This is a genomic window from Streptomyces sp. NPDC047981, assembly GCF_040653315.1.
Lineage (GTDB): Bacteria > Actinomycetota > Actinomycetes > Streptomycetales > Streptomycetaceae > Streptomyces.
Genome location: NZ_JBEZNQ010000034.1, coordinates 1 through 91,022, shown reverse-complemented (window position 1 = coordinate 91,022; position 91,022 = coordinate 1). Strand labels below are relative to the sequence as shown.

The 91,022-nt window shown below is 72.0% G+C and carries 82 protein-coding genes; 50 read left to right on the top strand and 32 right to left on the bottom strand.

The features are described from left to right. Window positions 1–185 (bottom strand): hypothetical protein (locus tag AB0E14_RS21470; RefSeq protein ID WP_362420190.1); only part of this gene is annotated, 185 nt, incomplete at its 3' end. Here AB0E14_RS21470 and uvrB point away from each other — a divergent pair. The 4 genes from uvrB (at window position 184) to AB0E14_RS21450 (ending at window position 6,435) form a co-directional block, all read left to right on the top strand. Further along, window positions 184–2,322 (top strand): excinuclease ABC subunit UvrB, encoded by a 2,139-nt coding sequence (gene uvrB / locus AB0E14_RS21465; RefSeq protein ID WP_362420186.1) that lies wholly within the window; start codon window positions 184–186, stop codon window positions 2,320–2,322. The genes AB0E14_RS21470 and uvrB overlap by 2 nt on opposite strands. A 151-nt stretch (window positions 2,323–2,473) precedes the next feature. Then, window positions 2,474–3,052, top strand: a complete 579-nt coding sequence (locus AB0E14_RS21460) for a TerD family protein (RefSeq protein WP_361958413.1) — start codon at window positions 2,474–2,476, stop codon at window positions 3,050–3,052. Between the two features lie 130 nt (window positions 3,053–3,182). Beyond that, window positions 3,183–5,132, top strand: a complete 1,950-nt coding sequence (locus AB0E14_RS21455; protein WP_362420182.1) for a TerD family protein — start codon at window positions 3,183–3,185, stop codon at window positions 5,130–5,132. Window positions 5,133–5,397: 265 nt separating this feature from the next. Beyond that, the gene (locus tag AB0E14_RS21450) at window positions 5,398–6,435 is read left to right on the top strand and encodes a TerC family protein (protein WP_362420179.1); all 1,038 of its coding nucleotides are present in this window, start codon (window positions 5,398–5,400) and stop codon (window positions 6,433–6,435) included. Between the two features lie 91 nt (window positions 6,436–6,526). Here the strand turns inward: AB0E14_RS21450 and AB0E14_RS21445 are convergent, their stop codons facing one another. The 3 genes from AB0E14_RS21445 to AB0E14_RS21435 form a co-directional block, all read right to left on the bottom strand. After that, complete coding sequence (locus AB0E14_RS21445; protein ID WP_362420209.1) at window positions 6,527–7,804, bottom strand: MFS transporter; 1,278 nt, start codon at window positions 7,802–7,804, stop codon at window positions 6,527–6,529. A gap of 271 nt (window positions 7,805–8,075) precedes the next feature. Beyond that, window positions 8,076–8,732 carry an MBL fold metallo-hydrolase gene (locus AB0E14_RS21440; RefSeq protein WP_362420176.1) on the bottom strand — a complete coding sequence of 219 codons (657 nt, stop codon included), beginning with the start codon at window positions 8,730–8,732 and terminating at the stop codon, window positions 8,076–8,078. A gap of 49 nt (window positions 8,733–8,781) precedes the next feature. Continuing rightward, window positions 8,782–9,486, bottom strand: a complete 705-nt coding sequence (locus AB0E14_RS21435; RefSeq protein ID WP_362420173.1) for a maleylpyruvate isomerase family mycothiol-dependent enzyme — start codon at window positions 9,484–9,486, stop codon at window positions 8,782–8,784. 198 nt (window positions 9,487–9,684) lie between these two features. Here AB0E14_RS21435 and uvrA point away from each other — a divergent pair, with 198 nt between their 5' ends. Beyond that, window positions 9,685–12,669, top strand: a complete 2,985-nt coding sequence (gene uvrA, locus AB0E14_RS21430) for an excinuclease ABC subunit UvrA (protein ID WP_362420170.1) — start codon at window positions 9,685–9,687, stop codon at window positions 12,667–12,669. Window positions 12,670–12,895: 226 nt separating this feature from the next. Here uvrA and AB0E14_RS21425 read toward each other — a convergent pair whose 3' ends face one another. Beyond that, a complete protein-coding gene (locus AB0E14_RS21425) occupies window positions 12,896–13,786 on the bottom strand; it encodes a carbohydrate kinase (RefSeq protein WP_362420167.1) in 891 nt (296 codons plus the stop codon). A 114-nt stretch (window positions 13,787–13,900) separates the two neighbouring features. On the opposite strand from AB0E14_RS21425, the gene AB0E14_RS21420 reads away from it, so the two are divergent. Continuing rightward, window positions 13,901–14,326 (top strand): Rieske (2Fe-2S) protein, encoded by a 426-nt coding sequence (locus AB0E14_RS21420; RefSeq protein WP_362420164.1) that lies wholly within the window; start codon window positions 13,901–13,903, stop codon window positions 14,324–14,326. Window positions 14,327–14,436: 110 nt separating this feature from the next. On the opposite strand, the gene AB0E14_RS21415 is transcribed toward AB0E14_RS21420, so the two are convergent. After that, a complete protein-coding gene (locus AB0E14_RS21415; protein WP_362420161.1) occupies window positions 14,437–15,366 on the bottom strand; it encodes a hypothetical protein in 930 nt (309 codons plus the stop codon). Window positions 15,367–15,603: 237 nt separating this feature from the next. Here AB0E14_RS21415 and AB0E14_RS21410 point away from each other — a divergent pair, with 237 nt between their 5' ends. Both AB0E14_RS21410 and AB0E14_RS21405 read left to right on the top strand, forming a co-directional pair. Next, on the top strand, window positions 15,604–16,191 hold the full coding sequence (locus AB0E14_RS21410) for a papain-like cysteine protease family protein (protein ID WP_362420158.1): 588 nt from the start codon (window positions 15,604–15,606) through the stop codon (window positions 16,189–16,191). A 5-nt stretch (window positions 16,192–16,196) separates the two neighbouring features. Further along, a complete protein-coding gene (locus AB0E14_RS21405; RefSeq protein WP_362420155.1) occupies window positions 16,197–16,973 on the top strand; it encodes a hypothetical protein in 777 nt (258 codons plus the stop codon). Window positions 16,974–17,064: 91 nt separating this feature from the next. Here the strand turns inward: AB0E14_RS21405 and AB0E14_RS21400 are convergent, their stop codons facing one another. Beyond that, window positions 17,065–17,940: an SDR family NAD(P)-dependent oxidoreductase gene (locus AB0E14_RS21400; RefSeq protein WP_362420152.1), complete on the bottom strand. Its 876-nt coding sequence runs from the start codon at window positions 17,938–17,940 to the stop codon at window positions 17,065–17,067. Here AB0E14_RS21400 and uvrC point away from each other — a divergent pair. From uvrC to AB0E14_RS21350, 10 genes are all read left to right on the top strand, one after another. Beyond that, window positions 17,939–20,032 (top strand): excinuclease ABC subunit UvrC, encoded by a 2,094-nt coding sequence (gene uvrC, locus AB0E14_RS21395; protein ID WP_362420149.1) that lies wholly within the window; start codon window positions 17,939–17,941, stop codon window positions 20,030–20,032. The two genes, AB0E14_RS21400 and uvrC, sit on opposite strands and share 2 nt — an antisense overlap. Beyond that, window positions 20,029–21,012: an RNase adapter RapZ gene (gene rapZ / locus AB0E14_RS21390; RefSeq protein WP_362420146.1), complete on the top strand. Its 984-nt coding sequence runs from the start codon at window positions 20,029–20,031 to the stop codon at window positions 21,010–21,012. The genes uvrC and rapZ overlap by 4 nt, the downstream gene beginning before the upstream one ends. Next, window positions 21,009–22,031 (top strand): uridine diphosphate-N-acetylglucosamine-binding protein YvcK, encoded by a 1,023-nt coding sequence (yvcK, locus tag AB0E14_RS21385; RefSeq protein WP_362420143.1) that lies wholly within the window; start codon window positions 21,009–21,011, stop codon window positions 22,029–22,031. Before rapZ ends, yvcK begins: the two co-directional genes overlap by 4 nt. Then, complete coding sequence (gene whiA, locus AB0E14_RS21380; protein WP_352186290.1) at window positions 22,022–23,011, top strand: DNA-binding protein WhiA; 990 nt, start codon at window positions 22,022–22,024, stop codon at window positions 23,009–23,011. Before yvcK ends, whiA begins: the two co-directional genes overlap by 10 nt. A 171-nt stretch (window positions 23,012–23,182) precedes the next feature. Continuing rightward, window positions 23,183–26,137 (top strand): M14 family zinc carboxypeptidase, encoded by a 2,955-nt coding sequence (locus AB0E14_RS21375; RefSeq protein WP_362420141.1) that lies wholly within the window; start codon window positions 23,183–23,185, stop codon window positions 26,135–26,137. Window positions 26,138–26,364: 227 nt separating this feature from the next. Further along, window positions 26,365–27,375: a type I glyceraldehyde-3-phosphate dehydrogenase gene (gene gap, locus AB0E14_RS21370; protein WP_362420137.1), complete on the top strand. Its 1,011-nt coding sequence runs from the start codon at window positions 26,365–26,367 to the stop codon at window positions 27,373–27,375. A gap of 111 nt (window positions 27,376–27,486) precedes the next feature. After that, a complete protein-coding gene (locus AB0E14_RS21365) occupies window positions 27,487–28,698 on the top strand; it encodes a phosphoglycerate kinase (RefSeq protein WP_362420134.1) in 1,212 nt (403 codons plus the stop codon). A gap of 30 nt (window positions 28,699–28,728) precedes the next feature. Beyond that, a complete protein-coding gene (tpiA, locus tag AB0E14_RS21360) occupies window positions 28,729–29,484 on the top strand; it encodes a triose-phosphate isomerase (RefSeq protein ID WP_362420205.1) in 756 nt (251 codons plus the stop codon). 112 nt (window positions 29,485–29,596) lie between these two features. After that, window positions 29,597–29,827: a preprotein translocase subunit SecG gene (gene secG / locus AB0E14_RS21355; protein WP_361958470.1), complete on the top strand. Its 231-nt coding sequence runs from the start codon at window positions 29,597–29,599 to the stop codon at window positions 29,825–29,827. Window positions 29,828–29,904: 77 nt separating this feature from the next. Further along, window positions 29,905–30,240: an RNA polymerase-binding protein RbpA gene (locus tag AB0E14_RS21350; RefSeq protein WP_003976875.1), complete on the top strand. Its 336-nt coding sequence runs from the start codon at window positions 29,905–29,907 to the stop codon at window positions 30,238–30,240. A gap of 142 nt (window positions 30,241–30,382) precedes the next feature. On the opposite strand, the gene AB0E14_RS21345 is transcribed toward AB0E14_RS21350, so the two are convergent. Beyond that, window positions 30,383–31,231, bottom strand: coding sequence for a MurR/RpiR family transcriptional regulator (locus AB0E14_RS21345; protein ID WP_362420131.1), 849 nt, complete (start codon window positions 31,229–31,231; stop codon window positions 30,383–30,385). A gap of 78 nt (window positions 31,232–31,309) precedes the next feature. Here AB0E14_RS21345 and AB0E14_RS21340 point away from each other — a divergent pair, with 78 nt between their 5' ends. From AB0E14_RS21340 to AB0E14_RS21320, 5 genes are all read left to right on the top strand, one after another. After that, a complete protein-coding gene (locus AB0E14_RS21340; RefSeq protein WP_362420128.1) occupies window positions 31,310–32,233 on the top strand; it encodes a BadF/BadG/BcrA/BcrD ATPase family protein in 924 nt (307 codons plus the stop codon). Between the two features lie 207 nt (window positions 32,234–32,440). Further along, window positions 32,441–33,205, top strand: a complete 765-nt coding sequence (locus AB0E14_RS21335) for an SIS domain-containing protein (RefSeq protein ID WP_362420125.1) — start codon at window positions 32,441–32,443, stop codon at window positions 33,203–33,205. Window positions 33,206–33,296: 91 nt separating this feature from the next. Continuing rightward, complete coding sequence (pgi, locus tag AB0E14_RS21330; RefSeq protein WP_362420200.1) at window positions 33,297–34,955, top strand: glucose-6-phosphate isomerase; 1,659 nt, start codon at window positions 33,297–33,299, stop codon at window positions 34,953–34,955. A gap of 5 nt (window positions 34,956–34,960) precedes the next feature. Then, complete coding sequence (locus tag AB0E14_RS21325; RefSeq protein ID WP_362420122.1) at window positions 34,961–35,473, top strand: PH domain-containing protein; 513 nt, start codon at window positions 34,961–34,963, stop codon at window positions 35,471–35,473. Continuing rightward, window positions 35,470–37,017 (top strand): PH domain-containing protein, encoded by a 1,548-nt coding sequence (locus AB0E14_RS21320; RefSeq protein ID WP_362420118.1) that lies wholly within the window; start codon window positions 35,470–35,472, stop codon window positions 37,015–37,017. Before AB0E14_RS21325 ends, AB0E14_RS21320 begins: the two co-directional genes overlap by 4 nt. 33 nt (window positions 37,018–37,050) lie before the next feature. Here AB0E14_RS21320 and pgl read toward each other — a convergent pair whose 3' ends face one another. The 5 genes from pgl to tkt are packed head-to-tail and all read right to left on the bottom strand — an operon-like array spanning window position 37,051 to window position 43,634. Continuing rightward, window positions 37,051–37,833: a 6-phosphogluconolactonase gene (gene pgl / locus AB0E14_RS21315; RefSeq protein WP_362420115.1), complete on the bottom strand. Its 783-nt coding sequence runs from the start codon at window positions 37,831–37,833 to the stop codon at window positions 37,051–37,053. Next, window positions 37,830–38,861 (bottom strand): glucose-6-phosphate dehydrogenase assembly protein OpcA, encoded by a 1,032-nt coding sequence (opcA, locus tag AB0E14_RS21310; protein WP_362420112.1) that lies wholly within the window; start codon window positions 38,859–38,861, stop codon window positions 37,830–37,832. Before opcA ends, pgl begins: the two co-directional genes overlap by 4 nt. Further along, window positions 38,858–40,390, bottom strand: a complete 1,533-nt coding sequence (gene zwf / locus AB0E14_RS21305) for a glucose-6-phosphate dehydrogenase (RefSeq protein ID WP_362420109.1) — start codon at window positions 40,388–40,390, stop codon at window positions 38,858–38,860. The genes opcA and zwf overlap by 4 nt, the downstream gene beginning before the upstream one ends. Window positions 40,391–40,395: 5 nt before the next feature. Continuing rightward, on the bottom strand, window positions 40,396–41,514 hold the full coding sequence (tal, locus tag AB0E14_RS21300) for a transaldolase (RefSeq protein ID WP_362420106.1): 1,119 nt from the start codon (window positions 41,512–41,514) through the stop codon (window positions 40,396–40,398). A gap of 32 nt (window positions 41,515–41,546) precedes the next feature. Then, window positions 41,547–43,634: a transketolase gene (tkt, locus tag AB0E14_RS21295; protein WP_362420103.1), complete on the bottom strand. Its 2,088-nt coding sequence runs from the start codon at window positions 43,632–43,634 to the stop codon at window positions 41,547–41,549. Between the two features lie 327 nt (window positions 43,635–43,961). Here tkt and AB0E14_RS21290 point away from each other — a divergent pair, with 327 nt between their 5' ends. From AB0E14_RS21290 to AB0E14_RS21280, 3 genes are all read left to right on the top strand, one after another. Further along, the gene (locus AB0E14_RS21290) at window positions 43,962–44,909 is read left to right on the top strand and encodes a heme o synthase (protein WP_362420100.1); all 948 of its coding nucleotides are present in this window, start codon (window positions 43,962–43,964) and stop codon (window positions 44,907–44,909) included. A gap of 92 nt (window positions 44,910–45,001) precedes the next feature. Continuing rightward, entirely contained in the window at window positions 45,002–45,322 is a 321-nt protein-coding gene (locus AB0E14_RS21285; protein WP_362014086.1) for a hypothetical protein, read from the top strand. Window positions 45,323–45,424: 102 nt separating this feature from the next. Continuing rightward, a complete protein-coding gene (locus AB0E14_RS21280; RefSeq protein ID WP_362420096.1) occupies window positions 45,425–46,504 on the top strand; it encodes an amidohydrolase family protein in 1,080 nt (359 codons plus the stop codon). Window positions 46,505–46,510: 6 nt separating this feature from the next. On the opposite strand, the gene AB0E14_RS21275 is transcribed toward AB0E14_RS21280, so the two are convergent. The 3 genes from AB0E14_RS21275 to AB0E14_RS21265 form a co-directional block, all read right to left on the bottom strand. Beyond that, window positions 46,511–47,470: a COX15/CtaA family protein gene (locus tag AB0E14_RS21275; protein ID WP_362420093.1), complete on the bottom strand. Its 960-nt coding sequence runs from the start codon at window positions 47,468–47,470 to the stop codon at window positions 46,511–46,513. A 107-nt stretch (window positions 47,471–47,577) separates the two neighbouring features. After that, window positions 47,578–48,345 carry an ABC transporter permease gene (locus AB0E14_RS21270; RefSeq protein WP_362420090.1) on the bottom strand — a complete coding sequence of 256 codons (768 nt, stop codon included), beginning with the start codon at window positions 48,343–48,345 and terminating at the stop codon, window positions 47,578–47,580. Beyond that, entirely contained in the window at window positions 48,342–49,280 is a 939-nt protein-coding gene (locus tag AB0E14_RS21265; RefSeq protein WP_362420087.1) for an ABC transporter ATP-binding protein, read from the bottom strand. Before AB0E14_RS21265 ends, AB0E14_RS21270 begins: the two co-directional genes overlap by 4 nt. 188 nt (window positions 49,281–49,468) lie before the next feature. On the opposite strand from AB0E14_RS21265, the gene AB0E14_RS21260 reads away from it, so the two are divergent. The 10 genes from AB0E14_RS21260 to AB0E14_RS21215 all read left to right on the top strand — a co-directional run bounded on the left by AB0E14_RS21260 (window position 49,469) and on the right by AB0E14_RS21215 (window position 58,154). Beyond that, window positions 49,469–51,025: a carboxypeptidase-like regulatory domain-containing protein gene (locus AB0E14_RS21260; protein WP_362420085.1), complete on the top strand. Its 1,557-nt coding sequence runs from the start codon at window positions 49,469–49,471 to the stop codon at window positions 51,023–51,025. A 166-nt stretch (window positions 51,026–51,191) separates the two neighbouring features. After that, window positions 51,192–51,920: a metalloregulator ArsR/SmtB family transcription factor gene (locus tag AB0E14_RS21255; RefSeq protein WP_362420082.1), complete on the top strand. Its 729-nt coding sequence runs from the start codon at window positions 51,192–51,194 to the stop codon at window positions 51,918–51,920. Then, window positions 51,917–53,332, top strand: a complete 1,416-nt coding sequence (gene sufB, locus AB0E14_RS21250; protein WP_362420079.1) for a Fe-S cluster assembly protein SufB — start codon at window positions 51,917–51,919, stop codon at window positions 53,330–53,332. Before AB0E14_RS21255 ends, sufB begins: the two co-directional genes overlap by 4 nt. Before the next feature lie 63 nt (window positions 53,333–53,395). After that, complete coding sequence (gene sufD, locus AB0E14_RS21245; protein WP_362420076.1) at window positions 53,396–54,577, top strand: Fe-S cluster assembly protein SufD; 1,182 nt, start codon at window positions 53,396–53,398, stop codon at window positions 54,575–54,577. Next, a complete protein-coding gene (locus tag AB0E14_RS21240) occupies window positions 54,577–54,894 on the top strand; it encodes a bifunctional 3-phenylpropionate/cinnamic acid dioxygenase ferredoxin subunit (RefSeq protein WP_362014099.1) in 318 nt (105 codons plus the stop codon). The genes sufD and AB0E14_RS21240 overlap by 1 nt, the downstream gene beginning before the upstream one ends. Before the next feature lie 7 nt (window positions 54,895–54,901). Then, window positions 54,902–55,666 (top strand): Fe-S cluster assembly ATPase SufC, encoded by a 765-nt coding sequence (gene sufC / locus AB0E14_RS21235; protein ID WP_362420072.1) that lies wholly within the window; start codon window positions 54,902–54,904, stop codon window positions 55,664–55,666. Next, entirely contained in the window at window positions 55,663–56,931 is a 1,269-nt protein-coding gene (locus AB0E14_RS21230) for a cysteine desulfurase (RefSeq protein ID WP_362420069.1), read from the top strand. The genes sufC and AB0E14_RS21230 overlap by 4 nt, the downstream gene beginning before the upstream one ends. 9 nt (window positions 56,932–56,940) lie before the next feature. Further along, window positions 56,941–57,402 carry a Fe-S cluster assembly sulfur transfer protein SufU gene (sufU, locus tag AB0E14_RS21225; RefSeq protein ID WP_362014103.1) on the top strand — a complete coding sequence of 154 codons (462 nt, stop codon included), beginning with the start codon at window positions 56,941–56,943 and terminating at the stop codon, window positions 57,400–57,402. Next, window positions 57,399–57,737: a metal-sulfur cluster assembly factor gene (locus tag AB0E14_RS21220; RefSeq protein WP_362014105.1), complete on the top strand. Its 339-nt coding sequence runs from the start codon at window positions 57,399–57,401 to the stop codon at window positions 57,735–57,737. Before sufU ends, AB0E14_RS21220 begins: the two co-directional genes overlap by 4 nt. 51 nt (window positions 57,738–57,788) lie before the next feature. After that, on the top strand, window positions 57,789–58,154 hold the full coding sequence (locus AB0E14_RS21215; protein WP_362420064.1) for a VOC family protein: 366 nt from the start codon (window positions 57,789–57,791) through the stop codon (window positions 58,152–58,154). 25 nt (window positions 58,155–58,179) lie between these two features. Here the strand turns inward: AB0E14_RS21215 and AB0E14_RS21210 are convergent, their stop codons facing one another. Continuing rightward, window positions 58,180–59,253 (bottom strand): oxidoreductase, encoded by a 1,074-nt coding sequence (locus tag AB0E14_RS21210; protein ID WP_362420060.1) that lies wholly within the window; start codon window positions 59,251–59,253, stop codon window positions 58,180–58,182. A gap of 63 nt (window positions 59,254–59,316) precedes the next feature. Here AB0E14_RS21210 and AB0E14_RS21205 point away from each other — a divergent pair, with 63 nt between their 5' ends. The 4 genes from AB0E14_RS21205 (at window position 59,317) to AB0E14_RS21190 (ending at window position 61,617) form a co-directional block, all read left to right on the top strand. Further along, window positions 59,317–59,637 carry a multidrug efflux SMR transporter gene (locus AB0E14_RS21205; protein WP_362420057.1) on the top strand — a complete coding sequence of 107 codons (321 nt, stop codon included), beginning with the start codon at window positions 59,317–59,319 and terminating at the stop codon, window positions 59,635–59,637. Further along, window positions 59,637–60,266, top strand: a complete 630-nt coding sequence (locus AB0E14_RS21200) for a TetR family transcriptional regulator (RefSeq protein ID WP_362420054.1) — start codon at window positions 59,637–59,639, stop codon at window positions 60,264–60,266. The genes AB0E14_RS21205 and AB0E14_RS21200 overlap by 1 nt, the downstream gene beginning before the upstream one ends. Before the next feature lie 43 nt (window positions 60,267–60,309). After that, on the top strand, window positions 60,310–61,293 hold the full coding sequence (gene dapD / locus AB0E14_RS21195; RefSeq protein WP_362420051.1) for a 2,3,4,5-tetrahydropyridine-2,6-dicarboxylate N-succinyltransferase: 984 nt from the start codon (window positions 60,310–60,312) through the stop codon (window positions 61,291–61,293). A 102-nt stretch (window positions 61,294–61,395) separates the two neighbouring features. Then, window positions 61,396–61,617 carry a hypothetical protein gene (locus AB0E14_RS21190; protein WP_362014115.1) on the top strand — a complete coding sequence of 74 codons (222 nt, stop codon included), beginning with the start codon at window positions 61,396–61,398 and terminating at the stop codon, window positions 61,615–61,617. Here the strand turns inward: AB0E14_RS21190 and dapA are convergent. Beyond that, complete coding sequence (gene dapA, locus AB0E14_RS21185; RefSeq protein ID WP_362420047.1) at window positions 61,602–62,480, bottom strand: 4-hydroxy-tetrahydrodipicolinate synthase; 879 nt, start codon at window positions 62,478–62,480, stop codon at window positions 61,602–61,604. The genes AB0E14_RS21190 and dapA overlap by 16 nt on opposite strands. Window positions 62,481–62,622: 142 nt before the next feature. On the opposite strand from dapA, the gene AB0E14_RS21180 reads away from it, so the two are divergent. Continuing rightward, a complete protein-coding gene (locus tag AB0E14_RS21180) occupies window positions 62,623–63,363 on the top strand; it encodes a glucose 1-dehydrogenase (RefSeq protein WP_362420044.1) in 741 nt (246 codons plus the stop codon). Between the two features lie 9 nt (window positions 63,364–63,372). On the opposite strand, the gene AB0E14_RS21175 is transcribed toward AB0E14_RS21180, so the two are convergent. Continuing rightward, on the bottom strand, window positions 63,373–63,840 hold the full coding sequence (locus AB0E14_RS21175) for a GNAT family N-acetyltransferase (protein ID WP_362420041.1): 468 nt from the start codon (window positions 63,838–63,840) through the stop codon (window positions 63,373–63,375). 82 nt (window positions 63,841–63,922) lie between these two features. On the opposite strand from AB0E14_RS21175, the gene AB0E14_RS21170 reads away from it, so the two are divergent. Beyond that, window positions 63,923–64,633: an antibiotic biosynthesis monooxygenase gene (locus AB0E14_RS21170; protein ID WP_362420038.1), complete on the top strand. Its 711-nt coding sequence runs from the start codon at window positions 63,923–63,925 to the stop codon at window positions 64,631–64,633. 8 nt (window positions 64,634–64,641) lie between these two features. Here the strand turns inward: AB0E14_RS21170 and AB0E14_RS21165 are convergent, their stop codons facing one another. Beyond that, window positions 64,642–66,480, bottom strand: a complete 1,839-nt coding sequence (locus tag AB0E14_RS21165; RefSeq protein ID WP_362420035.1) for an endonuclease/exonuclease/phosphatase family protein — start codon at window positions 66,478–66,480, stop codon at window positions 64,642–64,644. A 224-nt stretch (window positions 66,481–66,704) separates the two neighbouring features. Between AB0E14_RS21165 and AB0E14_RS21160 the strand changes: the two genes are divergently transcribed. Next, window positions 66,705–68,165, top strand: coding sequence for a hypothetical protein (locus AB0E14_RS21160; RefSeq protein WP_362420032.1), 1,461 nt, complete (start codon window positions 66,705–66,707; stop codon window positions 68,163–68,165). Window positions 68,166–68,452: 287 nt separating this feature from the next. Here the strand turns inward: AB0E14_RS21160 and AB0E14_RS21155 are convergent, their stop codons facing one another. Next, complete coding sequence (locus AB0E14_RS21155; protein WP_362420029.1) at window positions 68,453–69,220, bottom strand: SDR family oxidoreductase; 768 nt, start codon at window positions 69,218–69,220, stop codon at window positions 68,453–68,455. Between the two features lie 89 nt (window positions 69,221–69,309). Between AB0E14_RS21155 and AB0E14_RS21150 the strand changes: the two genes are divergently transcribed. Continuing rightward, window positions 69,310–70,752 (top strand): alkaline phosphatase PhoX, encoded by a 1,443-nt coding sequence (locus AB0E14_RS21150; protein ID WP_362420026.1) that lies wholly within the window; start codon window positions 69,310–69,312, stop codon window positions 70,750–70,752. Window positions 70,753–71,102: 350 nt separating this feature from the next. Then, window positions 71,103–72,677 (top strand): TROVE domain-containing protein, encoded by a 1,575-nt coding sequence (locus AB0E14_RS21145; RefSeq protein WP_362420023.1) that lies wholly within the window; start codon window positions 71,103–71,105, stop codon window positions 72,675–72,677. 81 nt (window positions 72,678–72,758) lie between these two features. On the opposite strand, the gene AB0E14_RS21140 is transcribed toward AB0E14_RS21145, so the two are convergent. Together AB0E14_RS21140 and AB0E14_RS21135 are read right to left on the bottom strand one after the other, a co-directional pair. Further along, window positions 72,759–73,967, bottom strand: coding sequence for a TerD family protein (locus tag AB0E14_RS21140; protein WP_362420020.1), 1,209 nt, complete (start codon window positions 73,965–73,967; stop codon window positions 72,759–72,761). Window positions 73,968–74,003: 36 nt separating this feature from the next. Next, window positions 74,004–74,243: a hypothetical protein gene (locus AB0E14_RS21135; RefSeq protein ID WP_362420017.1), complete on the bottom strand. Its 240-nt coding sequence runs from the start codon at window positions 74,241–74,243 to the stop codon at window positions 74,004–74,006. Between the two features lie 100 nt (window positions 74,244–74,343). Between AB0E14_RS21135 and AB0E14_RS21130 the strand changes: the two genes are divergently transcribed. Then, window positions 74,344–75,282: an AraC family transcriptional regulator gene (locus AB0E14_RS21130; RefSeq protein ID WP_362420014.1), complete on the top strand. Its 939-nt coding sequence runs from the start codon at window positions 74,344–74,346 to the stop codon at window positions 75,280–75,282. Window positions 75,283–75,491: 209 nt separating this feature from the next. Here AB0E14_RS21130 and AB0E14_RS21125 read toward each other — a convergent pair whose 3' ends face one another. Beyond that, window positions 75,492–76,301, bottom strand: a complete 810-nt coding sequence (locus AB0E14_RS21125; protein WP_362420011.1) for an NAD(P)-dependent oxidoreductase — start codon at window positions 76,299–76,301, stop codon at window positions 75,492–75,494. A gap of 222 nt (window positions 76,302–76,523) precedes the next feature. Here AB0E14_RS21125 and AB0E14_RS21120 point away from each other — a divergent pair, with 222 nt between their 5' ends. Together AB0E14_RS21120 and AB0E14_RS21115 are read left to right on the top strand one after the other, a co-directional pair. Next, on the top strand, window positions 76,524–77,489 hold the full coding sequence (locus AB0E14_RS21120) for a 5-dehydro-4-deoxyglucarate dehydratase (RefSeq protein WP_362420008.1): 966 nt from the start codon (window positions 76,524–76,526) through the stop codon (window positions 77,487–77,489). After that, on the top strand, window positions 77,486–78,625 hold the full coding sequence (locus AB0E14_RS21115; protein WP_362420005.1) for a hypothetical protein: 1,140 nt from the start codon (window positions 77,486–77,488) through the stop codon (window positions 78,623–78,625). Before AB0E14_RS21120 ends, AB0E14_RS21115 begins: the two co-directional genes overlap by 4 nt. Here the strand turns inward: AB0E14_RS21115 and AB0E14_RS21110 are convergent. Continuing rightward, window positions 78,616–79,803 (bottom strand): MFS transporter, encoded by a 1,188-nt coding sequence (locus AB0E14_RS21110; RefSeq protein ID WP_362420002.1) that lies wholly within the window; start codon window positions 79,801–79,803, stop codon window positions 78,616–78,618. The genes AB0E14_RS21115 and AB0E14_RS21110 overlap by 10 nt on opposite strands. A 153-nt stretch (window positions 79,804–79,956) precedes the next feature. Here AB0E14_RS21110 and AB0E14_RS21105 point away from each other — a divergent pair, with 153 nt between their 5' ends. Further along, complete coding sequence (locus AB0E14_RS21105) at window positions 79,957–81,375, top strand: NCS2 family permease (protein WP_362419999.1); 1,419 nt, start codon at window positions 79,957–79,959, stop codon at window positions 81,373–81,375. Here AB0E14_RS21105 and AB0E14_RS21100 read toward each other — a convergent pair. The 7 genes from AB0E14_RS21100 to AB0E14_RS21070 all read right to left on the bottom strand — a co-directional run bounded on the left by AB0E14_RS21100 (window position 81,368) and on the right by AB0E14_RS21070 (window position 89,299). Further along, on the bottom strand, window positions 81,368–83,368 hold the full coding sequence (locus AB0E14_RS21100; RefSeq protein ID WP_362419996.1) for a hypothetical protein: 2,001 nt from the start codon (window positions 83,366–83,368) through the stop codon (window positions 81,368–81,370). The genes AB0E14_RS21105 and AB0E14_RS21100 overlap by 8 nt on opposite strands. Continuing rightward, window positions 83,365–83,754: a hypothetical protein gene (locus AB0E14_RS21095; protein ID WP_362420197.1), complete on the bottom strand. Its 390-nt coding sequence runs from the start codon at window positions 83,752–83,754 to the stop codon at window positions 83,365–83,367. The genes AB0E14_RS21100 and AB0E14_RS21095 overlap by 4 nt, the downstream gene beginning before the upstream one ends. Before the next feature lie 73 nt (window positions 83,755–83,827). Further along, window positions 83,828–85,276, bottom strand: a complete 1,449-nt coding sequence (locus AB0E14_RS21090) for a penicillin-binding transpeptidase domain-containing protein (protein ID WP_362419993.1) — start codon at window positions 85,274–85,276, stop codon at window positions 83,828–83,830. 109 nt (window positions 85,277–85,385) lie between these two features. Continuing rightward, window positions 85,386–86,093, bottom strand: coding sequence for a response regulator transcription factor (locus AB0E14_RS21085; RefSeq protein WP_362420193.1), 708 nt, complete (start codon window positions 86,091–86,093; stop codon window positions 85,386–85,388). Window positions 86,094–86,122: 29 nt separating this feature from the next. Further along, window positions 86,123–87,409 (bottom strand): histidine kinase, encoded by a 1,287-nt coding sequence (locus tag AB0E14_RS21080; protein WP_362419990.1) that lies wholly within the window; start codon window positions 87,407–87,409, stop codon window positions 86,123–86,125. Then, window positions 87,406–88,398, bottom strand: coding sequence for a hypothetical protein (locus AB0E14_RS21075; protein WP_362419987.1), 993 nt, complete (start codon window positions 88,396–88,398; stop codon window positions 87,406–87,408). Before AB0E14_RS21075 ends, AB0E14_RS21080 begins: the two co-directional genes overlap by 4 nt. Window positions 88,399–88,528: 130 nt before the next feature. Then, window positions 88,529–89,299 (bottom strand): IclR family transcriptional regulator, encoded by a 771-nt coding sequence (locus AB0E14_RS21070; protein ID WP_362419984.1) that lies wholly within the window; start codon window positions 89,297–89,299, stop codon window positions 88,529–88,531. A 124-nt stretch (window positions 89,300–89,423) separates the two neighbouring features. Between AB0E14_RS21070 and AB0E14_RS21065 the strand changes: the two genes are divergently transcribed. Further along, window positions 89,424–90,929, top strand: coding sequence for an aldehyde dehydrogenase (NADP(+)) (locus AB0E14_RS21065; RefSeq protein WP_362419981.1), 1,506 nt, complete (start codon window positions 89,424–89,426; stop codon window positions 90,927–90,929). Window positions 90,930–91,022: the final 93 nt, after the last annotated feature.

Below are 91,022 nucleotides of genomic sequence, written 5' to 3'. Positions count from 1 at the left end.
CCCACCAGATCGGCGCGTGAGACCTCCACCAGCTGACCGCGCGGCAGCACTCCGAGCGAGACCAGCAGCTCCCACCGCCGGCCGGGGCGCCCACCGCTCCCAGGAGTGGTGAGCGCCGGGTTTCCGAGCGCCCCGTGAGCCGGGGACGGCCCGACTGTCAGTGGGGGGTCGTACGGTGGTCCCATGCGGCCCGTTTCCCAGATCGAACGTACGGTGGCGCCCTTCGAGGTCGTCAGTCCCTACCAGCCCAGCGGTGACCAGCCCGCGGCCATCGCCGAGCTCGACCGGCGCATCCGCGCGGGCGAGAAGGACGTCGTCCTCCTCGGCGCGACCGGCACCGGAAAGTCCGCGACCACCGCGTGGATGATCGAGAAGCTGCAGCGCCCCACGCTCGTGATGGCACCGAACAAGACGCTGGCCGCCCAGCTGGCCAACGAGTTCCGCGAGCTCCTGCCGAACAACGCGGTCGAGTACTTCGTCTCGTACTACGACTACTACCAGCCCGAGGCGTACGTCCCGCAGTCGGACACCTACATCGAGAAGGACTCCTCGATCAACGAGGAGGTCGAGCGGCTGCGCCACTCCGCGACGAACTCGCTGCTGACCCGCAGGGACGTCGTCGTGGTCGCCTCCGTCTCCTGCATCTACGGTCTCGGCACCCCCCAGGAGTACGTGGACCGGATGGTCCCGCTCAAGGTCGGCGAGGAGATCGACCGGGACCAGCTGCTGCGCCGCTTCGTCGACATCCAGTACACGCGCAACGACCTGGCGTTCACCCGGGGCACCTTCCGGGTCCGCGGCGACACCATCGAGATCTTCCCGGTCTACGAGGAGCTCGCCGTCCGCATCGAGATGTTCGGTGACGAGATCGAGGCGCTCTCCACCCTCCACCCGCTCACCGGCGAGGTCATCAGCGACGACCACGAGCTGTACGTCTTCCCCGCCAGCCACTACGTGGCGGGACCCGAGCGCATGGCGAAGGCGGTCGACGGCATCGAGCGCGAGCTGGAGAGCAGGCTCGCCGAGCTGGAGAAGCAGGGCAAGATGCTGGAGGCGCAGCGCCTGCGCATGCGCACCACGTACGACATCGAGATGATGCGCCAGATCGGCTCCTGCTCCGGCATCGAGAACTACTCGATGCACTTCGACGACCGCGAGCCCGGCTCCGCCCCGAACACGCTCCTCGACTACTTCCCCGAGGACTTCCTCCTCGTCATCGACGAGTCGCACGTCACGGTCCCGCAGATCGGCGCCATGTACGAGGGCGACGCCTCCCGGAAGCGGACCCTCGTCGACCACGGCTTCCGGCTGCCCTCCGCGCTCGACAACCGCCCGCTGAAGTGGGAGGAGTTCCAGCAGCGGATCGGCCAGACGGTCTACCTCTCGGCCACCCCCGGCACGTACGAGCTGTCGCGCTCCGACGGCTTCGTGGAGCAGATCATCCGCCCCACCGGCCTCGTCGACCCCGAGGTCGTCGTCAAGCCCACCGAGGGCCAGATCGACGACCTGGTCCACGAGATCCGGCTGCGCACCGAGAAGGACGAGCGGGTCCTCGTCACCACGCTCACCAAGAAGATGGCCGAGGACCTCACCGACTACTTCCTGGAACTGGGCATCCAGGTCCGCTATCTGCACAGCGACGTCGACACCCTGCGCCGGATCGAGCTGCTCCGCGAGCTGCGCGCCGGCGAGTACGACGTCCTGGTCGGCATCAACCTGCTCCGTGAGGGACTCGACCTGCCCGAGGTCTCCCTCGTCGCCATCCTCGACGCCGACAAGCAGGGCTTCCTGCGCTCCGGCACCTCGCTGATCCAGACCATCGGCCGCGCGGCGCGCAACGTCTCAGGACAGGTCCACATGTACGCGGACACCGTCACGCCCGCCATGGAGAAGGCGATCGACGAGACCAACCGCCGCCGTGAGAAGCAGGTCGCCTACAACAAGGCCAACGGCATCGACCCGCAGCCGCTCCGCAAGAAGATCAACGACATCGTCGCCACCATCGCCCGCGAGGAGGTCGACACCGAGCAGCTCCTCGGCACCGGCTACCGCCAGGGCAAGGACGGAAGGGCCGCCAAGGCCCCGGTCCCCTCGCTCGCGGCGCACACGCCCAAGAGCAGGGCCAAGGGCGGCAAGGCGGGCTCCACGGTCGAGCTCGGCGACCGTCCGGCGACCGAACTCGCGGCGATCATCGAGGAGATGACCGACCGGATGCGCGCCGCCGCGGCGGAGCTGCAGTTCGAGGTGGCCGCCAGGCTGCGGGACGAGGTCGGGGAACTGAAGAAGGAGTTGCGCCAGATGAAGGAGGCCGGACTCGCCTGACACGGCGGGTGGTCCGGAGTGCCCGGTGTGTTGCAAGACCGACACAAAACCGCTCCCGCTCTGCTGCGCTGTCAGTGCCCCTGCGTAGGGTGCTGACCAACCGCGCGCACAGCGGAGGCGGCGGCGGGGATCGCTAGAGAGGGGACAGCGCGTGACGGTCAACATGACCAAGGGTCAGGCCATCAGCCTGGAGAAGCAGGGCGGCGGCAGCCTGACGTCCGTACGGATGGGTCTCGGCTGGCAGGCGGCGCCCCGTCGCGGCCTGTTCGGTTCGCGGACGCGCGAGGTCGACCTGGACGCCTCCGCGGTGCTCTTCGCCGACAAGCAGCCGGTCGACGTGGTCTTCTTCCGGCACCTGGTCAGCGACGACGGCTCGGTCCGGCACACCGGCGACAACCTGGTGGGCGGCGCGGGCTCGGGCGGCGACGACGAGTCGATCCTGGTCGACCTCCAGCGCGTCCCGGTCCACATCGACCAGATCGTCTTCACGGTGAACTCCTTCACCGGGCAGACCTTCCAGGAGGTGCAGAACGCCTTCTGCCGGATCGTCGACGAGACCAACGGCCAGGAGCTCGCGCGCTACACCCTGGACGGCGGCGGCCAGTACACCGCGCAGATCATGGCGAAGGTGCACCGGGCGGGCTCCGGATGGCAGATGACGGCCCTGGGCAACCCGGCCAACGGCCGGACGTTCCAGGACCTCATGCCCGCGATCCTGCCGCACCTCTAGTCCGGCACGCCGGCCCGCCCGACGGCGAAGTCCGGCACAGACACAGCACCACACACACCGTCAGCTCCCGGAGGCAGCAGGCCGCCGGGAGCTGTCCCGCATCACCATCGGATCCGAGGGGACAGAGTCGATGACGGCCGAGCTGGTCCGGGGACAGAACCATCCGCTGCCCGACACCCGACTGGAGATCCGGGTCTCGGCCGGCCATCCGGTCGTCGCCGGGGCCACCCTCGGCGACGAGGAAGGCCGGGTCGCGGGCGTCGAGTGGATCGCCCACCCCGGCTCGCCCTCGCTGCCCGGCGTCGAGGTCTCCCAGCAGGCCGCCGCCGACCACCGGCTCGCCGTCGACCTGGACGCCGTCCCGGCCGCCGTGCACCGCCTCTCGGTCCTCCTCGCGCTGCCCGTCGGCGTCGGCGGACCGACCCGCTTCGGCGCGGCCGCCGCCCCCTTCGTCGCCGTCACCGGCCTCGACGGCGCCCCGGTCGCCACGTACACGATCACCGGCCTCGACCGCGAATCCGCCGTCGTCGCCCTGGAGCTGTACCGTCGCCAGGGCGCCTGGAAGGTGCGCGCCATGGGCCAGGGGTACGAGGGCGGTCTCGCCGCCATGCTCGGCGACCAGGGGCTCCAGCGGCCCGCCGAGCTCGCCACGACGATCCTGGACGCCGTCTCCCGGGGGCTGGCCCGTTCCGTCTCCGCCCCGCCGCCGCGCGTCCCCGAGACCGAGCGCGTACGCCACGCGGCGCCGACGGCACCCGAGCCGGTCACAGCGGCGGCCGAGCCGCCCACGACATCGACTCCGACGGCTCCCACGACGTCGACCCCGACGGCGCCCACGCTGCCGGGGACCCCGCCGCCCGCCCCGGCCGCCGGGGGAGGCGGCCCGATCGACTACGCCCACCCGCGCCGCCGCGCGAAGGCCCCCGAGCCGCCCCGCCAGGCCCCGCCCGTTCCCGTCGCGGGGGACGCCGGCGGCTGGTCCATGGACGAGCGGCTCTACAACCAGGTGTGGGGCATGTTCGAGGACCTCGCCCGCACCACCGCCGCGTACCGCAGCGCCTGCGAGTTCGCCGAGTCCCGGCTCGACAAGGAGCTCGACGGCGTGCTCTCCGACCCCAGGAGCCGGATCGGTGGTGCCGGGGACGCCGCCCGCGCGGCGGCCCGCGCCAAGCACGACGAGCTGACCGCCCGCGCGCAGGAGGCCCTCGACCGGGACCTGGACCAGCTCGTCGCCGAGTCCGATGTCGTCGAACCGGCCCTGCCGGCCGCCTACGCCCGCTGGGACAACCCGGTCTGGCACGCCTACCGCGTCCCCATGGAGGCGCCGATGGCCGTCCGCCTGGGCGACCTCCACCTGCCCGAGCGGACCGAACTGCGCATCCCGATGCTGGTCAGGCTCCCGCTGGAGCGCGGGCTCTGGGTCGACATGGGACGTGAGCACTCCGAGGCGGCGGGGCTGCTCGACGAGGCCGAGCTGCGCCGCCTCGCGATGGACACCGCCGTCGCGCACGCGGCCCGCCTGCTCGCGGTGTACCCGCCCGGCGAGTTCACGGTCCATGTCATCGACCCGGCGGGCACGGCGGCCCCCGCGCTCGCGCCGCTGGTCGGGGCGGGCGTGCTCGCGGGCCCGCCGGCCGCCGGCGCCGCCGGTGTCCAGGACGTCCTCGGCCGGCTCACCGAGCGGGTGGACCTGGTGCAGATGGCCCTGAGGGCGGGCGCGCCCGACGCGCTGCCGCCCGGCCTGGACACCGCCGAGCAGCTCCTGATCGTCCATGACTTCCCGCACGGCTTCGACGACCGGGCGGTGACCCGGCTGCGGTACCTCGCGGACGAGGGGCCGGCGGTCGGGGTCCACCTCATGATGGTCGCCGACCGCGCGGACGCCTCGGCGTACGGGCCGGTGCTCGACCCGCTGTGGCGCTCGCTGCTGCGCATCACTCCCGTGCCGGACGACCACCTCGCCGATCCGTGGGTCGGCCACGCCTGGACGTACGAGCCGCCGCTCGCCCCGTCCGGCAGTCGGGTGCTGTCCGATGTGCTCGCGCGGGTGGCCGAGTCGAGGCGTCAGTGGGGGAGTTGATCCGAGATTCCCCTGACCTGAGACTGCCCTGACCTGGCTCTTTGGGTCGCCTTTACCCTTGCCTTTACCTTTTCTTGGTTCTTCGGGTAGTGTTCTTGGCGCGGAGGGGAGTACTCCCCATGCGCGGCGTTCCCGTCAATACGGACGTACCCCGAGCGGGGGCGATCCCGGGGCGTCGGCCCGGCCCGTCCCCGTACGGCCTGGGTGGAAGAGACCTCCGGCAGCGACGACGCTGATCAAGTAGCCGTACGACGCCGGAGGCGCAGTGGACGTTTCGACGACTGTCTGGGTGCTGACCATTCTCGGTCTGAGCGCCCTTATCGCGATCGACTTCTTCATCGGGCGCAAGCCCCATGACGTGTCGGTCAAGGAAGCCGGGATCTGGACCGTGGTCTGGATCGTCCTGGCCGCGCTCTTCGGAGTCGGCCTGCTGTTCTTCGGCGACAGCCAGGCGTCCGGCGAGTTCTTCGCCGGATTCATCACCGAGAAGTCGCTGAGTGTCGACAACCTCTTCGTCTTCGTCCTGATCATGGCGAAGTTCGCGGTGCCCTCCCACCTCCAGCAGCGGGTGCTGCTCGTGGGTGTGCTGATCGCCCTGGTCCTGCGCGCGATCTTCATCGCGGCCGGTGCCACGATCATCGCCAGCTTCTCCTGGGTCTTCTATATCTTCGGCGCGTTCCTGATCTACACCGCCTGGAAGCTCATCCAGGAGGCGCGCGCGGGCGACGACGAGGACGACTGGGAGGAGAACCGTCTCCTCAAGTCGGTCGAGAAGCGGTTCGGCGTCGCGGACAAGTACCACGGCACGAAGCTCTTCATCAAGGTCAACGGCAAGCGCGTGCTGACCCCGCTGATGGTCGTCATGCTGGCCATCGGCACCACCGACATCCTCTTCGCCCTCGACTCGATCCCGGCGATCTTCGGCCTGACCCAGGACCCGTACATCGTCTTCACCGCCAACGCCTTCGCCCTGATGGGTCTGCGGCAGCTGTACTTCCTGATCGGCGGACTGCTCAAGAAGCTGGTCCACCTCAGCTACGGCCTGTCGGTGATCCTCGGCTTCATCGGTGTGAAGCTGGTGCTGCACGCACTGCACGAGTCCGGGGTCCACGTTCCCGAGATCTCCATCCCGTTCTCGCTCGCGGTCATCTGTGGTGTCCTGATCGTCACCACGATCACCAGCCTCATCGCCTCCAAGAAGCAGGCGGAGCGCGAGGCCCTCGAGGCCGCTGACGCCGCCGAGAAGGGCGAGCGGCCCGCGGCGGAGGCCGGCGAGACCGAGAAGGACAGCGTCGGCGCCTGACGGCGTACGGCACCGTAGCAACGCACCGCGGCCGGTGCGGGCGGCTCACCACCGCCCGCACCGGCCGCGCCGCGTGCGGGACCTCAGGGCCCTAGGCGGGTACCCGCTCCAGTACCTCCGACCGGTCCGGCACGGTCTCCGGCAGGAGCGTGAAGCACCCGAGGCTCACCAGCGCCACTACCGTCAGATACGCCGCCACGCCCCACGGCGGCCCCGCGCCCTCGGACAGCGCCGTCGCCACGATCGGCGTCAGCGCCCCGCCGAGAACGCCCGCCAGGTTGTAGCCGACGGCCGCGCCCGTGCACCGCACCCTCGGCTGGTAGAGCTCGGGGAGGTACGCCGCGACCACCGCGAACATCGTGATGAAGGCCAGCAGCGCGCCCGTGAACCCGAGGAACATCAGCGGCGGCCGCCCCGTGTGCAGCAGCGCGATCATCGGGAACATCCACACCGCTGAGGCCGCGCAGCCGAACAGGCAGAGCGGGCGACGGCCGTACCGGTCGCCCAGCATCGCCGCCGGCGGCGTCACGATCCCCGAGATGGCCACCGCCGCCATGATGCAGACCAGCATGGTCGTACGGCCGACGCCCAGCCGCTCGGTGCCGTAGGCCAGGGCCCAGGTGGAGACCGTGTAGAAGACCGCGTAGCCGACGGCGAGCGCCCCGGCCGTGAGCAGGACGAGCCGCCAGTGCTCGCGCGCCACCTCGGTGAGCGGCGCGTTCGCCTTCCGCCCGGTCGCGTTCAGCTCCTCGAACTGCGGGGTCTCGGCGAGCGAGGAGCGCAGCAGCAGCCCTGCCGCCGCGAGTACGCCGGCCGCCCAGAACGGCACACGCCAGCCCCAGTCCCGGAACTGGGCGTCGGTGAGCGTGGCCGACAGCAGCAGCATCACGCCGTTGGCGAGCAGGAAACCGACCGGCGGACCGATCTGCGGGAAGCTCGCCCAGAGCCCCCGGCGCCGCTCCGGCGCGTGCTCGGCGGTGAGCAGGACGGCCCCGCCCCATTCGCCGCCGAGACCGAGCCCCTGGAGGAAGCGCAGGACGAGCAGCAGGACGGGGGCGGCGATGCCGATCGCCGCGTACGTGGGGACGAGGCCGACCGCCACCGTCGCGCAGCCCGTGAGCACCAGCGAGGCGAACATGACCGGGCGCCGTCCGTACCGGTCGCCGATGTGCCCGAAGACCACCGAGCCGAGCGGCCGGGCCACGAAACCGACGGCGAAGGTGCCGAAGGCCAGCAGGGTCCCGGCGACGGGCGAGAACGTCGGGAAGAACAGCGGTCCGAGGACGAGCGCGGCGGCGGTCCCGTAGACGAAGAAGTCGAAGAACTCGATGGCCGTCCCGACGAGCGAGGCGGCGGCGAGGCGCGCCATGGACGGCGCTGCGGGGGAGGACGGGGAGCCCTTGCCGTCCGAGGAGCCGGGGGCGTCCGGCCCGCCCGGGGCGTCCGGGCCGTCGGAGGCGTTGTCCCGAGCGCCCTGGGTGTGCGGATCGGTGAGCGAGTCCGGATCCGGGGACGGACGCGGAGAGTGACTTTGGCGCATGTCGCGCCAACTACCCGGCCTCCGACGGGGTTACGGGGGCGCGCGGAAGCACACGGTGCGCGACCGTGCGCCTCCGCCGGTCAGGGTCGCCCAGGGACCTTCACCAACCGCGCGCGTGCCACGCGGGCAGGCTCGGTCGCTCGTCACCGAGCGTGGTGTCCTTGCCGTGGCCGGGATACACCCAGCTCTCGTCCGGCAGGACCGCGAAGAGCTTGGACTCCACGTCCTCGATCAGGCTCGCGAACGCCTTCGGGTCCTTCCACGTGTTGCCGACGCCGCCGGGGAACAGGCAGTCGCCGGTGAAGACGTGCGGGTGGCCGTGCGGGTCGTCGTAGACGAGCGCGATCGAGCCGGGGGTGTGCCCGACGAGATGGCGGGCGGTCAGCGTGACCCGGCCGACCGCGATCGTGTCGCCGTCCTCGACCAGGACGTCCGTCGGGACGGGGATGCCCTCCGCGTCGTACGCCCCGGCGTACGTCCTCGCCCCGGTCGCGGCGACCACCTCGGCGAGTGCCTGCCAGTGGTCGCCGTGCTGGTGCGTGGTGACGACGGAGGCGATGCCGTCGTCACCGATCAGCGTGAGGAGCGTGTCGGCGTCGTTCGCCGCGTCGATCAGCAGCTGCTCGCCGGTCGCCCGACACCGCAGCAGATACGCGTTGTTGTCCATCGGGCCGACGGCGACCTTGGAGATCATCAGGTCCGTCAACTCATGCACATCGGCGGGCCCGCCGACCTTCACAGCTCCGCTGTACGTCATGCGCTCAGCCTATCGCCGGGCACCGACGGGCGGGGTGCCGACGGCGGGGCTACAGGGGCGGGAGTTCCGGGAGGTGGTCGCCCTCGAGGAGGGCGAGGTGGGCGCCCCGGTCGCCGCGTCCGGAGAGCCAGCCGAGCAGCTCGGCGAGGGTGCCGCCCAGGACGACGGGGTCGCCCTTGTCGCCGCCGGTCCTCCAGCTGGGGCCGTCGTCCTCCCCGTACCCGCGGCGGAGGGTCACCGGCGGGACGTCGGGGCGGCCCGACCAGCGGTCGGCGAGGAAGTCGATCTCCCGCAGGACGAACTCCTCCGGCAGGTCCTCCAGCTCGTAGCCGATGCCGAGGTCGACGTGGTGCAGGTCCACCTCCACCCAGCGGCGGAAGGGGATGCGGGCGGCCCGGTCGGTGACGCCGTTGCGGAGCTCGACGGTCCGCTCCCAGTCGGCGGGCTCCGCGCCCACGGCCTGGAAGCGCTCGGCGGTCGCCCGGAGGTCGGCGAGCTGCTCGGCAGGGGGGCGCGGGGCGTCCCGCTCGATGTCGGCGTCGCGGGTGGCGGCGTCCGCGTACATGGGACGGCCCTGGAGGACGTTCACCAGAGCGTCCGCGTTGCGGGCGATGTGGGCCAGGACATGGCCACGGGTCCAGCCGGGAAGCCGTGACGGCTCGGCGAGCGCCGCGTTGTCCAGGGAGGCGGCCGCGGCGAGGAGTCGTTCGGTCGCTTCGTGTACAGAGGCCAGGTCACGCACGTGGTCGATCATGGGGCCGACCCTAGCGCCGCCACTCGTTCGGGTGAAGCGGTCGGAGTCCGGCCGGAAATCGAATGTGCGTGCTATAGGCTCGGTGGAAGCATCCGGCATCCTTGGTTGTTGGGTACTCACGCACATCCAGGTACTTCCAGGCATATCTGCGACCCGCACTCCTGTGCCTCCGCTCTCTCAAGAAAGGTGCGGACCGGCGTGGCCGACCGTCTCATCGTTCGTGGCGCTCGCGAGCACAACCTCAAGAACGTCTCGCTCGACCTCCCCCGCGACTCCCTCATCGTCTTCACCGGGCTGTCGGGGTCGGGCAAGTCCTCCCTCGCGTTCGACACGATCTTCGCCGAGGGGCAGCGCCGGTACGTCGAGTCGCTCTCGTCGTACGCCCGGCAGTTCCTCGGCCAGATGGACAAGCCGGACGTCGACTTCATCGAGGGTCTCTCGCCCGCCGTCTCCATCGACCAGAAGTCGACCTCGCGCAACCCGCGCTCGACGGTCGGCACGATCACCGAGGTCTACGACTACCTCCGCCTGCTCTTCGCGCGCATCGGCAAGCCGCACTGTCCCGAGTGCCGCCGCCCGATCTCCCGCCAGTCGCCGCAGGCCATCGTCGACAAGGTCCTCGAGCTGCCCGAGGGCAGCCGCTTCCAGGTCCTCTCGCCGCTCGTGCGCGAGCGCAAGGGCGAGTTCGTCGACCTCTTCGCCGACCTCCAGACCAAGGGCTACAGCCGGGCGCGGGTCGACGGGCAGACCATCCAGCTCACCGAGCCGCCGACGCTGAAGAAGCAGGAGAAGCACACGATCGAGGTGGTCGTCGACCGCCTCACCGTGAAGGACAGCGCCAAGCGCCGGCTCACCGACTCCGTCGAGACGGCCCTCGGGCTCTCCGGCGGCATGGTCGTCCTGGACTTCGTCGACCTCGCCGAGGACGACCCCGAGCGCGAGCGGATGTACTCGGAGCACCTCTACTGCCCGTACGACGACCTCTCCTTCGAGGAGCTGGAGCCGCGCTCCTTCTCCTTCAACTCGCCCTTCGGCGCCTGCCCGGACTGCACCGGCATCGGCACCCGCATGGAGGTCGACCCCGAGCTGATCGTCCCGGACGAGGACCGCTCCCTCGACGAGGGCGCCATCCACCCCTGGTCCCACGGCCACACCAAGGAGTACTTCGGCCGGCTCATCGGCGGCCTCTCCCAGGCGCTCGGCTTCCGCACGGACCTGCCGTACGCGGCGCTCCCGGCCCGGGCCAAGAAGGCCCTGATGTACGGCCACAAGACCCAGGTCGAGGTCCGCTACCGCAACCGCTACGGACGCGAACGGGCGTACACCACCCCCGCCTTCGAAGGCGCCGTCTCCTTCGTCAAGCGGCGGCACAGCGAGGCCGAGAGCGACTCCAGCCGCGAGCGCTTCGAGGGCTACATGCGCGAGGTGCCCTGCCCCACCTGCGAGGGCACGCGCCTCAAGCCGATCGTCCTGGCCGTCACCGTCATGGAGCGGTCGATCGCCGAGGTCGCCGCGATGTCGATCAGCGAGTGCGCCGACTTCCTCGGCCGCCTGAAGCTGAACGCCCGCGACAAGAAGATCGCCGAGCGGGTCCTGAAGGAGGTCAACGAGCGGCTGCGCTTCCTGGTCGACGTCGGCCTGGACTACCTCTCCCTCAACCGCGCGGCCGGCACGCTCTCCGGCGGCGAGGCCCAGCGCATCCGGCTCGCCACCCAGATCGGCTCCGGCCTGGTCGGCGTCCTCTACGTCCTGGACGAGCCCTCCATCGGCCTCCACCAGCGCGACAACCACCGGCTCATCGAGACCCTGGTCCGGCTGCGGGACATGGGCAACACGCTCATCGTGGTCGAGCACGACGAGGACACCATCAAGGTCGCCGACTGGGTCGTGGACATCGGCCCCGGCGCCGGCGAGCACGGCGGCAAGGTCGTCCACTCCGGCCCCTTGAAGGAACTGCTCGCCAACAAGCAGTCGATGACCGGGCAGTACCTGTCCGGCCGCAAGGCCATCGGGACGCCGGACATCCGCCGCCCCGTGGACCCCTCGCGCCGGCTCACCGTGCACGGCGCCCGGGAGAACAACCTCCGGGACATCGACGTGTCGTTCCCGCTGGGCGTCCTCACCGCCGTCACCGGCGTCTCGGGATCGGGCAAGTCGACGCTGGTCAACGACATCCTCTACACCCACCTGGCGCGCGAGCTGAACGGCGCCAAGTCGGTCCCCGGGCGGCACACGCGCGTGGACGGCGACGACCTCGTCGACAAGGTCGTGCACGTCGACCAGTCGCCGATCGGCCGCACCCCGCGGTCGAACCCGGCGACGTACACCGGAGTCTTCGACCACGTCCGCAAGCTCTTCGCCGAGACGATGGAGGCGAAGGTGCGCGGCTATCTGCCGGGCCGGTTCTCCTTCAACGTCAAGGGCGGCCGTTGCGAGAACTGCTCCGGCGACGGCACGATCAAGATCGAGATGAACTTCCTCCCGGACGTCTACGTCCCCTGCGAGGTCTGCCACGGCGCGCGGTACAACCGGGAGACCCTGGAGGTCCACTACAAGGGCAAGTCCATCGCCGAGGTCCTGGACATGCCGATCGAGGAGGCCCTGGACTTCTTCGAGGCGGTCCCGACGATCGCGCGTCACCTGCGCACGCTCAACGAGGTCGGCCTCGGGTACGTCCGGCTCGGCCAGTCCGCGCCGACGCTCTCCGGCGGCGAGGCGCAGCGCGTGAAGCTCGCGTCCGAGCTGCAGAAGCGGTCGACGGGTCGGACGGTCTACGTCCTGGACGAGCCGACCACGGGTCTGCACTTCGAGGACATCTCGAAGCTGATCAAGGTCCTCTCGGGGCTGGTCGACAAGGGGAACTCGGTGATCGTCATCGAGCACAACCTCGATGTCATCAAGACCGCGGACTGGGTCGTCGACATGGGCCCGGAGGGCGGCAGCGGCGGCGGTCTGGTGATCGCCGAGGGCACGCCGGAGGAGGTCGCCTCCGTCCCGGCGAGCCACACCGGCAAGTTCCTCCGCGAGATCCTGGGCGCGGACCGCATCAGCGACGCGAGCGTGCCGGCGGCGCGGAGCGCGTCGAAGGCGCCCGCGAAGAAGGCCGCCGCGAAGAAGGCGGCGGCGCCCGCGAAGAAGGCCGCGCCCGCCAAGAAGACGGCGGCGCGGGCACGCAAGGCGTGACGGGGCGGGGATGACGGGGTGGGGTGGGCGGCGCCTGCGGCGGGCCTTCCCCCACCCCGCCCCTTCCCGAAACCGGGGGCAGGCCCCCGGACCCCGGCCCGTGCGACGGGCGCGGAGCCCCCGAGCCCCGGCCATGACACGGGCTTCGCCGTGTCGGGGTTTCGCACCCGAGCCCCTCACGGGCTTCGCCGTGCCGCTGAACCGGGGCGGGGCGGCCGAGGACTGCCTACTCCAGTTCGCTCGCGTACGGGGGTTCGGCGCCCGGGCGGGTGCAGGTGAGGGCCGCGGCTCTGGCCGCGTACGTGAGGAGGGTGGACCAGGACTCCGGGGGCAGGGTCGCGAGAGGGCGGTCGGGCAGGGCGTGCAGGAGCGCCGCGTTCACGGTGTCGCCCGCGCCGATCGTGTCCGCGACCTCGACGCGCACCGCCGGTACCGACACCTCGAACGGGCGGGTGTGCACCGTGAGGCCCGCCCCACCGCGCGTCACGACGACCGCCGACGGGCCCTGCTCCAGCCACTCCGCCGGGGTACCGCCCAGCCACGCGGCGTCCTCCTCCGAGAGCTTCAGGAGCGAGACGTACGGCAGCCAGGAGGCGAAGCGCTCGCGGTAGGCGGCCGCGTCCGGGATCAGGCCCGGCCGGATGTTGGGATCGAGGAGCGTCAGCACGCCCCGCGCCGACTCCCGCCGCAGCAGCGCCTCGTACGCGCTCGCCCCCGGCTCCAGCGCCAGCGAGCACGTGCCGAACGCGATCGCCCGCACCCCGTCCGGCAGTCGCGCCGGGAGGGCGAAGAGCCGGTCGGCTGTGCCCTCGACGTAGAAGCCGTACTCCGCCGAGCCGTCCGCGCCCACCGAGGCGACCGCCAGCGTCGTCGGCTCCGGACCGCGCTGGACCAGGCCGGTCCCCACCCCGGCGTCCCGCAGCCCGTCCATCAGGGCCTCGCCGAACGCGTCCGTCGAGACCCGGGAGCAGAAGGCGACCCGGCCGCCGAGACGACCGAGGGCCACGGCCGTGTTGTACGGCCCCCCGCCCCGCCGGGGCACCAGCGGGGGCAGCGGCCCGGCGGCGGCCCCGTCCGGGACCAGATCGATCAAGGACTCACCGGCGACGACGATCACGCCGTGAACGTAACCCATGCCCCACCGGCCACGACAGCCCCCGCGCAGGCCTCCGGGAAGGCGCCGGTATCGTCGGTTCGGTCACCCCTTGCCCCGATCCACCGTGGAGCGCTCATGCCCGGCCAGTCCGCCCGCCGCACCGTTCTGAAGGGTGCCGCGCTCGCCGGTGCCGCCGGGCTCGGTGTCGCCGCCTGCTCCACGGACTCCAAGCTCGGGCACGCCCAGGTCCCGACCCCGACCGCGCCGGTGACCCTCGGCGCCCCCGAGGACGTGCCCGTCGGCGGGGCCAGGCTCTACCGCGAGCAGCGGGTCCTGGTGAGCTGCCCCGCCGAGGGCCAGTACAAGGCCTTCAGCGCCCAGTGCACCCACGCCGGCTGCGTCCTCGACAAGATCGAGAACAACGAGGGCAACTGTCCCTGCCACGGCAGCCGCTTCGACGTCACCACCGGCAAGGCCCTCCAGGGCCCGGCGACCGTCCCGCTGCCCGAGGTCCCCGTCCGCGTCGAGGGCGGAAAGCTCGTCGCGGGCCCGGAGGCGTAGCACCGAGCAGACCGAGTGCGTAGCACCGAGTAGACCGAGGGCGCAGCACCCGGCAGGCGGGAGGCGTGACACCGAGCACCAGATGCGTAGCACCGAGCAGGCCGCCGGCGTTACGCCCAGTCCCAGTCGATCCCCAGGATCCCCGGCCTGACCCCCTGCTCCATCAGGTGCACCGTGCGGTGCCGGCCGCTCAGCGTCAGGTCCGAGCGGCCACCGCGCGGCGCCCCCGCCGAGGCCTGGGCGAAGCGGCGGCACCGTACCGGCAGCGCCGCCTCGTCGAACCGCACCTGCAGCACGTACTGCCCGCCCGCGAAGCTGAAGCCGCGCACGTACTCGCCGCTCGGCCCGCCGGTCCCGTCCTCGAAGCCGTAGCCGAAGAGGTACGTGTCCCCGGCCCGCAGCCGCGCGTCGAAGAGCAGCTCCGCGACGACCACCCCGGTCTCCGCGTGCCAGCGCACCCGCCCCGTACGGCAGTTCTCCGTCGCCCGGACCTCCACCCGCGCGGGATCGCAGCCCGGGTCGCCGTGGTGGATGGCCAGATAGCGGTCGACGCCGTCCCGGTGCGCCCGCACCACGTGCTGCGACTCCCGCCCCACCAGCTCCCGCCCGGCCCCGATCCTGACCCGCTCGTGGTGCCCGACCGTGTGCAGCCCGCCGTCCACCGGCGACTCCAGCTCGGCGAGCAGCGCCTCCACCGCGCCCGAGGCCTCCACCAAGGAGCGGTACGAACGGGCCGCGGGACGCTCCACGTCACCGCGCGCCGCCGTGTCCTCGGTGAGCAGCCGGATCAGCGAGTTGTCCGGCAGCTGCAGGACCTCCTCCAGGGCGCGGACCGCCTTCATCGACTCCGGCCGCTGCGGGCGGCGGGCGCCCTGCTGCCAGTAACTGAGGCTGGTCACCCCGACCTTGACGCCCCGGTGGGCCAGATGGTGCTGCACCCGCTGCAGCGGCAGACCGCGCACCGCGAGGGCCGTGCGCAGCGCCAGATGGAACGGTCCGGTGTGCAGCAACTGCACCAGATCGGCCTCGGTGTGTCCCACGGGACTCCTCAGTGAACGTTCACGACCGCGCCGGCGGGCCCTCGCGCCGCCGGGGACGGGCCCGCAGCTGGCGCGCGGGCGCGTGTTCACACCCGGGTCACACCGTTCACAGCCCGCCGTCACCCCGCATTGAAGCGTGTTGACCGGATCCGGACAACGTTCGATGCTCCTCAGCAGCGTCCGGACGCGCTCCTCCGAATCCCCACACCCCCACCCCCCCGCCTCGGGAGGAACGCGATGCGCAGTAGAAAGCTGTCCCTGGCGGCACTCGCCGCTGCCGCCCTCTTCCTGCTCCCCATGTCGTCGGCGACCGCCGCGCCGACCACCGAAGACGTCTCAGCCCTCGGGTACAAGCGGCTGAACATCACCATGCAGGCGCAGCAGAAGACCAACTGGTGCTGGGCCGCCGCCGGCAACACCATCGCCACCTGGTTCGGCCGGAACTACAGCCAGAACCAGTTCTGCAACGCCGCCTTCAACCGCCAGCAGGGCTACGACTGCCCCAACAATCAGGCCACGCTCGGCAACGTGCAGACCGGCCTGCGCTGGGCGGGCGTCAACCCCGGCTCGTACGTGACCGGCTGGCTGCGCTACTCGACCGTGCAGACCGAGATCAACGCGGACCGACCGATCGAGACGCGGATCCAGTGGTCGAGCGGCGGCGGGCACATGCACGTGATCTACGGCTACGACGACACGGACAGCTGGGTCTACTGGGGCGACCCCTGGCCCTCCAGCGACCGCTACAACTGGGCCTCGCACGCCTGGTACGTGGACAACAGCTCCTTCTCCTGGACGCACTCGCTCTACCGGATAGGGGCGTGACGGCCATGAACGCACGGAACACGCACGTACGCGCCGTCGGCGCCGGCCTCCTGGCGGCCGCCGCCCTCCTCGCCCTCGGCGCCGTGCCGGCCGCCGCCGACGCGCCGCCGCCCGCGGCGACCCCGGAGAAGGCGGCGTCCGCCCCCGAGACCCTGGAGACGCTGTCCCGGTTCTTCGCCCGTGACGGAGCCGTCGCCCGCTCGGCGGCGCAGCCCCGGGTCGAGGGCGCGTCCGTCCCGGTGCGGGTGCTCTCCCCGGACTTCGTGGCCGGGAAGGCGGGCGCGCCGGTCGCCCGGGTCGAGTTCCACGCCAGCAAGGCGGTCGCCTCGGACGGACAGACGGCCTCCCTGTGGACCGCGCGGCAGGCGGACGGGGGCTGGCAGGTGGTGAACATCGCCACCGGCGACGACGAGACCCGCTACGCGGCCCAGGGCGCCGAGGCGCTGCCGGGCGGGATCGTCTTCCGCGAGCCGCAGATCGACGCGTGGTACGTCCAGAAGGGCGCGAAGGTGCTGCCCCTGGACGAGGACGCGGTGCGGGCGGTCGGGAAGAACGGCACGAGCCTGAGCGCCTACCGGGACCGGGTCGCCCGCGCCTACGGGGACAAGCTGCCGGGCTCCGCCTACGCCCGCAAGGGCACGGCCGGCGGCTACGACACCCCGGCCGGCGGCCACGACGAGCCCCTCGTCACGGTCGCGTCCGGGACGGCGGGCGCCGGGGCGGCCGTGGCCCTCGCCCTCATCGCCACGCGCGCGTGGCGCCGCCGCAGGCCGACGGCCTGACCCATGCGGCAGGCGGGCGCCCGGAGTCCCCACCTCCGGGTGCCCGCCAGCCATCGAGCGCCGAATCCGGGCCAGGGACGCGAGCCCCCGCTCAGCGCGCCAGGTACCCGCCGTCCACCGGCAGCACCACGCCCGTGATGAAGGACGCCTCGTCCGAGGAGAGGAAGAGGACGGCCGCCGCCACCTCCTCCGGAGTGCCGAAGCGCCGCATCGGGTGGAGGTCCCGGATCTCCGTCAGGTACTCCGGGCCGCCCGGCTCCTGCCACGCCGCCGCGACCCGTTCCGTCTCGATCGTGCCGGGAGCCACCGCGTTGACCCGGATCCCGCGGTCCGCCCACTCCACCGCCAGGTGCATGGTCAGCCCCGAGGCCACGAACTTGGCGGGGCCGTAGACCGCCTGGCGGGCCTGTCCGGCCACGCCGGAGATCGACGACGTACAGACGATCGCGCCGCCGCCCTCCTGCCCGGCCATCACCTCGATCGCGTACTTGCAGGTCAGGAACGTGCCCTTGCCGTCCACGGCCATGACCCGGTCCCACTGTTCCCCGGTCGCCTCCAGGACGTCCGAGAGCGGGATCAGACCGGCGTTCGCCACCAGCACGTCGAGGCGGCCGAACCGTTCCACCGCGGCCGTGATCATCCGCCGGGCGTCCTCCTCCCGGGAGACGTCGCCGACCACCCGCACCGCGGCCGCGTCCAGCGTCGCGAGCCGCTCCTCGTCCAGATCGGCGGCGACCACGTGCGCGCCCTCACGGGCGAAGAGCAGCGCCGTCGCCCGCCCGATCCCGCTGGCCGCCCCCGTGATCACACAGACGCGGCCCGCGAGCCGTCCCGCCGTCCCCGTCACCCGCGCCGCGGCCCGGTCCTTCGCCTGCTCCGTCGCCTGTCCCGGCGGTCGTGTCGTCATGACCGGCCAACGAGCGCGCGCGGCCGGAGTGTCGGCGGCCGCCAGTAGGGTGGGGAGCATGGCCGACCCCTCCAGCTACCGCCCCAAGCCGGGGCAGATCCCCGACTCGCCGGGGGTCTACAAATTCCGCGACGAGCACCGCCGGGTGATCTACGTCGGGAAGGCGAAGTCCCTGCGTCAGCGGCTGGCGAACTACTTCCAGCCGCTCGCGAGCCTGCACCCGCGCACGGCCACGATGGTCACGACGGCCGCCTCCGTCGAGTGGACCGTGGTCTCGACCGAGGTCGAGGCGCTCCAGCTGGAGTACTCCTGGATCAAGGAGTTCGACCCCCGGTTCAACGTCAAGTACCGGGACGACAAGAGCTACCCCTACCTCGCGGTGACCCTGAACGAGGAGTTCCCCCGCGTCCAGGTCATGCGCGGCCACAAGAAGAAGGGCGTGCGCTACTTCGGCCCGTACGCCCACGCGTGGGCCATCCGCGAGACCGTCGACCTGATGCTCCGCGTCTTCCCCGTCCGCACGTGTTCCGCGGGCGTCTTCCGCAACGCGGCCTCGGCCGGCCGGCCCTGCCTCCTCGGCTACATCGGCAAGTGCTCGGCCCCCTGCGTCGGCCGGGTCACCCCCGAAGAGCACCGTGAACTGGCCGATGAGTTCTGCGACTTCATGGCCGGCCGCACCGGCACGTACATCCGCCGCCTGGAGCAGCAGATGATGGCCGCGGCCGAGGAGATGGAGTACGAGAAGGCGGCCAGGCTCCGCGACGACATAGGGGCGCTGCGGCGCGCGATGGAGAAGAACGCCGTCGTCCTGGCCGACGCCACCGACGCCGACCTGATCGCGCTCGCCGAGGACGAGCTGGAGGCCGCCGTCCAGATCTTCCACGTCAGGGGCGGTCGGGTGCGCGGCCAGCGCGGCTGGGTCACGGACAAGGTCGAGGCCGTCTCCACGGCCGGCCTGGTCGAGCACGCGCTGCAGCAGCTCTACGGCGAGGAGAGCGGCGACGCGGTCCCCAAGGAGGTCCTCGTCCCGGCCGTGCCCGAGGACGCCGAGGCCGTCGCCCAGTGGCTGAGCGGCCGCCGGGGCTCCCAGGTCTCCCTGCGCGTCCCGCAGCGCGGGGACAAGAAGGACCTGATGGAGACGGTCGCGCGCAACGCCCAGCAGGCGCTGGTGCTGCACAAGACGAAGCGCGCCAGCGATCTGACCACCCGCTCCCGGGCCCTGGAGGAGATCGCCGAGGCCCTGGACCTGGACTCGGCGCCGCTGCGGATCGAGTGCTTCGACATCTCGCACCTCCAGGGGCAGGACGTCGTGGCGTCCATGGTCGTCTTCGAGGACGGCCTGCCGCGCAAGAGCGAGTACCGCCGCTTCCAGATCAAGGGCTTCGAGGGCCAGGACGACGTCCGCTCGATGCACGAGGTGATCAGCCGCCGCTTCAAGCGCTACCTCGCCGAGAAGGAGAAGACGGGGGAGTGGGGCCCCGACGGCGTCCCCGTCGACTCCGACGGCGACGCCGTGGACGCGGCCGAGACCCCGGACCGTCCCCTGGACGCCTCGGACGGGCCCGTGGACGCCCCGGACCGTCCCGTGAACGGCTCCGGAGCCTCCGGCGAGGTGCCCGTCGACGACGGCCGCCCCAAGCGGTTCGCGTACCCGCCGCAGCTCGTCGTCGTGGACGGCGGGCAGCCGCAGGTGGCCGCGGCCCGGCGCGCCCTGGACGAGCTGGGCATCGACGACATCGCCGTCTGCGGCCTCGCCAAGCGCCTGGAGGAGGTCTGGCTGCCCGGCGACGACGACCCTGTCGTGCTGCCGCGCTCCAGCGAGGGCCTCTACCTCCTCCAGCGGGTACGTGACACGGCTCACGACTTCGCCATCCGCTACCAGCGCTCGAAGCGGAACAAGCGGGTCAGGAGCAGCCCCCTGGACGCGGTGCCGGGCCTCGGCGATACCCGCAAACAGGCGTTGATCAAGCATTTCGGCTCGGTGAAGCGGCTCCGGCAGGCGACAATCGAGCAGATCTGCGAGGTGCCCGGCATGGGCAGGAAGACGGCCGAAGCCGTGGCCGTGGCTCTCGCCCAGGCGGCCCCGGCCGCACCCGCCGTGAACACGGCCACAGGAGAGATCATGGAAGACGACGGGGGCACCACCGCATGACCGAGCACGATCAGCACGCAGCGCACGATCAGCAAGCAGAGCTCGCAGAGCACAGAGAAGACGGAGCAGGACACGTGAGTACGGGCACGAAGGAGGCCGGCGAGACCGCCGACGCGGCGGCCATCCCCGAGCTGGTCATCATCTCCGGCATGTCCGGCGCCGGCCGGTCCACCGCGGCGAAGTGCCTCGAGGACCTCGGCTGGTTCGTCGTCGACAACCTGCCGCCCGCGCTGATCCCCACCATGGTGGAGCTCGGCGCCCGTTCCCAGGGCAATGTGGCCCGGATCGCCGTCGTCGTCGACGTCCGCGGCCGGCAGTTCTTCGACGCCCTGCGGGAGTCCCTCGCCGCCCTCGACGCCCAGCAGGTGACCCGGCGGATCGTCTTCCTGGAGTCTTCCGACGAGGCCCTGGTCAGGCGGTTCGAGTCGGTCCGCAGGCCGCACCCGCTCCAGGGCGACGGCCGCATCACCGACGGCATCGCCGCCGAGCGAGACCTGCTGCGCGAGCTGCGCGGCGACGCCGACCTGGTGATCGACACCTCCAGCCTCAACGTCCACGAGCTGCGCGCCAAGATGGACGCCCAGTTCGCCGGCGAGGAGGAGCCGGAGCTGCGGGCCACCGTCATGTCCTTCGGGTTCAAGTACGGGCTGCCCGTCGACGCCGACCTCGTCGTCGACATGCGCTTCCTGCCCAACCCGCACTGGGTCCCCGAGCTGCGCCCCTTCACCGGGCTCAACGAGGAGGTCTCGGCCTATGTCTTCAACCAGCCGGGCGCCAAGGAGTTCCTCGACCGCTACACCGAGCTGCTCCAGCTGATCGCCGCGGGCTACCGCCGCGAGGGCAAGCGGTACGTGACCATCGCCGTCGGCTGCACGGGCGGCAAGCACCGCTCCGTCGCCACGTCCGAGAAGCTCGCCGCCCGTCTCGCCGCGGAAGGGGTCGAGACCGTCGTCGTCCACCGGGACATGGGGCGCGAGTGAAGCCGTACCGCCGGCGTACGTCCACCCTCCCGGTCCGTGCGCTCCGCAGGCGCGCCGCCCAGCCCAAGGTCGTCGCGCTGGGCGGCGGCATGGGCCTCTCGGCCTCCCTCGCCGCGCTGCGCCGGATCACCGGCGACCTGACCGCCGTGGTCACCGTCGCCGACGACGGCGGCTCCAGCGGCCGGCTCCGGGAGGAGCTGGGCGTGCTGCCCCCGGGTGACCTGCGCAAGGCGCTCGCCGCGCTGTGCGGGGACGACGACTGGGGGCAGACCTGGGCCCGGGTCATCCAGCACCGCTTCCAGTCCAAGGGCGATCTGCACGAGCACGCCGTCGGCAATCTGCTGATCGTCGCGCTCTGGGAGCAGCTCGGCGACCATGTGCTCGCCCTCGACCTGGTCGGCAAGCTCCTCGGGGCGCAGGGCCGGGTGCTGCCCATGTCCGCCGTGCCGCTGGAGCTCCAGGCCCTGGTCAGGGGCCACGACCCGGCGCGCCCGGACGACGTGGACACGGTCCGCGGTCAGGCCACCGTGGCGCTCACGCCCGGGGACGTGCAGTCGGTGCACCTCGTCCCGCACGACCCGCCGGCCGTGCCGGAGGCCGTCGCGGCCGTCCGGGACGCGGACTGGGTGGTGCTGGGCCCCGGCTCCTGGTTCTCCTCGGTGATCCCGCACCTGCTCGTGCCCGAGCTGCTCGACGCGCTGACCGAGACCAAGGCCCGCAAGGTCCTCTCGCTGAACCTCGCACCGCAGCCTGGAGAAACCGAGGGGTTCTCTCCGCAGCGTCATTTGGAGGTTTTGGGACGACACGCCCCTAAACTCGCCCTGGACGTGGTGCTGGCCGACGAGGCCGCCGTGCCCGACCGCGAGTCCCTCGCCGATGCCGCCAAGCGGCTCGGCGCCGCGGTCGAGCTGGCGCCGGTGGCCCGTGCCGACGGTCTCCCGAAGCATGATCCGGAGCTGTTGGCCGCCGCGTACGACCGTATTTTTCGGATGCATGGAAGGATCGGCCCATGGCGATGACGGCAGCGGTGAAGGACGAGATCTCCCGGCTTCCCGTCACCCGGACCTGCTGCAGGAAGGCAGAGGTCTCGTCGATCCTGCGGTTCGCGGGCGGTCTGCACCTGGTGAGCGGGCGGATCGTGATCGAGGCGGAGCTGGACACCGCGATGGCGGCCCGGCGCCTCAAGCGGGACATCCTGGAGATCTTCGGGCACAGCTCGGAGCTGATCGTGATGGCCCCCGGCGGTCTGCGGCGCGGCTCCCGCTTCGTCGTACGGGTGGTGGCGGGCGGCGACCAGCTGGCGCGGCAGACCGGCCTCGTCGACGGCCGGGGCCGCCCGATCCGCGGCCTGCCCCCGCAGGTCGTCTCCGGGGCGACCTGCGACGCCGAGGCGGCCTGGCGCGGCGCGTTCCTGGCGCACGGCTCGCTGACCGAGCCCGGGCGGTCCTCCTCCCTGGAGGTGACCTGCCCCGGTCCGGAGGCGGCCCTCGCCCTGGTGGGCGCGGCGCGCCGGCTGAGCATCGCGGCCAAGGCCCGTGAGGTGCGGGGCGTGGACCGGGTGGTCGTCCGCGACGGCGACGCGATCGGCGCGCTGCTGACCCGGCTCGGGGCGCACGAGTCGGTGCTGGCCTGGGAGGAGCGGCGGATGCGCCGCGAGGTCCGGGCCACGGCGAACCGGCTGGCCAACTTCGACGACGCCAACCTGCGCCGCTCGGCGCGCGCGGCGGTCGCCGCGGGCGCCCGGGTGCAGCGCGCCCTGGAGATCCTCGGCGAGGAGGTGCCCGAGCACCTCGCGGCCGCGGGCCGGCTGCGCATGGAGCACAAGCAGGCCTCCCTGGAGGAGCTGGGCGCGCTCGCCGAGCCGCCGCTGACCAAGGACGCGGTCGCGGGCCGGATCCGCCGTCTCCTCGCGATGGCCGACAAGCGCGCGCAGGACCTCGGCATCCCCGGGACGGAGTCGAGCCTGACGGAGGAGCTGGACGACAGCCTCGTGGGCTGACCCCGCCTCAGCTCCGCCGTAGCCTCTCGGCTCTTCAACTCTCCACTGCCGGTGCCTTTCTGAGGCACCGGCAGTACCCGTTCGGCCCGCACGGCACCCTTGACATGATCATGAACGGTGATCAGCCTGGCGTCTGTTCTCTTTCGTGGCAGACAACAGCAAGGGGGGCTTATGAGGCGCAGAGCGAGAGCGGTCCTCGCGGCGGGTTCACTGCTGATCGCGGGGCTCGTGGCGGCACCCGTCGCCGGAGCGGAACCTCAGGACGGGGGCGGCGGCGACGCACTCTCCGTATGGCGGGCGAAGGTCACCAAGGAACAGGTGCCGCTCCTCCTGGAAGCGGGCACCGACAGCCACGAGCTGACCGAGCAGGTGCCGGAGCAGGGCTCCGCCACCGTCGAGCTCCACCTCACCGAGAAGCAGGCCGGGCAGCTGCGCGGCAAGGGCGTCGAGGTCGCCGAGCACACCCTCTCCGCCCAGGCGGAGAAGCGGGTCGCCGCCGCGGGGGACGGCGTGTTCCGCCCGTACGGCGGGAAGGGCGGGCTCAAGGAGGAGATCCTCGCCACCGCCCGGGCCCACCCGGACATCACCAAGCTCGTCTCCATCGGTAAGTCCGTGAACGGCCAGGACATCCTGGCACTGAAGGTCACCAAGGGCGCCAAGAAGGCCAAGGACGGCTCGAAGCCCGCCACCCTCTACATGTCCAACCAGCACGCCCGTGAGTGGATCACCCCCGAGATGACCCGGCGGCTGATGCACCACTACCTCGACGGCTACGGCACCGACGCCAGGATCACGAAGATCGTCGACTCCACCGAGGTGTGGTTCCTGCTCTCCGCCAACCCGGACGGCTACGACTTCACCCACGCCGACCCGGCGAACCGCCAGTGGCGCAAGAACCTCCGCGACAACGACGGGGACGGCCGCATCGGCCCCGGCGACGGCGTCGACCTCAACCGTAACTTCGCCTACAAGTGGGGCTACGACAACGAGGGTTCGTCCCCCGACCCGGCCGACGAGACCTTCCGCGGCACCGGCCCGATGTCCGAGCCCGAGACCAAGGCGCTCGACGCCTTCCAGAAGCGCATCGGCTTCCAGTACGGCATCAACTACCACTCCGCCGCCCAGCTGCTGCTCTACGGCGTCGGCTGGCAGGTCGCCACCGACACCCCCGACGACGTGGCGCTCAAGTCGCTCGCCGGCACCCCGCAGAAGTCCGCGGTCCCCGGCTACCGGCCGCAGGTCTCCTCCGAGCTGTACACCACCAACGGCGAGGCCGACGGACACGCAGCCAACGCCAACGGCATGCAGATGTTCACCCCGGAGATGTCGACCTGCGCCACCGTCTCCCGCATCGACCCGAACGACGCCTGGGAGCCCGCAGACTGCGCCTCCGTCTTCACCTTCCCGGACGACGAGAAGCTGATCCAGGCCGAGTTCGCCAAGAACGTGCCGTTCGCGCTCGCCGTCGCCGAGACCTCCGCCCACCCGGACCGGCCCGTCTCGGTCACCGGCCTGGAGGCCCCCGACTTCACCCCGGCGGCCTTCACCACCTCCTACGCCCGTGGCGGCGACCAGGAGGTCTCCGTGACCGCGCGCAAGTCGCTGCGCGGCAAGGAACTGAAGTACCGGATCAACGGCGGCCGTACGCACAGCGAACGCCTCGAGGCCTGGCAGGGCGGTGAGACCTACGGCGGCGAGGACAACCTCTACTTCGACCAGTACCGCGCCGAGGTCGAGGACGCCGAACCGGGCGACACCGTCCAGGTCTGGTTCACCGCCCGCACCGCCGAGGGCCGGACGACCGCCTCCACCCCGTTCACGTACACCGTGGCGGAGCGGCCGCGCGGGGACGTCCTCGTCCTCGCCGAGGAGGGCGGCACGGCCGCCGCCCAGCACACCGCCGCCTATGTGAAGGCGCTCGCCGACAACGGCCGCGGGGCCGCCGTATGGGACGTCGCCACCCAGGGCGTCCCCGACCCGCTGGGCGTCCTGAGTCACTTCCGTACGGTCGTCTGGTACACCGGCGCCGAGGCCCCCTCCGGCCCCGTCACGCTGGCCGTGCGCGAGTACCTCAACGAGGGCGGCAAGCTGGTCAACGCCGGTGAGAAGTCCGGCGGACTCGTCGACATCGGGCGGGCCACCTCCAACGACTTCGCCCAGTACTACCTCGGCGCCTACCACCGGGCCGGGCTGAACGGCCCGACGTCCTTCGCCGGTCTCGGCGGCTTCGGCGGTCTCACCGCGGGACTCGGCGGCGCGGCGGGCAACCCGCTGGACAACGCGGGCGCGTTCACCGTCACCTCCGACACCCTGGCGCCGCGCCAGTTCCCGCAGTTCGGCAGCAGCCGGGCCGCCGGCGACTACCCGGGCGTCCGCACCCCCTTCGAGCCGTACGAGGGCGTCCACTTCGCCGCCGTCCGGCACACCGACGACACCTGGGCCCGGCTCAGCCGCACCGTCGACCTCACCGCCGTCACGGCGGCCGACAGCCCGAGCCTGCGCTTCCAGGTCAGCTACGACACCGAACCCGGCTACGACAACCTCGTCGTCGAGGCGCACACCGTCGGCCAGGACGACTGGACCACGCTGCCCGACGCCAACGGCGGCACCTCCACCGCCGCCCCGGCCGACTGCGGCGAGGGCTACTACGTCCAGGGCCACCCCTTCCTCGCCCGCTACCTGACCGTCGGCGAGGACGGCTGCACCACCACCGGCACCACCGGCTCCTGGAACGCCTTCACCGGCCCCTCCAACGGCTGGCGGCAGGCCTCGATCGACCTGAGCGCCTACGCGGGCAAGCAGGTCGAGCTGTCGATCTCGTACATCTCCGACCCGGGCACCGGGGAGATGGGCGCCTTCGTCGACGACACCGCGCTCGTCGTCGGCGGCACCCCGGGTCAGAGCGAGGGCTTCGAGACCGCGCTCGGCGCGTGGTCCGTACCGGGTCCGCCGGCCGGCAGCCCCGGGAACGCGAGCGACTGGAACCGCTCCGCGGGGCTCTTCCACTCCCAGGCCGCCGTCACCACCCGTGACACCGCGCTGCTCGGTTTCGGGCTCGAACACGTGCCGAGTGCGACCGACCGCAGCAGGTTGATCCGCAAGGCGCTCGGCGCGGTGCACGGCTGAGCGGCGGCCCGCACCTTTGATCACAGTCAGTGATCGGGACGAAAACCGCACTGTGGCCCGAACCCGTCGGTAATAACGGGCCACAGTGCGATCCCGGGGGTTTCCGACCGCACGCGATGTCACTCTGAGCCGATGGGAGAGGTAGGGTCGTAAGCGGTCGGGGACATCCCTAAAAAAGAATCTCGCCGGCGTCGAAACCCGGCGTACTCTCACGAGGAGATCGGTTCGTGACGATCCGCGTAGGCATCAACGGCTTTGGCCGCATCGGTCGCAACTACTTCCGCGCGCTGCTCGAGCAGGGTGCCGACATCGAGATCGTGGCTGTCAACGACCTGGGTGACACCGCGACCACCGCGCATCTGCTCAAGTACGACACGATCCTGGGACGCCTCAAGGCCGAGGTCACCCACACGGCGGACACCATCACCGTCGACGGGCACACCATCAAGGTGCTCTCCGAGCGCAACCCGGCCGACATCCCCTGGGGTGAGCTGGGCGTCGACATCGTCATCGAGTCGACCGGCATCTTCACCAAGAAGGCCGACGCCGAGAAGCACATCGCCGGTGGCGCGAAGAAGGTCCTCATCTCGGCCCCGGCCAAGGACGAGGACATCACCATCGTCATGGGCGTCAACCAGGAGAAGTACGACCCGGCGACGCACCACGTCATCTCCAACGCCTCCTGCACCACCAACTGTGTGGCGCCGATGGCCAAGGTCCTCGACGAGAACTTCGGCATCGTCAAGGGTCTGATGACGACGGTCCACGCCTACACCAACGACCAGCGCATCCTGGACTTCCCGCACTCCGACCTGCGCCGCGCCCGCGCCGCCGCGGAGAACATCATCCCGACCACGACCGGTGCCGCCAAGGCCACCGCCCTGGTCCTGCCGCAGCTCAAGGGCAAGCTGGACGGCATCGCCATGCGCGTCCCGGTCCCGACCGGCTCGGCCACCGACCTGGTCGTGGAGCTGCAGCGCGAGGTCACTAAGGACGAGGTCAACGCCGCGTTCAAGAAGGCCTCCGAGGACGGCGACCTCAAGGGCATCCTGTACTACACCGAGGACCCGATCGTGTCCTCGGACATCGTCAGCGACCCGGCGTCCTGCACCTTCGACTCCTCCCTGACCATGGTCCAGGAGGGCAAGTCGGTCAAGATCCTCGGCTGGTACGACAACGAGTGGGGCTACTCCAACCGTCTCGTCGACCTCACCGTCTTCGTCGGAAACCAGCTCTGATATTCCAGACGTAGGCACCTCGATGTGAGCACAGGGCTCGGACAGCGCAAGGATGCGCTGTCCGAGCCCTGTGCCGTGTGCTTCACCGCGTTCCAAGGAGTCCAGTAGAAGATGAAGACGATCGACGAGCTTCTCGCCGAAGGCGTCGCCGGCAAGCGGGTATTCGTCCGCGCCGACCTCAACGTGCCGCTGGCCGGCACGACCATCACCGACGACGGCCGGATCCGCGCCGTCCTCCCCACGGTCAAGGCGCTCGCCGAGGCCGGCGCCCGCGTCGTGGTCGCCTCCCACCTGGGCCGTCCCAAGGGTGCCCCGGACCCGGCGTTCTCCCTCGCCCCGGCCGCCGCGCGCCTCGGTGAACTCCTCGGCGCCGACGTGGCCTTCGCGACCGACACGGTCGGCGAGTCCGCCAAGGCGACCGTCGCGGGCCTCGCCGACGGCCAGGTGGCCGTGATCGAGAACCTGCGCTTCAACGCGGGCGAGACGGCCAAGGACGACGCCGAGCGTGAGGCGTTCGCCCGGCAGCTCGCCGAGCTGGCCGACCTCTACGTCGGTGACGGCTTCGGCGCCGTGCACCGCAAGCACGCCTCGGTCTTCGACCTCCCGGCGCTGCTGCCGCACGCCGCCGGCTACCTCATCGCCACCGAGGTCGGCGTCCTGAAGAAGCTGACCGCCGACGTCAAGCGCCCCTACGTGGTCGTGCTCGGCGGCGCCAAGGTCTCGGACAAGCTGGCCGTCATCGACGAGCTGCTCGGCAAGGCCGACCGCCTCCTCATCGGCGGCGGCATGGCCTACACCTTCCTCAAGGCCAAGGGCCACGAGGTCGGCATCTCCCTCCTCCAGGAGGACCAGATCCCGACGGTGACCGAGTACATGGAGCGCGCCGAGAAGAACGGCGTCGAGCTCGTCCTCCCCGTCGACGTGCTCGTCTCCACGGACTTCCCGGACCTGAAGACCAAGGCCCCGGCCGACTTCGAGACCGTCGGCGCCGACGCGATCCCCTCCGACAAGGAGGGCCTCGACATCGGCCCGAAGACCCGTGAGCTGTACGCCTCGAAGATCGCCGACGCCGAGACCGTCTTCTGGAACGGTCCGGTGGGCGTCTTCGAGCACCCCGACTACGCCGAAGGCACCCGCGCGGTCGCGCAGGCCCTCGTCGACAGCAGCGCGTTCACCGTCGTCGGCGGTGGCGACTCGGCCGCCGCCGTGCGCACGCTGGGCTTCGACGAGAATGCCTTCGGCCACATCTCGACCGGCGGCGGCGCCTCCCTCGAATACCTCGAGGGCAAGACGCTCCCCGGCCTCGCCGCACTGGAGGACTGAACACCTGTGAGCAGCACCCGCACCCCGCTGATGGCGGGCAACTGGAAGATGAACCTCAACCACCTCGAGGCCATCGCCCACGTCCAGAAGCTCGCCTTCGCGCTGACCGACAAGGACTACGACGCCGTCGAGGTCGCGGTCCTGCCGCCCTTCACGGACCTGCGGTCCGTCCAGACCCTGGTCGACGGCGACAAGCTCAAGATCAAGTACGGCGCCCAGGACATCTCGGCGCACGACTCCGGTGCGTACACCGGTGAGATCTCGGGCGTCATGCTGTCCAAGCTGAAGTGCGCCTACGTCGCCGTGGGCCACTCCGAGCGCCGGCAGTACCACGCCGAGACGGACGAGGTCTGCAACGCCAAGGTGAAGGCCGCGTACAAGCACGGGATCACCCCGATCCTCTGCGTCGGCGAGGGCCTGGACGTCCGCAAGGCGGGCAACCAGGTCGCGTACACCCTCGCCCAGCTCGACGGCGGTCTGAAGGACCTGCCGGCCGAGCAGGCCGAGTCGATCGTGATCGCGTACGAGCCGGTGTGGGCCATCGGCACCGGCGAGGTCGCCACCCCCGAGGACGCGCAGGAGGTCTGCGGAGCGATCCGCGGCCGTCTCGCGGAGCTGTACTCGCAGGAGCTGGCCGACAAGGTCCGCATCCAGTACGGCGGCTCGGTCAAGGCCGGCAACGTGGCCGCGATCATGGCGCAGCCCGATGTCGACGGCGCCCTGGTGGGCGGCGCGGCGCTGGACTCCGAGGAGTTCGTCAAGATCGTCCGCTTCCGCGACCAGTGACCTGATCGGTGAGTAGGCGGTAGCGACGATCCGTCGTACCCTTGCGGGGGTCGGGCAGGACCTGCCCGACCCCCGTCCGTATAAGTCCGAGGAAGTTGGTCCAGCCGTGGTTATGGGGTTCTCGATCGCCCTGATCGTCTTCAGCGCGCTGCTGATGCTGCTCGTGCTGATGCACAAGGGGAAGGGCGGCGGCCTCTCCGACATGTTCGGCGGTGGCATGCAGTCGTCCGTCGGCGGCTCCTCGGTCGCCGAGCGCAACCTGGACCGGATCACGGTCGTTGTCGGCCTGATGTGGTTCGCCTGCATTGTCGTGCTTGCGCTTCTGATGAAGTTGGACGTGTAACTCCAATCACTGGACGCGCGTTGGGCCTTACGTAGACTGGGGCATCTTCGAGCACCATCACGCAGGGAGTTACGACCGTGGCAAGTGGCAACGCGATCCGGGGAAGCCGGGTCGGAGCGGGGCCGATGGGGGAGGCCGAGCGGGGCGAGTCGGCACCGCGCCTCCGCATCTCCTTCTGGTGCTCGAACGGGCACGAGACGCAGCCGAGCTTCGCCAGTGACGCACAGGTTCCGGAGACGTGGGACTGCCCGCGTTGCGGTTTCCCGGCAGGTCAGGACCGGGACAACCCCCCGGACCCGCCGCGCACCGAGCCGTACAAGACGCACCTCGCGTACGTACGCGAGCGGCGCAGCGACGCGGACGGCGAGGCGATCCTCGCGGAGGCGCTCGCCAAGCTGCGCGGCGAGATCTGAGCGTGGTGTGACAGTGTGACGAACGGGCCCTGCCCGCGAACGTGGTTCGCGGGCAGGGCCCGTTCGTGTATGTATGGGTGGCTGCGTCCGGACGGGTGGCTGCGTCCGTTTGTGCGGCTGTGTGTCCGTATGTACGGCTGCTCTAGCGGTGGTTGCCGGGAATGTGCGCCGTGAGCGCCATCGCGGCGGTCGCCCGCTCGTACGTCAGCTGCGCCACGCGCGCGTAGAGGCAGTCCAGGATCAGCAGCACCGAGTGGCGCGTCCCGAAACCGCCGCGCCGGAAGCTGGTCTCGGCCGAGGTCGACGTCAGATGGATCGAAGCGGCCCGGGCGACGGGGGAGCGGGGATCGCCGGTCACCGCGACCGTGCGCGCGCCCCGTTCGGAGGCCAGCCGCAGCGGGGAGAGGACCTCGCGGGTGGCGCCGGAGTGGGAGAGCGCCACCACCGCGTCCGCGGGCGTGAGCAGCGCCGCCGAGGTCTCCGCCGCGTGCACCTCCGTCCAGCCGCGGGCGTCGCAGCCGATGCTGAAGAGCCGGGCCTGGGTCTCCTGGGCGACCATGCCGGAGGCCCCGACGCCGTAGACGTCGATCCGGCGGGCCTTGGCGAGGGTGCGGGCGGCGCCCTCCAGGGCGTCGAGGTCGAGGTGCTCGGCCGTGCGGCGCAGGGCCAGCAGATCGGCCTGGGCGACGGCGGCGACGACCTGGTCGAGCGGGTCGTCGGGGCCGATGTCGGGGCCGAGGGGGCGGGTCTCGCCGGGGCGTTCGCTCTCGCCCCGCTCCTGCGCGAGGGCCAGCAGGAGTTCCTGGTACGAGCCGAGGCCCAGAGCCTGGCAGAAGCGCGTCACGGTGGCCTGGGACGTTCCGGTACGGCGGCCCAGCTCGGCGGCCGAGACGCCGGTCACCCGGCCCGGGTCGTCGAGGACCCAGTTGCCGACCCTGCGCAAGGATCCGGACATGCGGGGCAGTTCGGAGCGGATGAGAGCGGTGATCACGGCGGTGTTCCCTCCTGACCGGCCGCCCGGTGCGGGGGGCTTGTCGAGCGGTGAATCTATCAACCACCATGCGGGCTGATGAACGAATCCAGGATTCAGGAGTGCGTGCTCGGCATCGACGCCGGGGGTACGCGGATCAGGGCACGGCTCGCGGACGCGGCGACGGGTGCGGTGCTGGCGGAGGGCGCGGGCGGCCCCGGGAACGCGCTGAGCGTCCCCGCCGCGGCTCTCGTGGAGAACCTGGCGCGGGCCCTGGGCGGCGCCGTGCCGCCGGGGCGGGCGGGCGCGGTCGTCTCCGTGGTGGCCGGCTTCGCGGGCGGCGGCCCGGGCGGTGGCGTGGCGAACGCCCGCGCGGGTCTGCTGGAGGCGCTGGGCGGGGCGGGCGTCCCCGGGGGCGTCCGGGTCGAGGTCCTCGGGGACGCGGACATCGCCTTCGCCGCAGGGCCCGGCGTCCCGGAGGACGGGCTCGTGCTGATCGCGGGCACGGGCGCCACCGCCGCGCGGGTGGCCGGGCGCAGGGTGGTCCGGGCCGTGGACGGCGACGGCTGGCTGCTCGGCGACGGGGGCAGCGGCTTCTGGCTGGGGCGCGAGGCGCTGCGGGCGGTACTGCGGGCCCTGGACGGGCGGGGCCCGCGCACGGCCCTCACGGGGCCCGTGGGGGAGGTGTGCGGGGGCCTGAGCAAGGAGGCCGTCGTCGGGTACGGGTTCGGCGGCCACCCCGTCCGGCTGGCGGCACTCAGCCCGCTGGTGGTGGACGTGGCCCGGGGCGGGGACGAGGTGGCCCGCACGCTCCTGGACCGGGCGGCCGACGAACTCGCCGCGACGGTACGGGCGCTGGAGCCGCGACCGGGGGAGCCGCTGGTCGTCACGGGCGGCCTGACCGGCCCCGACGGCCCGCTGCTGGCCCGGCTCGCGGACCGGGTCGGCGCGTGGGGGCTCACGCCGGCGGCGGTGCGGGACGGGGTGGGGGGCGCGGTGGCGCTGGCGCGGCTCCTGGCGTGACGGCGGGATTCCCCCACCCCGCCCCTTCCCGAAACCCTGCCGGGGGCCGGTGGTACGGGGCTGTGCCCCGGGCCCCACGCCACGGGCGCTTCGCGCCGCGTCGTCGTCCTGGGTCGGTTGGGCCCTTGACGGTGGCGGCGGCGGGCTGGTTCATTGAGCCGACTGTCTTGTTCCACTTCGGTTCGGTCATTCAATGGAGGTCCTGTCATGCCCCAAACCGCCCTCGGTGCCGAGCTGTTCGTCGATGTCGCGCGTCAGGCCGTCGAGCGGGTCGTCGCGGGCAACAAGGACGCGGTCGGTGTCGCCGCGCGGCTCTTCGCCGACTGTGTCGCCGCGGACGGGGTGATCCACGCCTTCGGCACCGGACACTCGCAGGCCGCCGCCCTGGAGGTCGCCGGGCGGGCCGGCGGGCTCGTGCCGACCAGCCGGATCGCGCTCGCCGACCTCGTGCTGCGCGGCGGCGAGGACCCGTCCGTGCTCGCCGATCCTCTGCTGGAGCGCTCCCCCGGGCTCGCCGACCGGCTCTACGACCTCGCGACGCCCCGCCCGCAGGATCTCTTCGTCGTCATCTCCAACTCCGGGGTCAACAACTCCGTCGTGGAGCTGGCCCTCAAAGTGACCGGCGCGGGCCACCCGCTCGTCGCGCTCACCTCGCTCGAACACACCCACGCCGTCCCCGCCCTGCACGCGAGCGGCAAGCGCCTCGCCGACCTCGCGGACGCCGTCCTCGACAACGGCGCCCCCACCGGCGACGCCGTGCTCCCCCTCCCGGGCGGCGGCGCGCTCTGCGGGGTCTCGACCCTCACCTCCTCCCTCCTCGTGCAGATGGTGGTCGCCGAAGCCGTCGCCCTGCTCCTCGCCGAGGGCCACGAGCCGCCCGTGTACGTCTCCGCCAACATCCCCGGCGGGCATGAGCGCAACGCGGTTCTGGAGGCCCGCTACGCAGGCCGGCTGCATCGCGGCGGTCACTGAGTCGCCGCGCGCCTTCCGCCCCGACGATCAACTAGGTTGGAGTCGCAGCGGGGCAAGCAGGCAGGAAGAGAAGAAGTAGGCGATGTCCGAGATGAACGCAGAAGGACGTACGAGGCTCAACCGGACGCCGGAGTGGGCCGCCCTCGGCAAGCACCGCGAGCAGCTGGGAGACACCCAACTGCGCGAGCTGTTCGCCACCGACCCGGACCGCGGCACCGCGTACACGCTGCGCGTCGGCGATCTGTATCTGGACTACTCCAAGCACCTCGTCACCGACGAGACCCTCGCGCTGCTGCGCGAGCTGGCCGCCGCCACCGGCGTGGCCGAGCTGCGTGACGCCATGTTCCGCGGCGAGAAGATCAACACCACCGAGGACCGCGCGGTCCTGCACACCGCGCTCCGCGCGCCGCGCGACGCCGTCGTCGAGGTCGACGGCGAGAACGTCGTCCCGGCCGTCCACGCCGTCCTCGACAAGATGGCGGCCTTCGCCGACAAGGTCCGCGCCGGCGCCTGGACCGGTCACACCGGCAAGCCCATCAAGAACATCGTGAACATCGGCATCGGCGGCTCCGACCTCGGCCCCGCCATGGCGTACGAGGTCCTGCGCTCCCACACCCAGCGGGACCTGACGTTCCGTTTCGTCTCCAACGTCGACGGCGCCGACCTCCACGAGGCCGTCCGCGACCTCGACCCGGCCGAGACGCTCTTCATCGTCGCGTCCAAGACCTTCACCACCATCGAGACCGTCACCAACGCCACGTCCGCCCGGGACTGGCTGCTCACCGGCCTCGGGGCCGGTCAGGACGCCGTCGCCAAGCACTTCGTCGCCCTCTCCACCAACGCCGAGAAGGTGCGGGACTTCGGCATCGACACCGGCAACATGTTCGAGTTCTGGGACTGGGTCGGCGGCCGGTACTCGTACGACTCCGCCATCGGGCTCTCCCTGATGATCGCCATCGGCCCGGAGCGGTTCCGCGAGATGCTCGACGGCTTCCACCTCGTCGACGAGCACTTCCGCACCGCCCCGCCCGCCGAGAACGCGCCGCTCCTCCTCGGGCTCCTCGGGGTCTGGTACGGCGGCTTCTTCGACGCCCAGTCGCACGCGGTCCTGCCGTACTCGCACTACCTCTCGAAGTTCACGGCCTACCTCCAGCAGCTCGACATGGAGTCCAACGGCAAGTCCGTCGACCGCGACGGCAACCCCGTCGACTGGCAGACCGGACCGGTCGTCTGGGGCACCCCCGGCACCAACGGGCAGCACGCGTACTACCAGTTGATCCACCAGGGCACGAAGCTCATCCCCGCCGACTTCATCGGCTTCGCCGAGCCCGTCGCCGACCTGACCCCCGGCCTCGTCGCCCAGCACGACCTGCTGATGGCCAACTTCTTCGCCCAGACCCAGGCCCTCGCCTTCGGCAAGACCGCCGACGAGGTGCGCGCCGAGGGCGTCGCCGAGGAACTCGTCCCGCACAAGACGTTCCAGGGCAACCACCCGACGACGACGATCCTGGCGAAGGAACTCACCCCCTTCGTCCTCGGTCAGCTCGTCGCGCTCTACGAGCACAAGGTCTTCGTCCAGGGCGCGATCTGGAACATCGACTCCTTCGACCAGTGGGGCGTCGAGCTGGGCAAGGTCCTCGCCAAGAGGATCGAGCCCGTGCTGACCGAGGGCGTGATCGAGAGCGGGGAGCATCTCGACCCGTCCACCGCCGGGCTCGTCGCCCAGTACCGGTCGCTGCGCGGGAGGTAGAAGCGATGAGGGGGGAGAACGCGGTACGGGGCGAGCTGCGGCTGCGGCCGCCGCGGAACACACTGAACGAACGGGCCGTCGGCTGGTGGCGCACCCAGTGGCTGGTCACCACCGCCGTCCCGGTGGTCCCGCTCGCCGTGCTCGGGGCGCTCATCGAACCGGCCCGGTTCTGGTTGTGGCTGCCCGCCGCCGTCCTCGCGGTCGGCGGCCTCGCCTGCGCCGCGTTCTTCCCCTCCTGGTGGTTCCGGGTCCACCGCTGGGAGGTCACGGAGGACGCCGTCTACGTCCGCACCGGGGTCTTCTGGCAGGAGTGGCGGATCGCGCCCATGTCCAGGATCCAGACCGTCGACACCGTCCGCGGCCCCCTGGAGCAGTTGTACCGGCTCGCCACGGTCACCGTCACCACGGCCTCCGCCAAGGGGGCGCTGCGGATCGAGGGCCTCGACCACGCGCTCGCCGCGGAGCTCGCCGAGAAGCTCACCCGCATCACCCAGGCCACCCCCGGGGACGCCACGTGAGCGAGCCGGGAAGCGACATCCCCGACGACTGGCGGCGCCTCGACCGGCGTACGGTCCTGGTCACGGCGGTCGTCCTCGCGGGCGTCGCCGTCGGCGCCGCCCTGCCCACGTACTTCGGCCTGACCAACGCGCTGTCCGCCGGCACGACCCTCGCCCTGATCCTCGCCGGGGCGCTCCTCCTCGTCGGCCTCGGCTCGGCCGGCGACTACGTCCGCTGGCGCCGCACCCGCTATCGCATCGGCACCGAACGGGCCGAACTCCACACCGGGCTCCTGCTGGTCAAGCGCCGCTCGCTGGCCCGCGAGCGGATCCGCAGCGTCGACCTGACCGCCAACCCGCTGCAGCGCGTCCTCGGCCTGGTCAAGGTCCGCATCGGCACCGGCGAGCACAACGGCGGCGGCGAGTCCACCCTCGAACTCGACCCCGTGGCCCGGGCCGAGGGCGAGCGGCTCCGCCGCGCGCTGCTCGACCGCGCGGCCCCCGCAGCCGAGGACACCCGCCACGACGGCGCCCTCGCCGCACTCGACCCGCGCTGGATCCGCTACGCCCCGGTCTCCTTCGTCTCCGTCCTCCTCGGCGGTGCGGCGGCCGGTGCCGTGATGCAGGTCAGCGAGTGGTTCGGGGCCCAGGAGGAGGTCATCGACTGGATAGGGGACCGGTTCCAGGACACCTCGATCGTGTCGATGATCCTCGTCCTGATCCTCCTCGCCGTCCTCGGCGGCACCGTCGGCGCCCTCGGCCTCTGGGTCGAGATGTGGTGGAACTACCGCCTGGAGCGCGAGCCCGGCGGCACCCTGCGGGTCCGCCGCGGCCTGTTCACCGCCCGGTCGATCTCCATCGAGGAGCGGCGCCTGCGCGGCGTCGAACTGGTCGAGCCGCTCGGCGTCCGGATGTGCCGGGCCGCCCGTGTCGACGCCGTCGCCACCGGACTCACCGAGCGCGACGAGGACGAGCACACCGAGAACAAGACCCTGCTGCCCGCGGCGCCCCGCGCCGTCGCCGACCGGGTCGCCGCCCAGGTGCTCCGCCAGGCGGAGTCCCCGACGGACGCGCCGCTCACCGCCCATCCCCGCGCGGCCCGTACCCGGCGGCTGGGCTGGGCGCTGTGGAGCGTGTCCGTCCCGGTCGCGGTCCTCGCCCTTCTCGGCCTCCTCCTCACCCCCGTCCTGCTCTACGTGGCCGTGGGCTGCGCCCTCGTCCTCGGCGTCCTCGCCGTGGCGGCCGCCCTCGACGCGTACCGCAGTCTCGGACACGGCGTCAGCGGCGGCTATCTGGTGACCCGTTCCGGTACGATCCGCCGGACCACGGTCGCCCTGGAGCGCGGCGGCGTCATCGGCTGGACGGTCAAGCAGTCGTACTTCCAGCGTCGCGCGGGCCTGGTCACCCTGACCGCGACGACGGCGGCGGGCAGCGGCGGGTACGACGTGTACGACGCCGGGCAGAGCGAGGGCCTGGCCTTCGCTGCCGACGCGGTCCCCGAGCTGCTCGCGCCCTTCCTCGAGCAGGTGGGGGAGACGCGGAAGGCCCGGTCCACCGTGCGGTGAACCGGGCCTCCCACGAGCGCCGATGAGCGTCCGTCAGGCCGAGGCCGGCGGGTACAGATCGCGCGGCAGCTCCGACGCGGCCGCCGCGTCGAGCAGCCAGAGCGTCCGCGAGCGGCCGTGGGCGCCCGCCGCCGGGGCCTGGATCTCACCCGCCCCGGAGAGCGCGATCGCCGCCGCCTTCGCCTTGTCCTCGCCGGCCGCGAGCAGCCAGACCTCACGCGCGGCCCGAATGGCGGGCAGCGTCAGCGAGATCCGGACCGGCGGCGGCTTCGGCGCGCCGTGCACGCCCACCACCGTGCGCTCCGTCTCGCGGACCGCGGGCAGCTCGGGGAAGAGCGAGGCCACGTGCGTGTCCGGGCCGACGCCCAGCATCAGCACGTCGAAGGACGGCACCGCGCCATGGTCCTCCGGACCGGCCGCCGCGGCCAGTTCGGCGGCGTAGGCCGCGGCCGCGGCCTCGACGTCGCTGCCGTACGGCCCGTCCGAGGCCGGCATGGCGTGCACGCGCGCCGGGTCCAGCGGGACGCTGTCGAGCAGCGCCGCGCGGGCCTGGGTGACGTTCCGCTCCGGGTCGCCCTCGGGCAGGAACCGCTCGTCGCCCCACCACAGATCGAGCCGCGACCAGTCGATCGCGTCCCGGGCGGGGGCCGAACTGAGCGCCGCGAGCAGTCCGTTGCCGTTCCGGCCGCCCGTGAGGACCACGGACGCCGAGCCGCGGGCCGCCTGCGCGTCCACGATCCGGGTGATCAGCCGGGCCGCCGCGGCCTGCGCCATCAGCTCCTTGTCGCGGTGGACGACGAGCTGCGGAGTGCTCACTTGGCCGCCGCCTTCTTGGCCGGGGCCTTCTTCGCGGGCGCCTTGGCCGGCTCGGGCGCCGGGTCGGCCGCGACCGGCTCCTGCGGAGCCGTCACCTTCGCCTCCTCGTCCAGCCGGTCGAGCCCGAACCGCAGCGCCGAGGCGTAGGTGTCGTCCGGGTCGAGCCGGCGCAGCTCCTCCGCGATCAGCTCGGCGGTGTCGCGGCGCTTGAGCGCCACGGCACGGTCCGGCTGCCCCTGGATGGAGAGCGTCGCGAGCGAGCCGTCCGGCCGGTCGAGGATGATCGGCCCTGAGGAGGACTGCATCCGTACGGAGGTGAGCCCGGGCCCCTGCGAGGTGGACCGGCGCACCGGCACCTTCAGCCGGTCCGCCAGCCACATGGCGAGCAGCTCGACGCTCGGGTTGAACTCCTCGCCCTCGACCTCGGCCGAGGTGACCTCGCACACGACCTGGTCGAGCGCGGCGGCCAGCATCGAGCGCCACGGGGTGATCCGGGTCCAGGCCAGGTCCGTGTCGCCCGGGGTGTACGTGTCCGCGCGGCCGGTCAGCTCCTGGATCGGCTGCTCGGCCGCGTAGGTGTCGGTCACCCGGCGCTGGGCGAGCGAGCCCAGCGGGTCGTTCGCCGGGTCGGCCGGGGCGTTGACCGCCCACCAGACGACGACGGGCGCGTCCGGCAGGAGGAGCGGCAGCACCACCGACTGGGCGTGCTCGGCGACCTCGCCGTACAGGCGGAGGACAACCGTTTCGCCGGTGCTGGCGTCGGCGCCGAGGCGGACCTCGGCGTCGAGCCGGGCCTTCGCGCGGTCCCGCGGCGAGCGGGAGGCCCGCTTGATGACCACGAGGGTGCGCGAAGGGTGTTCACGGGACGCGTCGTTGGCCGCCTTCAGCGCGTCGTAGGCGTTCTCCTCGTCCGTGACGATGACGAGGGTGAGCACCATCCCGACGGCGGGCGTGCCGATGGCACGCCGCCCGAGCACCAGCGCCTTGTTGATCTTGCTGGACGTGGTGTCCGTGAGGTCGGTCTTCATGGCCGGCGCCAGCTCCGTCCGTCTCGTGCGAGCATTTCGTCCGCCTCGACCGGACCCCAGGTCCCGGACGGGTACTGCGCCGGCTTGCCGTGCGCGTCCCAGTACTGCTCGATCGGGTCGAGGATCTTCCAGGAGAGCTCGACCTCCTCGACGCGCGGGAAGAGGTTCGAGTCGCCGAGGAGCACATCGAGGATGAGCCGCTCGTACGCCTCGGGGCTGGACTCCGTGAAGGACTCGCCGTAGGCGAAGTCCATCGACACGTCCCGGACCTCCATCGAGGTGCCCGGCACCTTGGAGCCGAACCGCATGGTCACGCCCTCGTCCGGCTGGACGCGGATGACCAGGGCGTTCTGGCCCAGCTCCTCCGTCGCCGTCTTGTCGAAGGGGGAGTGCGGAGCCCGCTGGAAGACCACCGCGATCTCGGTGACGCGGCGGCCGAGCCGCTTGCCGGTACGGAGGTAGAAGGGGACGCCCGCCCAGCGGCGGTTGTCGATCTCCACCTTGATGGCCGCGTAGGTGTCGGTCTTCGACTTGGGGTCGATCCCGTCCTCCTGCAGATAGCCGACGGCCTTGGCGCCGCCCTGCCATCCCGGCGCGTACTGGCCGCGCACGGTCGAGGCGCCCAGGTCCTTGGGCAGCTTCACCGCGCCGAGCACCTTGGTCTTCTCGGCCGCGAGCGCGTCCGCGTCGAAGGAGGCCGGCTCCTCCATCGCGGTGAGCGCGAGCAGCTGGAGGAGGTGGTTCTGGATGACGTCACGGGCGGCGCCGATGCCGTCGTAGTAGCCGGCGCGGCCGCCGATGCCGATGTCCTCGGCCATGGTGATCTGCACGTGGTCGACGTACGACCGGTTCCAGATCGGCTCGAAGAGGGTGTTGGCGAAGCGGAGCGCCAGGATGTTCTGGACGGTCTCCTTGCCGAGGTAGTGGTCGATCCGGAAGACCGCCTCGGGCGGGAAGACCTCGTGGACGACCTCGTTGAGCTCCTTGGCGGAGACCAGGTCGTGGCCGAAGGGCTTCTCGATGACCGCGCGGCGCCAGGAACCGTCCTTCTGGTCGGCCAGGCCGTGCTTCTTCAGCTGCTGGACGACGAGCGGGAAGAACTTCGGCGGCACGGACAGGTAGAAGGCGAAGTTGCCTCCGGTGCCCTGCGCCTTGTCCAGCTCCTCGATGGTGGACTTCAGCTGCTCGAAGGCGTCGTCGTCGTCGAAGTCGCCCTGGACGAAACGCATCCCCTGGATCAGCTGCTGCCACACCTCCTCGCGGAACGGGGTGCGCGCGTGCTGCTCGACGGCGTCGTGGACCTCCTGCGCGAAGTCCTCGTTCTGCCACTCGCGACGGGCGAAGCCGATCAGCGAGAAGCCCGGCGGCAGCAGGCCGCGGTTCGCGAGGTCGTAGACGGCAGGCATCAGCTTCTTACGGGACAAATCGCCCGTGACACCGAAGATCACCAGACCCGACGGCCCCGCGATACGCGGGAGCCGTCGGTCTGCGGCGTCACGGAGCGGGTTGGCTCCGTGGACTGCGCTCAAAGTGCTTACGCCTCCGAAGGTGCGAGGCGCTGCAGCTCCGCCTCGGTCGACTTGAGAAGGTCGTTCCAGGACGCGTCGAACTTCTCGACGCCCTCGTCCTCCAGCAGCTGTACCACGTCGTCGTAGCTGATGCCGAGCTTCTCGACGGCGTCCAGCTCCGCGCGGGCCTGCTCGTAGGTGCCGCGAACGGTGTCGCCGGTGACCTCGCCGTGGTCGGCGGTGGCCTCCAGGGTCGCCTCCGGCATGGTGTTCACCGTGCCGGGCGCGACCAGGTCGACGACGTACAGCGTGTCCTTGTACGCCGGGTCCTTGACGCCGGTCGAGGCCCACAGCGGACGCTGCTTGTTGGCCTGCGCCTTGTCCAGGCCGGCCCAGCGCTCGGAGGAGAACACCTCTTCGTAGGCCTCGTAGGCCAGACGGGCGTTGGCGAGGGCGGCCTTGCCCTTGAGGGCGAGCGCCTCGTCCGTGCCGAGGGCGGTCAGGCGCTTGTCGATCTCCGAGTCCACGCGGGAGACGAAGAAGGAGGCCACCGAGTGGATCTTGGAGAGGTCGAGACCGCGCTCGCGGGCCTTCTCCAGACCGGCCAGGTAGGCGTCCATGACCGCGCGGTAGCGCTCCAGCGAGAAGATCAGCGTCACGTTGACGCTGATGCCGAGGCCGATGACCTCGGTGATCGCCGGCAGACCCGCCTTGGTGGCCGGAATCTTGATGAGGGTGTTGGGACGGTCCACCAGCCAGGCCAGCTGCTTGGCCTCGGCGATGGTCGCCGCCGTGTTGTGGGCGAGGCGGGGGTCGACCTCGATCGAGACCCGGCCGTCCTGGCCGTCGGTGGAGTCGAACACCGGGCGCAGGATGTCGGCGGCGTCCCTCACGTCAGCCGTCGTGATCATGCGGATGGCCTCGTCCACGGTCACCTTGCGCGCGGCGAGGTCGGCGAGCTGCTGGTCGTAACCGTGGCCCTCCGAGATCGCCTTCTGGAAGATGGACGGGTTGGTGGTGACACCCACCACGTGCTGCTGGTCGATCAGCTCGGCCAGGTTCCCGGACGTGATCCGCTGGCGCGAGAGGTCGTCCAGCCAGATCGCGACGCCTTCGTCGGAGAGGCGCTTGAGAGCGTCTGTCATGAGAGGTTCTCCAAAAATCGTGTCTAGTGGCGTCAGCGCGCCGCGGCGGCGAGAGATTCCCGGGCGGCGGCGGCCACGGCCTCCGGCGTGAAGCCGAACTCGCGGAAGAGGACCTTCGCGTCGGCCGAGGCGCCGAAGTGCTCCAGCGAGACGATCCGGCCGGCGTCGCCGACGTACTTGTGCCAGGTGAGACCGATACCGGCCTCGACGGCCACGCGCGCCTTCACCGACGGCGGCAGGACGGAGTCCTTGTACGCCTGGTCCTGCTCCTCGAACCACTCGACGGACGGCATCGAGACCACGCGGGTCGGGACGCCGGCGGCCTGCAGCTGCTCGCGGGCCTCGACGGCCACGTGCACCTCGGAGCCGGTACCGATCAGCACGACCTGCGCCTCGCCGCCTTCGGCGTCGAACAGGACGTACCCGCCCTTGGCCGCGTCGTCGTTCCAGTCGTACGTCGGAACACCCTGGCGGGTCAGCGCGAGGCCGTGCGGGGCGCCCTTGCCGAACACGCGGGTGTGGCGCTTGGTGATCTCGCGCCAGGCGATGGCGGTCTCGTTGGCGTCCGCAGGACGGACGACGTTCAGACCCGGGATCGCGCGCAGCGAGGCCAGGTGCTCCACCGGCTGGTGCGTCGGGCCGTCCTCGCCCAGACCGATCGAGTCGTGGGTCCAGACGTACGTCACCGGCAGGTGCATCAGCGCGGAGAGCCGCACCGCGTTGCGCATGTAGTCGGAGAACACCAGGAAGGTGCCGCCGTAGACGCGAGTGTTGCCGTGCAGCGCGATGCCGTTCATCTCCGCGGCCATGGAGTGCTCGCGGATGCCGAAGTGGATCGTGCGGCCGTACGGGTCCGCCTCGGGCAGCGGGTTGCCCTCGGGCAGGAACGACGAGGTCTTGTCGATCGTCGTGTTGTTCGAGCCGGCCAGGTCGGCCGAGCCGCCCCACAGCTCCGGGATGACCGCGCCGAGCGACTGCAGGACCTTGCCGGACGCGGCGCGGGTCGCGATGCCCTTGCCCGCCTCGAAGACGGGGAGCTTGTTCTCCCAGCCCTCCGGCAGTTCGTTGGCCTGGATGCGGTCGAAGGTGGCCGCGTGCTCCGGGTTGGCCGTACGCCACTCGGCGAGGGACTTCTCCCACGCGGCGCGGGCCTCACGGCCGCGGTCGCCCAGCGAGCGGGTGTGGGCGATGACCTCGTCGGCGACCTCGAAGGTCTGCTCCGGGTCGAAGCCGAGGATCCGCTTGGTGGCCGCGATCTCCTCGTCGCCGAGCGCCGAGCCGTGCGCGGCCTCGGTGTTCTGCGCGTTCGGGGCGGGCCAGGCGATGATCGAGCGCATCGCGATGAACGACGGACGCTCGGTCTCGGCCTCGGCGGCCTTGATCGCCGCGAACAGCGCGGCCGGGTCCAGGTCGCCGTTGGCCTGCGGCTCGACGCGCTGGACGTGCCAGCCGTACGCCTCGTACCGCTTCATCGTGTCCTCGGACACGGCCGTCTCGGTGTCGCCCTCGATCGAGATGTGGTTGTCGTCCCACAGCAGGATCAGGTTGCCGAGCTTCTGGTGACCGGCCAGCGAGGACGCCTCGGCGGAGATGCCCTCCTGCAGGCAGCCGTCACCGGCGATCGCGTAGATCCGGTGGTCGAACGGGGAGGTGCCGGGGGCCGCCTCCGGGTCGAACAGACCGCGCTCGTAGCGGGCGGCCATCGCCATGCCCACGGCGTTGGCGACACCCTGGCCCAGCGGGCCCGTCGTCGTCTCGACGCCCGCGGTGTGCCCGTACTCCGGGTGGCCCGGGGTCTTCGAGCCCCAGGTGCGGAACGCCTTCAGGTCGTCCAGCTCAAGACCGAAGCCACCCAGGTACAGCTGGGTGTAGAGGGTCAGGGACGAGTGGCCGGCGGAGAGCACGAAACGGTCGCGCCCCACCCACTCCGGGTCCGCCGGGTCGTGCCGCATCACCTTCTGGAAGAGGGTGTACGCGGCGGGCGCCAGGCTCATGGCCGTACCGGGATGGCCGTTGCCGACCTTCTGTACGGCGTCCGCTGCCAGGATGCGGGCGGTGTCCACGGCCCGCTGATCCAGCTCGGTCCAGTCGAGCTCTGAGGTGGTCGGCTGAGTGCTCACCCTGAGTCAGGGCTCCTCTCCACATGTACGGGAAACCGGTGACTGAGGGTGTACCGGCGCTGCCGAGCCTACCCCCGTCAGAACGCCATCATTTCGGGTCTGGGGCCCTCAGATGAGCAGACACGTCAAGACTGCGGGCGACTCCGTCACTTCGCCTCCCGAGCACCGGGCGCAGCACTGTCCACCCCTTGGGACGAGCCCCCTCAACACGACCCCACCCCCGCGAAGATCGGCGTATGGGCAACGTCTAGAGTGGCGTGGTACGCGCAAGTCTTCACCCCGTCTTCATCCGGGGAGCTTGCTGGGAATTCTCTGTCAGGGGTGTGCGTGACGGCCGTCGAGTCCCGACCCGCAGGGGTCGTCTTGACTCCCAGCCCGGGGGGCCATCGGCCGTTCGGGGCCCGCGTCAAGGCATACGTGGCGCTGACCAAGCCGCGGATCATCGAGCTGCTGCTCATCACCACCGTTCCGGTGATGTTCCTCGCCGAGCAGGGCGTGCCGAACCTGTGGCTGGTCCTGGCCACCTGCTTCGGCGGCTATCTGTCGGCGGGCGGCGCCAACGCGCTGAACATGTACATCGACCGCGACATCGACGCGCTGATGGACCGCACCTCGCAGCGCCCGCTGGTCACCGGTGTCCTGACCCCGCGGGAGGGCCTCGTCTTCGGCCTGACCCTCGCGGTGGTCTCCACGCTCTGGTTCGGCCTGCTGGTCAACTGGCTCTCGGCCGCGCTCTCGCTGGGCGCGCTGCTGTTCTACGTCGTGATCTACACGATGATCCTCAAGCGGCGCACCGCCCAGAACATCGTCTGGGGCGGCATCGCCGGCTGTCTGCCGGTGCTCATCGGCTGGTCGGCCGTGACCGACTCGATGTCGTGGGCCGCGATCATCCTCTTCCTCGTCATCTTCTTCTGGACGCCGCCGCACTACTGGCCGCTGTCGATGAAGGTGAAGGACGACTACGCGCGCGCCGGTGTCCCCATGCTCCCCGTGCTCGCCTCCAACAAGGTCGTGGCCAAGCAGATCGTCGCCTACAGCTGGGTGATGGTCGCGGTCTCGCTGCTGCTCACCCCGCTCGGGTACACCGGCTGGTTCTACACGGCGGTGGCGCTGCTCACCGGCGGCTGGTGGCTCTGGGAGGCGCACGCGCTGCTGAACCGCGCGAAGAACGGCGCGACCGGCGCGAAGCTCAAGGAGATGCGCCTCTTCCACTGGTCGATCACCTATGTCTCGCTGCTCTTCGTGGCGGTCGCGGTCGACCCCTTCCTGAGGTAGCACCGCAGGACCCCCGCTACGGCCGGTGCACGTGGGCAAGACCACGTGCCCGGCCGTCGCCAATTGATCTACCCGTCGGTAGCATCCTTGTCATGGCAGACACGAAGCAGGCGGAGCGCAGGGCGGCCAGGCTCGCCAAGCAGATCCGGACGTTCTCCAAGGAGCACGGCGGCGCCGAGGGGCAGCTCGCCCACATCGGCCAGGCCGGCACCCGGATCGTCCTCGTCGGCGAGGACGGCGGCTGGGGCGACCTGGTGGCCCCCACGTACGCGATCGCCGAGCAGGCGGCCGAGAAGGCCGGCCTCACCCTCCACGACGAGTTCGACGGCGAGTTCGCCGCGAAGGTCGTCACCGGCCCGTACGAGTGGTCCCGGATGGCCGGGATCCAGCTCGGCGGCCCGTCGAACGCGTAACCCGCCTCCCCCGCGTATCCGTTCGACGCGGAAGGCGACAACCTCGGGTGGGGCTCACCCGTTAGGACGTGTGGAAGAACGTCCACGCAGGGAGCCCCCCGAATGATCGAGACCCCGAGCCTGGTGGACCAGTACTGCCACGGGGTGCTCCGTACGGAGCTCGGCCTCGGCACCTTCGAGACCCACCTCGGCAGGACCGGCGGTCCTGCCGCGCCCGGCACCACCTTCTTCGACACCCAGACCGGATTCGCGGTCCGTCGCTGGTGCCCGCCGCTGCTGGGCCTTGAACCGCACTGCCCACCGGCCCGCTACCTCGCCCGCCGCCGCGAGCTGGGCGTCCTGGAGTCCGGGCGCAGACTGCTGCGCGCCTCCGGGATCGCCACGTACCTGGTCGACACGGGCCTGCCCGGCGATCTGACCGATCCCGCCGAACTCGCCTCCGCCGGTGCCGCCGACGCGCACGAGATCGTCCGCCTGGAACTCCTCGCCGAGCAGGTGGCCGACACCTCAGGATCCGTCGAGTCGCTCCTCGCCAACCTCGCCGAGGCCGTCCACGGCGCCGCCACGACGGCCGTCGCCTTCACCTCGGTGGCCGGCGTGAGCCGGGGGCTCGCCCAGGCCGCCGAGCCGCCGGGGCCCGGCGAGGTACGGGGGGCGGCCGGGCGCTGGCTGGCCGCCCGCGCGGCCGGCGGCCGGATCACCGACCCGGTGCTGCTGCGCCATCTGCTCTGGGTCGCAGTCGGCGCGGGCCGGCCGCTCCAACTGCACGTGGGGAACGAGGATCCGGCCGGGCTCGCGGAGTTCGCCGCCGCCACCGGCGGCCTGGGCGCCGACCTCGTGCTGCTGCACGGATACCCGTACCACCGCCAGGCGGCCGAGCTGACCGCCCTCTTCCCGCACGTCTACGCGGACCTGGGCTCCGTCCTCGCCAGGACCGGGGCCAGGGCGGCGGCCGTCCTCGCCGAACTCCTGGAGCAGGCGCCCTTCGGCAAGCTGCTCTTCTCCAGCGGCGCCCAGGCCCTGCCCGAACTGCACGTCGTCGCGGCGAACGTCTTCCGGGGCGCGCTCGGCCGGGTTCTCGGCGAATGGGTCGCCGACGGCTCCTGGTCCTTCACCGACGCCCAGCGGGTGGCCGCGATGATCGCCTCGGGCAACGCGCGCAGGATCTACGGCCTGCGCTGACCGGCTCTACGCCTCGGTCAGTACCGCGTCCGACCGGGCCGGGATCTCCGGGGCGGAGAGCGGGCGCTCGCGCAGGCTCAGGACCAGGCGCAGGACCGCGATCCACATCAGCGCGGAGCCGAGCATATGGGCGCCGACCAGGATCTCGGGGACACCGGTGAAGTACTGGACGTACCCGATCCCGCCCTGGGCGAGCAGCACGATCAGCAGGTCACGGGCGCGCGCCCGGGTGTCGTCCGGGGCGTCGACCACCCGCAGCACCAGCCACATCGCGAGCGCGAGCGCGCAGACCACCCAGGCGGCGATGGCGTGCAGATGGGCGGCGGCGGTCCAGTCCCACGGCATGCGCGGGACGTCGCTGCTGTCACCCGCGTGCTTGCCCGAGCCCGTGACACCGGTGCCGAGGACGATCAGCAGGACCGAGGCCGCGACGATCGCCCAGGAGAGCTTGCGGACCGGTCCCGGCACCCGGCGCCTGGGGGGCGTGTCGCCCTCGCCGGCGCGGTGCCAGGTGATCACGGCGACCGTCAGGAGCGCGTTGGCGGCGAGGAAGTGGCCGGCGACGGTCCACGGGTTGAGGCCCATCCAGACCGTGATGCCGCCGATGACCGCGTTGCTGGCGACGATCCAGAACTGCGCCCAGCCGAGCCGGGTCAGCCCGCGCCGCCACGGCTTGGTGGAGCGCGCCGCGATGATCGCCCAGCCGACCGCGGCCGACAGGACGTACGTCAGCATCCGGTTGCCGAACTCGATCATGCCGCGGTAGCCCTGCTCGGGCGTGACGATCAGGCTGTCTTCCGTGCACTTGGGCCAGGTGTCGCAGCCGAGACCGGAACCGGTCAGCCGGACCGCGCCTCCCGTGACGATGATGAGCACGCTCATCACGACGGCGGAGAGCGCGGCGCGCCGGAGCGTCCGGGGAGACGGGGTCCAGCGCTTGGCGATGGAGGCGAGGGGGGTCAGCACGGGCCCTATCGTAGGGCGGGGCTTGTGCGTGTTTTCACGAGGGGTGCGTTACGGGCGAAGTCACCCCGGAACGTCACCCCGTCGCTACTCACCGGCGCCGCCGGCCGCTACTCCCAGCGGAAGAACCTCGCCGCCGCGCCGAGGCCGAGGACCGCCCAGACGGCCAGGATCAGCGCCTGCCCCCAGGGGAGCGTGGCACCGCCCTGGAGCACGTCCCGCAGGCCGTCCGAGAGCGCCGAGATCGGCAGCAGCTCCAGGACGACGCGGGCGGCTTCGGGGAACCGGTCGAGCGGCACGATCACCCCGCCGCCCACCAGGAGCAGCAGGAAGACCAGGTTCGCGGCGGCCAGCGTCGCCTCGGCGCGCAGCGTGCCGGCCATCAGCAGGCCCAGCCCGGAGAAGGCCGCCGTACCGAGGACGAGCAGGACCAGGACCGAGAAGGGGTCGCCCTCGGGCGACCAGCCGAGCCCGAGCGCGATCGCCGTGAGCAGCGCCACCTGGAGGATCTCCGTGACCAGGACGGAGAGCGTCTTGGCGGTCATCAGCGCCCACCGGGGGAGCGGCGAGGCGCCGAGCCGCTTGAGGACCCCGTAGCGGCGCTCGAAGCCGGTCGCGATGGCCTGGCCGGTGAAAGCGGTGGACATCACGGCGAGCGCCAGGACGCCGGGGGCGAGGAAGTCGACGGCCTTCTCGGAGCCGGTGTCGACGATGTCGACGGTCGAGAAGAGCACCAGCAGCAGGGACGGGATGATCACCGTGAGCAGCAGCTGCTCGCCGTTGCGCAGCAGCATCCTGGTCTCCAGGGCCGTCTGCGCCGCGATCATGCGCCCGACCGGCGCGGCTCCGGGCTTCGGGGAGTACGTTCCCGTGCTCATGAGCGCAGCTCCTTGCCGGTCAGTTCGAGGAAGACGTCTTCGAGGGTGTGGCGCTCGACCGAGATGCCGTCCGGCATCACGCCGTGCTGCGCGCACCAGGTGGTCACCGTGGCGAGCAGCTGGGGGCCGACCTCGCCGGTGATGCGGTACGTCCCCGGGAGCGGCTCGGCGGCCTGGGTCCCGTCGGGCAGCGCCTTGAGCAGCGAGCCCAGGTCGAGCCCGGGGCGGCCGGTGAAGCGGAGGGTGTTCTCGGCGCCGCCGCGGCAGAGCGCCTCGGGGCTGCCCTGGGCGGCGACCCGGCCCGCGTCGACGATGGCGACGTCGTCCGCCAGCTCCTCGGCCTCCTGCATGAAGTGCGTGGTGAGGACGACGGTGGCGCCGTCGGTCCGCAGCTCGCGGACGAGGTCCCAGGTGGCGTGGCGGGCCTGCGGGTCGAGGCCGGCGGTCGGCTCGTCGAGGAAGACCAGCTCGGGGCGGCCGACGACGGCCATCGCGAGCGCCAGGCGCTGCTGCTGGCCGCCGGAGAGCCTGCGGTAGGTGGTCCGGCCGCAGGAGCCGAGGCCGAGGCGCTCGATCAGGGCGTCCACGTCCAGCGGGTGGGCGTGCAGCTTCGCCATGTGGCGGAGCATCTCGTCGGCCCGGGCGCCGGAGTACACGCCGCCGGACTGGAGCATCACGCCGATCCGCGGGCGCAGCCTGGCCGCGTCGGCGACCGGGTCGAGGCCGAGGACGCGGACGGTGCCGGCGTCGGCCCTCCGGTAGCCCTCGCAGGTCTCGATCGTGGTGGTCTTGCCGGCCCCGTTCGGACCGAGGACGGCGGTCACGGTGCCCGTCCTGACATCGAGGTCGAGGCCGTCGACGGCGGTCTTGGCTCCGTACCGCTTCACCAGGCCACGGACCTGGACGGCGGCGCGGTCGACGGACTCGTTCTTCATGCCCGGAAGTCTAGAGAGCCGTCCGGGTGCTCCGGTCGGCGGGGACACCGGCCGCTTCCGGGCTCGAGGAATGGCCGAAAGTGGCGGGTCAAAGCTTTCCCACGCGTCCCGCCCGTCCTTCACGATCGGGTGATCGTGCGCACATGTGGCGCATTTTCCGTGAACGCACCTTCCGTGAAGGAGAGTCCGTGCACCTGGTTCGACCCCACCGACACGACCGACACGACCGACACGCCCGGCGTCACCCGCGGAGAGCCCTCGCCGCGCTCGCCGCCGCTCTCGCCCTCCCCCTGGCCCTGGCCGCCGCGCCCGCGCGGGCCGAGGCGGCCCCCGCCGCCGTCGACCTCACCGGGACGGTGAGGGGCGCCACCGGCCCCGAGGCGGGCGCCGTCGTCACCGCCACGCCGTCCGGGGCCACCGCGACGACCGGCGCCGACGGCCGCTACACCCTGCGGCTCCCGACGGCCGGCGCGTACCGGCTGGCCGTCACCCCGGACCACCGCTGTGCCTCGCCGGCCGACGTCCCGGTCGAGGTGGCCGGGGACGGCGGCGCCCGGGACATCGCGCTGACGCCCCGTACCGACACCTTCGGCACCGCCTGCTCGGCCGCCGTCGGCGGCGCGTTCCCGAGCGGGACCACCAAGCTCCGCTTCACCGACCGCGCGTCCGGCACGGCGGACATCGGGCTGCCGTTCCCCGTGCCGTTCTACGGCCGGGCGTACCGCTCCCTCACCGCCTCCGTCGACGGCACGCTCTCCTTCGCCGCGCCCGGGGCGCGGACGGCCGACGGCACCCTCCACGCCTTCGGGGACGACCTCGCGCTCGACGGCCGGTCGGGCGTGTACTGGGCCACCACCGGCACCGCGCCGCACCGGACGGTCGTCGTCGAATGGCGGAACGTGCGGATCGCCGGACCTCCGGCCCGTGAGCGGATCAGCTTCTCCGCCGTGATCGGCGAGGACGGCACCGCCTCCCTGCGCTACCGGGACCTCTCCGGGACCGGCCGGGAGACCGGTTCGTCCGCGACGATCGGCGCCGAGAGCCACACCGGTGCGGGCGCCCTGATCTACTCCCGGGACGAGGCCGCGCTGCGCGACGGCACGGTGATCTCCTTCCGCCAGACCAGGACCGCCGTGATCCTCGGCCGGGTGACGGACACCAACGACCTGCTCCCGATCGCCGGCGCCCACGTAGCGGCGTACAGCGGGGGCGTGGGGCCGTCCCGTCGCGCCGACGCCGACGGCGCCTACCTGTTCCAGGTGCCGGCGAACTGGCAGGACTACGACGTCGTCCTCGGCGCCGCGCACTACTGGGGCGACCGGATCACGGTCACCGCCGTGCCCGGCAGCGTCCGCCTGGTCGACGGCGAGCTCGGCACCGGCCGGGTCACCGTCGACCAGCGGTCCCTGACCGTCCGGGCTCCGGCGGACACCCGGACCACCCGGACGCTCGCCCTGACCAACGAGGGCAGCATCCCCACCACGTACGCGGTGGCCGAGAAGGACGGGCAGCCCTGGCTCACCGCCTCCCCGGCCGACGGCGCTCTGGAGGGCGCCGGGCAGGTGCCGTACGACCGAGTGGCCGTGACGCTCACCGTCGACACGACGGGCGTGGCCCCCGGCACCGTCCTGAAAGGGACTTTGCGGGTCGGCTCGGACAGCGGGCGCGAGCCCGTGATCGACATCCCGGTGAAGGTGATCGTCCGAGGTCATCAGGGCTCCGTGGAGGCCGGTCAGGGGCGCTGAGACCCCTGTCGACGACGGCGGCCGCACCCCTCGCCGGGTGTGGCCGCCGGCCGTCCCGGAGATCATTTCCGCAGGTCAGGTAAGCCTTACCTGAGTGATGCACGGCACCGTGGACCCGCCCGGACGCCGCTTGTCACTCTCCGAGGAATTACGCAACAATGGCGTTGTGAAAAACGTCGACGAGGCTCCCGTGGAGGAACTCGCGACCGGTGAGCGCTCCACGCGCAACCGCGTCGCGCGCTCCGTCCTGGACCACGGCCCGTCGACCGTCGCCGACCTGGCGACGCGGCTCGGCCTCACCCAGGCCGCCGTCCGCCGGCATCTCGACTCGCTCGTCGCCGACAATGTCGTCGAAGCCCGCGAGAAGCGCGTGTACGGGGCCCGTACGCGCGGCCGCCCCGCCAAGGTCTTCGCGCTCACGGACTGCGGCCGGGACGCCTTCGACCAGTCGTACGACTCGCTCGCCGTGGACGCCCTGCGCTGGATCGAGAAGAACGCGGGAGGTGAGGCCGCCGTCGCGGCCTTCGCCCGCGACCGGCTCGAGCACCAGGCCGAGGCCTACCGCGAGGCCGTCGAATCGGCGGAGCCCGAGCAGCGCACCGAGGCGCTCGCGAAGGCGCTGAGCAAGGACGGGTACGCTGCCACTGCGCGGAACGCGCCGGTCGGCGAGCAGCTCTGCCAGCACCACTGCCCGGTCGCCCATGTCGCCGAGCAGTACCCCCAGCTGTGCGAGGCGGAGACGGAGATCTTCTCCCGCCTCTTGGGAACGCACGTCCAGCGTCTCGCCACCATCGCGCATGGTGACGGCGTCTGCACGACGTTCATCCCGCACAGCGCCCCACAGACCACCGAATCAGAAGCATCCGCAAGCACGGCCGGGAGGAACCCCGCATGACCACCGAGATCAGCCACCCCGAGCTCGAGGGCCTGGGTCGGTACGAGTACGGCTGGGCCGACTCCGACGCCGCCGGTGCCACCGCGAAGCGCGGTCTGAACGAGGACGTCGTCCGCGACATCTCCTCGAAGAAGAACGAGCCCGAGTGGATGCTGAAGCTGCGGCTCAAGGGTCTGCGCCTCTTCGACAAGAAGCCCATGCCGAGCTGGGGCTCCGACCTGTCGGGCATCGACTTCGACAACATCAAGTACTTCGTGCGGTCCACCGAGAAGCAGGCCGAGTCCTGGGAGGACCTGCCGGAGGACATCAAGAACACGTACGACAAGCTCGGTATCCCGGAGGCGGAGAAGCAGCGCCTCGTCGCCGGTGTCGCGGCCCAGTACGAGTCCGAGGTCGTCTACCACCAGATCCGTGAGGACCTGGAGGAGCAGGGCGTCATCTTCGTCGACACCGACACCGCGCTGAAGGAGCACGAGGAGCTCTTCCGCGAGTACTTCGGCACGGTCATCCCGGTCGGCGACAACAAGTTCGCCTCGCTGAACACGGCCGTGTGGTCCGGCGGATCGTTCATCTACGTGCCGAAGGGCGTGCACGTCGAGATCCCGCTGCAGGCCTACTTCCGTATCAACACGGAGAACATGGGCCAGTTCGAGCGGACGCTGATCATCGTCGACGAGGACGCCTACGTCCACTACGTCGAGGGCTGCACCGCCCCGATCTACTCCTCCGACTCGCTGCACTCCGCGGTCGTCGAGATCATCGTGAAGAAGGGCGGCCGCTGCCGCTACACGACGATCCAGAACTGGTCGAACAACGTCTACAACCTGGTCACCAAGCGCGCCGTGGCCTACGAGGGCGCGACCATGGAGTGGGTCGACGGCAACATCGGCTCCAAGGTCACCATGAAGTACCCGGCCGTCTACCTGATGGGCGAGCACGCCAAGGGCGAGACCCTGTCCATCGCCTTCGCGGGCGAGGGCCAGCACCAGGACGCCGGCGCCAAGATGGTCCACATGGCTCCGAACACCTCCTCCAACATCGTCTCCAAGTCGGTGGCGCGAGGCGGCGGCCGCACCTCCTACCGCGGTCTCATCGAGATCGGCGAGGGTGCCCCGGGTGCCAAGTCGAACGTGCTCTGCGACGCGCTGCTCGTCGACACGATCTCCCGTTCGGACACCTACCCGTACGTCGACGTCCGCGAGGACGACGTCTCCATGGGCCACGAGGCCACGGTCTCCAAGGTCTCCGAGGACCAGCTCTTCTACCTGATGAGCCGCGGCATGACCGAGTTCGAGGCCATGGCGATGATCGTGCGCGGCTTCGTCGAGCCGATCGCCAAGGAGCTCCCGATGGAGTACGCCCTTGAGCTCAACCGGCTGATCGAGCTGCAGATGGAAGGCTCGGTGGGCTGACACCCGCCACCGTCCGTCCGTACCGACTTGCGTAGTAACGAGGAAGAGAGCAACACGACAGCCATGGCTGAGGCTCAGAACATCCCGGCGGGCTCCACCACCGCCGGCTCGATCGCGGTGGCCGCCGAGTCCACCGTCGCCACGCGCATGAGCGCGCCCCCGTCCTTCGACGTCGCGGACTTCCCGGTCCCGCACGGTCGCGAGGAGGAGTGGCGGTTCACCCCGCTGGAGCGGCTGCGCGGCCTGCACGACGGCACCGCCGTCGCCACCGGCGAGGGCGTCAAGGTCGAGATCGAGGCCCCCGAGGGCGTCACGGTGGAGACCGTCGGCCGTGACGACGAGCGGCTCGGCAAGGCCGGCACGCCCGTCGACCGCGTCGCCGCCCAGGCGTACTCCTCCTTCGAGAAGGCCTCGGTCGTGACCGTCGCCAAGGAGGCCGTCCTCACCGAGCCGATCCGCATCGCCGTGCACGGCGAGGGCGGGGTCGCCTTCGGCCACCAGGTCATCGAGCTCGGCGCCTTCGCCGAGGCCGTCGTGGTCATCGACCACACCGGTGACGCGGTGCTCGCCGCCAACGTCGACTACGTGCTCGGCGACGGCGCCAAGCTGACCGTCGTCTCCGTCCAGGACTGGGACGAGAAGGCCGTCCACGTCGCCCAGCACAACGCGCTGGTCGGCCGGGACGCCTCCTTCAAGTCGGTCGTGGTCACCTTCGGCGGCGACGTCGTCCGCATCCACCCGCGGGTCCGGTACGCGGCCACCGGCGGCGAGGCCGAGCTCTTCGGCCTGTACTTCACCGACGCGGGCCAGCACCAGGAGCACCGCCTCCTGGTCGACCACAACACCCCGCACTGCAAGTCGAACGTGGCCTACAAGGGCGCGCTGCAGGGCCAGGACGCGCACGCCGTCTGGATCGGCGACGTGCTCATCCAGGCCGCCGCCGAGGGCACCGACACCTACGAGCTCAACCGGAACCTGGTCCTGACGGACGGCGCCCGGGTCGACTCGGTGCCGAACCTGGAGATCGAGACCGGCGAGATCGCCGGCGCCGGTCACGCCTCGGCCACCGGCCGTTTCGACGACGAGCAGCTCTTCTACCTGATGTCCCGCGGCATCGGGGAGGCCGAGGCCCGCCGTCTCGTCGTGCGCGGCTTCTTCGCCGAGCTGGTCCAGCAGATCGGTCTGCCGGACGTCGAGGAGCGCCTCATCGCCAAGATCGAGGCCGAGCTGGAGGCGTCCGTCTGATGGCCTTCGTACGCGCCTGTGCGCTGAGCGAGCTGGAGGAGGACACCCCGAAGCGGGTGGAACTCGACGGCACGCCGGTGTCCCTCGTCCACACGGACGGCGAGGTGTTCGCGATCCACGACATCTGCTCGCACGCGAACGTCTCGCTCTCCGAGGGCGAGGTGGAGGACTGCCAGATCGAGTGCTGGCTGCACGGCTCCGCGTTCGACCTCCGCACCGGCAAGCCGTCCGGCCTTCCCGCGACGCGCCCCGTCCCCGTATACCCCGTAAAGATCGAAGGGGACGATGTGCTCGTCTCCGTCACCCAGGAGTCCTGAGTCACCCATGGCAACGCTTGAAATCCGCGACCTGCACGTCTCCGTCGAGGCCGAGAACGGCCCCCGGGAGATCCTCAAGGGCGTCGACCTGACCGTGAAGCAGGGCGAGACCCACGCCATCATGGGCCCCAACGGCTCCGGCAAGTCGACCCTGGCGTACTCCCTCGCGGGCCACCCGAAGTACACGGTCACCGGTGGCACCGTGACCCTGGACGGCGAGGACGTCCTGGAGATGTCGGTCGACGAGCGCGCCCGCGCCGGCGTCTTCCTCGCCATGCAGTACCCGGTCGAGGTCCCCGGTGTCTCGGTCTCCAACTTCCTGCGCACCTCCGCCACCGCCGTCCGCGGCGAGGCCCCCAAGCTGCGTACCTGGGTGAAGGAGGTCAAGGAGGCCATGGAGAAGCTCCAGATGGACCCGGCCTTCGCCGAGCGCAACGTCAACGAGGGCTTCTCCGGCGGTGAGAAGAAGCGTCACGAGATCCTCCAGCTCGAGCTGCTCAAGCCGAAGATCGCGATCCTCGACGAGACCGACTCCGGCCTCGACGTCGACGCCCTGCGCATCGTCTCCGAGGGCGTCAACCGCGTCCGCGAGACCGGCGAGGTCGGCACGCTGCTGATCACGCACTACACGCGGATCCTCCGCTACATCAAGCCCGACTTCGTGCACGTCTTCGCGAACGGCCGCATCGCCGAGTCCGGCGGCGCCGAGCTCGCCGACCAGCTGGAGAACGAGGGCTACGACAAGTACGTGAAGGGTGGCGCATCCGCGTGACATCTGCCCATCAGGGGCTCTCCGGCCTCCTCGACACCGAGGCGATCCGCAAGGACTTCCCGCTCCTGGATCGCGTGGTCCACGACGGCAAGAAGATCGTGTACCTGGACTCCGCGGCGACCTCGCAGAAGCCGCGCCAGGTGCTCGACGCGCTCAACACGTACTACGAGCGCCACAACGCCAATGTCCACCGCGGCGTCTACACGGTCGCCGAGGAGGCGACGGCGCTGTACGAGGGCGCCCGTGACAAGGTCGCGGCGTTCATCAACGCGCCGAGCCGCGACGAGGTGATCTTCACCAAGAACGCCTCGGAGTCGCTCAACCTCGTGGCCAACATGCTGGGCTGGGCCGACGAGCCCTACCGCGTGGACCACGAGACCGAGATCGCCATCACGGAGATGGAGCACCACTCCAACATCGTGCCGTGGCAGCTGCTCTCGCAGCGCACGGGCGCGAAGCTGAAGTGGTTCGGCCTCACCGACGACGGCCGTCTCGACCTCTCGAACATCGAAGAGGTCATCACCGAGAAGACCAAGATCGTCTCGTTCACGCTGGTCTCCAACCTGCTGGGCACGGTCAACCCGGTCGAGACGATCGTCCGGCGTGCGCAGGAGGTCGGCGCGCTGGTCTGCATCGACGCCTCGCAGGCGGCCCCGCACATGGTGCTCGACGTGCAGGCGCTGCAGGCCGACTTCGTGGCCTTCACCGGTCACAAGATGTGCGGCCCGACCGGCATCGGCGTGCTGTGGGGACGGCAGGAGCTCCTGGAGGACCTGCCTCCGTTCCTCGGTGGCGGCGAGATGATCGAGACCGTCTCGATGCACTCCTCCACCTACGCGCCGGCTCCGCACAAGTTCGAGGCGGGTACGCCCCCGATCGCCCAGGCCGTCGGCCTCGGTGCGGCCGTGGACTACCTGTCGGCGATCGGCATGGAGAACATCGCGCGCCACGAGCACGCGATCACCGAGTACGCCGTCCGCCGCCTCCAGGAGGTGCCGGACCTGCGGATCATCGGCCCGACCACGGCCGAGGACCGCGGCGCGGCGATCTCCTTCACGCTCGGCGACATCCACCCGCACGACGTGGGCCAGGTCCTCGACGAGCAGGGCATCGCGGTCCGGGTCGGCCACCACTGTGCGCGGCCGGTCTGCCTGCGGTACGGAATTCCCGCGACCACGCGAGCGTCGTTCTATCTGTACTCCACCCCGGCCGAGGTCGACGCCCTGGTCGAGGGTCTGGAGCACGTACGGAACTTCTTCGGCTAGGGGAACCTCGTGAAGCTGGATTCGATGTACCAGGACGTCATCCTGGACCACTACAAGCACCCGCACGGGCGCGGTCTTCGGGACGGCGACGCCGAGGTGCACCACGTCAACCCGACGTGCGGCGACGAGATCACGCTCCGTGTGAAGTACGACGGCTCGCGGATCGAGGACGTGTCGTACGAGGGTCAGGGCTGCTCGATCAGCCAGGCCTCGGCCTCTGTCCTGAACGAGCTGCTCGTCGGCAAGGAGCTGGCCGAGGCGCAGAAGATCCAGGGCACGTTCCTGGAACTGATGCAGTCCAAGGGCCAGATCGAGCCCGACGACGCGATGGAGGAGATCCTGGAGGACGCGGTCGCGTTCGCCGGTGTCTCCAAGTACCCGGCCCGGGTGAAGTGCGCGCTGCTCAGCTGGATGGCGTGGAAGGACGCGACGGCCCAGGCGCTGGGCGACGCGGAAGGGAAGTCGGCATGACCGAGAACGTCGAGGCCACCATGAAGCCGGCCTCCGAGGAAGAGATCCGCGAGGCGCTGTACGACGTCGTCGACCCCGAGCTGGGCATCGACGTCGTCAACCTCGGCCTGATCTACGGCATCCACATCGACGACTCCAACGTCGTCACGCTGGACATGACCCTGACGTCGGCGGCCTGTCCGCTGACCGATGTGATCGAGGACCAGGCGAAGGCCGCCACCGACGGCATCGCCAGCGAGCTGAAGATCAACTGGGTCTGGATGCCGCCGTGGGGACCGGACAAGATCACGGACGACGGGCGCGAGCAGCTGCGCGCGCTCGGCTTCAACGTCTGATCGCGGATCACCCCTCGCGCACGGCCATGATCACCAGGCAGACTGGTGATCATGGCCGTTCGCATGTACCACGTCACCGTCGACTCGCACGACATCTCGGGCCAGGCCCGGTTCTGGGCCGAGGTCCTGGACTGGAAGGTCCTCTACGAGGACGAGCACGAGGTCGTCATCGGCGCCGACGAGTTCACCCTGCCCGGGATGTGCTTCCTGCGGGTGCCCGAGTCGAAGACCGTCAAGAACCGGCTCCACCTCGACCTGACGCCCGACGACCGGGACGCCGAGGTCGAGCGGATCCTCGCCCTCGGCGCCCGGCGGGTGGATGTCGGGGCCGGTCCTGACGCGACCTGGGCCGTCCTCGCCGACCCCGAGGGGAACGAGTTCTGCGTGCTCAGGCCGAAGCGGTCCCTGACGGACTGACGCGCCGGCGGACCGGGGCGCCGGTTCAGCCGGTGAAGGGGTACGGCGTCCCGGCCGCCTGGGCGAGGGCCGGGGCCAGGTTCTCCTTGCGGATCCGCTGGTCGACGTAGACCAGGCCGGTCACCAGGGGCGGGAAGAACGAGCAGAAGGCCTGCGCCGCCATCGCGCACAGGGCGAGGACCACCAACACGGGCGCGAAGGCGAGCAGTACCTCGCCCGGGGTGTCGAAGTCGGTGGTGTCCGTCAGCGAGACCGGGACCGAGAGCAGCAGGCTGAGCACCTGCTGGATCATCCAGTTCGCCACCGAGGACATGATCCCCGCCACGAGCAGCGCGCCGAAGATCCGCCACCACGAGCCGCGCACCAGCTCGTTGGAGCGCCGCAGCGAGGCCACCGCGCCCTGGTTCTCGAAGACGGCCGCCGCCGGCGCCAGGCTGACCTTCACCCAGATCCAGGTGGCCAGCGGCATGGTGGCCAGGGCCAGCAGGAAGAACACCGTGGCCACGACGGGCGAGAACACCCCCGCGTCCGACGAGGAGCCCGACGCCACGATCGCCGCCACGAAGCCGACCATGGCCAGCACGAAGAGCACCATGGGAACCACGACGACCAGCGCGGACAGCAGGACCGTGCCGATCACGGCCGGAACCCGTGACCAGGAGCGGCGCCAGATCGCGCCGAAGGTCGTCCGCCGGCCGAGCACCGCCTCCTGCAGGACGGCCGGGGACGCCGCGTACACCACGGCGCTCGCGAGCATCATCCCCACGATGGCCACCAGCCACACGGCGCCGAACGCGATCAGCAGCGGACGGCCGTCGTCCCAGCTCGGCTCCTGACCGCGGGGCAGGTCGAAGACACGGGGGACGTGGTCGGAGACCACCGCGTAGGAGATGCCGACGGCCGCGCCGAGCAGCAGCAGGGCCCCGCCGTAGGCGGCCGCGGCCACGCCGAGGAGTTGCTTCCAGTGGCGGCCGATGGTGGTGAAGGCACCGGTCAGGATCTGGCTCAGACCCAGTGGTGCCAGGGGTATCACGCCGGGCTTCGGCGGTGGGGGCGGAGGCGGATAGCCGTACCCGTAGGGCCCCGTGGGAATTGTCATGCCCCATACCGTATCGACAGTCGTTGTGTACGGCCGTACACAACGTTGTGTACGCTGGTACACATGGGATACGGACTGCTGGCAGGGGCCATCGCCGCCGAGATCGTCGCGACGGTCTCCATGAAGTACAGCGAGGGCTTCTCCAAGCTCTGGCCCTCGGTCGTCACGGGCCTCGGCTATGTGATCGCCTTCGCCCTGCTCGCCCAGGCGCTGAAGACCCTGCAGGTCGGGACGGCCTACGCGATATGGTCCGGCGTCGGCACCGCCGCCGTCGCCACGATCGGAATCCTCTTCATGAACGAGACCCTCAACACCGCCAAGATCGCCGGGGTGGTCCTCATCATCGCGGGCGTCCTCGTGCTCAACCTGGGGGGAGCCCACTGATGGCCGCGGCGCGGGCCAGGCGCCACGACCCCGAGCGGCGGCAGCGGATCGTCGACGCGGCGCTGCGCGTGGTCGGCGCCCGGGGCATCGCCGGGCTGAGCCACCGTACGGTCGCCGCGGAGGCGGACGTGCCGCTCGGCTCCACCACCTACCACTTCGCCTCGCTCGACGAACTCCTCGTCGCCGCGCTGCGCCAGGCCAACGAGGGCTTCGGCCGCCAACTGCGCGAGCGCGCCGCGCTCCCCGCCATGGAGGCCGACCTCGCCGGCACCCTCGCCCGGCTGATGGGGGAGTGGGTCGGCGGCGAGCGGACCGGGGTGGAGCTGGAGTACGAGCTCTATCTCGCCGCCCTGCGCCGGCCCGCCCTGCGCCCGGTGGCGGCCGAGTGGACCGAGGCGGTCACCGGGGCCCTTTCCCGCCACACCGACCCCGTGACCGCCCGCGCCCTCGTCGCGCTGATGGACGGCATCTGTCTGCACGTGCTGCTGACGGACGCGGAGTACGACGAGGAGTACGCCCGCGCCATGCTGGCCCGGCTCCTGGCGGACCGCCCGGGCGCCCCGGGGGATCCCACGAGCGGGGAGGCCCGGGTGTCGTCGGAAACGCCGGGGGCGTCGACCGACACCTGAGACCGGTTGGCCCGGGCGCCGCCCGGACCGTTAGGTTTTCCGCATGACCACTGCTCCTCGCACCACCGGCGCCGTCGCCGCCGGCCTCGCCACCATCGCCGGTGACGGCACCGTTCTCGACACCTGGTTCCCCGCCCCCGAGCTGACCGACGCCCCCGGGCCCGCCGGAACCGAGCGGCTCACGCCCGACGCCGCCGTCAACGCCCTCGGTGAGGGCGCGGCCAAGGCCCTCGGCGTGGACGCCCGCCGCGGCGTCGAGGTGGTCGCCGTGCGCACCGTCATCTCCTCGCTCGACGACAAGCCGCTCGACGCCCACGACGCGTACCTGCGCCTGCACCTGCTCAGCCACCGCCTGGTCCGGCCGCACGGCCAGAACCTGGACGGCGTCTTCGGCCTGCTCGCCAACGTCGCCTGGACCTCGCTCGGCCCGGTCGCCGTCGACGACGTCGAGAAGGTCCGCCTCACCGCCCGCGCCGATGGCCTGCACCTCGCCGTGACGAGCATCGACAAGTTCCCGCGGATGACCGACTACGTCGCCCCCGCCGGCGTCCGGATCGCCGACGCCGACCGGGTCCGCCTCGGCGCGCACCTCGCGGCCGGCACCACCGTCATGCACGAGGGCTTCGTCAACTTCAACGCGGGCACGCTCGGCACCTCCATGGTCGAGGGCCGGATCTCGGCCGGCGTCGTCGTCGGCGACGGCTCCGACATCGGCGGCGGCGCCTCCACCATGGGCACCCTCTCCGGCGGCGGCAACGTCGTCATCTCCATCGGCGAGCGCTGCCTCATCGGCGCCGAGGCGGGCGTGGGCATCGCGCTGGGCGACGAGTGCGTCGTCGAGGCCGGTCTGTACGTCACCGCCGGTACGCGCATCACGATGCCCGACGGCCAGATCGTCAAGGCCCGTGAGCTCTCCGGCGCCTCGAACATCCTCTTCCGCCGCAACTCGGTGACCGGCGCCGTCGAGGCCCGCCCGAACAACGCGGTGTGGGGCGGACTCAACGAGATCCTGCACAGCCACAACTGACCGCGGTCAGAAGTGCCGACGCCCCGCACGTGACCTGGACGTGTGACTCTGCGTTAACAGAACGACGTGGAGTCACACGAACAGACAAGGCGAGGAGTCGACATGAGGACGAGGCCCACCGTTGTCGGGGCCCTGGCGGTGGCCGCCGCCGTACTGCTGCCCGTGGGGGCGGCGTCGGCGGACGAGACGCACACGCGCACGCACAACGGCCCGACGATCCAGAACGGCCCCAGCCTCACGCTCCACACCGGTCAGATCGACGACCCGCTGGAGGACGTCCTGGAGCACGCGGCGCTCTTCGGCACCACCTACGTGTTCGACTGAACCAGATCCTCGTACGCCGCCCGCAGCCCGTCGACCGTCTCCCGGTCGGCGGGCTGCAGCGGTTCCCGGACGTAGTCGCCGAGGAGCGCCTTCGCCGTGACCGTGCCCGGGAGGCCGGCCGCCATCATCAGTTCGGCCAGCGGCAGCGTGAGCGCGTTCAGCCGGGCCGCCTCCGCCGTGTCGCCCCGGTCGAAGGCGTCGAGCACCGCCCGCAGCTGACGCGGCACCACATTGGCCACGGTGCTGACGTATCCGGCGCCGCCCACCGCGTAAAGGGGCAGGTTCAGCTCCTCGCAGCCCGAGTAGTACGCGAGCGAGGTGCGGGCGATCACCTTCGAGGAGCCGAGCAGGTCGTAGGCGCAGTCCTTGACCGCGACGATGTTCGGGTGGGCGGCGAGCCGCAGCATCGTCGCGGGCTCGATCCGGGTGCCGGTGCGGCCCGGGATGTCGTACAGCATCACCGGCAGGTCCGTCGCCTCCGCGACCTTGACGAAATGGGCCTCGACGGCGGCCTGCGGGGGACGGCTGTAGTACGGGGTGACGACCAGGAGCCCGTCCGCGCCCGCCTTCTCGGCCTGGCGCGCCAGCTCGGCCGTGTGGCGGGTGTCGGAGGTGCCCACGCCCGCGACGACCGAGGGGCCGGGGCCGACCGCCGCGCGGACCGCCTCGATCAGAGCGGCCTTCTCGGCGTCGGTGGTGGTCGGGGACTCGCCCGTGGTGCCGTTGAGGACCAGGCCGTCGCAGCCCTCGGCGATCAGGTGGGCGGCGTGCACGCCGGCGGCGTCCAGATCCAGCTCGCCCGAGGCGGTGAAGGGGGTGATCATCGCGCAGAGGGCCCGGCCGAAGGGGCGTTCAGTACTCATTCGAGAAGTCTGTGGGCCTGGACGATGAAGGTCCACTTAGATCTGCTTGGGTGGAGGGGTAAGCAGTGCTGAAGTGTGTGGTCTGGCATGATCGGGGCGGGACGCGACAGGAGGACCAGGCCACCAGGGAGCACAGCACACCATGAGCGAACAGCGCGTCGCACTCGTCACCGGCTCGTCCTCGGGCATCGGGGCAGCCGTCGCCCGCCGCCTCGCCGCCGCCGGGATACGGGTCGTCGTCAACTCGGGCCGATCGGTCGAGGCGGGCAAGGCGCTCGCCGCCGAACTGCCCGACGCCGTCTACGTCCAGGCCGACGTCTCCGACGAGGCGCAGTCCGCCGCCCTCGTCGCCGCGGCCGTCGAGGCGTACGGCCGGCTCGACATCCTCGTCAACTGCGCGGGCACCACCCGCTTCATCCCGCACGACGACCTGGCGGCGGCCTCGCCCGAGGTCTGGCGCCATCTCTACGACGTCAACGTCATCGGGGTCTGGCAGACCATCACCGCGGCCGTCCCGCACCTGCGGGCGAGCGGCGCGGGCTGCGTCGTCAACATCTCCTCGCAGGCCGGCGTCCGGCCCGGCGGCAGCTCCATCCCGTACGCCGTCTCCAAGGCGGCCGTCAACCACATGACGAAGCTGCTCGCGAAGACCCTCGGCCCCGACATCCGGGTCAACGCGGTCGCGCCGGGCTTCGTCGACACCCCCTGGTTCGACGGTGTGGAAGGCGCCGACGAGGCCAAGGCCCATGTGGCGGGGGCGGTTCCGATGCGCCGGGTGGGGCGGCCCGAGGACATCGCGGCCGCCGTCCACGACCTCGCCCATGCCTCGTACATCACCGGCGAGGTGCTGCTCGTCGACGGCGGTGGCCACCTGCTGGGCTGACCCGGCGGCTCAGAGCGCGAGCTTGAACCCGTCGTGGCTGCGGGCGAAGCCCAGGGAGGCGTAGAAGCGGTGGGCCTCCGACCGGCGCTTGTCGCTGGTCAACTGGACGAGCGCGCAGCCACGGCCGCGCGCCCGCTCCACCGCGCGGCACATCAGCTCCCGGCCGAGCCCGCCGCCCCGCCGGTCGGCCCTGATCCGGACCGCCTCGATCAGCGCCCGCTCGGCGCCGCCCTTGCCGAGACCGGGGATGTACGTCGCCTGCAGACAGCCGACGACCACGTCGTCGTCCTCGCCCTCGCCCTCGCCCTCGTCCACGAGGACCAGCATCTCGTTGCGCGGGTCGTCCTCGATCGCCGCGAAGGCCCGCTCGTACGCCTCGGTGACGAGGACGGAGGCGGGGTCCACGACCCGCTCCTCGTCGGCGAGGAGGGCGAGCACGGCGGGCAGTTCGGCGCGAGTGGCGGGGCGCAGGAGCATGGCCGGAAGTCTCCCATGGCGCTTGACCTCAAGCGCGCTTGAGGTTGGAGGGTGGAGTCATCCGACGACAGGAGACACTCTCATGAACGCCGTTCTCCGGGCCGACGCCCGCCCCGACCTCGCGCGCCCCGGTGTCGGGCTCGTGCTCGTCTCGACCTGGCGGGTCGGCACGCCCGAGCGGCAACGGGCCGCCGTGGACGCCATCGCCAAGGCCTGGCAGAGCCGGGACTGGCCCGACCTCGGTCTGCTGTCGTACTCGGTGTACCTCGGCGCCGACGGCGAGACCCTGCTCCACTACTCGCAGTGGACCGACGCGGAGGCCTACCAGGAGTTCGTCCGCACCTTCCGCGACGACCGGAACGCGGAGATCGACGCGGCCGTGCCCGGCATCGAACGCGTCGTGCTCCACCGGTTCGCGCCGCCCTACCGCTCGCTTCCGGCCCAGGACGCCAGGATCCCCGGCTGCGTGGTCGTCGTGGACGTCGAGTTCGACGCCCCGGACGCCGCCCGGCAGCGCGACTGGGTGGACGGGGTGTTCGAGGCGATGGAGACGGATCCGGCGCCCGTGCCCGGCGGTATCTCGGGCCACTTCCACCTCTCCACCGACGGGACCAGGGTCCTGAACTACGCCGAGTGGGAGAGCGAGCAGGCCCACATCGACGCACTCGCCCGGCCCGGGGACGGTGTCGGCTCGGCGACCCCGCAGTGGGCGAAGGTGCAGTCCTACCCCGGAGTCGTCGGCGGCGGCGTACGGCGCTACGCGCCCGCACTGAGTCTCCAGGCGGGCGCGTAGCGGGAGCCCTACGGGCGGAAGCGCAGGACCTGCGGGTCGTGGTCGCTGTTCTGGTCCGCGAACTCCGCGTTGATGTGGACGCTGTCGTACTCGAAGTGGCCGACGCCCGGGCTGGTCAGGATCTGGTCGAGGACCTGGCTGTTGCCCTGGTAGACGTACGAGTACCGCTCGGAGCGCGGCAGCGACTTCACCGCCGGGTACAGCGCCCCGCCGTCCGTCAGCGCGTTCGTCGTCGCGGAGAACTCGAAGTCGTTGATGTCACCCGCGACGACGACGTCGGCGTCCTTGCGGATCGCGAGGACGTCCTTGACGAAGGCGTTCACGGACTGCGCCTGGAGCAGCCGCTTCGCCTCGGAGGAGCGGACCGGCGGCTGGTGGTGCGAGGTCAGCGACTCGTCGCCGCCCTTGGAGCCGAAGTGGTTGGCGATCACGAAGACCGTACGGCCCCGGAAGGTGAACTCGCCGGCCAGCGGCTTGCGGCTGCTCTCCCAGGCGGTGTTCGCCGGGTCGATGCGACCGGGGGAGAGCGTCAGCTCGGGGCGGCCGTCCGCGCCGCGCACCACGCCCGTCGCGGCGGTCGCGCTCGCGCCGGCGCGGTCGACGAAGGACACCCGCTCCGGGTTGAAGAGGAAGACCTGGCGGATGTTGCCGCCGGGCTCGCCGCCGTCCTTGTTGTTCTCCGGGTCGACCGAGCGCCACTCGTACGCCGGGCCGCCCGCCGCCACGATGGCGTCGGTGAACTTCTTCACCGTCTGGTCGGCGGCGACCGTGCCGTCGTTCTTCGCGCCGGTGTTGTCCTGGATCTCCTCCAGGGCGAGGATGTCGGGCGAGGCCAGGTTCTCCACCACGGCCTTCGCGAGCGCGTCGAACTTCTCCTGCGGGTCGGACGGGTCGAGGTTCTCGACGTTGTACGTCGCCACCGCGAGCTCGTTCTTGTGCTGCTTGTCGGTGACCTCGCGCTCCAGACCGCGGTCCACGACCGTGCCCAGGGTGCGGGCGGTCAGCGTGTAGCCGCCGAACTGGTTGAAGTCCAGCGGACCCTCGGTCGACCCGGCGAGCACGTCACCGACGTTCGCCTTGGGGAAGGGCTGCTGGGCGATCGGCGTCAGCGACTGGATCTGCAGCCGCCCGGTGTTCTGCGCGGTGTACGAGCCGTAGACCGTGCCACCGCGCCAGTTGGGGTTCTCCCAGGGCTTCACCGTCACCCAGAGCTCGGAGTACGGGTCGGTGGCGCCCACCACGCGGGAGGTGCCGACGCGGACGTTGGTGCCCTCAAGGGACTCGTAGTAGTCCAGGGCGTACTTCCGCGGCTGCAGCGTGAGGCCGTTGATCGAGCCGGCCGCCGCCGGGTCGCCCTCGGGGGCGTACGCGCTCGGGACCGACCAGGCGGAGAGCGTCACGGGGGCCGGCAGCGGGTTGCCGGAGGAGACCACGGTGACGGTCGGCTTGGAGATCTGGGTCACCGACTGGTTGCCGGAGTTCAGGCCGCCCGGGACGTACTCCCCGACCGTGCCGTTCACGCTGACGGAGTCGCCGACGGCCACCGTCGGGACGGAGCTGGTGAAGACGAACAGGCCCTCGCTGGTGGCCGGGTTGTCGTCCGCCTGCGGGTCCTGGATCCAGAAGCCGCGCGAGCCGTACGTCCGCACACCGGTCACGATCCCCGTGACGCCGGTGACCTGGGTGCCGACGAGGGGCGAGACGCGCGTGGTGCCCTGGATGTCGTGGACGCGGACGGCGGCGGTGTCCTCGGCCGCGGCGCTGCCGGAGGAGGCGAGCAGTCCGGCCGCGAGCGCGGCCGACACGACGGCGGCGACCGCCGCGGATCTCGGTATGGAGGAAGGCATGAGGGTGCTCCGGAGACGCTTGGAGAATCGGTCGATGGATCTACGCGCGTCAATCTCTTTGCTGAGCGGGTCACTTGTCAAGGCTCGACGGGTGTACGAAGGCTGACGGCTCCATGAACCGGAAGGTGGATCGGGAAAAGCGTCTACGCTGAGGCGCGTTCGGCGCGCGCGGCGCGTACGGACCGCCACCCAGGCTCACACGCCCTTCGAGGAGACGACCGCAGATGGCACCGGACCACCCCATCCTGCCCCCCGTTCAGCTGCACTCGGACGCGGAGCTGGCGCGGGAAGCCCTGGCCACACCCCTCCTGTCCCGCGCGGCGCGGCTCGCCCGCTGGGCCGGCCCGGAGACCCGGGTCGGTGCGGGCGGCGAACTCGTCGAGGAACAACTGCCCGCCGCCGCAGAGGTGTTGGGCCTCGGTGCGGACGAGGACGGCGAGGCCTACGCGAGCGAGGCCTGGCGCCTCGCGGTGGACACCGGGCTCGTGGAGGCCGAGGACGGCGACGACGACACCCCCGGCGGGGTGACCGTCGGCGAGAACCTCGCGGTCCTCACCGGCGGGGCGCCGCTCGACGTCCTCGGGATCTGGCTCGACGCGCTGGACGTGGTGTTCGCCGACGCCACCGCGCCCGTCCTGGACGACATCGAGGACGTGATCGGCGAGGACGGCGAGATCGACTTCGAGCTGCTCGACTGGAACCCGGAGGAGGAGGCCGAGTTCCTGGAGGGCGTGCTCGGCAACCTGTACCTGCTCACGGTCGGCGAGGGCGGGCCGGGCGAGGGCCCGGTGCCGCTGCCCGCGCTCGCCGCGTCGATGATCGTCCCGGACGACATGGGCGAGCCGACGGACGACGTCCTGGAGCAGGTCTCGGAGGCGATGATGCGCCTCGACGACCAGTTCCGGCTCCTCGAGCCCATCGGGCTCGTCGCCTACCAGCCCGTCGACGAGGCGCTGATGGTCGAGGAGGGCGAGGAGCCCGTCGCGCGGTTCGAGGAGACCGACGATCTCGACGACGAGGACGTCAGCCGGTACGGCATGGTCCGGCTCACCCCGCTCGGCCTCTACGGCGTCCGGGCCCGGATGCTGGAGGCGGGCGTGGACGCGCCGGCCGTCGGCGAACTGGCCGACAAGGGCGCCGACGCGCTCCTCGACGGACTCGCCTCCTACCCGGAGACGGCGGCGCGCGCCGAGACCGTGGGCTGGCTGGAGGGCCGGGACGCGGTGGACGCGGCGCGCGAGCTGCTCGGCGCGGCGCGCGGCGCCGACGAGGGATCCCCGCTGCGGCGGCTCCACTGCCAGCAGGCGCTCTCGCTCGTGGGCGCGGAGGCTGAGCCCGCGGTACGGGAGGTGCTCGACGACCCGGAGCTGGGCGGGCTCGCCCGGGTGTGGCTCGCGGAGCTCGGGGCGGCGGACGTGCCGGCGCCCTCGGAGGCGATGATCTTCTGGCTCGCCATCGACACGATCGCCGCCCAGCTGGACGCGCGGGGCGAGCTGGACGAGCTGCGGGACCTGATCGAGGGCCTGACGGGCCGCCACAGCGGCTTCTTCGAGGCGGCCTGGCGCGTCGAACACCCGGCGACGGCGGAGGTCCTGGAGGCCATGGGCCGCCTGCACCCGGACAAGACCGCGGCGAAGGACGCCCGCAAGGCCGCCTTCAAGGCGAGGTCCCGCGCGGGCGCGTGACACTCTCCGGGGGCTCCGCCCCCGGTGCCCCGGCCCGCGCGGGCGGCGGGGGGTCCGGGGCTCGGCCCCCGTGCCCGGGCCTGTGCGGGCGGCGGGGGTCCGGGGCTCGGCCCCCGTGCCGGAGCCTGTGCGCGTATGGCTCGGGGGAGCGCCGGGGTGGGGATGCCCCCCACCCCGCCCCTCCCCGAAACCCTGACGGGACCGGGGGCTCCGCCCCCGAACCCCCGTCGCGCCGGCTTCGCGGCGCGGGTGGTGCACGTCGGGGACGTGGAACGGTTCGGCTGTGCCTACGTCCGCAGGTGGGACGCGCCGTTGAGGTCGAGGATCGTGCCTGAGGACCATTCGGCCGCCGGGGAGGCGAGCCAGAGGACCGCGGCGGCGATCTCCTCCGGGGTCGCCACCCGGCCGAAGGGGCTCTGGGCGCGGATGGCGTCGCCCTCCTCGCCCGTGAGGCGCGGCGCCACCCGCTCCGTGGCGAAGAAGCCGGGCGCGACGGACGCCACCGCGATGCCGTGCGGGGCCAGCGAGACCGCCAGGGACTGGCCCAGCGCGTGGACGGCGGCCTTGGTCGCACCGTAGGCCGGGTGGTCGGGCTCGCCCCGGAACGCGCCCCGGGAGCCGATGTTGACGATCCTGCCGCCCCCACCCTGGGCGATCATGCGGTGGGCCGCCAGGTGGCTGAGGTTCGCCGTGGCGAGGAGGTTCACCGAGACGTGGCGTTGCCAGATCGCCACCCAGTCGTCGTACGGGGTCTCCGGCAGCGGGTGCCGTTCGTTGACCGCCGCGTTGTTCACCAGGACGTCGATCCCGCCGAGCGCCTCCGCCGCCGCGTCCGCGACCGCCGCCGCGCCCGCCGGATCCGCCAGGTCCCCCTGGACCAGGACGTGTCCGGAGCCCGGCAGGGACGCCAGGGTCGTCCGGGCCTCGTCGGCGCGGGAGCCGTAGTGGACGGCGACCCGGTCGCCGTTCTCCGCGAAGGCCCGCGCCACGGCGCGGCCGAGGCCCCGGGAGGCGCCGCTGACGAGGACGCGCCGGCCGGTGGTGGGCAGGTTCATGGAAGGCCGCCTCTCTGTTCAACTGTCGTTTATACGCGGGCGGGACCGTGTGCCCCGACACCGGGTGACGACAGGGAGACGACCACGCCATGCCCCTCAACCGCCGAGAGTTCGCCAAGCAGTCCACCGCCGCCGGAGCGGGCCTCGTCCTGACCGGCACCGTCGCGGCGCTCGCGACCGCCCCCGAGGCGCTCGCCACCCCCGACGACCGGCTCGACGCCGAGGCGCAGGCGGCCTCCGGCGACCGGCACCACGACCACAGGCTCGGCTACGGCCCGCTCGTCGAGGACCCCGAGGGCGTCCTCGCGCTCCCCGCCGGGTTCACGTACCGCGTCATCACCCACAGCGGCGTCACCAAGCTGGAGTCGGGCGAGTTCAGCCCGTCCAACCACGACGGCACGGCCACCTTCGCCGGGCCGCGCGGCACGACCCTCCTCGTCAACAACCACGAGCTCAAGGGCGTCCGCTCCAGGTGGAAGCACCCGGTCCCGCTCACCGAGGGGCTCGTCTACGACCCCGCCGCGTCCGGCGGCTGCACGGTCGTCGAGGTGCACCGCGACGGCACCGTCGCCGAGTGGGTCGGCATCGCCGGCACCTCCACCAACTGCGCGGGCGGCCGTACCTCCTGGGGCACTTGGCTCACCTGCGAGGAGAACTCCGACCGGGCCGGCGAGAACGGCATGACCAAGGACCACGGCTACGTCTTCGAGGTCGACCCGCGCGACCGCCGCGCCAACCGCGCCCCCAAGCCCATCAAGGCCTTCGGCCGGTACGACCACGAGGCGGTCGTCATCGACCCCAAGCGCGGTCACGCCTACCTCACCGAGGACGCCGACGAGCCCAACGGCCTCTTCTTCCGCTGGGTTCCGCCGCACGGCTTCGAGCACGGCCGGGGCAAGCTCCGCACCCTCGCCGACGACGCGGGCGTCCTGCAGGCGCCCCGCTGCATCGACTCCGGCGGCCGCTTCGTCGACGACCTCTCCCGCGCCACCCGGATCGGCACGGTCTACGGCGTGGACTGGGTGGACGTGCCCGACCGCGACGGCCGCGAGGTCGAGGTCCGCGAGCAGTTCGGCCCCGGCGAGGTGACCCGCGCCCGCAAGCTGGAGGGCATGTGGTGGGCCGACGGGGGCGCCTACATCGTCTCCTCGTACGCCCGTGAGGAGAGCCCCGGCGCGGCGCACGACGGCCAGGTCTGGTTCTACGACCCCAAGCGGCGCACCCTGACCCTCCAGGTCCTCCTGGGCGTCAACGCCGATCCGGACAAGGACGGCGCCTACGACGGCCCGGACAACATCACCGTCTCCCCCTACGGCGGGCTCGTCATCGCCGAGGACGGCGAGGGCGTCCAGCACCTCTTCGGCGCCACCGAGCGCGGCCGCACCTACCCGATCGCGCGCAACGACCTGAACGACAGCGAGTTCACCGGTGTCGTCTTCTCGCCCGACGGCGACACCCTCTTCGCCAACATCCAGGACCCGGGCATCATGGTCGCCATCACGGGCCCCTGGCGTCGCCAGCCGCGCCGCTGATCGCTCGTCAGCCGCCGAAAAACCCCTGGCGGGTGGGCGTGCCACCCGCCTAGGGTCTTACCCATGCACCTCCCGGTGCGCCGGCTGCGGCTCCTTCTTCCACGAAATCACGCCGCCGCCCCCTTTGATCTCGGGAGGCACAGCATGGACACGAGGGTGCCCGGTGCGCAGGCGACGGATACTTCCTGGATCAGCGGGTTGCGGGTTCGAGTCCCGTCGCACCCCTGGGGTGCGTAGCTCAAGCGGATAGAGCAGCTGACTTGTCGCCGTCGCCGACTCCTGACCTCGGGCGCCCTCGTCGTCCCTGAACCCTGTGCCTTCCCCGCACGCATGAATTCGGGGGAATTCACATGGCACGCTTCAACCTCCGCGCCACCAGGGCCCGCGCGACCTCCCCGGTCACCTCCGCGGCCCCCGCCCGCACACAGCAGGGCGGTGCCGGTGTCCTGCGCGAACCCCGCTCCGAACTCTTCCTTCTCGCGGTGGCCAATTTCGTCACGCAGAAGACCCTCTACGAGAGCGGCGAGGAGCGCGACGACCGCTTCGCCGCCCTCGTACGGAAGCTCGCCGTCCAGGACCCGGAGTGGACCGCAGGCCTGCTCGGCTGGCTGCGGAGCGAGGCCCACATGCGTACGGCCTCCCTCGTCGGCGCCGCCGAGTACGTCAGGGCGCGGCTCGAAGCGGGCGTCGAGACCGGCCCCACCAACCGGCAGGTCGTCGACTCCGTGCTGCTCCGCGCCGACGAGCCAGGCGAACTGCTCGGCTACTGGACCTCGACGTACGGCCGGAACATCCCGAAGCCCGTCAAGCGCGGCGTCGCCGACGCCGTACGACGGCTGTACTCCGCGAAGTCCCTGCTGAAGTACGACACGGAGTCCAAGGGCTACCGCTTCGGCGACGTCCTCAACCTGGTGCACGCGACGCCCCATCCCGAGAAGGCCTGGCAGGGCGAGCTGTTCCGGTACGCGCTCGACCGGCGCCACCACCCCGAGACCGCCGTGCCCCCGGAGGCCGGCGGCGTCCTCACCGCGCACCGGGCCCTGGTGGCGCTCCCGGTCGAGGAGCGGCGCGCCGTGGTCACCGGACCCGGCGGCGCGGAGCGGCTGGCCGAGGCCGGGATGACCTGGGAGGCACTGGCGGGCTGGCTGCAGGGGCCGATGGACGCGGCGGCCTGGGAGGCCGTCATCCCGTCCATGGGCACCATGGCGCTGCTCCGGAACCTGCGCAACTTCGACCAGGCAGGCGTCTCCGACGAGGTCGCGGCCCGGGTCGCGGCCCGGATCGCGGACCCGGCGGAGGTCACCTCCTCCCGGCAGTTCCCGTTCCGCTACCTCGCCGCGTACCGGCACGCGCCCTCGCTGCGCTGGGCGTACCCGCTGGAGCGGGCGCTCGGCCACTCGCTGGCCAACGTGCCCGCGCTGCCCGGTCGGACGCTGGTCCTCGTCGACCGTTCGGGTTCGATGTGGTCGAGGCTCTCCGACCGCTCCGAGCTCAACCGGGCCGACGCGGCGGCCGTGTTCGGCACGGCCGTGGCGATGCGGGCCGCCGAGGCGGACCTGGTGGAGTTCGGTACGACCAGCCGGCCGGTGACGTACCAGGCCGGTGAGTCCGTGCTCAAGGTGCTCGACCGCTTCGGCGACCTCGGCGGCACGAACACCACCGAGGCGGTGCGGGCGCACTACAAGGGGCACGACCGGGTCCTGATCGTCACCGACGAGCAGGCGGCGTACAGCCACCGGGGGGACCCGACCGCGCAGGTGCCGGACCACGTGCCCGTCTACACCTGGAACCTGGCGGGCCACCGGGTCGGCCACGCGCCTTCGGGGACCGGCCGGCGCCACACCTTCGCGGGACTGACCGACGCCGCGTTCCGGATGGTCCCGCTGCTGGAGGCCGGCGGGCGGGCCGACTGGCCCTGGCTGTGAGCCGTGAGCCGTGAGCTGTGACGAAGGGCCCGCCGGTCGGTGACCGGCGGGCCCTTCGTCGTACCGCTGGGCGTCAGAACGTCAGAGCGCCTGGGCGGCGGGCTTCACCATGCCCCGGACCGTGCGGGACTTCACGAAGTCGCCCAGGGCCGTCATCTCCCACTCGCCGGAGAACTGCTTGATGAGCTTGGCCATCATCACGCCGGTCTGCGGCTCCGCCGTCGTCAGGTCGAAGCGGACCAGCTCCTCGCCGGTCGCCGCGTCCATCAGCCGGCAGTAGGCCTTGGCGACCTCGGTGAACTTCTGGCCGGAGAAGGAGTTCACCGTGAAGACCAGGCCCGTGGCGTCCGCGGGGAGACGGCCGAGGTCCACGACGATGACCTCGTCGTCCCCGGCGCCCTCGCCCGTCAGGTTGTCGCCGGAGTGCTTGATCGAGCCGTTCAGGATGGAGAGCTTGCCGAAGTAGCAGCTGTCCAGGTGGTTGCGCTGGGGGCCGTACGCGATGACGGAGGCGTCGAGGTCGATGTCCTTGCCGCGGTACGCGGGCTCCCAGCCGAGGCCCATCTTGACCTGGGTGAGCAGCGGGCGGCCGCCCTTGACCAGGGAGACCGTCTGGTTCTTCTGGAGGCTGACCCGGCCCTTGTCCAGGTTGATCTTGCCCGTGGAGACCGGGGCGGCCGGGGGAGCGGCCGGCGGCGGAGGCGTCGGGGCGGCGATCCGCGGGTCGGCGGGGGCGGCCGGCGGGGGCGGCGCGACCGGGGGCGCCACGGGCGTGGCGGCGGCCGGCTCCTCGTCCACCGAGACACCGAAGTCGGTGGCGATGCCCGCGAGGCCGTTCGCGTACCCCTGGCCCACGGCGCGGGCCTTCCAGGCGCCGTTGCGGAGGTAGATCTCCACGACCACCAGCGCCGTCTCCGTGCCGAGCCGGGGCGGGGTGAAGGTGGCGAGGACGCTGCCGTCGTCCGCGTTCCGGACGGTCGCCGTGGGCTCGATGCCCTGGAAGGTCTGGCCCGCGGCGTCCGGGCTCGCGGTGACGACGATCTTCTCGATGCCCGGCGGCACCGCGCCGGTGTCCACGACGATCGCGTCCGGGGCCGTGCCGCCGCCGGAGCGGTAGGTCACACCGGGGCCGGCCGGCTGGTTGTAGAAGATGAAGTCGTCGTCGGAGCGCACCTTGCCGTTGGCGCCGAGCAGCAGGCCCGAGACGTCGAGCCGTACGGGAGCGGCGACGTCCACCGCCACGCGCGCGGCGGTGAGCGGGATGTTCGAGCCGGGGGTCATAGCGGTCATGCCAGGGGTAACGAGCGAGACGGCTTTGCCGTTCCCTTACCTGGAGTCCCTTCGGCCACTCCGGTTACGCGGGTGGTTCCGGGCCGCGCGCTCGTTGCCGAACTTGTAGGCGCCGGTCCAGCGGGCCATGACCAGCTGGTCGTCGCCCCCTCCCGCCTCCGCCAGGAACTTCTCGGCGCGTCCGCCGCGCAGGGTGCCCGCCGCACGCCCTTGATGGGTGATCACGACGGTGCCGTCCGCGCGCTGCGCGTAGCTGAATCCATGAGGTCGGGGCATGGCCGCCATGGTGCCGTGCGGGGGCGGCCGCCTCCCAGCGAATTTCGCGATGATCGTATTCTTGAGGCTCGTGGGTGGGAGCTCTTTCAGGACACGGGACGTGGACGAGGCGCGCGAGGAGATCGACGCGCGCTACTACGCCAACTTCATGGACGTCATCGAACGGCGGGAACGTCCCTTCGCCGCGACCTTCGACACCGTGCAGCTGGGGCCGCTGGTCATCGGCGACCTGTCCTGCGGGGCCGACGTCCGGATGCGCTTCGGCGAGCTCGGGGCCTTCCACGTCAACGCGCCGCTCGGCGGGACGATGGAGCTGCGCCAGGGCGGGGCGGCGCCGGTGGTCGCGACCGCCGGCGAGGGTGTGGTGCTGGACCCGTACGGTGACACGGTCCTGGAGCGCTGGAGCGGCGACTGCCGCACGCTCTCCGTGAAGATCGACGCGGCCGCGCTGGGTGAGCGGCTCGAACGGCTCATCGGCCGCCCGCCGCGCGGCCGGCTCGCCTTCGCTCCGTACCTGGACCTCACCGGCGGCCCCGGTCGCGCCTGGGCGCGCTTCGCCCTCCAGGTGGCGCGCGACGCGCTCGCAGGGGACGGCCTTGCACAGCACACGCTGGTCGCCCGTCCGCTCCAGGAGGCCCTGCTCAACGGGCTGTTGCTGGCGGCCGACCACCCGTGGCGGGACGAGCTGGCCCACCCGGGCGGGCAGCTGCGGCCGGTGTCCGTGAAGCGCGCGATGGACGCCGTACGGGCCCGGCCCGAGCACCCCTTCACCACGACGGAGCTGGCGGAGCTGGCCGGGGTGGGCGTGCGCAGGCTCCAGGAGTCGTTCCGGGAGTGCGTGGGCATGTCTCCGATGGCGTACGTCCGTGACGTCCGGCTCGAACGGGTCCACCAGGAGCTGCGCGGCGCGGGGCCGGGGGAGCTGAGCGTGAGCGAGGTGGCCTGGCGCTGGGGATTCACGCACCACGGGCGGTTCGCGGCGCAGTACCGCACGCGGTTCGGGGAGACGCCCTCCCAGACGCTGCGCTCGACGCGCTGAGCTCGCGCGCCCGTGGCCCGGCACCGAGCGGCGGACCGGCCGCGTTCCGCGGATGGCCGCCGCGCTGAGCGGATCGCGGGGCTGCCTGTCCCCGCCGTAGCGTTCCCTCTGTCGCCTGTGCCAGCGCGCAGCGCGACCCGGGCCCGGCCGGCGCCCCCGCATAAGTCCGGCCGGGCCTTGAGTCGTCCCCTTCGCTGCGGTCGGCGCGGTCAGTGCGGCCAGCGCGGCGGCTCCGTGCAGAAATGGCCGCCGAGCCGCGCGTCCGCGGGGTCGTCCGCCTTCGGCAGCCCCTGCGCGGCGATGATCCCTTCCGCGTACGGCTCCGAATCGTCCCGCGGCTCGTAGCCGAGCGCCCGCGCCGACGAAAGGTCCCACCACAGGCGGGTGTTGGCGGAGGAGCCGTAGACGACGGTGTGCCCCACGCCCTCGGCGGTGAGCGCCGCGTGCAGGAGCCGGGCGCAGTCGGCCGGGCTCAGCCACATCGAGAGCATCCGCACCGAGGTCGGCTCGGGGAAGCAGGAGCCGATCCGCACGGAGACGGTCTCCAGGCCGTGCTTGTCCCAGTAGTACTGGGCCAGGTCCTCGCCGAAGCACTTGGACAGGCCGTAGAAGGTGTCCGGGCGGTGCGGGGTGTCGACCGGGATCACCGGATCGTCGCCGCGCGGGCGCGGGGTGAAGCCGACGGCGTGGTTGCTTGAGGCGAAGACGATCCGGCCCACCCCCTCCGCGCGGGCGGCCTCGTAGACGTGGTGCAGGCCGGTGATGTTCGCGGCCACGATCTTCTCGAAGGTCGACTCCAGGGAGATCCCGGCGAGATGCACGATCGCGTCGACGCCCCGGACCGCCTCGCGCAGCGCCTCGCGGTCGGCGAGGTCGGCGACGACCGCGTCCGGCGCGCCCTCGACGGGCGCCCTGTCGAGCAGCCGGAGTTCGTAGCCGTACGCGGGCAGCAGCTCGCGCATCAGCGTGCCGACGCCGCCGGCGGCTCCGGTGAGCAGGACGGTGCGGGGTGTGGGCATCGGAAGTCTCCGTCCGTGGATCGCATTCACAACCGTGGACACGGTAGGGAGGGTGATCGTCGAGCGTCAAGAGCGCGCACAGACCGTCAAGACCACACAGGTGGGCCGGGTTTGCGCCTTGACCGGCGCTTCGCGGCTGCTCTAGCGTGAAGGTGTTCAAGAATATGGACGGCAATCATAATTGTGCACGACGCTGCACGACGGACTTCCCTGGGAGCGCCCGTGACCACAGCCCCGCTCGCCGAACGGCTCGACGGCCTGCTGTTCTTCCCCGTCACCGCCTTCGCCCCGGACGGCACCGTCGACCTCGACCTCTTCCGCGCCCATGTCCGCGGCGGCATCGAGGCGGGCGCCGCCGCGGTCTTCGCCTGCTGCGGAACGGGCGAGTTCCACGCCCTGACGCCCGAGGAGTTCCGCGACTGCGTCGCCGCCGCCGTCGAGGAGTCGGCAGGCCGCGTCCCGGTCGTCGCGGGCGCCGGGTACGGCACGGCGCTCGCGATCCGGTACGCGCGGCTCGCCGAGGAGGCGGGCGCGGACGGCCTCCTCGCCATGCCCCCGTACCTCGTTGTCGCCGACCAGCCGGGACTCCTGCGGCACTACACCGAACTGGCCGCCGCCACCTCGCTCGACCTCGTCGTCTACCAGCGCGACAACGCCGTCCTCACCCCCGAGACCGCCGTCGCCCTCGCCCGTGCCGAAGGCGTCATCGGCATCAAGGACGGCCTCGGCGACCTCGACCTGATGCAGCGGATCGTCAGCGCCGTCCGCGCCGAGGGCCTCGACCTGCTCTACTTCAACGGCCTGCCGACCGCCGAACTCACCGGACTCGCCTACCGGGGCATCGGCGTCACCCTCTACTCCTCCGCCGTCTTCTGCTTCGCCCCCGACATCGCCCTCGCCTTCCACCGCGCCCTCGCGACCGGCGACGACGCGACCGTCGAGCGGCTCATCGACGGCTTCTACCGGCCGCTGGTCGAACTGCGCGCCAAGGGTCGCGGCTACGCGGTCTCACTCGTCAAGGCGGCGGTCCGGATGGGCGGCCTGGACGTCGGCGAGGTCCGCCCGCCGCTCAGCGAACCCGCCCCCGAGCACCTGAAGGAACTCGCCACGATCATCGAGCGCGGCCGCGCGCTGCTCGGCGGCGACGCGCTTTCGGAGGGCGACGCGCTTTCGGGGGACGACGCGTGAGGGCCGGGGCCTTCGTCTATCCGTGGGACGTCGTCGGCGACCGGGCGGCGCCGGGACGTCTCGCCGGCCTCGGTCTCGCGAGCGTCACCCTCGCCTCGGCCTACCACTCCACGCGTGCGGTGACGCCCCGGCACCCCGCGCACCGGATCGTCACCGCCGAGCACGCGGCCGTGCTCTACCCGCCCGACCCGGCCCGCTGGTCGGGCCGGGCGCTGCGACCGTACGCCGCGGGCGAGTGGGCACCGGGCGACGCGTACGGCGAGGCGGCCCGGGCGCTCGCCGACGCGGGCCTGGAGGTCCACACCTGGGTCGTCCTCGCCCACAACTCCCGCCTGGGCGCGGAGCGTCCGGACACCTCGGTCGTCAACGCCTACGGCGACCGCTACCCCTGGGCGCCCTGCATCGCGCGGCCCGACGTCCGCGCCTACCTCGTGGACCTCGCGGCCGAGGCGGCGGTACGGCCCGGGGCGGCCGGCACGGAGCTGGAGTCCTGCGGCTGGTACGGCCTCGCCCACCTGCACGCCCACGACAAGACCGCCGGAGTCCCGCTCGGCGACCGCGAGCGGTACCTGATGTCCCTCTGCTTCTGCTCCGCCTGCCGACAGGGGTACGAGGCGGGGGGCGTCGACCCCGACACACTGGCGGCGGCCGTGCGCGGCGCGCTGGAGCCGGTCTGGGCGGGCACCGAGGCCGCGGGCGGGCTCGGCGCCCTGGAGGCGCCGGTGCTCGCCTGGCGCGCCGGGACCGCCCGTGCGCTCCAGGAGGCCGCCGTCGGCGCCGTCCGCGCGGCCGCCCCGGCCGGCTTCCGGGTGCTGCTCCACGCCGACCCCGAGCCGCACCGCTGCGGCGCCGACGTGGGGACCGACCCGGCGCACGTGCTCGCGCTCGCGGACGGGGTCGTCACCCCGGCGGCCTCCGTGGGCCCCTTCGGAGCGTGGGCCCGCCCCGGGACCGTCCTCGCGGCCAACGTCGGCGTGGTGGCGGGGATGGGCGGTTCGCCCGGCACGCTCGCGGAGGACGCCGAGCGGGCGGCGGCCGACGGCGCCACCGAACTGCGCCTGTACCACGCGGGGTTGGCCTCGGACGCCGACCTGGCCTCGGTCGCGGACGGCCTGCGGGCGCTGGGTCAGGGCTGAGGAAGGGTGCGCACGGCGGGGACGGGCCGCCGGGTCGCCAGGACGACCGCCCCCGCCAGGCCCGCCACCGCGAGCAGCGGGAGCAGCACCCGTACGTCGACGAGAGCGACCAGGGCCGCCCCCGCCGCCAGGGCGACCGCGTTCGGGACGAAGAGGAGCGTGTTGGCCGTCGCGGCCGTGCGGCCCACCGCGTCCGCCGGGGCCTCCCGCTGGACCGCCGTCATCGCCGAGACCAGGACGAGCGGCAGGCCCACCCCGATCAGACCGCTCGCCACCAGCGCCACGCCGTCGTGCGGGACGGCCCGGGCGCCCGCCGCCAGGGCGAAGAGGGCCAGCCCCGCGGCGGCCAGGGACCGTCCCCGCACCCGGCGCAGCAGCGGCCCCGCCGCGAGCCCCGCGACGACCGAACCCGCGCCCTGGACCGCGTACAGCACGCCCGTGTACGCGGGGGAGTGGCCGAGACCCCGGTCGACGACGGCGTAGATCGCGGCCCCGTTGACGCCCGCGAGCAGCATCGTGAACGAGCCGGTCAGCACCAGCGGGCGCAGCACCGGAGAGGCGCGGATCGTGCGCAGCCCCTCCCCGACGTCCCGCGCCCAGCGTCCCGGCGCAGGCCGGGCCGGCTTCTCCTCCCGTACCCGCATCAGCGCGAACACCCCGGCCGCGAGCGCGAACGTCGCCGCGTCCAGCAGTGCCACGGGCGCCCCGCCGTACCGCGCGAACAGACCGGCCGCGACCAGCGGGGCGACGAGCTTCACGCCCTCGTTGACCGTCGTCCGCAGCCCGTTGAAGTCCCCGAGCAGCCGCTTGTCGAGCACGCCGGCGGCCAGCGCGACCTCCGCCGCGTCGTGGACGGTGCCCTGGACGCCGTACAGCAGGAGCACCACGAACAGCAGCCACACCCGGTCCGCCGAGTCGACCCACAGCAGCGTCGGCAGCAGCGCCGCCATCGCCACGTTCGCCCCGACCATCAGGGGCCTGCGCCGTACCCGGTCGGCGACCGTGCCGAGCAGCGGGCCGACGAGGACGGGCGCCCACAGGGCGAACACGGTCAGCGCCGCCAGGCTGTCCGAACCCGTCAGGGACTTGACCCAGATCCCCGATGCCAGCCACATCGCCGTCGAGCCGAAGCCCGACACCAGTACCCCGGTCAGATACAGACCCGCTGTTCCTCTCATGGCGGCAGCCTGTCGTCTGAGGTGGCCGGTGCGGATCGGGCGGATGCCCTAGGAGGGTGTCTCTCCGGGCGCGGAGACCTGGTCCGTAACACGCGGGACATCTGAACGGGACCGCCGCTGGGCACAATCCAGCCAGCCGTCCCGAGGAGAGCCATGTTCGACACCAGAACCAACCCCGTCGACCGCTACTTCGCGATCAGCGAGAGAGGGTCGACGCTGGGCCGGGAGATACGAGGCGGCTTCGCCACGTTCTTCACGATGGCCTACATTCTCGTTCTCAACCCGATCATCCTGGGCAGCGCCGAAGACAAGTTCGGCCACACGCTCAGTGGCGCCCAACTGGCCACCGTCACCGCCCTGGTGGCGGCCGTCATGACCGTCATCATGGGCGTCGGCGGCAACCTCCCGCTCGCCGTCGCCGCCGGGCTCGGCCTGAACGCCGTCGTCGCCTTCCAGCTCGCACCCCTCATGAGCTGGCCGGACGCGATGGGGCTCGTCGTCCTCGAAGGCCTCCTGATCTGCGCCCTCGTGGTCACCGGGCTCCGCGAGGCCGTGATGCACGCCGTCCCGCAGGCCCTCAAGCAGGCCATCAGCGTCGGCATCGGCCTCTTCATCGCCTTCATCGGCTTCGTCGACGCCGGCTTCGTGACCCGGATCCCCGGTGAGACCGGCGCCGTGCCCGTCCAGCTCGGCGCGGGCGGCCACCTCTCCGGCTGGCCCGTCCTCGTCTTCTGCCTCGGCGTCCTGCTCACCGTCGCGCTCATGGCCCGGAAGGTGAAGGGCGCGATCCTCGTCTCCATCGTCGCCATGACCGTCGTCGCGATCGTCATCGACAAGATCGCCGACATTCCGGCGGCCGCCTGGGGCCTGACCGTCCCCGCCGTACCCGAAGACATCGTCACCGCACCCGACTTCGGCCTCGTCGGCGCGTTCAGCCTCTTCGGCGCCTTCGAGCAGATCGGGCTCGTCACCCTCGTCCTGCTCGTCTTCACCCTGCTCCTCAGCGACTTCTTCGACACCATGGGCACGGTCGTGGGCGTCTCCAGCGAGGCCGGGCTCCTCGACGAGAACGGCAAGGTCCCGCACCTCGGCCGGATCCTGCTCATCGACGGCGCCGCGGCCGCCGCGGGCGGGGCGGCCTCCGCCTCTTCCCACACCTCCTACATCGAGTCGGCGGCCGGCGTCGGCGAGGGCGCCCGCACCGGCTTCGCCTCGGTCGTCACCGGCGGCCTCTTCGCCCTGGCCCTCTTCCTCACCCCACTGGCCACCGTCGTACCCGCCCAGGCCGCCGCGCCCGCCCTGGTCGCCGTCGGCTTCCTGCTGATGGCCCAGGTGAGGCACATCGACTGGGCGAGCTACGAGATCGCCATCCCGGCCTTCCTGACGATCGCGGTCATGCCGTTCACGTACTCGATCACCAACGGGATCGGCGCGGGCTTCCTCGCCTATGTCGTGATCAAGGCCGTCCTCGGCAAGGCGCGCGAGGTGCACGGGCTGCTGTGGGCGGCGGCCGCGCTGTTCGCGGTCTACTTCGCGATCGACCCGATCGAGCAACTGCTCGGCGTCAAGTAGCCCTGCCGGGCCCGGAGACGGCGAGCAGCGCGGCGCGGGTGGCGTCGCGCAGTTCGTCGTCGTCCGGGACCGAGCGCCAGGTACCGTGCGGCACCGGTCGCTCGTCGGCGTCGAGATACCTCCGCAGGAGAGGAACGGCCTCGACGGCGGGCGGCCCGATCTCGCCGAGCAGCCTGATCGTCTCGGTGACCGCGCGGGTGGCCTTCCCGCCCTGCCCGGCGAAGGGCTCGATCGCCCCGACCAGAACGGGGACGACCTCGTGCGTCTCTCCGGTGATCCGCCACAGCGCCGCGCCGACGCGCAGCGGCAGCCAGCTCGTCCTGTGCCGGGTGAGGAGTTCGCGCAGCCGGGGGACGTACGACGCTGCCGCGGGCCCCAGTTCCCCGAGCAGCGTCACGGTGTCCTGCCGGCCGTACGGCTCGTCGAGCGTCGGCAGCAGGTGGGCGAGGGCCGGCTCCCGGTCGCCGGTGAGCCGTCCGTACGCGCGCGCCAGCGCGGGCCCTTCGAACGACCGGCCCTCGGAGGGGGGCGGGACCAGGGCCCGCAGCCGCTCGCGGGGCAGGGCCTCCGCCGCGGCGGGGCCGATCGCGGCGAGTGCGTCCAGGGCCCACACGGCGCAGTCGGTGCCCAGAAGGCGCGTCAGTTCGGGGACGGCGGGTGCCGCCGCGGGGCCCCAGCGCTCCAGGAGCCGGCAGAGCGCGCGGCGCTCGCCGAGGGCCTGGGCGGCAGCGAGCCGGGACCGCAGGGGCGGCAGCAGGACCTCGGCGTGGGCGGCGAGAGGGCCCGCGGTCTCGACCAGGCTCAGCCCGTACGTCCACCAGCCGTCGGCGTGCGTCTCGTGGTCCGCGAAACCCAGCCGCTCCCCTGCGAGACGCTCCACGAGCGGGGGTACGCACCGGGCGTCCCCGAGCCGGGACAGCGCCCAGACGGCGTGGTCCTGGGCGGGCAGGTGGGTCTCGCCCCCGTCCGTGACCATGACCGCGAGTGCGTCGGCCCAGGGGCGTGCGGCGTGACCGCACATGCCGAGGACGCGAGCGGCGAAGAGGCGGTGGTCGGGCTCGGGGGCGGACAGCAGACGGGCGACGGCAGGCAGCAGCGCGGGTACGGCGGAGCGCCGCCGGCTCATGGCTTCGGCCGCCGCTTTGAGCGCACCGGTGCGCACGGCCGCGTCCGGATGGGCCAGCAGTCTCCGGACGGCGGCGATCTGCTCCGCGGGGTCGGCGCCGAGCAGGCGGACCGTACGCGCCACCGTGAACTCGACACGTGCCGCGTCAGGCTGCCAGCAGGCCGGATCGCTGCCCAGCAGCACCTCGGACAGGGTCCGCGCGTACGCGGCGTCCGCCGCTCCTTCCAGGGCGGTGTGCAGAGCCTGCACGGCGGCCAGCCGGGCGGCCGGCTCGCCGCCGTCCGCAAGACCGCGCAGCCAGTCGAGGGACGCATGCCGCAGCTCGTCGGCGTAGGGCGTCAACGAGCCGACGGAGTCGACGAGTTGGTGCCGCGTGCCCGGGTCCGTCTCGACGGCCCACCGGGCCGGCAGCGCCGCGAGCACCTCGTCGGCCCGGTGCCGGGCCTCCGCGAGGGCGTCCGCCACGGCCCGGCGGATCGCCGCCTCCGGTGCTTCGAGCCGGGTGAGGAGTTCCGTCACCGCCAGGTCCCAGGCGGCGTGCCAGGCCGGGTCGACGAAACGGGCCGCTGCGGTGTTCCCCGAGTGGGCCAGGCACCCGACCAGCTCGACGAGTTCCTGACGGACCGCCGGTGCCACGGCCGGGTCGGCCGCGGCCCGGAGCACGTACGGCAGTGCGGGTGCCGCCGCGGTCGTCACGCAGCCGCCCTGGTGGTGGACGTGGGTCAGCAGGTCGTCACAGGCCCGGGCGGCCTTCTCCGGTCGGTACAGGTCCCGCAGCATCAGGGGCACGTCCTCGGCCGACCCGTAGGCGTGCCGGAGCGGGGCCCAGTCGATGGCGTCGAGGCCCGCGAGCGCGTCGCCGTTCACGCCGCCGCACCCTGCCGGGCCCGGTTCTCGTAGCGGAGCGCGGCCCCCGTCGCCAGTGCGCCGACGCCCTCCCAGAGACCCACGCCGAGGAAGCCGGCCGGTGCCCGGCCCGAGACGACCGCCAGGGTGAAGACGGCGCAGGTCAGCAGCCGGAACGGGACCGTCCAGCGGAAGAAGGCCTTCCAGTCCGCGAACGCCGCCAGGATGTAGTACACGCCCATATTGAGCGCCGCCATCGAGGAGGCGGTGAGAAAGACAAGGGTGTGGTCCCCCTCCGCGCGCCCGCCGCCGGGTATGGGCTCGAAGCCCATGGCGGTGAGCATGGTGTCCGGGGACACCAGGCCCACCACCCCCATCGACGAGGCCAGCAGCCCGAAGACCGCCATGGTCCATCCGGACAGGGAACGGGGCAGGCGCACGGCGGTCCTCCGCTTTCTCGCAAGTGTGTGCCCCGCGAGGCTACTTCAGCGCCGCCTTCATCATCTTCTGGGCCACCGGGGCCGCCAGGCCGTTGCCGCTGACCTCCGAGCGCGCCGCGCCCGAGTCCTCGATCAGCACCGCCACCGCGACCTCCTTGCCGGTGTCCGCGTCCTTGGCGTACGAGGTGAACCAGGCGTACGGCGTCTTGCTGTTGTTCTCGCCGTGCTGGGCCGTACCGGTCTTGCCGCCGACCTCGGCCCCGGAGATCGCCGCGTTCGAGCCCGTGCCCTTCTCGACCACCGTCACCATCGCGCTGCGCAGCTGCTCCGCCGTCGAGGACGAGACGATCCGCTTCGTGTCCCCGTCCTCGAAGGTCTCGAGCGCGTCCCCGTCGGAGTCCACGACCTGCGAGACCATGTGCGGCGCCGCCATGAGGCCGTCGTTGGCGAGGGCGGCGGACACCATGGCGATCTGGAGCGGGGTCGCCGTCACATCGAACTGGCCGATGCCGGTCAGCGCCGTCTGCGCCTTGTCCATGCCGGACGGATACACGCTCGGGTAGGCGCGCACGGGCACGTCCAGCTCCTTGTCGTTGAAGCCGAACTTCTCCGCCATCGCCTTCACCTTGTCCTGGCCGAGGTCGACCGCGATCTTGGCGAAGACGTTGTTGCAGGAGTACTGCAGCGCCGTGCGGATCGTGGCGTTCTCGCAGGGCGCGGAGGGGTTCTCGTTCTCCAGGTAGCGGGTGGAGCCCGGGAGCTTGTACGGGTTCGGGCTCTTCGTCGCCGTGTCGACGGAACCGTAGAGCCCGTCCTCCAGCGCCGCCGCCGCGACGACCAGCTTGAAGGTCGAACCGGGCGGCAGCGGCTGCCGCAGCGCGCGGTTGACCAGCGGCTTGTCCTTGTCCTCGGTCAGCTGCTTCCAGGTGGACCCGTCGGTGAGGCCGGCGATCGCGGACGGGTCGTACGAGGGGGTGGACACCATCCCGAGGATCCGGCCGGTCTTCGGGTCGATGGCGACGGCAGCGCCCTTCTTGTTGCCCAGCGCCTGGTACGCGGCCTTCTGCACGGCCGGGTCGATCGTCGTGATCACGTCACCGGGCTCCTGCTGCTTGCCGGTGAGGGCGTCGAGCGGGTTCTTCAGCCGGGTGTCGGTGCCGTCCAGGACATCGGAGTAGATGCCCTCCAGCTGCGTGGCGCCGTAGGCCTGTGAGCTGTAGCCGGTGACGGCCGCGTAGAGCTCGCCGTCGGTGTGGTCGCGCTTGTACGCGAGATCACCACCCTCCGTCCTCTTCGAGCCCGTGACCGGAGAACCGGCCACGACGATGTTCCCGAGCGGCTGCGCGTACTGCGCGATCACGTTCCGCCGGTTCTTCTTGTCGTCCGCGAGGGCCTTGCCTTCGTACGCCTGCACCCAGGTCGCCCGGCCCAGCAGGGCGAGCACCAGGAGCAGCGAGAAGACCGAGGCGCGCCTGATCGTCTTGTTCATCCCATATGCGGGACGAGCGGAGGGAGGCATTCCGTTCCGACTGTGTCCGGTTTCTCAGGAAACGTTCATGCGGGGTGGGGGAGGACGTGATCCACGCCACCCCGCCGCCTCAGCGCGTGCCGACGAAGCCCGACTCGTACGCCAGGATCACCGCCTGGGTGCGGTCCCGCGCGCCGGTCTTCGCCAGTACCGCCGCCACATGGGTCTTCACGGTCGCGGGACCCACGCCGATGCGCCCGGCGATCTCCGCGTTGGTCAGCCCCGTCGCCACCAGCCGCAGCACCTCCGCCTCCCGCTCCGTCAGCCGGGCCACCCAGGGCGGCGCCGCCGGCGGCCTGCGGCGGGCGTGCTCGGCGGCCAGGCTCCGCACCGCCGCCGGGTAGAGCAGCGAGTCGCTGCGGGCGACCAGCCGGACCGCGTCGACCAGCTCCTCCGCGCCGGCCCGCTTGAGCAGGAAGCCGGCCGCGCCCACCCGGAGCGCGTCGTAGACGTAGGCGTCGTTCTCGAAGGTGGTCACGACCACGATCCGCGGCGGTTCCGCCGCCGGCGCCGCTGCCCCCGCCTGCGCCGCTGTCCCCGCCGCCGTGTCCGCCGTCGGCGCCGCTGTCCCCGCTGTCCCGGCTGCCCGCGCCGCCTCCGCCAGGATCTGCTCGGTCGCCCGGATCCCGTCGATCTCCGGCATCCGCACATCCATCAGGACCACGTCGGGCCGCGTCTCGCGCACGACCGAGACGGCCTCGGCCCCGGTCGACGCCTCGCCGACCACCTCGAGATCCGGCTCCGCGTCCAGGATCACCCGCAGGGCGGTCCGCACCATCCGCTCGTCGTCCGCGAGCACCACCCGGATCACCGGCCACCGCCCGCCCGCGCCGGGCCGAGCGGCAGCCGCACCGTGAGGCGCCAGACCGCGTCCAGCGGGCCCGCCTCGGACGTGCCGCCGAGCAGGCGGGCGCGTTCGCCGACACCGCGCAGGCCCCGGCCGCCGCCCGGGCGGGTCACCGGGGCGCGGTCGGGCAGGGGGTTCTCCATCGTGATCTCCAACTCGTCGTCGTCCAGGGCGATCCGTGCCGTCACGCGCGCCCCGCCCGCGTGCCGGGCCGCGTTCGTCAGCCCCTCCTGCACGATCCGGTACGCCTCCCTCGACACCGCGTCCGGCACCCGGTCCAGGGGGCCGGTCACCGTCAGCTCCACGTGCCGGCCCGCGCCCCGGGCCAGCGCGTCCAGCGCGTCGAGCCGGGGCGCGGGCAGCTCGCCGTCGTCCTCGCCGTCGCGCAACAGGCCGAGGACCGAGTCGAGTTCGCCGACCGTGCGCCGGGTCGTCTCCTCGATCGCCGCCAACGCCTCCCGTACGAACTCCACGTCGGTGTCCAGGACCCGGCGCGCCGCGCTCGCCTGGAGCGTCACCGCGCTCAGCGCGTGGCCGACGGAGTCGTGCAGTTCGCGGGCGAGCCGGTTGCGCACGGCCAGCTCGGCGGCGCGCCGCTCGGCCGCCGCGAGGCGGTCCGCCGGACCCGGGCCGAGCAGCCGGGGCGCCTGGCGCGCGAGCAGGGCCCCCGAGGCGGCCGCGGCGGCGGTGAGCGCGAGCAGCATCAGCAGTCCGGCGGGCAGCCCGGCCCACTGGAGCCACGGCCGGTGCAGGCCCCAGTGCGCGGCCCCCGCCGACTCCTGGAGCGACGGGGAGAACGGCAGGGCCATCACCGTGACCGCGAACGGCGGCAGGGCCAGCGTCGCCCCGCTGATCAGCGCGCCGACGCCGAGGTGGAGCGTGAACCAGCCGGCCGTGCGCGCCTTCGCGCTCCGTCCGCGGGCGGGTCCGTCCGCGAGCCGGTCGCCCGCGAGCGGGTCGTCCGCGATTCCGCAGAGCGCCCGTACGGCCGCCACCGACATCGGCCGGGTCAGCGGGAAGAGCGCCGTGACCGCGGCGAGCGGCAGGCCGACCGCGTACGCCCCGAACTGCGCGGAGAGACTCGCCCCGAACAGCGAGCCGCCGTCCTCGGCGACCAACCCCATGACCACGGTGCCGACCAGCCAGTACGGCATGAACAGGGCGCCGCCCAGGATCAGATGGACCCAGCGGAGCCGGGCACGCCGGCCCAGGAGCGGTATCAGCGGCCCCTTGCCGCGCCCTCTCACGCGCCCGCGCTCCGACGGCGCAGGAAGAGGGCAAGGCAGCCGGCCAGCAGGAACCCCGTGATCATTTCGCCAGCGTAGGTCAGCTGCGCCAGTCCGGTGAACGTCTTGTCGGGATCGGTGTCCGGCATGAACGTCACCAGCGTCATGTACGCGCCCCAGCACCCCACTGCGCCCGAACCGACCCAGGCCAGGGCCAGAACGGTGCGGACCGACCACGACCCGGCCCGCTGGAGGACGAGGAGCAGCACGGCGACCACGGCGACGGCGACGAAGGCCGCGCGCATCCACTCCAGGACGTAGAAGTCGTCCGTGCGCCGGGCGATCTGGGCCGGAGAGAGGCCGTGCGTCGAGCCGAGGGCCCACATCAGACGGACGGCGGCGGGGGCCACGGCGAGCAGCGAGGCGACGACGGCCGTGACACGGGTGCCGGTGCCGCAGAGCCGGGCGGGCAGATCGCCCAGAGTGCCGCGCCACAGGTGCGACCAGCGGTCCCTCACGTAGAGGACGAAGAGAGTGCCGAGCGCGAGTCCCTGGACGATGAAGCCGCCGTAGACGACCCCGAACACCCAGTCGTCGAGGAAGGGTTCGCCGCCGGCGACGGGCTCCGGCGGTCCGGCGAAGAGGGAGACGGCGAGCTGTGCGGGGAAGCCGATCATGATCGGGGCGAGCAGGCCGGTCGCCGCCCACAGCGGGAACGCGAGCAGCCAGGCACGCACTCTGAGGCCCCAGGGCCGGGTGAGCAGCAGGGCGAGAACGGCCACCACGGCGTCCATCACCACGGAGACCGAGTTGGCGACGATGAGCAGGGTCCGGTGCTCCAGGAGCACGCTCCCGGCCGGGATGCCGATCTCACTGCCCGCCACCCAGGCGATCTTCAGTGAGATGTACGGGAGGCACGCGACACCGGCGAGGGCGCGGAGGATCCGGCGGGCGGTGTCCGGACGGCGGGTCGGCTTCGGGGCGGGGAGGTGGGGAGCGGTCTGCGTCATGGCTCCACGCTCCCGCCCGGCCCCCTCCCCGCACGTCCTGCCCGCAGACGAACCGCCTCCGCCGTGCGGGGGAGAGGCCCTCCTCCCGCCGAGTCGGGCCCGGTCGGAGGCCCGGCCGCCCGGCGGTGCCTCAGAGGCGGCGCGTCGCCAGGGTCAGGCGGTCGCGCGCGTCGAAGAGGGTGTCCTTGATCATCTGCTCATGGCCCGGGGTCAGCCGGGCCACCGGCACCGAGCAGCTGATCGCGTCGCGCGCCGGGGTGCGGTAGGGGATCGCGATGCCGAAGCAGCGCAGCCCGAGGGTGTTCTCCTCGCGGTCCACCGCGTAGCCCTGCTCGCGGATGAGGTGCAGCTCCTCGATGAGCTTCTCGCGGTCGGTGATCGTGTGCTCGGTGAGCGCCGGCAGCGTCTCCGGGAGCATCTTGCGGACCTGCTCGTCGCTGTGGGTGGCGAGCAGGGCCTTGCCCAGGGACGTCGAGTGGGCCGGAAGCCGGCGTCCGACACGGGTGAACGGCCGCAGGTAGTGCTGGGACTGACGGGTCGCCAGATAGACCACGTTGGTGCCGTCGAGCCGCGCGAGGTGGATGGTCTCCGTCGTGTCGTCGGAGAGGCGGTCGAGGGTGGGCCGGGCGGCGGCCACCACCTCGTCGCCGTCGATGTACGAGGTGCCGACCAGCAGGGCCCGGACCCCGATGCCGTACCGCGTGCCCGTCGCGTCCGTCTCCACCCAGCCCAGCTCGACCAGCGTGCGCAGCAGCATGTACAGGCTGGACTTGGGGTATCCGACGGCCTCCTGGACGGCGGCCAGGGAGTGCATTCCGGGGCGCCCCGCGAAATACTCGAGCAACTCCACCGTGCGCACCGCGGACTTGACCTGGGCCCCACCCGTGTCTGCTGTCGACATCGCCCTCACCCCTCTTCCTGGTGCCTCTTGTGGAGTCGGCACACCCGTCAATAGAGTCCAGATTCATCTACTGGAACCCTGTTCAGAATACCGAACGGGGTGTCGCGTGAAGAGGGGCAGGGCCGTGACAGCTGAACCAGTGTGGAGTGTGGACCCCCGGACGGGGAAGCCGCGGGAACAGGTTGCGGTGGAGGCCACGGACGGGGACGTGGACCGGACCGTCACCGCCGCGTCCGCCGCCCGCGAGGCCCTCGCCGACCGCGCGGTACGGGCCGCCCTGCTCCGCACCGCCGCCGACCTCCTGGACGAGGCCCGGCCGGAGGTCGTCGAGACCGCCGACGCCGAGACGGCGCTCGGCCCCGTCCGTCTGACCGGCGAACTCGCGCGCACCACCGCCCAGTTGCGGGCCTTCGCGGACGTCGTCGACGAGGGCTCCTTCCTCGACGTACGGATCGACCTGCCCGACCCCACGGCCACCCCGCCCCGGCCCGACCTGCGCCGGTGGAAGATCCCGCTCGGCGTCGTCGCCGTCTACGCCGCCAGCAACTTCCCGCTCGCCTTCTCCGTCCCTGGCGGCGACACCGCCAGTGCCCTCGCCGCGGGCTGCCCGGTCGTCGTCAAGGCCCACCCCGACCACCCCGCCACCTCGGAACTCTGCGCGTCCCTGCTCCGCCGGGCCGCCGCCAAGGTCGGGCTGCCCGAGGACGTCGTCGGCCTGCTCCACGGCTTCGACGCGGGCGTCGCGCTGGTCCGGCACCCGCTGGTCGCGGCGGCCGGTTTCACCGGCTCGGTCCGGGGCGGCCGGGCGCTCTTCGACGCGGCCGCCGCCCGGCCCGTGCCCATCCCCTTCCACGGCGAGCTGGGCTCCCTCAACCCGGTCGTGATCACCGAGGCCGCCGCCGAGGAGCGGGCCGCGGAGATCGGGACCGGACTCGCCGCCTCCGTGACCCTGGGCCAGGGACAGTTCTGCACCAAGCCCGGCTTCGTCCTGGCGCCGGCCGGCGAGGCGGGCGACCGCTTCGTGGCCGCACTCACGGACGCCATCGGCGCGGCCGAGCCCGGGGTGATGCTCGACCGGCGGATCCGCGGCACCTTCCTCACCGGGACCTACGAGCTCGCCTCCTCCGAGGGGGTCACCGCGCCCGTCCACCCCGGACCGGCCAGCCAGTCCACCGTCCAGGCGGGCTTCGTGACCTTCGACGCCGGACTCCTGCTCGACCGCCACCGCGAGGGTTACCACGAGGCGTTCGTGAGCGAGTACTTCGGCCCCGTGACCCTGGTCGTCCGCTACGCCTCCCGGGCCGAGGTCACCGCGGTCCTCGGCCTGCTCCCCGGCAACCTCACGGCCACCCTCCAGATGGCCGAGGAGGACCCGGAGGCCGCCTCCCTGCTCGCCGAGCTGACCCCGCTGGCGGGCCGCGTGCTCGTCAACGGCTGGCCTACGGGCGTCGCCGTCTCGGCGGCCCAGCACCACGGCGGGCCCTACCCGGCCACCACCTCCACCTCCACGTCGGTCGGCGCCACCGCGATCGAGCGCTGGCTGCGCCCGGTCACGTACCAGTCGACCCCGCAGCACCTGCTGCCGCCGGAGCTGCGCGACGGCAACCCGCTGGGACTCCCGCGCCGCTGAGGCCGGGGCGCGCGGGCGGGCGTGGGGCGCCGGGCACCGGGGGCGGCGGGGGCGGCGGAGTACGTGGGGCGCCAGGCACCGCGAGCGCCAGGC

What these genes read in the sequence shown, in the direction of transcription:
- uvrB (WP_362420186.1), top strand. Translation starts at nt 184, where the DNA reads ATGCGGCCCGTTTCCCAGATCGAACGTACGGTGGCGCCCTTCGAGGTC.
- AB0E14_RS21455 (WP_362420182.1), top strand. Translation starts at nt 3,183, where the DNA reads ATGACGGCCGAGCTGGTCCGGGGACAGAACCATCCGCTGCCCGACACC.
- AB0E14_RS21445 (WP_362420209.1), bottom strand. Translation starts at nt 7,804, where the DNA reads ATGGCGCGCCTCGCCGCCGCCTCGCTCGTCGGGACGGCCATCGAGTTC.
- AB0E14_RS21440 (WP_362420176.1), bottom strand. Translation starts at nt 8,732, where the DNA reads ATGACGTACAGCGGAGCTGTGAAGGTCGGCGGGCCCGCCGATGTGCAT.
- AB0E14_RS21435 (WP_362420173.1), bottom strand. Translation starts at nt 9,486, where the DNA reads ATGATCGACCACGTGCGTGACCTGGCCTCTGTACACGAAGCGACCGAA.
- AB0E14_RS21420 (WP_362420164.1), top strand. Translation starts at nt 13,901, where the DNA reads ATGCCCGGCCAGTCCGCCCGCCGCACCGTTCTGAAGGGTGCCGCGCTC.
- AB0E14_RS21410 (WP_362420158.1), top strand. Translation starts at nt 15,604, where the DNA reads ATGCGCAGTAGAAAGCTGTCCCTGGCGGCACTCGCCGCTGCCGCCCTC.
- AB0E14_RS21405 (WP_362420155.1), top strand. Translation starts at nt 16,197, where the DNA reads ATGAACGCACGGAACACGCACGTACGCGCCGTCGGCGCCGGCCTCCTG.
- uvrC (WP_362420149.1), top strand. Translation starts at nt 17,939, where the DNA reads ATGGCCGACCCCTCCAGCTACCGCCCCAAGCCGGGGCAGATCCCCGAC.
- AB0E14_RS21400 (WP_362420152.1), bottom strand. Translation starts at nt 17,940, where the DNA reads ATGCTCCCCACCCTACTGGCGGCCGCCGACACTCCGGCCGCGCGCGCT.
- rapZ (WP_362420146.1), top strand. Translation starts at nt 20,029, where the DNA reads ATGACCGAGCACGATCAGCACGCAGCGCACGATCAGCAAGCAGAGCTC.
- whiA (WP_352186290.1), top strand. Translation starts at nt 22,022, where the DNA reads ATGGCGATGACGGCAGCGGTGAAGGACGAGATCTCCCGGCTTCCCGTC.
- AB0E14_RS21375 (WP_362420141.1), top strand. Translation starts at nt 23,183, where the DNA reads ATGAGGCGCAGAGCGAGAGCGGTCCTCGCGGCGGGTTCACTGCTGATC.
- AB0E14_RS21365 (WP_362420134.1), top strand. Translation starts at nt 27,487, where the DNA reads ATGAAGACGATCGACGAGCTTCTCGCCGAAGGCGTCGCCGGCAAGCGG.
- tpiA (WP_362420205.1), top strand. Translation starts at nt 28,729, where the DNA reads ATGGCGGGCAACTGGAAGATGAACCTCAACCACCTCGAGGCCATCGCC.
- secG (WP_361958470.1), top strand. Translation starts at nt 29,597, where the DNA reads ATGGGGTTCTCGATCGCCCTGATCGTCTTCAGCGCGCTGCTGATGCTG.
- AB0E14_RS21340 (WP_362420128.1), top strand. Translation starts at nt 31,310, where the DNA reads ATGAACGAATCCAGGATTCAGGAGTGCGTGCTCGGCATCGACGCCGGG.
- AB0E14_RS21335 (WP_362420125.1), top strand. Translation starts at nt 32,441, where the DNA reads ATGCCCCAAACCGCCCTCGGTGCCGAGCTGTTCGTCGATGTCGCGCGT.
- pgi (WP_362420200.1), top strand. Translation starts at nt 33,297, where the DNA reads ATGAACGCAGAAGGACGTACGAGGCTCAACCGGACGCCGGAGTGGGCC.
- AB0E14_RS21325 (WP_362420122.1), top strand. Translation starts at nt 34,961, where the DNA reads ATGAGGGGGGAGAACGCGGTACGGGGCGAGCTGCGGCTGCGGCCGCCG.
- opcA (WP_362420112.1), bottom strand. Translation starts at nt 38,861, where the DNA reads ATGAAGACCGACCTCACGGACACCACGTCCAGCAAGATCAACAAGGCG.
- tal (WP_362420106.1), bottom strand. Translation starts at nt 41,514, where the DNA reads ATGACAGACGCTCTCAAGCGCCTCTCCGACGAAGGCGTCGCGATCTGG.
- AB0E14_RS21285 (WP_362014086.1), top strand. Translation starts at nt 45,002, where the DNA reads ATGGCAGACACGAAGCAGGCGGAGCGCAGGGCGGCCAGGCTCGCCAAG.
- AB0E14_RS21280 (WP_362420096.1), top strand. Translation starts at nt 45,425, where the DNA reads ATGATCGAGACCCCGAGCCTGGTGGACCAGTACTGCCACGGGGTGCTC.
- AB0E14_RS21270 (WP_362420090.1), bottom strand. Translation starts at nt 48,345, where the DNA reads ATGAGCACGGGAACGTACTCCCCGAAGCCCGGAGCCGCGCCGGTCGGG.
- AB0E14_RS21265 (WP_362420087.1), bottom strand. Translation starts at nt 49,280, where the DNA reads ATGAAGAACGAGTCCGTCGACCGCGCCGCCGTCCAGGTCCGTGGCCTG.
- sufB (WP_362420079.1), top strand. Translation starts at nt 51,917, where the DNA reads ATGACCACCGAGATCAGCCACCCCGAGCTCGAGGGCCTGGGTCGGTAC.
- sufD (WP_362420076.1), top strand. Translation starts at nt 53,396, where the DNA reads ATGGCTGAGGCTCAGAACATCCCGGCGGGCTCCACCACCGCCGGCTCG.
- AB0E14_RS21240 (WP_362014099.1), top strand. Translation starts at nt 54,577, where the DNA reads ATGGCCTTCGTACGCGCCTGTGCGCTGAGCGAGCTGGAGGAGGACACC.
- sufC (WP_362420072.1), top strand. Translation starts at nt 54,902, where the DNA reads ATGGCAACGCTTGAAATCCGCGACCTGCACGTCTCCGTCGAGGCCGAG.
- AB0E14_RS21220 (WP_362014105.1), top strand. Translation starts at nt 57,399, where the DNA reads ATGACCGAGAACGTCGAGGCCACCATGAAGCCGGCCTCCGAGGAAGAG.
- AB0E14_RS21215 (WP_362420064.1), top strand. Translation starts at nt 57,789, where the DNA reads ATGGCCGTTCGCATGTACCACGTCACCGTCGACTCGCACGACATCTCG.
- AB0E14_RS21210 (WP_362420060.1), bottom strand. Translation starts at nt 59,253, where the DNA reads ATGACAATTCCCACGGGGCCCTACGGGTACGGCTATCCGCCTCCGCCC.
- AB0E14_RS21205 (WP_362420057.1), top strand. Translation starts at nt 59,317, where the DNA reads ATGGGATACGGACTGCTGGCAGGGGCCATCGCCGCCGAGATCGTCGCG.
- AB0E14_RS21200 (WP_362420054.1), top strand. Translation starts at nt 59,637, where the DNA reads ATGGCCGCGGCGCGGGCCAGGCGCCACGACCCCGAGCGGCGGCAGCGG.
- dapD (WP_362420051.1), top strand. Translation starts at nt 60,310, where the DNA reads ATGACCACTGCTCCTCGCACCACCGGCGCCGTCGCCGCCGGCCTCGCC.
- AB0E14_RS21190 (WP_362014115.1), top strand. Translation starts at nt 61,396, where the DNA reads ATGAGGACGAGGCCCACCGTTGTCGGGGCCCTGGCGGTGGCCGCCGCC.
- dapA (WP_362420047.1), bottom strand. Translation starts at nt 62,480, where the DNA reads ATGAGTACTGAACGCCCCTTCGGCCGGGCCCTCTGCGCGATGATCACC.
- AB0E14_RS21180 (WP_362420044.1), top strand. Translation starts at nt 62,623, where the DNA reads ATGAGCGAACAGCGCGTCGCACTCGTCACCGGCTCGTCCTCGGGCATC.
- AB0E14_RS21175 (WP_362420041.1), bottom strand. Translation starts at nt 63,840, where the DNA reads ATGCTCCTGCGCCCCGCCACTCGCGCCGAACTGCCCGCCGTGCTCGCC.
- AB0E14_RS21170 (WP_362420038.1), top strand. Translation starts at nt 63,923, where the DNA reads ATGAACGCCGTTCTCCGGGCCGACGCCCGCCCCGACCTCGCGCGCCCC.
- AB0E14_RS21165 (WP_362420035.1), bottom strand. Translation starts at nt 66,480, where the DNA reads ATGCCTTCCTCCATACCGAGATCCGCGGCGGTCGCCGCCGTCGTGTCG.
- AB0E14_RS21160 (WP_362420032.1), top strand. Translation starts at nt 66,705, where the DNA reads ATGGCACCGGACCACCCCATCCTGCCCCCCGTTCAGCTGCACTCGGAC.
- AB0E14_RS21155 (WP_362420029.1), bottom strand. Translation starts at nt 69,220, where the DNA reads ATGAACCTGCCCACCACCGGCCGGCGCGTCCTCGTCAGCGGCGCCTCC.
- AB0E14_RS21150 (WP_362420026.1), top strand. Translation starts at nt 69,310, where the DNA reads ATGCCCCTCAACCGCCGAGAGTTCGCCAAGCAGTCCACCGCCGCCGGA.
- AB0E14_RS21145 (WP_362420023.1), top strand. Translation starts at nt 71,103, where the DNA reads ATGGCACGCTTCAACCTCCGCGCCACCAGGGCCCGCGCGACCTCCCCG.
- AB0E14_RS21140 (WP_362420020.1), bottom strand. Translation starts at nt 73,967, where the DNA reads ATGACCGCTATGACCCCCGGCTCGAACATCCCGCTCACCGCCGCGCGC.
- AB0E14_RS21135 (WP_362420017.1), bottom strand. Translation starts at nt 74,243, where the DNA reads ATGCCCCGACCTCATGGATTCAGCTACGCGCAGCGCGCGGACGGCACC.
- AB0E14_RS21125 (WP_362420011.1), bottom strand. Translation starts at nt 76,301, where the DNA reads ATGCCCACACCCCGCACCGTCCTGCTCACCGGAGCCGCCGGCGGCGTC.
- AB0E14_RS21110 (WP_362420002.1), bottom strand. Translation starts at nt 79,803, where the DNA reads ATGAGAGGAACAGCGGGTCTGTATCTGACCGGGGTACTGGTGTCGGGC.
- AB0E14_RS21105 (WP_362419999.1), top strand. Translation starts at nt 79,957, where the DNA reads ATGTTCGACACCAGAACCAACCCCGTCGACCGCTACTTCGCGATCAGC.
- AB0E14_RS21095 (WP_362420197.1), bottom strand. Translation starts at nt 83,754, where the DNA reads ATGGCGGTCTTCGGGCTGCTGGCCTCGTCGATGGGGGTGGTGGGCCTG.
- AB0E14_RS21090 (WP_362419993.1), bottom strand. Translation starts at nt 85,276, where the DNA reads ATGAACAAGACGATCAGGCGCGCCTCGGTCTTCTCGCTGCTCCTGGTG.
- AB0E14_RS21085 (WP_362420193.1), bottom strand. Translation starts at nt 86,093, where the DNA reads ATGGTGCGGACCGCCCTGCGGGTGATCCTGGACGCGGAGCCGGATCTC.
- AB0E14_RS21075 (WP_362419987.1), bottom strand. Translation starts at nt 88,398, where the DNA reads ATGACGCAGACCGCTCCCCACCTCCCCGCCCCGAAGCCGACCCGCCGT.
- AB0E14_RS21070 (WP_362419984.1), bottom strand. Translation starts at nt 89,299, where the DNA reads ATGTCGACAGCAGACACGGGTGGGGCCCAGGTCAAGTCCGCGGTGCGC.